101 protein-coding genes, 3 tRNA genes and 1 pseudogene (1 of these 105 running past the window's edge) are annotated in these 108,088 nt (G+C 61.5%); 54 read left to right on the top strand and 51 right to left on the bottom strand.

Translation table 11 applies throughout. From position 1 onward, the window contains the following. Window positions 1-1,148, bottom strand: the 5' portion of a protein-coding gene (gene cqsA / locus GYK42_RS19720; RefSeq protein ID WP_166448874.1) for an alpha-hydroxyketone-type quorum-sensing autoinducer synthase. It extends 97 nt beyond the left edge of the window; the window shows 1,148 of its 1,245 coding nt (coding positions 1-1,148); it begins with the start codon at window positions 1,146-1,148; its stop codon lies beyond the left edge, outside the window. 41 nt (window positions 1,149-1,189) lie between these two features. On the opposite strand from cqsA, the gene GYK42_RS19725 reads away from it, so the two are divergent. After that, complete coding sequence (locus GYK42_RS19725; RefSeq protein WP_240943673.1) at window positions 1,190-2,620, top strand: sensor histidine kinase; 1,431 nt, start codon at window positions 1,190-1,192, stop codon at window positions 2,618-2,620. A gap of 3 nt (window positions 2,621-2,623) precedes the next feature. Further along, window positions 2,624-3,631: a response regulator gene (locus GYK42_RS19730; protein WP_166448875.1), complete on the top strand. Its 1,008-nt coding sequence runs from the start codon at window positions 2,624-2,626 to the stop codon at window positions 3,629-3,631. Here GYK42_RS19730 and GYK42_RS19735 read toward each other — a convergent pair. Next, entirely contained in the window at window positions 3,628-6,159 is a 2,532-nt protein-coding gene (locus tag GYK42_RS19735) for an ABC transporter permease (protein ID WP_166448876.1), read from the bottom strand. The genes GYK42_RS19730 and GYK42_RS19735 overlap by 4 nt on opposite strands. Window positions 6,160-6,191: 32 nt before the next feature. Beyond that, window positions 6,192-7,223: an adenosine deaminase gene (locus GYK42_RS19740; protein ID WP_166448877.1), complete on the bottom strand. Its 1,032-nt coding sequence runs from the start codon at window positions 7,221-7,223 to the stop codon at window positions 6,192-6,194. A gap of 578 nt (window positions 7,224-7,801) precedes the next feature. Here GYK42_RS19740 and GYK42_RS19745 point away from each other — a divergent pair. The 14 genes from GYK42_RS19745 to GYK42_RS19810 all read left to right on the top strand — a co-directional run bounded on the left by GYK42_RS19745 (window position 7,802) and on the right by GYK42_RS19810 (window position 24,675). Continuing rightward, window positions 7,802-9,724 (top strand): PrkA family serine protein kinase, encoded by a 1,923-nt coding sequence (locus GYK42_RS19745; RefSeq protein WP_034754154.1) that lies wholly within the window; start codon window positions 7,802-7,804, stop codon window positions 9,722-9,724. 72 nt (window positions 9,725-9,796) lie between these two features. Next, window positions 9,797-11,065: a YeaH/YhbH family protein gene (locus tag GYK42_RS19750; protein ID WP_034754156.1), complete on the top strand. Its 1,269-nt coding sequence runs from the start codon at window positions 9,797-9,799 to the stop codon at window positions 11,063-11,065. Then, window positions 11,065-12,666: a SpoVR family protein gene (locus tag GYK42_RS19755; RefSeq protein ID WP_166448945.1), complete on the top strand. Its 1,602-nt coding sequence runs from the start codon at window positions 11,065-11,067 to the stop codon at window positions 12,664-12,666. The genes GYK42_RS19750 and GYK42_RS19755 overlap by 1 nt, the downstream gene beginning before the upstream one ends. A gap of 539 nt (window positions 12,667-13,205) precedes the next feature. Further along, window positions 13,206-13,862: an energy transducer TonB gene (locus tag GYK42_RS19760; RefSeq protein WP_034754161.1), complete on the top strand. Its 657-nt coding sequence runs from the start codon at window positions 13,206-13,208 to the stop codon at window positions 13,860-13,862. Window positions 13,863-13,948: 86 nt separating this feature from the next. Beyond that, the gene (locus GYK42_RS19765; RefSeq protein ID WP_166448878.1) at window positions 13,949-14,881 is read left to right on the top strand and encodes a MotA/TolQ/ExbB proton channel family protein; all 933 of its coding nucleotides are present in this window, start codon (window positions 13,949-13,951) and stop codon (window positions 14,879-14,881) included. A gap of 5 nt (window positions 14,882-14,886) precedes the next feature. Beyond that, a complete protein-coding gene (locus tag GYK42_RS19770) occupies window positions 14,887-15,315 on the top strand; it encodes an ExbD/TolR family protein (protein ID WP_034754165.1) in 429 nt (142 codons plus the stop codon). A gap of 105 nt (window positions 15,316-15,420) precedes the next feature. Beyond that, on the top strand, window positions 15,421-15,852 hold the full coding sequence (locus tag GYK42_RS19775; protein ID WP_176741207.1) for an ExbD/TolR family protein: 432 nt from the start codon (window positions 15,421-15,423) through the stop codon (window positions 15,850-15,852). A 78-nt stretch (window positions 15,853-15,930) separates the two neighbouring features. Next, window positions 15,931-17,142: a tetratricopeptide repeat protein gene (locus tag GYK42_RS19780; protein ID WP_166448879.1), complete on the top strand. Its 1,212-nt coding sequence runs from the start codon at window positions 15,931-15,933 to the stop codon at window positions 17,140-17,142. A gap of 180 nt (window positions 17,143-17,322) precedes the next feature. After that, window positions 17,323-18,294 (top strand): bifunctional riboflavin kinase/FAD synthetase, encoded by a 972-nt coding sequence (locus GYK42_RS19785; protein WP_058050551.1) that lies wholly within the window; start codon window positions 17,323-17,325, stop codon window positions 18,292-18,294. Between the two features lie 67 nt (window positions 18,295-18,361). Beyond that, window positions 18,362-21,262 carry an isoleucine--tRNA ligase gene (gene ileS / locus GYK42_RS19790; RefSeq protein WP_166448880.1) on the top strand — a complete coding sequence of 967 codons (2,901 nt, stop codon included), beginning with the start codon at window positions 18,362-18,364 and terminating at the stop codon, window positions 21,260-21,262. A gap of 83 nt (window positions 21,263-21,345) precedes the next feature. Continuing rightward, window positions 21,346-21,855 carry a signal peptidase II gene (lspA, locus tag GYK42_RS19795; RefSeq protein ID WP_070224538.1) on the top strand — a complete coding sequence of 170 codons (510 nt, stop codon included), beginning with the start codon at window positions 21,346-21,348 and terminating at the stop codon, window positions 21,853-21,855. A 16-nt stretch (window positions 21,856-21,871) separates the two neighbouring features. After that, window positions 21,872-23,092 carry a bifunctional phosphopantothenoylcysteine decarboxylase/phosphopantothenate--cysteine ligase CoaBC gene (coaBC, locus tag GYK42_RS19800; protein ID WP_166448881.1) on the top strand — a complete coding sequence of 407 codons (1,221 nt, stop codon included), beginning with the start codon at window positions 21,872-21,874 and terminating at the stop codon, window positions 23,090-23,092. A gap of 19 nt (window positions 23,093-23,111) precedes the next feature. Then, window positions 23,112-23,561: a dUTP diphosphatase gene (gene dut, locus GYK42_RS19805; protein ID WP_166448882.1), complete on the top strand. Its 450-nt coding sequence runs from the start codon at window positions 23,112-23,114 to the stop codon at window positions 23,559-23,561. A 10-nt stretch (window positions 23,562-23,571) separates the two neighbouring features. Beyond that, entirely contained in the window at window positions 23,572-24,675 is a 1,104-nt protein-coding gene (locus GYK42_RS19810) for a M48 family metallopeptidase (protein WP_166448883.1), read from the top strand. A 14-nt stretch (window positions 24,676-24,689) separates the two neighbouring features. Here the strand turns inward: GYK42_RS19810 and GYK42_RS19815 are convergent, their stop codons facing one another. Beyond that, window positions 24,690-24,830, bottom strand: a complete 141-nt coding sequence (locus GYK42_RS19815) for a hypothetical protein (protein ID WP_162995759.1) — start codon at window positions 24,828-24,830, stop codon at window positions 24,690-24,692. Between the two features lie 98 nt (window positions 24,831-24,928). Here GYK42_RS19815 and GYK42_RS19820 point away from each other — a divergent pair, with 98 nt between their 5' ends. The 5 genes from GYK42_RS19820 to GYK42_RS19840 all read left to right on the top strand — a co-directional run bounded on the left by GYK42_RS19820 (window position 24,929) and on the right by GYK42_RS19840 (window position 28,664). Beyond that, on the top strand, window positions 24,929-25,936 hold the full coding sequence (locus tag GYK42_RS19820) for an XdhC family protein (protein WP_166448884.1): 1,008 nt from the start codon (window positions 24,929-24,931) through the stop codon (window positions 25,934-25,936). Between the two features lie 68 nt (window positions 25,937-26,004). Beyond that, window positions 26,005-26,910 carry a DNA-3-methyladenine glycosylase family protein gene (locus tag GYK42_RS19825; protein ID WP_166448885.1) on the top strand — a complete coding sequence of 302 codons (906 nt, stop codon included), beginning with the start codon at window positions 26,005-26,007 and terminating at the stop codon, window positions 26,908-26,910. A 57-nt stretch (window positions 26,911-26,967) separates the two neighbouring features. Beyond that, window positions 26,968-27,339, top strand: a complete 372-nt coding sequence (locus GYK42_RS19830; protein ID WP_070289095.1) for a COG4315 family predicted lipoprotein — start codon at window positions 26,968-26,970, stop codon at window positions 27,337-27,339. A gap of 21 nt (window positions 27,340-27,360) precedes the next feature. Further along, a complete protein-coding gene (locus GYK42_RS19835; protein WP_166448886.1) occupies window positions 27,361-27,876 on the top strand; it encodes an RNA polymerase sigma factor in 516 nt (171 codons plus the stop codon). After that, a complete protein-coding gene (locus GYK42_RS19840; protein ID WP_166448887.1) occupies window positions 27,873-28,664 on the top strand; it encodes an anti-sigma factor family protein in 792 nt (263 codons plus the stop codon). The genes GYK42_RS19835 and GYK42_RS19840 overlap by 4 nt, the downstream gene beginning before the upstream one ends. On the opposite strand, the gene GYK42_RS19845 is transcribed toward GYK42_RS19840, so the two are convergent. Further along, the gene (locus GYK42_RS19845) at window positions 28,661-29,881 is read right to left on the bottom strand and encodes an MFS transporter (protein WP_166448888.1); all 1,221 of its coding nucleotides are present in this window, start codon (window positions 29,879-29,881) and stop codon (window positions 28,661-28,663) included. The genes GYK42_RS19840 and GYK42_RS19845 overlap by 4 nt on opposite strands. A gap of 137 nt (window positions 29,882-30,018) precedes the next feature. On the opposite strand from GYK42_RS19845, the gene GYK42_RS19850 reads away from it, so the two are divergent. Further along, window positions 30,019-30,981 (top strand): LysR family transcriptional regulator, encoded by a 963-nt coding sequence (locus tag GYK42_RS19850; RefSeq protein WP_166448889.1) that lies wholly within the window; start codon window positions 30,019-30,021, stop codon window positions 30,979-30,981. Here the strand turns inward: GYK42_RS19850 and mug are convergent. Next, window positions 30,914-31,435, bottom strand: a complete 522-nt coding sequence (gene mug, locus GYK42_RS19855; protein WP_166448890.1) for a G/U mismatch-specific DNA glycosylase — start codon at window positions 31,433-31,435, stop codon at window positions 30,914-30,916. The genes GYK42_RS19850 and mug overlap by 68 nt on opposite strands. 152 nt (window positions 31,436-31,587) lie before the next feature. Between mug and GYK42_RS19860 the strand changes: the two genes are divergently transcribed. Both GYK42_RS19860 and GYK42_RS19865 read left to right on the top strand, forming a co-directional pair. Beyond that, window positions 31,588-32,064, top strand: a complete 477-nt coding sequence (locus GYK42_RS19860) for a (2Fe-2S)-binding protein (protein WP_046685979.1) — start codon at window positions 31,588-31,590, stop codon at window positions 32,062-32,064. Further along, window positions 32,061-34,367 (top strand): xanthine dehydrogenase family protein molybdopterin-binding subunit, encoded by a 2,307-nt coding sequence (locus GYK42_RS19865; RefSeq protein ID WP_166448891.1) that lies wholly within the window; start codon window positions 32,061-32,063, stop codon window positions 34,365-34,367. The genes GYK42_RS19860 and GYK42_RS19865 overlap by 4 nt, the downstream gene beginning before the upstream one ends. Here the strand turns inward: GYK42_RS19865 and GYK42_RS19870 are convergent. Beyond that, a complete protein-coding gene (locus GYK42_RS19870) occupies window positions 34,364-35,560 on the bottom strand; it encodes an MFS transporter (protein ID WP_166448892.1) in 1,197 nt (398 codons plus the stop codon). The two genes, GYK42_RS19865 and GYK42_RS19870, sit on opposite strands and share 4 nt — an antisense overlap. 110 nt (window positions 35,561-35,670) lie before the next feature. Here GYK42_RS19870 and GYK42_RS19875 point away from each other — a divergent pair, with 110 nt between their 5' ends. Continuing rightward, window positions 35,671-36,459: a helix-turn-helix transcriptional regulator gene (locus GYK42_RS19875; RefSeq protein ID WP_166448893.1), complete on the top strand. Its 789-nt coding sequence runs from the start codon at window positions 35,671-35,673 to the stop codon at window positions 36,457-36,459. Between the two features lie 58 nt (window positions 36,460-36,517). Here the strand turns inward: GYK42_RS19875 and GYK42_RS19880 are convergent. Together GYK42_RS19880 and GYK42_RS19885 are read right to left on the bottom strand one after the other, a co-directional pair. Continuing rightward, window positions 36,518-36,594, bottom strand: a tRNA-Met gene (locus GYK42_RS19880). 129 nt (window positions 36,595-36,723) lie between these two features. Further along, window positions 36,724-36,800: transfer RNA gene (locus tag GYK42_RS19885), tRNA-Met, on the bottom strand. Window positions 36,801-36,986: 186 nt separating this feature from the next. On the opposite strand from GYK42_RS19885, the gene GYK42_RS19890 reads away from it, so the two are divergent. The 3 genes from GYK42_RS19890 to GYK42_RS19900 all read left to right on the top strand — a co-directional run bounded on the left by GYK42_RS19890 (window position 36,987) and on the right by GYK42_RS19900 (window position 39,084). Further along, window positions 36,987-37,565, top strand: coding sequence for an NUDIX hydrolase (locus tag GYK42_RS19890; RefSeq protein ID WP_034747557.1), 579 nt, complete (start codon window positions 36,987-36,989; stop codon window positions 37,563-37,565). Between the two features lie 13 nt (window positions 37,566-37,578). After that, the gene (aat, locus tag GYK42_RS19895) at window positions 37,579-38,295 is read left to right on the top strand and encodes a leucyl/phenylalanyl-tRNA--protein transferase (RefSeq protein ID WP_166448894.1); all 717 of its coding nucleotides are present in this window, start codon (window positions 37,579-37,581) and stop codon (window positions 38,293-38,295) included. A 66-nt stretch (window positions 38,296-38,361) separates the two neighbouring features. Beyond that, window positions 38,362-39,084, top strand: a complete 723-nt coding sequence (locus tag GYK42_RS19900) for an arginyltransferase (protein ID WP_166448895.1) — start codon at window positions 38,362-38,364, stop codon at window positions 39,082-39,084. Window positions 39,085-39,121: 37 nt separating this feature from the next. Here the strand turns inward: GYK42_RS19900 and GYK42_RS19905 are convergent, their stop codons facing one another. After that, window positions 39,122-42,415, bottom strand: coding sequence for a S41 family peptidase (locus GYK42_RS19905; RefSeq protein ID WP_240943674.1), 3,294 nt, complete (start codon window positions 42,413-42,415; stop codon window positions 39,122-39,124). Between the two features lie 221 nt (window positions 42,416-42,636). Here GYK42_RS19905 and GYK42_RS19910 point away from each other — a divergent pair, with 221 nt between their 5' ends. Together GYK42_RS19910 and GYK42_RS19915 are read left to right on the top strand one after the other, a co-directional pair. After that, window positions 42,637-43,686: a quinone-dependent dihydroorotate dehydrogenase gene (locus GYK42_RS19910; protein WP_166448897.1), complete on the top strand. Its 1,050-nt coding sequence runs from the start codon at window positions 42,637-42,639 to the stop codon at window positions 43,684-43,686. A gap of 9 nt (window positions 43,687-43,695) precedes the next feature. Beyond that, window positions 43,696-43,851 (top strand): annotated as a pseudogene (locus GYK42_RS19915) (aldo/keto reductase); the annotation flags it as partial. Between the two features lie 135 nt (window positions 43,852-43,986). Here the strand turns inward: GYK42_RS19915 and GYK42_RS19920 are convergent. Continuing rightward, window positions 43,987-44,958 (bottom strand): LysR family transcriptional regulator, encoded by a 972-nt coding sequence (locus GYK42_RS19920; protein WP_166448899.1) that lies wholly within the window; start codon window positions 44,956-44,958, stop codon window positions 43,987-43,989. Window positions 44,959-45,067: 109 nt separating this feature from the next. On the opposite strand from GYK42_RS19920, the gene GYK42_RS19925 reads away from it, so the two are divergent. From GYK42_RS19925 to GYK42_RS19940, 4 genes are all read left to right on the top strand, one after another. Continuing rightward, window positions 45,068-46,087, top strand: a complete 1,020-nt coding sequence (locus tag GYK42_RS19925) for an alpha/beta hydrolase (protein WP_166448900.1) — start codon at window positions 45,068-45,070, stop codon at window positions 46,085-46,087. A 189-nt stretch (window positions 46,088-46,276) separates the two neighbouring features. Beyond that, window positions 46,277-47,434 (top strand): NADH:flavin oxidoreductase/NADH oxidase, encoded by a 1,158-nt coding sequence (locus GYK42_RS19930; RefSeq protein ID WP_166448901.1) that lies wholly within the window; start codon window positions 46,277-46,279, stop codon window positions 47,432-47,434. A gap of 55 nt (window positions 47,435-47,489) precedes the next feature. After that, on the top strand, window positions 47,490-47,873 hold the full coding sequence (locus GYK42_RS19935; RefSeq protein WP_166448902.1) for a nuclear transport factor 2 family protein: 384 nt from the start codon (window positions 47,490-47,492) through the stop codon (window positions 47,871-47,873). 42 nt (window positions 47,874-47,915) lie between these two features. Then, window positions 47,916-48,491, top strand: coding sequence for a nuclear transport factor 2 family protein (locus tag GYK42_RS19940; RefSeq protein WP_240943675.1), 576 nt, complete (start codon window positions 47,916-47,918; stop codon window positions 48,489-48,491). Window positions 48,492-48,509: 18 nt separating this feature from the next. Here the strand turns inward: GYK42_RS19940 and GYK42_RS19945 are convergent, their stop codons facing one another. From GYK42_RS19945 to GYK42_RS19955, 3 genes are all read right to left on the bottom strand, one after another. After that, on the bottom strand, window positions 48,510-49,145 hold the full coding sequence (locus tag GYK42_RS19945) for a TetR/AcrR family transcriptional regulator (protein WP_166448903.1): 636 nt from the start codon (window positions 49,143-49,145) through the stop codon (window positions 48,510-48,512). A 137-nt stretch (window positions 49,146-49,282) separates the two neighbouring features. Continuing rightward, a complete protein-coding gene (locus GYK42_RS19950; RefSeq protein ID WP_166448904.1) occupies window positions 49,283-50,026 on the bottom strand; it encodes an SDR family oxidoreductase in 744 nt (247 codons plus the stop codon). A gap of 66 nt (window positions 50,027-50,092) precedes the next feature. Continuing rightward, window positions 50,093-51,196: an alkene reductase gene (locus GYK42_RS19955; protein WP_166448905.1), complete on the bottom strand. Its 1,104-nt coding sequence runs from the start codon at window positions 51,194-51,196 to the stop codon at window positions 50,093-50,095. A 230-nt stretch (window positions 51,197-51,426) separates the two neighbouring features. On the opposite strand from GYK42_RS19955, the gene GYK42_RS19960 reads away from it, so the two are divergent. From GYK42_RS19960 to GYK42_RS19970, 3 genes are read left to right on the top strand one after another with little or no spacing between them, the layout of a single operon-like run. After that, window positions 51,427-51,810 (top strand): nuclear transport factor 2 family protein, encoded by a 384-nt coding sequence (locus GYK42_RS19960; RefSeq protein ID WP_166448906.1) that lies wholly within the window; start codon window positions 51,427-51,429, stop codon window positions 51,808-51,810. A gap of 33 nt (window positions 51,811-51,843) precedes the next feature. Further along, window positions 51,844-52,230, top strand: coding sequence for a nuclear transport factor 2 family protein (locus tag GYK42_RS19965; protein ID WP_166448907.1), 387 nt, complete (start codon window positions 51,844-51,846; stop codon window positions 52,228-52,230). Between the two features lie 26 nt (window positions 52,231-52,256). Next, a complete protein-coding gene (locus GYK42_RS19970; protein WP_166448908.1) occupies window positions 52,257-52,706 on the top strand; it encodes an SRPBCC family protein in 450 nt (149 codons plus the stop codon). 45 nt (window positions 52,707-52,751) lie between these two features. On the opposite strand, the gene GYK42_RS19975 is transcribed toward GYK42_RS19970, so the two are convergent. Together GYK42_RS19975 and GYK42_RS19980 are read right to left on the bottom strand one after the other, a co-directional pair. Then, window positions 52,752-54,008 (bottom strand): cation:dicarboxylate symporter family transporter, encoded by a 1,257-nt coding sequence (locus tag GYK42_RS19975; RefSeq protein WP_166448909.1) that lies wholly within the window; start codon window positions 54,006-54,008, stop codon window positions 52,752-52,754. Window positions 54,009-54,068: 60 nt separating this feature from the next. Then, window positions 54,069-54,494, bottom strand: coding sequence for a VOC family protein (locus GYK42_RS19980; RefSeq protein WP_166448910.1), 426 nt, complete (start codon window positions 54,492-54,494; stop codon window positions 54,069-54,071). A gap of 144 nt (window positions 54,495-54,638) precedes the next feature. On the opposite strand from GYK42_RS19980, the gene GYK42_RS19985 reads away from it, so the two are divergent. Further along, entirely contained in the window at window positions 54,639-55,538 is a 900-nt protein-coding gene (locus tag GYK42_RS19985; protein WP_166448911.1) for a LysR family transcriptional regulator, read from the top strand. Window positions 55,539-55,988: 450 nt separating this feature from the next. Then, on the top strand, window positions 55,989-58,409 hold the full coding sequence (locus GYK42_RS19990) for a TonB-dependent receptor plug domain-containing protein (RefSeq protein ID WP_166448912.1): 2,421 nt from the start codon (window positions 55,989-55,991) through the stop codon (window positions 58,407-58,409). A gap of 82 nt (window positions 58,410-58,491) precedes the next feature. Here the strand turns inward: GYK42_RS19990 and GYK42_RS29340 are convergent, their stop codons facing one another. After that, window positions 58,492-59,049 carry an FxDxF family PEP-CTERM protein gene (locus GYK42_RS29340; RefSeq protein ID WP_082127910.1) on the bottom strand — a complete coding sequence of 186 codons (558 nt, stop codon included), beginning with the start codon at window positions 59,047-59,049 and terminating at the stop codon, window positions 58,492-58,494. A 390-nt stretch (window positions 59,050-59,439) separates the two neighbouring features. Between GYK42_RS29340 and GYK42_RS20000 the strand changes: the two genes are divergently transcribed. The 3 genes from GYK42_RS20000 (at window position 59,440) to GYK42_RS20010 (ending at window position 61,055) form a co-directional block, all read left to right on the top strand. Beyond that, window positions 59,440-60,018: a hemerythrin domain-containing protein gene (locus tag GYK42_RS20000; protein WP_166448913.1), complete on the top strand. Its 579-nt coding sequence runs from the start codon at window positions 59,440-59,442 to the stop codon at window positions 60,016-60,018. 75 nt (window positions 60,019-60,093) lie between these two features. After that, window positions 60,094-60,705, top strand: coding sequence for an immunity protein Imm33 domain-containing protein (locus GYK42_RS29345; protein WP_166448914.1), 612 nt, complete (start codon window positions 60,094-60,096; stop codon window positions 60,703-60,705). Beyond that, window positions 60,702-61,055 (top strand): MmcQ/YjbR family DNA-binding protein, encoded by a 354-nt coding sequence (locus tag GYK42_RS20010; RefSeq protein ID WP_166448915.1) that lies wholly within the window; start codon window positions 60,702-60,704, stop codon window positions 61,053-61,055. Before GYK42_RS29345 ends, GYK42_RS20010 begins: the two co-directional genes overlap by 4 nt. On the opposite strand, the gene GYK42_RS20015 is transcribed toward GYK42_RS20010, so the two are convergent. The 8 genes from GYK42_RS20015 to GYK42_RS20050 all read right to left on the bottom strand — a co-directional run bounded on the left by GYK42_RS20015 (window position 61,052) and on the right by GYK42_RS20050 (window position 67,843). Continuing rightward, the gene (locus GYK42_RS20015; RefSeq protein WP_034747522.1) at window positions 61,052-61,984 is read right to left on the bottom strand and encodes a CysB family HTH-type transcriptional regulator; all 933 of its coding nucleotides are present in this window, start codon (window positions 61,982-61,984) and stop codon (window positions 61,052-61,054) included. The genes GYK42_RS20010 and GYK42_RS20015 overlap by 4 nt on opposite strands. A 14-nt stretch (window positions 61,985-61,998) precedes the next feature. Next, complete coding sequence (locus tag GYK42_RS20020) at window positions 61,999-63,069, bottom strand: sulfate/molybdate ABC transporter ATP-binding protein (protein ID WP_034747519.1); 1,071 nt, start codon at window positions 63,067-63,069, stop codon at window positions 61,999-62,001. A gap of 1 nt (window position 63,070) precedes the next feature. Continuing rightward, complete coding sequence (gene cysW / locus GYK42_RS20025) at window positions 63,071-63,997, bottom strand: sulfate ABC transporter permease subunit CysW (protein WP_232731184.1); 927 nt, start codon at window positions 63,995-63,997, stop codon at window positions 63,071-63,073. Then, window positions 63,994-64,803, bottom strand: coding sequence for a sulfate ABC transporter permease subunit CysT (gene cysT / locus GYK42_RS20030; protein ID WP_070224513.1), 810 nt, complete (start codon window positions 64,801-64,803; stop codon window positions 63,994-63,996). Before cysT ends, cysW begins: the two co-directional genes overlap by 4 nt. A gap of 229 nt (window positions 64,804-65,032) precedes the next feature. Then, window positions 65,033-65,671, bottom strand: coding sequence for a peroxiredoxin (locus GYK42_RS20035; RefSeq protein WP_034747512.1), 639 nt, complete (start codon window positions 65,669-65,671; stop codon window positions 65,033-65,035). A gap of 42 nt (window positions 65,672-65,713) precedes the next feature. Next, entirely contained in the window at window positions 65,714-66,280 is a 567-nt protein-coding gene (locus GYK42_RS20040; protein ID WP_034747509.1) for an RBBP9/YdeN family alpha/beta hydrolase, read from the bottom strand. Window positions 66,281-66,324: 44 nt separating this feature from the next. Continuing rightward, the gene (locus GYK42_RS20045; RefSeq protein ID WP_099378008.1) at window positions 66,325-67,329 is read right to left on the bottom strand and encodes a sulfate ABC transporter substrate-binding protein; all 1,005 of its coding nucleotides are present in this window, start codon (window positions 67,327-67,329) and stop codon (window positions 66,325-66,327) included. 130 nt (window positions 67,330-67,459) lie between these two features. Then, on the bottom strand, window positions 67,460-67,843 hold the full coding sequence (locus GYK42_RS20050) for a diacylglycerol kinase (RefSeq protein ID WP_240943676.1): 384 nt from the start codon (window positions 67,841-67,843) through the stop codon (window positions 67,460-67,462). A 153-nt stretch (window positions 67,844-67,996) separates the two neighbouring features. Between GYK42_RS20050 and GYK42_RS20055 the strand changes: the two genes are divergently transcribed. Continuing rightward, window positions 67,997-68,776, top strand: a complete 780-nt coding sequence (locus GYK42_RS20055) for an IclR family transcriptional regulator (protein ID WP_034747499.1) — start codon at window positions 67,997-67,999, stop codon at window positions 68,774-68,776. 31 nt (window positions 68,777-68,807) lie between these two features. Here GYK42_RS20055 and pbpG read toward each other — a convergent pair whose 3' ends face one another. The 3 genes from pbpG to GYK42_RS20070 form a co-directional block, all read right to left on the bottom strand. Beyond that, window positions 68,808-69,881: a D-alanyl-D-alanine endopeptidase gene (gene pbpG, locus GYK42_RS20060; RefSeq protein ID WP_166448916.1), complete on the bottom strand. Its 1,074-nt coding sequence runs from the start codon at window positions 69,879-69,881 to the stop codon at window positions 68,808-68,810. A gap of 176 nt (window positions 69,882-70,057) precedes the next feature. After that, window positions 70,058-70,777, bottom strand: a complete 720-nt coding sequence (locus tag GYK42_RS20065; protein WP_166448917.1) for a nitroreductase family protein — start codon at window positions 70,775-70,777, stop codon at window positions 70,058-70,060. Window positions 70,778-70,796: 19 nt separating this feature from the next. After that, on the bottom strand, window positions 70,797-71,714 hold the full coding sequence (locus tag GYK42_RS20070; protein WP_034747493.1) for a DMT family transporter: 918 nt from the start codon (window positions 71,712-71,714) through the stop codon (window positions 70,797-70,799). A 349-nt stretch (window positions 71,715-72,063) separates the two neighbouring features. Between GYK42_RS20070 and GYK42_RS20075 the strand changes: the two genes are divergently transcribed. Beyond that, complete coding sequence (locus GYK42_RS20075) at window positions 72,064-72,630, top strand: phasin family protein (RefSeq protein WP_046685995.1); 567 nt, start codon at window positions 72,064-72,066, stop codon at window positions 72,628-72,630. Between the two features lie 139 nt (window positions 72,631-72,769). On the opposite strand, the gene GYK42_RS20080 is transcribed toward GYK42_RS20075, so the two are convergent. From GYK42_RS20080 to GYK42_RS20110, 7 genes are all read right to left on the bottom strand, one after another. Next, a complete protein-coding gene (locus tag GYK42_RS20080; RefSeq protein ID WP_166448948.1) occupies window positions 72,770-73,492 on the bottom strand; it encodes an ABC transporter ATP-binding protein in 723 nt (240 codons plus the stop codon). Between the two features lie 11 nt (window positions 73,493-73,503). After that, the gene (locus tag GYK42_RS20085) at window positions 73,504-74,277 is read right to left on the bottom strand and encodes an ABC transporter ATP-binding protein (protein ID WP_034747484.1); all 774 of its coding nucleotides are present in this window, start codon (window positions 74,275-74,277) and stop codon (window positions 73,504-73,506) included. Between the two features lie 12 nt (window positions 74,278-74,289). Then, window positions 74,290-75,507, bottom strand: a complete 1,218-nt coding sequence (locus GYK42_RS20090) for an ABC transporter permease subunit (protein ID WP_166448918.1) — start codon at window positions 75,505-75,507, stop codon at window positions 74,290-74,292. A gap of 22 nt (window positions 75,508-75,529) precedes the next feature. Further along, on the bottom strand, window positions 75,530-76,459 hold the full coding sequence (locus tag GYK42_RS20095; RefSeq protein ID WP_034747477.1) for a branched-chain amino acid ABC transporter permease: 930 nt from the start codon (window positions 76,457-76,459) through the stop codon (window positions 75,530-75,532). Between the two features lie 296 nt (window positions 76,460-76,755). Continuing rightward, window positions 76,756-77,703 (bottom strand): 4-hydroxy-3-methylbut-2-enyl diphosphate reductase, encoded by a 948-nt coding sequence (gene ispH, locus GYK42_RS20100; protein WP_034747471.1) that lies wholly within the window; start codon window positions 77,701-77,703, stop codon window positions 76,756-76,758. A 9-nt stretch (window positions 77,704-77,712) separates the two neighbouring features. Beyond that, window positions 77,713-78,168 (bottom strand): FKBP-type peptidyl-prolyl cis-trans isomerase, encoded by a 456-nt coding sequence (locus GYK42_RS20105; protein WP_166448919.1) that lies wholly within the window; start codon window positions 78,166-78,168, stop codon window positions 77,713-77,715. A gap of 118 nt (window positions 78,169-78,286) precedes the next feature. Then, a complete protein-coding gene (locus tag GYK42_RS20110; protein ID WP_166448920.1) occupies window positions 78,287-80,155 on the bottom strand; it encodes a LamG domain-containing protein in 1,869 nt (622 codons plus the stop codon). Window positions 80,156-80,400: 245 nt separating this feature from the next. Here GYK42_RS20110 and radC point away from each other — a divergent pair, with 245 nt between their 5' ends. From radC to rpmG, 3 genes are all read left to right on the top strand, one after another. Continuing rightward, the gene (radC, locus tag GYK42_RS20115) at window positions 80,401-81,075 is read left to right on the top strand and encodes a RadC family protein (protein ID WP_166448921.1); all 675 of its coding nucleotides are present in this window, start codon (window positions 80,401-80,403) and stop codon (window positions 81,073-81,075) included. A 247-nt stretch (window positions 81,076-81,322) separates the two neighbouring features. Further along, a complete protein-coding gene (gene rpmB / locus GYK42_RS20120) occupies window positions 81,323-81,559 on the top strand; it encodes a 50S ribosomal protein L28 (protein ID WP_010400928.1) in 237 nt (78 codons plus the stop codon). Window positions 81,560-81,581: 22 nt separating this feature from the next. Continuing rightward, window positions 81,582-81,749 (top strand): 50S ribosomal protein L33, encoded by a 168-nt coding sequence (rpmG, locus tag GYK42_RS20125; protein ID WP_010400929.1) that lies wholly within the window; start codon window positions 81,582-81,584, stop codon window positions 81,747-81,749. A 138-nt stretch (window positions 81,750-81,887) separates the two neighbouring features. Here the strand turns inward: rpmG and GYK42_RS20130 are convergent, their stop codons facing one another. The 5 genes from GYK42_RS20130 to GYK42_RS20150 form a co-directional block, all read right to left on the bottom strand. Continuing rightward, complete coding sequence (locus tag GYK42_RS20130; protein ID WP_166448922.1) at window positions 81,888-83,096, bottom strand: DesA family fatty acid desaturase; 1,209 nt, start codon at window positions 83,094-83,096, stop codon at window positions 81,888-81,890. A gap of 133 nt (window positions 83,097-83,229) precedes the next feature. Then, window positions 83,230-84,588 carry a mechanosensitive ion channel family protein gene (locus GYK42_RS20135; RefSeq protein ID WP_166448923.1) on the bottom strand — a complete coding sequence of 453 codons (1,359 nt, stop codon included), beginning with the start codon at window positions 84,586-84,588 and terminating at the stop codon, window positions 83,230-83,232. Between the two features lie 125 nt (window positions 84,589-84,713). Next, window positions 84,714-86,033 (bottom strand): RsmB/NOP family class I SAM-dependent RNA methyltransferase, encoded by a 1,320-nt coding sequence (locus tag GYK42_RS20140; protein WP_072455489.1) that lies wholly within the window; start codon window positions 86,031-86,033, stop codon window positions 84,714-84,716. Between the two features lie 21 nt (window positions 86,034-86,054). Next, window positions 86,055-86,663 carry a phosphoribosylglycinamide formyltransferase gene (purN, locus tag GYK42_RS20145; RefSeq protein WP_166448924.1) on the bottom strand — a complete coding sequence of 203 codons (609 nt, stop codon included), beginning with the start codon at window positions 86,661-86,663 and terminating at the stop codon, window positions 86,055-86,057. 156 nt (window positions 86,664-86,819) lie between these two features. Continuing rightward, on the bottom strand, window positions 86,820-87,218 hold the full coding sequence (locus GYK42_RS20150; protein WP_034747450.1) for a barstar family protein: 399 nt from the start codon (window positions 87,216-87,218) through the stop codon (window positions 86,820-86,822). A gap of 401 nt (window positions 87,219-87,619) precedes the next feature. Between GYK42_RS20150 and GYK42_RS20155 the strand changes: the two genes are divergently transcribed. From GYK42_RS20155 to GYK42_RS20175, 5 genes are all read left to right on the top strand, one after another. Next, window positions 87,620-88,132 carry a glycine zipper 2TM domain-containing protein gene (locus GYK42_RS20155; protein WP_034785134.1) on the top strand — a complete coding sequence of 171 codons (513 nt, stop codon included), beginning with the start codon at window positions 87,620-87,622 and terminating at the stop codon, window positions 88,130-88,132. An 88-nt stretch (window positions 88,133-88,220) separates the two neighbouring features. Next, window positions 88,221-89,009: a spermidine synthase gene (locus GYK42_RS20160; RefSeq protein ID WP_166448925.1), complete on the top strand. Its 789-nt coding sequence runs from the start codon at window positions 88,221-88,223 to the stop codon at window positions 89,007-89,009. A 47-nt stretch (window positions 89,010-89,056) separates the two neighbouring features. Continuing rightward, a complete protein-coding gene (locus GYK42_RS20165) occupies window positions 89,057-90,823 on the top strand; it encodes a GspE/PulE family protein (RefSeq protein ID WP_166448926.1) in 1,767 nt (588 codons plus the stop codon). A 68-nt stretch (window positions 90,824-90,891) separates the two neighbouring features. Beyond that, a tRNA-Lys gene (locus GYK42_RS20170) sits at window positions 90,892-90,967 on the top strand. A gap of 104 nt (window positions 90,968-91,071) precedes the next feature. Then, window positions 91,072-91,476 carry a hypothetical protein gene (locus tag GYK42_RS20175; protein WP_166448927.1) on the top strand — a complete coding sequence of 135 codons (405 nt, stop codon included), beginning with the start codon at window positions 91,072-91,074 and terminating at the stop codon, window positions 91,474-91,476. 14 nt (window positions 91,477-91,490) lie between these two features. Here the strand turns inward: GYK42_RS20175 and GYK42_RS20180 are convergent, their stop codons facing one another. Both GYK42_RS20180 and GYK42_RS20185 read right to left on the bottom strand, forming a co-directional pair. After that, on the bottom strand, window positions 91,491-91,994 hold the full coding sequence (locus tag GYK42_RS20180) for a hypothetical protein (protein ID WP_166448928.1): 504 nt from the start codon (window positions 91,992-91,994) through the stop codon (window positions 91,491-91,493). Between the two features lie 3 nt (window positions 91,995-91,997). Next, complete coding sequence (locus GYK42_RS20185) at window positions 91,998-93,044, bottom strand: lysozyme inhibitor LprI family protein (RefSeq protein WP_166448929.1); 1,047 nt, start codon at window positions 93,042-93,044, stop codon at window positions 91,998-92,000. Between the two features lie 175 nt (window positions 93,045-93,219). Here GYK42_RS20185 and GYK42_RS20190 point away from each other — a divergent pair, with 175 nt between their 5' ends. Next, a complete protein-coding gene (locus tag GYK42_RS20190) occupies window positions 93,220-95,367 on the top strand; it encodes an alpha/beta hydrolase family protein (RefSeq protein ID WP_166448930.1) in 2,148 nt (715 codons plus the stop codon). A gap of 55 nt (window positions 95,368-95,422) precedes the next feature. On the opposite strand, the gene GYK42_RS20195 is transcribed toward GYK42_RS20190, so the two are convergent. From GYK42_RS20195 to GYK42_RS20220, 6 genes are all read right to left on the bottom strand, one after another. Beyond that, complete coding sequence (locus GYK42_RS20195; RefSeq protein WP_166448931.1) at window positions 95,423-96,715, bottom strand: MFS transporter; 1,293 nt, start codon at window positions 96,713-96,715, stop codon at window positions 95,423-95,425. Window positions 96,716-96,870: 155 nt separating this feature from the next. Next, entirely contained in the window at window positions 96,871-97,602 is a 732-nt protein-coding gene (locus tag GYK42_RS20200) for a BON domain-containing protein (RefSeq protein WP_166448932.1), read from the bottom strand. 104 nt (window positions 97,603-97,706) lie between these two features. Beyond that, entirely contained in the window at window positions 97,707-98,390 is a 684-nt protein-coding gene (locus GYK42_RS20205) for a hypothetical protein (protein ID WP_166448933.1), read from the bottom strand. Window positions 98,391-98,541: 151 nt separating this feature from the next. Further along, window positions 98,542-100,272: a dipeptidyl-peptidase 3 family protein gene (locus GYK42_RS20210; protein ID WP_166448934.1), complete on the bottom strand. Its 1,731-nt coding sequence runs from the start codon at window positions 100,270-100,272 to the stop codon at window positions 98,542-98,544. Between the two features lie 48 nt (window positions 100,273-100,320). Continuing rightward, window positions 100,321-102,033 carry a methyl-accepting chemotaxis protein gene (locus GYK42_RS20215; protein WP_166448935.1) on the bottom strand — a complete coding sequence of 571 codons (1,713 nt, stop codon included), beginning with the start codon at window positions 102,031-102,033 and terminating at the stop codon, window positions 100,321-100,323. Between the two features lie 143 nt (window positions 102,034-102,176). After that, window positions 102,177-102,776 (bottom strand): short chain dehydrogenase, encoded by a 600-nt coding sequence (locus tag GYK42_RS20220; protein ID WP_166448936.1) that lies wholly within the window; start codon window positions 102,774-102,776, stop codon window positions 102,177-102,179. A gap of 112 nt (window positions 102,777-102,888) precedes the next feature. Here GYK42_RS20220 and GYK42_RS20225 point away from each other — a divergent pair, with 112 nt between their 5' ends. After that, window positions 102,889-103,806 carry a LysR family transcriptional regulator gene (locus GYK42_RS20225; protein ID WP_166448937.1) on the top strand — a complete coding sequence of 306 codons (918 nt, stop codon included), beginning with the start codon at window positions 102,889-102,891 and terminating at the stop codon, window positions 103,804-103,806. 9 nt (window positions 103,807-103,815) lie between these two features. Here the strand turns inward: GYK42_RS20225 and GYK42_RS20230 are convergent, their stop codons facing one another. The 3 genes from GYK42_RS20230 to GYK42_RS20240 all read right to left on the bottom strand — a co-directional run. Then, complete coding sequence (locus GYK42_RS20230; protein ID WP_205711472.1) at window positions 103,816-105,291, bottom strand: efflux transporter outer membrane subunit; 1,476 nt, start codon at window positions 105,289-105,291, stop codon at window positions 103,816-103,818. Window positions 105,292-105,344: 53 nt separating this feature from the next. Further along, the gene (locus GYK42_RS20235; RefSeq protein ID WP_034747410.1) at window positions 105,345-106,943 is read right to left on the bottom strand and encodes a DHA2 family efflux MFS transporter permease subunit; all 1,599 of its coding nucleotides are present in this window, start codon (window positions 106,941-106,943) and stop codon (window positions 105,345-105,347) included. Between the two features lie 6 nt (window positions 106,944-106,949). Next, a partial coding sequence (locus GYK42_RS20240; RefSeq protein WP_166448938.1) for an HlyD family secretion protein occupies window positions 106,950-108,088 on the bottom strand: 1,139 nt, incomplete at its 5' end.

The following is a 108,088-nucleotide window of genomic DNA, read 5'->3' on the forward strand; positions in this document are numbered from 1 at the left end:
CACTCGTCCTCGCGCAAGCCCGCATTCAGGGTCAGGCGCACCAACGAACGGTTTTTCGGCGTGGCCGGCGCACAGAACACGGCGCCGTAGATGCCGTGCCGTTCCAGCGCCTTGCGCAGGATCAAGGTATCGGGTTCGCTGCCAGCTTCCAGCGCGATGATCTGCTCGGTGCCGTCGCTGACGTTGTAGCCGAGCTCCATCAGCCCATGCCGCAACTGCACGCTGTGGCGCCGCAGGGCAGCGCGGCGGCTATCGGCGGCGCGGATGAAGTCGAGCGCCGCATCGAACCACGCCAGCTCGTGTTCAAGCAGGCAGGAACTGAAGATGGCGGGCCGCGAGGCGGACAGGAAATATCCCTTGAAACGGGCCGAACAGGTGATCAACCCGGCCCGGCCCGCAAACGCCTTGGCCAAGGACGCCGTGCGGAAATGCACGCGCTCGGCCAGGCCCAGCTCCACCACCAGCCCTGCGCCCTGCGGGCCGTGCGTGCCCAGCGAGTGCGACTCGTCGACGATCAGCATGCTGCCGCTGCGTTCGGCGATTTCCACCATCTCGAGCAACGGCGCCACGCTGCCATTCGTGCTGTACAGGGCATCGACGACGATGATGCCGGGGCCATGCTTGTCGAGCTGGCGCTGCAGGTGGGCGCCATCGTTGTGCAGGAAGGCGACGGGCACGGCTTGCGCCGATTGCACGCCCTCCCACAGCGAAGCGTGCGCCTGCATGTCGAGGTACACGGGGATGCCGGGTCCGGCCAGGCTTTGCAGCAAACCCACGTTGGCGGCCCAGCCCGACTGCGCCAGCACGCACGCTTCGCTGCCAAGATAGTCCGCGAATTTTTGTTCCAGCCGGTGCTGGCGGCTGCCCTCCTGCAGGAACACGGACGACATCAGCATGGCGCCGCCGCCCTGCAAGACGCGCGCCTGGGCCGCCAGCAGCGCCGCCTCGCCGGCGATATTCAGGTAATCATTACCCGCCAGCATGACCGCACTGGCCGGCATGGCTTGCCATTCATGCAAGTGCTGGCCGCCAAGCAGCTTCTCGATACGCTCGACGTAATGTTCATCCATGCGCGCACGCACGAAAGCAGGCATCAGTTGTTCGGCGCGGACGGCGCGGGACGACAGGGGGGAAATGGCGTTTAACATAGGAACTCCTGATTGGTTGCGAGGGAACTACCGCGTCCAACATGCGCGAGCCATCCGGCAAGAGTTTGATACAGCTCAACAGTTATGCCGATATCCTGCTAATACAGAGTGAACCCGCCGATCATGTTGCATTGACACGCCTCAACGAACACGCCCCCCTGACCATGATGCACGCGCAGTCCCCTTCCGGAAAACGATGGCAAGGCAAGCTGCTCCAGCCTTTCCTGCATTTCCACGACGCCATCGAACACACGCCTGTGCGGCGCGCCCAGGTGCGCACCCTCGCACTCATCGGTGCGCTGGGCATGCCCCTGTACTACGCGCTGTGGCATTATTTCTTTCCGCAAGAATACGAATCGCCGCTGCTGCGCAGCGTGGCGGCGCTGCTGTTCCTGCCCGCGCTGTGGCCCGGCCGCTTCAGCAATACCTGGTTCAGCGTCTACCTGTTCCTGGGGCTGACCTTCGAACTGCCGTTTTTCTTCACGTACATGTTCCTGATGAACCACGCCTCGACCATGTGGGCCCATTCGCTGCTGGTGGCCCTCGTCGTGCTGTTTCACTTCGATACGCGCATCGCCATGCTGGCCTACCTGAGCGGCACCCTGCTGGCCTGCCTGGCGTTTGCCGTGGCCGGCGATCCCGCCTTTCTGCTCAGCGGCGACGTCTTGCGGCAATTGCCCGTGCACTGGTTCACGATTGTCGTGCTGTCCGTGGTCAAGGTGGGGCGCAATGTGGGCGCGCAAGAGAAACTGGCAGGGCTGGCGGCCGGACTTGGCAGCGTGGCGCACGAATTGCGCACGCCCCTCGTCAGCGTCGAGGCGAACGTGCGCGGGCTGCAGCGCAACCTGCAAGGCCAGCCGCCCGACGCGGCCAGCCTGGAAGCACTGGCGCGCATCCAGTTCGAAGTGCGCCACATGCACCACATGATCGATCTGTTCCTGCTCAGCGCCAGCGCCGTCAACCGCAAGCTCGAAGCGAACGAAGCCGTGGCCATGCACGACAGCGTGGCGGCCGTGCTGCGCCGCTATCCGTTTACCAGCACGGCCCAGCGCGACATCGTCAAGGTCGACGTGCGTGCCGATTTCACGTTTCCCGGCCAGTCGGAACTGTGCGTGGTGATCCTGCTGAACCTGCTGCGCAATGCCTTGAAAAGCATCCACCGCGCGGGCAAGGGGCGAGTGCGCATCATCATCGATGGCACCCATCCCGTACCGCGCCTGCTGTTCATCGACACGGGCTGCGGGATCGCCACCAGCCGCCTGCCGCTGATCTTCGACCGTTTCTATTCGTATCCCTCGCACAATGGCAGCGGTATCGGCCTGGCCCTGTGCCGGCAAATCATGCAAGCCTGGCAAGCGCGCATCCGCTGCGTCGCGCGCGAAGGCGCCTACGCCATCTTCGTGCTGGAATTTCCCCAGCCCCTGCCCGTGTCCACGCACAACCGTTTTCCATCCATCCACCGCGCGAGGTGACGCATGCAACTGCCCGTCTACACCCATCCTACCCTGACCGTATTGATCGACGACAGCGATTCCTTCCTGAAAAGCCTGGCGTTCCAGCTCGATCCCGGCCTGGCGCGCAAGACTTTCCACGACACGAGCAGCGCACTGCAGTGGCTGCGCCAGAGCGCGCAGCCGGGCGAGACGCCGCTGCACGTCAACTTCGACACGCAGAATCTGCCGCCCGACCAGTGCAACGTGGCGCTCGACATCGAACGCATCTGGCGCATCAGCGGCCAGGCGCAGCGCTTTGCCGTGCCCTCCGTGCTGGTGGTCGATTATTCGATGCCGCAGATGAATGGCCTGGAATTTTGCCAGGCAGTGCGCGACTTGCCATGCAAGAAGATTTTATTTACGGGCGCGGCCGATGAAAAGGTGGCCGTGACGGCCTTCAACCGGGGCTTGATCGACCGCTACATCAAGAAAAGCGACGATGATGCGCTCGACATCCTGGAGCAGGAAATCGTGGCCCTGCAGCGCGAGTTCTTCCTGCAGCAATCGGACACCGTGCGCGACTTGCTGATGCTACACGACTACACTTTCCTGCAAGACGAGGCGCTGGCCGCCGTCGTGCACGAGCTGTGCCAGCGCCATGGTTTTGTTGAATACTATATTTTCCCCAATCCCAGCGGCATCCTGTTCTTCACGCGCGACGGCCACGCCAAGCTGATGATCATCGAGACGGAACGCAGCCTGCACACGCAGTACGAAATGGCTCGCGACAGCGACGCGCCGGCATCCCTGTTGCTGGCCCTGCTGGAAATGCGCGTGATTCCCTATTTTTCGGACGCCGACAGCGACGGCATGTACGCGGCGCAGATCGGCGAGAACTGGTTCCGCTACTGCGCCGCGCCCACCATCTGCCTGGGCCGCGTAACGTATTTCTGGGCCCTGTTCGACGTGCCGGCGCACCAGCTGGGGCAACCGGTCATGTCCTATGCGCAATTTTTGCGCGCGGGCGCGGGCGACAGCGTGAGTGCTTAGCCTTCGCGCAAAGTTTGCAGCGGCGGATGTTTCAAGACATTGCGCAGCCCCAGCCAGCCGCCGGCGATCGCGCACAGGGCGCCGGCCAGCAGGCCGAACGCCCACACGCCGGGCGCGAAGCTCCAGGCGAACTTGAACTGGTACGTCGCCAGGGCCCAGCCCATGGCCGCCGCGCCCGATGCGGCCAGCAAGCCGGCCAGGGCGCCGACTAGCGAGAACTCGATCAGCTGCGCCTGCGCCAGCTGGCGCCGCGTGGCGCCCAGCGCGCGCAGCAATCCCGCTTCGCGCGTGCGCTCGTCTTGCGAGCCCATCAGGGCCGCATACAGCACCAGCAAGCCCGAGGCCAAAGTAAACGCGAACAGGAATTCGACGGCCGTTACCACCTGGTCCAGCACGCCCTGGATCTGTTTCAATACGCCGCCCACGTCGACCACCGTCAGGTTCGGGTAGTCGCGCAGCAGAGCATTCCCCAGGTCCGCCTGCGCGGGTGGCAAGTGAAACGCCGTGATCCACGTCTGCGGCGTGTCCGCCATGGCGGCCGGATTGATGATGACAAAGAAATTGACACGCATCGAACCCCACTCCAGCTTGCGCAAACTCGTGATGGCCGCTTCCACGGGCTGGCCGGCGATGTCGAAGCGCAGCTTGTCGCCCAGTTTCAGCTTCAATGTCTTGGCGATTCCCTCTTCCACCGACGCCTCGGCTGGCGCGCCGGGGGCATTGGCGAACCACTTTCCGGCGACCAGCTTGTTTTCTTCCTGCATGGTGGCCATCGTCGACAGGTTGAATTCGCGGTCGGCCAGACCCTTGGCGCGGTCGTCCTCGTAGGTGCTTTCCGTGATGGCGTTGCCGTTCACGGCCACCAGGCGCCCACGTATCATCGGATACAAGGGCGCATTGGCCACGCCCGCCTGGACCAGGCGCGCGGCAATCGGCTCTTTTTGTTCGGGCAGGATATTGATCATGAAACGGTTCGGCGCATCGGGCGGCGTGGCGTTGCGCCAGGCCACCATCAAGTCGCCGCGCACCACCGTCAGCAGCAGCAAGGCCATCAGGCCCAGGGCCAGCGACACCACCTGGATGACGGTGGCGCCCGGGCGGCGCTGCAAGGACGTGACGGCAAAGCGCCAGCCCTGGTGATTGAAGGCGCCGCGCAAGGTTTTCAGCGACTTGATGCCCAGCCAGCCGGCCAGTGCGAACAGTGCGAAGCCGCCGAGGAAGCCGGCCGCCGTCAGCAGCGCCAGTTTCACGTCGCCCGCCTGCCACAAGAGCAGCACGACGAAGGCGGCGATACCGAGGCCATACGTGGCCACGGCCAGCGCCTGCGGCGGCTCCTGCTCGCGGCGGATCACGCGGTTGTGCGGGACATTGCGCAACTGCAAAATCGGCGGCAGGGCAAAGCCCAGCAAGAGCAGCATGCCGGTGGCCACGCCTTGCAAGGCGGGCAGCATGGAAACGGGCGGCAAGTCGCTCTGCACCAGCTTGCCCAACAACTCGAGCAGCACCAGGTGGCCGCCGAAACCGACAGCCACGCCGACCACGCTGCCGGCCAGGCCCACCAGTAAAAACTCGATCACGTACATGGCCGTGACCTGGTTTTGCGTCAAGCCCAGGCAGCGCAGCATGGCGCAGGCGTCCAGGTGGCGCAGCATGAAGCGGCGCGCGGCCATGGCCACGGCGACGGCCGCCAGCATGGCCGACAGCAAGCCGACGAGCGACAGGAAACGGTCGGCGCGGTCCAGGGTCGATTGCATCTGCGGGCTGCCCGATTCCAGCGATTCGATGCGCACACCTTTGATGGCCTGCGTCTTGATCTGGCTCTCCAGCCAGGCTTGATATTGCGCAAGCTCGGCCGCCTTGGCGGGCGGCGCCGACAGCAGCAGCCGGTACGATACGCGCGAGCCGTTCTGCACCAGCGCCGTGGCGGCCAGGTCTCCCAAGGGCAGCATCACGCGCGGGGCGAAGTTCAAAAAGGAGGCGCCGCGGTCCGGTTCACTGGCGATCAGTTGCGTGACGGTAAATGCCTTGTCGCCCAGGGTCAGGGTGTCGCCCAGCTTCGCGTTCAGGCTGGACAGGATCGCCGCATCGACCCACAGGGTGCCGGGCGCCGGCACCTGGTCGGTTGGCCGTCCCACGGCATCCTGCGCTTCGCTCAGTGTGGTCGTGATTTTCAGCTTGCCCCGCTGCGGGTAGCCGGGCGAGACGGCCTTGATGGACGCCAGCTGCGACAGCGATTGCTCGCCCTCGCCCGCCTGCGCCATGCTGGGAAACGTCACCGTGTCGGCCAGGATGAAGCCGCGCTTCTGCGCTTCGGCGCGCCAGACGGCATTGACGGGCTGGTCGGCGCTGATGACCAGGTCGGCCCCCAGCAGCTGGTGCGCGTCGCGGTTCAGGCCCGCGCGCAGGCGATCGACGAAGAAACCGACGGCCGACAGGGCCGCCACGGCGACGATCAGCGCGACAAGCAGGAAACGCAGTTGCCCGGCGCGCCAGTCGCGGCCGGTCATTTTCAGGGAGAGGCGGAGCATGGGCGGCGGGTCTTTATGCGAGTTGTGATGCGTTATTGCGCGATGCCGTGGGCGGCCGCGTGCTGGGCGAAATACGCGTCGACGGTGGCGAGGAAGGCGTCTTTCTGTGCCTGCGGCAGGAAGGCGGCAATAAAACCGTTGCGCGCCAGGCGTTGCGCGTGGGACAGGCCTAGCGGCAAGGCGTCGAAGATGGCGTCGAAATTGTCGTTCATGTAGCCGCCGAAGTATGCAGGGTCGTCCGAGTTCACCGTCACCAGCAGGCCGGCGTCGAGCAGCTGCACCAGGTTATGGTCATGCATCTGGTCGAATACGCGCAGCTTGGTGTTCGACAGCGGGCACACCGTCAGGGCGATCTGTTCGCGCGCCAAACGGGCCGTCAGTTCCGCGTCTTCCAGGCAGCGCACGCCATGGTCGATGCGTTCGACCTGCAAGTCGTCGAGCGCCGTGCGGATGTAGGCTGGCGGGCCTTCCTCGCCCGCGTGGGCCACCAGGTGCAAGCCCAGCTCGCGGCAACGGGCGAACACGCGCGAGAATTTCTCGGGCGGGTTGCCCACTTCCGACGAATCGAGGCCGATGCCGATGAATTTGTCGCAGTGCGGCAAGGCGTCTTCCAGGGTCTCGAACGCTTCTTCCTCGCTCAGGTGGCGCAGGAAGCACAGGATCAGGGCCGCGCTGACAGGGCTGTCCTGGCAGGCGCGGTGGATGCCGTTGATCACGTCGGCCATGGCCACGCCGCGCGCCGTGTGGGTTTGCGGGTCGAAGAAAATTTCCGTGTGCAAGACGTTATCGGCCTCGGCGCGCTGCAGGTAGGCTTGCGTCATGTCGTAGAAATCCTGCTCTTTCAAGAGCACGCTTGCGCCAGCGTAATAAATGTCGAGAAAAGATTGTAAATCCGTAAAAGCATAGGCGCTGCGCAAGTGTTCCACCGATTCATAGCCAAGCGGCACGCCATTGCGCGCCGCCAGTGCGAAAATCAATTCCGGCTCCAGCGAGCCTTCGATATGGATATGCAGTTCGGCCTTCGGCATGCCGCGGACGATCGCGCGCAATTGGGGGGTCATCATGGGTGTTCCTTATAGGGTGACGATAAAAATGCTGGCTCGCGCACGCGCACGCGCGGCGCGCAGGGCCATCAGACATGCAGGCATCTTAGCGCAAGATGGCCAGCCTCACCGGCGAGCGGCCGCCATGGCGCCGGCTGCGGCAGCGCCACGGCCGGCATCGGCACGCGCTGGCGAATTGTCGTATGATGGTTTAAAAGGTCTATAAAGGTTCATTGAAATCGAGGAAAAATTTGATGATTTATCCAATTAAATCAACAATTTACAAACAAGTATTAAGGATATGCTGACATATCTTTTGACTTCCTGATCCTTTAGAGCAATAATTAATTTCATCGGGTAATGGTAGGTGCAACAAGCGCTATCAACAGTGAAAAAAAGCCGGCTGGCCACGTCAGCACACGGCATCAAGCGCCAGTTTTTTGGTCCGGGCAATCCGGACTCGCAAAGACAGCCGGGCTTGAAACAACAATAAAAATCGGTACGGGGTACAGGAAAAAATTCAGACGGCAAGCCCAGGCGAGTGCCAGGCGGGCGGCCATGGTGACTGGCAGTTCAGGTTTACATTAAAGGACATTGACATGACCATTTTTGATAACTATGCAGCACGCTACGAGCGCACCCGCGAAGAGGAAATGTCGCTCACCGAATACTTGGCCCTGTGCAAGAAGGACAAGCTGACGTACGCCAGCGCGCCCGAACGCATGCTGGCCGCCATCGGTGAGCCGCAGCTGGTCGACACGCGCAACGACACGCGCCTGTCGCGCATCTTCGCCAACAAGGTGATCAAGATCTACCCCGCCTTCCGCGAGTTCTACGGCACCGAGGAAGTGATCGAGCAAGTCGTCTCGTATTTCCGCCACGCGGCGCAGGGCCTGGAAGAACGCAAGCAGATCCTGTACTTGCTGGGGCCTGTCGGCGGCGGCAAATCGTCCATCGCGGAAAAACTCAAGTCGCTGATGGAACACGTGCCCTTCTATTGCCTGAAAGGCTCGCCCGTCAACGAATCGCCACTGGGCCTGTTCAACGAGGAAGAGGACGGCACCATCCTGGAAGAGGATTACGGCATCCCGCGCCGCTACCTGCGCAACATCCCCAGCCCGTGGGCCGTGAAACGCCTGCATGAATACAATGGCGATATCAACCAGTTCCGCGTCGTCAAGCGCTATCCATCCGTGCTGAAACAGATCGCCATCTCGAAAACGGAGCCGGGCGACGAAAACAACCAGGATATTTCGTCCTTGGTGGGCAAGGTCGACATCCGCAAGCTGGAAGACTATGCGCAGGACGATCCGGACGCCTACAGCTATTCGGGCGGCCTGTGCCTGGCCAACCAGGGCTTGATGGAATTCGTGGAAATGTTCAAGGCGCCCATCAAGGTCTTGCACCCGCTGCTGACGGCAACGCAGGAAGGCAACTACAAGGGCACGGAAGGCTTTGGCGCCATTCCATTCGACGGCATCATCCTGGCCCACTCGAACGAGTCGGAATGGAAGACATTTAAAAACAACCGCAACAACGAGGCGTTCCTTGACCGTATCTATATAGTCAAAGTGCCGTACTGCCTGCGCGTGTCCGATGAAATCAAGATCTACGACAAGCTGGTGGCCAATTCCTCGCTCGTCAAGGCTCCATGTGCGCCCGGCACCCTGCGCATGATGGCGCAGTTCGCCATCCTGTCGCGCCTGAAAGACCCGGAAAACTCGAGCATCTTTTCGAAGATGCTCGTCTACGATGGCGAAAACCTCAAGGATACGGACCCGAAAGCCAAGTCCATGCACGAATACGTGGATTACGCGGGCGTGGACGAGGGCATGAACGGCCTGTCGACGCGCTTTGCCTTCAAGATCCTGTCGAAAGTGTTCAACTTTGACAATTCCGAAGTGGCCGCCAATCCCGTGCATCTATTATATGTACTGGAGCAGCAGGTCGAGCGCGAGCAGTTCGCGCCGGAACTCGAGCAGCGCTACTTCTCGTATATTAAGGAGCATCTGGCGCAGCGCTATGTGGAATTCATCGGCAAGGAGATCCAGACGGCGTACCTGGAAAGCTACTCGGAATACGGGCAGAATATCTTCGACCGCTACGTGACGTTCGCCGATTTCTGGATACAGGACCAGGAATACCGCGATCCGGACACGGGCGAAAGTTTTGACCGCGAATCGCTGAACAATGAACTGGAAAAGATCGAGAAACCGGCGGGCATTTCCAATCCGAAGGATTTCCGCAACGAAATCGTCAACTTCGGCTTGCGGGCGCGGGCTTCGAACGGGGGCAAGAATCCCGCCTGGACCAGTTATGAAAAGTTCCGCACGGTGATCGAGAAGAAAATGTTCTCGAATACGGAGGAATTGCTGCCCGTGATTTCCTTTAATGCCAAGGCCAGCGCCGACGATGCCAACAAGCACGCCGACTTCGTGGCCCGCATGGTGGAAAAAGGCTATACGGCCAAGCAGGTACGCCTGTTATGCGAATGGTACTTGCGCGTACGCAAGTCGTCATAGCGCGGACAGCGGAGGCGCGCTCCCGCCTGACGACCGGCGGGGCGCGCAAGACGAGAGGCAAGGAGGCACCCTTTGACATACCTTATCGACAGGCGCTTGCAAAGCAAGAATAAATCCGCCGTCAACCGCGAGCGTTTCCTGCGGCGTTACAAGGGCCAGATCAAGGATGCCGTGGGGCGCGCCATCAAGGGGCGCTCGATCACGGACGTCGAGAATGGCGAGAAGGTCAGCATCCCCGTCAAGGACGTGGGCGAACCGTCGTTTGGCCACGCGCATGGCGGCGTGTGGGAAGTGGTCAATCCCGGCAACAAGGAATACCTGAAAGGCGACCAGATCGCCCGGCCGAAAGGCGGCGCCGGCGCCGGGCGGGGCAAGGCGGGCAATAGCGACGAGACGACGGAAGACGATTTCATCTTCGAATTGTCGCGCGAAGAATTCATGAATTATTTCTTCGAGGACCTGGAATTGCCGCACATGGTGAAGACCCAGCTGACGGCCACGACGGAATTCAAGAACCAGCGCGCCGGCTACAATATGTCGGGCACGCCATCGAATATCCACGTGCTGCGCTCCCTGCGCGGCGCGCTGGGCCGGCGCATCGCCGTCGGCGGCGGCGCCCGCAAGCAGCTGGCGCAGGCCGAGGAAGACCTGGCGACCCTGCTGCACGAAGGCGCGCCCGACAGCGACCCGCTCGTCACGGAACTGCGCCGCCTGATCCACCACTTGCACACGCGCTTGCTGGCGATTCCCTTCATCGACCCGTTCGACTTACGCTACAGCAACCGCATCAAGGTGCCCAAACCCATGACGCAAGCCGTGATGTTCTGCATCATGGACGTGTCCGGCTCCATGGACGAATCGCGCAAGGACACGGCCAAGCGCTTCTTCATCCTCCTGTATCTGTTCCTCAAGCGCGTCTACGACAAGATCGAGGTGGTCTTCATCCGCCACCATACGGCGGCGGCCGAGGTGGACGAGCATGAATTCTTCAATTCGCGCGAGTCGGGCGGCACCGTCGTGTCGTCCGCGCTGCACTTGCTCAACACCATCATCGACGAACGCTATGGCGCCGGACAATGGAACAGCTACGTGGCGCAGGCGTCCGACGGCGACAACTGGGACAACGATTCCATGCTGTGCCGGCAACTGCTGATCAATACCATCATGCCCAAGGTGCAGTACTACACCTATGTCGAGATCACGGACGGCCCGCAGCAAAACCTGTGGGAGCAATATGCGGGCGTGCTCGACCATCACGCCCATTTCGCCATGCAAAAGATCGTCACGCCGGCCGATATCTACCCGGTCTTCCGCGAACTGTTCAAGAAACAGGTGAAATGATGAGTGCAGCCTTTGACCGCGCCAGCAATACTCCGGGCGAACCGTTCGTGCGCCTGCGCCACCCGAACGCCCTGCCCGAGCAGTCGGAATGGACATTCGAGCTGATCGAGCAAATCCACGAGGAAATCCGCCGCGTGGCGAAACAGTTTGGCCTCGACACCTATCCGAACCAGCTGGAAATCATCACGGCCGAGCAGATGATGGATGCCTACACGTCGGTAGGCATGCCCGTCTCGTACAACCATTGGTCGTTCGGCAAGCACTTTCTGTCTACCGAGAAAAGCTACAAGCGGGGCCAGATGGGCCTGGCCTACGAGATCGTCATCAACTCGAACCCGTGCATCGCCTATCTAATGGAGGAAAACAGCCTGACCATGCAGTCGCTGGTGATCGCGCATGCGGCCTATGGCCACAATTCCTTCTTCAAGGGCAATTACCTGTTCCGCGCCTGGACGGATGCGGACGCCATCATCGACTATATGGTGTTTGCCAAGAATTACATCGCCGAATGCGAGCAGCGCCATGGCGTCGACGCTGTGGAATTGCTGCTCGACTCGTGCCACGCCATCCAGAACTATGGCGTGGACCGCTACAAGCGCCCGGCGAAACTGTCGATGGCGAAGGAATATGCGCGCCAGAAAGAGCGCGAAGCCTATGTGCAGTCGCAGATCAACCAGCTGTGGCGCACCCTGCCCCGGCGCGATGAAGACGAGGACGAAGACGACCAGCGCAAGGCCGCCCCCCGCTTTCCGCCCGAACCCGAGGAAAACCTGCTGTACTTTATAGAGAAGTACGCGCCGCTGCTGGAACCGTGGCAGCGCGAGATGGTGCGCATCGTGCGCAAGATTTCCCAGTATTTCTATCCGCAGCGCCAAACCCAGGTCATGAACGAAGGCTGGGCCACCTTCTGGCACTACACGATATTGAACCAGCTGTACGACGAAGGCGTGGTGGGCGACGGCTTCATGATGGAATTCCTCAAAAGCCATACCAACGTCGTCTACCAGCCGCCCATCGACAGCCCGTACTACAGCGGCATCAATCCGTATGCGCTGGGTTTTGCCATGATGAGCGACATCCGCCGCATCTGCGAGCACCCGACGGACGAAGACCGCGCCTGGTTCCCCGACATGGCCGGCAGCGACTGGCGCAAGAGCCTGGACTTTGCCATGCGCAATTTCAAGGATGAAAGCTTTATCGCCCAGTACCTGTCGCCGCGGCTGATCCGCGAATTCCATTTCTTTGCTGTGCTTGACGACGACAAGAATGAAAAGCTGGCCATTTCCGCCATCCACGACGACGCCGGCTACCGCTACGTGCGCCAGCAGCTGGCCGAGCAGTACAACCTGGGCAACCGCGAGCCGAATATCCAGGTCTGGTCCGTCAATACGCGCGACGACCGGGCATTGACACTGCGCCACACGCAATTCCAGCGCCGCCCCCTGAACCAGCAGGCGGCCGAGGTGCTCAAGCACGTGGCGCGGCTGTGGGGCTTCGATGTGCACCTCGATACGGTCGACCCGCAGGGCGTCGTCCTCGGCACCTTGAATTGCCGGCGGGAAAAACGCAACCGGCGCGATGACCCGATTGTCCGGCCATGAAATGATTTGTTGATAATAATCAATGGCAAGAACATAAGCGTTTCCTATGCCTACATAGGAATTCAGTATGGCCTGGCGGCCTCAAACGGGCCGCCAGGACCGCCTTTTTTGACCTGGATAAAGTCCCTTCCGCACCCGTTTGGTGCGCGCGTGCCGCTAAGTGGTCTGGTTCGGAGGTAAAACATTTCCAAAAGGAAAGATTTTCTTCCAAATTTAGCAGTTTCCATATTGAATATCACGAAATATAATTCCGCCATATTGGCACATCGGAGAACTTAGCAGTGGTAGCCGAAAACGGCTGTAAAAAACCGATAAGACCGCCTTTTTTTCTGCCCGAAAGCGTGCAAAGATGACATAAGCAAGTACGTTTTCAGGGCGCAAAAGCGTCAAAAATTTAACCGGTTTTAGGCGTTAAAAATCTGTGTAAAATAAAGAATTCGTATGTATAATTCGGCGACGTCCCGGATACGGCTGGAGCTTTGTGTCGTCATTTTGGGGTTCAGTTGCAAGACAAGAGATGGTATTTGGAGAAAGCAGGCATGAATTTTTCGAACGAGAAAAGTCCCAAGAACTACACAGGCATCACTATCGTTGTCCTGCTGCACGTTCTCGCGGCTTACGGGATCGTGACGGGCTTGGGCAAGCGGTTGGTCACCAAAATGATGGAACCGGTTGAAACCAAGATTATCGAGGAAGTCAAACCGCCTCCACCGAAGGATCTTCCACCGCCACCACCGCCGCCAGAAATGAAAGCGCCACCGCCGCCATTCATTCCGCCAGTCGAGGTGAACGTGCAGCAGCCGCCACCACAGCAAAACGTGATTGCAAATACGACTGCTGTGAAGCCAGCCACGAATGTATTGGCACCGCCAGCACCGCCTGCACAGCCTGCGCCAACTCCTGGACCAGCCAAATCGGTGCGTACGCCGGCCGTGGTTGACTTCAGTGTCTGCGAAAAGCCGGCTTATCCAAAGTCGTCGCAGCGCAATGAGGAAACCGGTGTGGTGACACTGTCGTTCCTGATCGGTGTAGACGGCAAGGTCGCTGATTCGAAGATCGTGAAGTCCAGCGGCTTCAGAGACCTGGACAAAGCCGCGGTGCAAGGTATCAGCCGCTGTACATTTAAGCCGGCAACAGTAGACGGCAAGCCGGAACAAGGCTGGCAGCAAATGCAATACGTTTGGTCGCTGGATTAAAACCCGAGGCAGTTATCCCCTGTCTCACACTATGATTTCGTTGTCATTACGTTCAGCGATCTGTTATTTTTAATTTTGGAGGAAGCATGTTTAAGAATACCCGTTTGTCCGCATTTTTTGCCGCGGTTCTGTTGTCCGTTACCGCTACTACCGCTCTGGTAGCAGCTCCGGCATTCGCTGACGCGCCAGCATCGGCTGCCGCTTCGGCTCCAGCGGCAGACGCTGCAGCAGCACCAGCACCAGCCGCTGATGCAGCAGCTCCAGCAGCAGACGCAGCAGCTCCAGCCGCTGATGCAGCAGCTCCAGCCAAAACTGAAGAAGTCCACAACCCGTTCGGCCTGCAAGCAGTATGGGACGGCGGCTTCGTGCCACGCGCCACCCTGATCATCCTGGCCATCATGTCGATCGGCAGCTGGTACATCATCATCACCAAGCTGATGGATCAAATGAAGATCTTCAAGCAAGCTAAAGAAACCGCTGCCAAATTCTGGAAAGCACCTTCGATCGCTGCTGGCTCGGCAACCCTGACCGAAGGCTCGCCATTCCGCTTCATCGCTGAATCGGGCACCAAGGCAACGGCTCACCATGACGGCGCCCTGCTGGAACAAATCGATCTGTCGACCTGGGTGACGATGTCGATCCAGCGCGCTTCGGACAAAGTCCAATCGCGTCTGCAAGATGGCCTGTCGTTCCTGGCAACCGTTGGTTCGACCGCACCGTTTATCGGTCTGTTCGGTACCGTTTGGGGTATTTATGGCGCGCTGACCAACATCGGCATGACCGGTAACGCTTCGATCGATAAAGTTGCAGGTCCAGTTGGTGAAGCACTGATCATGACCGCTTTCGGTCTGCTGGTCGCCGTTCCTGCCGTTCTGGGTTACAACTGGCTGGTGCGTCGTAACAAAACCGCAATGGAAGACGTACGCTCGTTCAGCGCCGACGTTCACTCGGTACTGATCTCCGGCGCAATGTCGACCAGCGAAGCTGGCCGTGCTGCCGGCGCTAAAAAGATCGGATAAGAATCATGTCGATGTCCGTCGGCTCCGACAGCGGAGATGAAGATCAAGTAATGTCAGAAATCAACACGACGCCGCTCGTCGACATCATGTTGGTTTTGCTGATCATTTTCTTGATCACCAGTCCGGTTGTCCTCAAATTGCAGAAAATCGATCTGCCGATCGAGGCCAACCAAGCCCTTCAAAGCAAGCCAGAAAACGTCAACATCGTTGTCAACAAGGATGGCGAGATTTATCTGGGCCAGAAGAAACTGAAAGATACGAGCGAACTGTTCGATTATCTGAAAGTTGAAGCAGTGAAAGTACCGCAGCCGGAAGTACACGTTCGTGGCGACCAAGAAACACGCTACGAATCGATCGGCCGGGTTATTTACACGACCCAACGTGCCGGGATCCAGAAGGTCGGCTTCATCACCGAACCACCTGACAAGGGCTGATAGCGACTGGCAGCGGCGCCCCGGCAACAAGGGCGCGCCACTGCCGGAAGCTGACCGGGCGGCAGTTTCGCCCGGTGCTTCGTTGGACTTCTTAAAGGAAACACTATGAGTATGAATGTCGGTTCGGGAAGCGCTCCAGGCGCGGATCCGGAACCAATGATGGAACTGAACATGACGCCCCTCATCGACGTGATGCTGGTGCTGATTATCATGTTGATCATCACGATTCCTAAGCAAAACCACTCGGTGAACTTGAACATGCCGGTCGGCACACCGCCGCCACCGACAACCGAACCAGTGGTCGTCACGATCGATGTCGATTTTGACGGTACGATCTTGTGGGACAATCAGGTCGTTCCTGACCGCGCTTCGCTGGAAGCCAAGCTGAGCAACGTTGCTGCGCAAGCAGACCAGCCGGAAGTGCATCTGCGTCCGAACAAGCTGGTGGAATACAAAGTCGTCGCCGGTGTGATGGCGTCGGCGCAGCGTCTGGGCGTGACCAAAATCGGTCTGGTCGGCAACGAGCAATTCCAGTAAGCTGCAGCAATCAGGTTCTCTTTACATCCGAATAGGCAGGACTTCCTGCCTATTCGCTTTTTACTGAAAGACTTTCTTATGTCCAAGTTTCGTCTCGCTCATCTCGGCCTCGTCATGGCCGCTATCGGTTTTACCGCAGCAACTCCCGTAATCGGCCTGGGCTCGCTGGCATACGCCGCGGACACCGTGCGTGCCGAAGTGGGCAAGCCACTGCAAGAAGCGCAAAAACTCGCTAGCAGCGGCAAAAACAAGGAAGCGCTGGCCAAGCTGCGCGAAGCTGACAGCGTCGGCGGCAAGACCGCCTTTGAAAGCTACCAGATCGAGCGCGTGCGCGCCTCGGCCGCTGCTGCCGCCGGCGACAACGGCACCGCCATCAAGGCGTTTGAAGCCGTCATCAATTCCGGCCGCCTGAGCGCCGCCGAAGCCCCCAAATTCACGCAAGCGCTGGCAGGCATGTACTACCGCGCCAAGGATTGGCCGAACACCATCACCTGGATCAAACGCTCGCTGAAAGACCGCGAAGATCCACAGATGCGCGAACTGCTGATCCAGACCTACTACGTCAGCGGCAACTACGCCGAAGCGGCGAAAGAACTGCAATCGCGCGGCGGCAACTCGGAAGCGAGCCTGCAAATGCTGGCCAACATCCAGTTGAAGCAGAACGACAAGGCTGGCTATGTATCCACCCTGGAAAAACTGGCATCGAGCTATCCGAAAACCAGCTACTGGGCCGACCTGCTGAACCGCGTTTCCGGCAAACCTGGCTTCTCGCAGCGCCTGGGCCTGGACGTCCAGCGCCTGCGCCTTGCCAACGGCCTGTTCACCAAGCCGTCCGAATACATGGAAATCAGCCAACTGGCCTTGCAAGCAGGCAATCCTGGCGAAGCGCTGAGCATCATCGAGCAAGGCTACAAAAAAGGCGTGCTGGGCACCGGTACCGATGCCGCCCGTCACCAGCGCCTGAAAGACCTGGCCCTGAAAACCCAGGCTGACCTGAAGGCCAACGCCGCCAAGTCGGAAGCGGAATACGTCAAGAACAAGGACGCCGACAGCTTGAGCAAGCTGGGCTTCGCCTTGGTCTACGATGGCCAAGCCGACAAAGGCTTGGGCCTGATGAATGACGCCGTGAAAATGGGCAACGCCAAGTATGCGGAAGAAGCCAAGCTGCACCTGGGCATCGCCTACATCCACGCCGGCAAGAAAGCCAACGCATCGACCGCGTTGAAAGCCGTCAAGGGCACGGATGGTGCTGCAGACCTGGCCCGTTACTGGGCTCTCATGAACAAATAAGTTCACGTTGAGATTGCGCTGAATATTTAGTGCGTCCCGAAAAGCGTTGCCAGCACACCCGCCGGCAACGCTTTTTATCATTTCAGCAGGGAAATTGCCCCTGCGCCCGCCCTGCCGGGTGTGCATCCCTGAAACAGTCCGTATAATCCCCCTTTTGGCACAGTTTTTCATCAGATTCCTATGAAGGTATTCCGCGGACTTCCCAATGCCCAGGCACGAGCGCCTTGCGCTCTGACCATCGGCAATTTTGACGGTGTCCACATCGGCCATCAGGCCTTGCTGGCGCGCGTGCGTGAAGCTGCCACCGAACTCGGCATCGAAGCGGCCGTGATGACGTTCGAGCCGCACCCGCGCGAGTTCTTTGCGCAGCGCGCGGGCGACCTGTCGAAGGCGCCGCAGCGCATCGCCAATCTGCGCGACAAGTTGCAATCGCTGGAAGACGCCGGCATCGACCGGGTCGTCGTCGAGCACTTCAGCGCCCAGTTCGCCGCCTTGACGCCGCAGGAATTCACGGAAAAAGTCCTCGTCGACGGCTTGCACGTGAAATGGCTGATGGTCGGCGACGACTTCTGCTATGGCGCCCGGCGCGCCGGCGACGTGGCCATGCTGCAGGAAGCGGGCCGCCAGTATGGTTTCCACGTAGAAACTCTGCCGACGGTGATGAATGGCAGCACGCGCATCTCCTCGTCGGCCGTGCGCCTGGCGCTGGCCGCCGGCGATTTCCCGCTGGCCACGCAATTGCTCGGTCATCCGTACGCCATTTCCGGCCATGTCATCCACGGCCAGAAGCTGGGCCGCACCCTCGGTTTCCCCACCCTGAACCTGCGCGTGGCGCACCGCCCCGCCCTGTCCGGCATCTTCATCGTGCAGGTACACGGCCTGGGGCCGGCACCGCTGCCCGCCGTGGCCAGCCTCGGCGTGCGTCCCACCGTTGACGACAGCGGCCGCGTCTTGCTGGAAGTGCACCTGTTCGATTTCGCCCAGTCCTGCTACGGCAAGCTGGTACGCGTGGAATTTCTGGAAAAGCTGCGCGACGAAGAAAAGTACGACGACTTGCCCACCCTGACGGCCGCCATCGAGCGCGACTCGAACCAGGCGCGCGCCTACTTCGAGCAGCGCAGCGGCGCCATTACCGCCACCGACCGAATTTGACGCCGGCCAACTCCGCCGACTGGCGGCACCTGCCGCCGCAAACCATTCAATATCATTAAAGAAGATTATGTCCGATCAAAACAAGCCAGCCACGCCCAAGCAGAACAAGAAGCCTGAAAGCAAATACCCGGTCAACATGACGGAAACCCCGTTCCCGATGCGCGGCGACATGGCCAAGCGCGAGCCGCAATGGGTGCAGCAATGGCAAGACAAGAAAATCTACGAACGCGTGCGCAAGGCTGCCGCCGGCCGTCCGAAATTCATCCTGCACGACGGCCCGCCGTACGCGAATGGCGACATCCACCTGGGCCACGCCGTCAACAAGATCCTCAAGGACATGGTCGTCAAGTCGCGCTCGCTGGCCGGCTTCGACGCGCCATACGTACCTGGCTGGGATTGCCACGGCATGCCGATCGAGATCCAGATCGAAAAACTGCACGGCAAGAACCTGCCGACGGCTGAAGTGCTGGAAAAGGCGCGCGCCTACGCCAACGTGCAGGTCGAGCGCCAGAAGAAGGACTTTATCCGCCTGGGCGTGCTGGGCGAGTGGGACAACCCGTATTTGACCATGGCGCACGGCAATGAAGCGGACGAATTGCGCGCGCTGGGCAAGCTGCTGGAAAAAGGCTATGTCTACCGCGGCCTGAAGCCCGTCAACTGGTGCTTCGACTGCCAGTCGGCGCTGGCCGAGGCGGAAGTGGAATACGCGGAAAAACGCGATCCCGCCATCGATGTCGGCTTCAAGTTCGCCGAGCCGGCCAAACTGGCGGCCGCCTTCGGCCTGCCATCGCTGCCGACCGATAACGGTTTCATCGTCATCTGGACCACGACGCCGTGGACCATCCCGTCGAACCAGGCGCTGAACGTGCACCCGGAAGTCAAATACGCGCTGGTGAAGACCGAGCGCGATGGCCAGCCGCTGCTGCTGATCCTGGCGCAAGACCTGGTCGTGGCCAGCCTGGCGCGCTTCAAGCTCGAGGGCACGACGATCGCCACTTGCGACGGCGCGGCCCTGGCCGGCATCAGCTTCCGCCACCCGCTGCATGCGAGCGACGCTTTCTATGACCGTCTGTCACCTTTGTACCTGGCCGAATACGTAACCACGGAAAGCGGCACGGGCGTGGTGCACTCGGCGCCAGCTTACGGCCTGGACGACTTCATCTCGTGCAAGGCGCACGGCATGAAGGACGACGACATCATCAAGCCCGTCATGGGCGACGGCAAGTTCGCCTCGACCCTGCCCCTGTTCGGCGGCATGAGCATCTGGGAAGCGTCGAAGCCGATCTGCAACGCCTTGCGCGAAGCGGGCGCGCTGTTCGAAGTCAAGATGTTCGACCACAGCTACATGCATTGCTGGCGCCATAAGACGCCGATCATCTACCGCGCCACCTCGCAGTGGTTCGCCGGCATGGACGTGACGCCGAAAGACGGCGGCGCGACCCTGCGCGAGACGGCCTTGAAAGGCATCGCCGACACCGAGTTCTTCCCGGACTGGGGCCAGGCGCGCCTGCACGGCATGATCGCCAACCGTCCCGACTGGACCCTGTCGCGCCAGCGCCAGTGGGGCGTGCCGATGGCCTTCATCGTGCACAAGGAAACGGGCGACCTGCATCCGCGCACGCCGGAACTGCTGGAGCAAGTGGCCAAGCTGATCGAAAAGGACGGCATCGAGGCATGGCAGGCGCTGGATCTGAAAGACCTAATCGGTGACGAAGCAGCCATCTACGCCAAGAACAAGGACACGCTGGACGTGTGGTTCGATTCCGGCGCCACGCACCAGACGGTGCTGGGCGGCCCGCAAGGCCACGGTTCGCACTCGACGCAGCTGCAATTCCCGGCCGACCTGTATCTGGAAGGCTCGGACCAGCATCGCGGCTGGTTCCACTCGTCCTTGCTCGTGTCGTCGATGCTGAATGGCCGTCCGCCGTATAAAGCCCTGCTGACGCACGGCTTCACGGTCGATGGCGAAGGCAAGAAGATGTCCAAGTCGCTGGGCAACACGCTGGCGCCGCAAAAGATCTCGGACACCCTGGGCGCGGATATCCTGCGCCTGTGGATCGCCTCGACCGACTACACGGGCGAGCTGTCGATCTCCGACGAAATCCTGAAACGCGTGACGGAATCGTACCGCCGCATCCGCAACACCCTGCGCTTCCTGCTGGCCAATACGTCGGACTTCAATCCGGCCACGGACGCCGTGCCGGTGGCGGAGATGTTCGAGATCGACCGCTATGCGCTGGCCAACATGGCGTCGCTGCAAACGCAGATCGAGAACAACTACGCGCGCTACGAGTTCCACCCGGTCGTGTCGAAGCTGCAGACGTACTGCTCGGAAGACCTGGGAGGCTTCTACCTGGACATCCTGAAGGACAGGTTGTACACCTCGGGCCTGACGTCGCACGCGCGCCGTTCCGCGCAAACGGCCCTGTGGCACATCACGCAAAGCCTGCTGCGCCTGATGGCCCCGGCCCTGTCGTTCACGGCCGAAGAAGCGTGGGCCGTCTTCGCAGGAAGCGAAGCCTATGCCGCCAGCGATGAAACCATCTTCACGCAAACCTGGTGGCAGTTGCCGGAAGTGTCGGACGCCGCCGCCCTGCTGGAGAAATACACGGCACTGCGCGCCGTGCGCACGGACGTGACGAAACAGCTGGAAGACTTGCGCACCTCGGGCGCCATCGGCTCGTCGCTGCAGGCGGAACTGACGATCAAGGCCGCGCCGATGAAGTACAAGCTGTTGACGACCCTGGGCGACGACTTGAAGTTCGTCTTCATCACCTCACAGGCAACCGTGGCTGAAGTGAGCGACGAAGCGGCCGAGGAAGTGGTCGTGGCCGCGTCGACGGCGCCGAAATGCGAGCGCTGCTGGCACTACCGTGCGGACGTGGGCACGGACGCCGCGCATGCTACCCTGTGCGGCCGCTGCGTCAGCAATCTGTTTGGCGCGGGCGAGAAACGCCGCTTCGCATAAAACAGCGCGGGACACGTTCCTGCGCCGCTTCCCACCGCCGCTGCCCGCAAGGGTAGCGGCGGCTTTATCTTCCCTGGAAAAATATGGCCACTAAAAACCGTTTTTCATCGAAATCGTCATCTTCGGCGTCGCTCGTGCCCTGGCTGGGCATTGCCGCCATCGTCATCCTGTTCGACCAGATCACCAAGATCACGATCCTGAAGACCTTCCGCTATGCGCAAGAGATGGTCATCACCTCGTATTTCAACCTGGTGCTCGCGTATAACAAGGGCGCCGCGTTCAGCTTCCTGTCCGACCAGGGCGGCTGGCAGCGCTATTTCTTCACCGGCATCGCCCTGGCGGCCGCCATCTACATCATCTATCTGCTGAAAAAGCACGCCGGTCAGCGCATGTTCTGCTGGGCTCTGGCGCTGATTCTCGGCGGCGCGCTGGGCAACGCCATCGACCGCCTGGTGTACGGCCACGTGGTTGATTTCCTCGACTTCCACTGGAAAAGCTGGGGCCATTTCCCCGCTTTCAATATTGCCGACAGCGCCATCTGCATCGGCGCGGCCCTGTTCATCATCGATGAACTGCGCCGGGTAAACAAATAACACGCGGGAGAACGGCATGGAATTGTCCGGCAAAAAAATCGTCCTGGGACTGTCAGGCGGCGTCGCCTGCTACAAGGCGGCGGAACTGTGCCGCGCGCTGACCAAGGCCGGCGCCTCGGTGCAAGTGGTGATGACGGATGCGGCCAGCCACTTCATCACGGCCGTCACGATGCAGGCCCTGTCCGGCCACCCCGTGCACACGAGCCAGTGGGATGCGCGCATAGCCAACAACATGGCGCATATCGATTTGACGCGCCATGCGGACGCCATCCTGATCGCGCCATGTTCGGCCGACTTCATGCGCAAGCTGGCGCATGGCGTGTGCGACGACCTGCTGTCGACCCTGTGCCTGGCCCGCCCATCCCACCTGCCCCTGCTGGTGGCGCCGGCGATGAACGTGGAAATGTGGCAGAACCCCGCCACGCAACGCAATGTGCAGCAGCTGCGCGACGACGGCATCAAGCTGTTCGGCCCGGCCGCCGGCGAACAGGCGTGCGGCGAAGTGGGCCTGGGGCGCATGCTGGAACCGGAGCAATTGCTGACGGAGCTGATCGCCGCCTTCCAGCCGAAAGTCCTGGCGGGCAAGCGCGTGCTGGTCACGGCCGGCCCCACGTTCGAAGCCATCGACCCCGTGCGCGGCATCACCAATCTGTCCTCGGGCAAGATGGGCTATGCGGTGGCGCGCGCGGCGCGCGAAGCGGGCGCCGAGGTGCTGCTCATTTCCGGCCCGACGGCCCTGGACGCGCCATTCGGCGTGCGCCGCATCGACGTGCAAAGCGCGCAGCAGATGCATGACGCCGTGCTGGCCCACGTCGACGGCCAGCACGTCTTCGTCGCCGTGGCCGCCGTCGCCGACTGGCGCGTGGCCAACGCCAGCGACCAGAAGATGAAAAAACAGGCCGACGGCTCCGTGCCCGAACTGCAGTTCGCGCAAAACCCCGACATCCTGGCCACCGTGGCGGCACGCACCAACCTGGCCGGCTATCCGTATTGCGTGGGCTTTGCCGCCGAATCGGAAAACCTCGTGGAATTCGGCTCGACCAAGCGTGAAAAGAAGGGCATTCCCCTCCTGGTCGGCAATATCGGCCAGAACACCTTTGGCCAGGACGACAACACCATCATCTTGTTCGACGAAGAAGGCCATACCGTGCTGCCGCGCGCCTCGAAACTGAACCTGGCGCGCCAGCTGATTTCGGAAATCTCGAAGCGGCTGGCAAAAAACTCGCTCCTCAAGTAACCCCTTACGTTCTAAATTAATGAAAAATATCGACATCAAGATCCTCGACGCCCGCATGAAAGAACTGCTGCCGGCCTACGCCACGCCAGGCAGCGCTGGCCTGGACCTGCGCGCCTGCATCGACGAATCCATCACCATCGAAGCCGGCCAGACCGTGCTCATTCCCACCGGCCTGGCCATCCACATCGGCGACCCGTCGTATGCGGCCATGATTTTGCCGCGCAGCGGCATGGGCCACAAAAACGGCATCGTATTGGGGAATCTGGTAGGCTTGATCGACTCCGATTACCAGGGCCAGCTGATGGTATCGACCTGGAACCGGGGCCAGAGCGCTTTCACGCTCAACCCCATGGAACGCCTGGCGCAACTGATTATCGTGCCGGTGCTGCAAGTGGGCTTTAACGTCGTCGAGGAATTCGGCGACAGCGAACGCGGTGTTGGCGGTTTCGGCAGCACCGGCAAACATTAAGGAATAGTTTATGCCAGGTTTCCGCCATCTGATCCCAGCCCCAACATCGCTGCGCCGATTGGCCACTCCTTTATTGCTGGCCAGTGCGGCCATCCTCGCCGGCTGCACCACGCCGGCGACGAATGTCAGCGGTCCGTTCAACATCGTGCCGGCGCCCGATGCGCCCGCGCCGACGGCGCAGCAAAAGGCGGCGCAGGAAGAACTGGTGAAGATGGTGGCGCTGCAGGACCGCCTGTCGAAAGTCTCGGCGCCCCTGCTGATCAACAATGCGGACCTGTGCAAGACGTATGCGCGCAACCTGCTGGGCTTCACGGCGCAGAACAAGTATTCCTACCCTGGCATCTATGCCGACGCGGCGCAGGCGGCCCTCGGCTACGGCGAACAGATGCAGGTGTCGGGCGTCTTGCCGGGCAGCGGCGCCGCGCGCGCCGGCTTGCGCAAGGGCGACGGCTTGCTGGCCGCCGAAGGCAAGCCGCTGCCGGCCGGCCCGAAAGCGGAAGGTCCGTTCGGCGCCATCGTCGGCCCGCTGGCCTCGAAAAGCGCGAGCCTGAACATGACCATCGCCCGCGACGGCCAGCAGCAGGACCTGAAAATTCCCGTCACGCGCGCCTGCGCCTTCCGCGTCGCCCTGGGCAACGCGGACAATATCAACGCGTATTCGGATGGTTCGCGCATCATGCTCACGCGCGGCATGGTCAATGCGGTGCAAAACGACGAAGGCATCGCCTTCGTCATCGCCCGCGAAATGGCGCACAACATCCTCGACCACGCGCGCAGCCAGCGCACGGCAGGCACGGCCGGCAGCATCATCGACAGCCTGGGCGCCGTGCAACCCGACGTGTCGATGCTGACGGGCGCCGCCGGCATGAAGGCCATGCCGCAGGAACTCGACGTACAGGCCGACACCCTGGCCATCTACCTGCTGGCGCGCGCCGGCTACAACGTCGACAACGCCGCCCGCTTCTGGCAGCGCCTGGCCACGCAAGTGCCGGCCACGGTCGCCAACGGCTACACGGCCCTGCACCCGGGCACCAACTCGCGCATGGCGGCCATCAACCGCGCCGTCATCGACGTGCGCGCCAAGCAGGCGGCGAAGAAGCCGCTGAAGCCTTAGCGCAGCAGCTTAGTTCAGGCGCCGGGGAAATTAGGGAAATAGGTGCCCATGACCCAGGTCAGGGCGCCGCAAAACACCACCGCCAGGAACAGGGCGATGAGCAGTTTGCCAAACTTGGGGATGCCGTCATCTTGCGTTTTTTGGTCGTTCGACATGAAAACTCTCCGCAGGCTGTTGGAGAGCGTAGTATAGCCACAATATTGAAAAATATTCCATACTTTGCCGCATAGCTGCGGCTTTCCTTCCGCGCCCCATGGACAGCATCGACCTTGAAGTTCTGAAAACCAGCGCCGCCTGGCTCGCCGCCGGCCACCGCTGCGAACTCGTCACCGTCATCAAGACGTGGGGCTCCAGCCCCCGCCCCGTCGGCGCCACCCTGGCCATCTGCGACGATGGCACGGTGGTCGGTTCCGTCTCCGGCGGCTGCATCGAAGATGACTTGATCGACACCGTGCGCGTGCACGGCATCGTGCGTACGCTGCCGGAAATCGTCAGCTACGGCATCAGCGCCGACGAAGCGCACCGCTTCGGCCTGCCCTGCGGCGGCACCATCGAACTGGCCATCGAACCGCTGCATGCGGACAGCAAGATGGCCGAACTGCTGGCGCGCCTGGAAGCGCATGAACTGGTCGAACGCCGGCTCGACCTGCGCAGCGGCACCGTCACCCTGCGGCGCGCCACGCCGGGCGCCGTGCTGGCCCTGGAAGATGGGGTGCTCACCACGCAGCACGGCCCGCGCTGGCGCCTGCTGATCATCGGCGCCAGCCAGCTGTCGCGCTTCGTGGCGCAGATCGCCACGGCCATGGATTACCACGTCATCGTCTGCGACCCGCGCGAAGAATACCGGGGCGGCTGGAACGTGCCCGGCGTGCCCCTGCTGCACGCCATGCCGGACGACCTCGTGCTGGAACTCAAGCTCGACAGCCGCAGCGCCGTCGTCGCCCTCACGCACGATCCCAAGCTCGACGACCTGGCCCTGATGGAAGCGCTGAAATCGCCTGCGTTTTACGTGGGCGCCATCGGCTCGCGCGCCAACAATGCCAAGCGCCGCGAGCGGCTGCTGCAGTTCGACGTCAGCGCCGAACAGCTGGCGCGCCTGCACGGTCCCATCGGCCTGTACATCGGCAGCAAGACGCCGGCCGAAATCGCCATTTCCATCCTGGCCGAACTGACGGCCGTGAAAAATGGCGTGCCCGACGCCCTGCAGATCCAGCACGCGGCGGCCCTGAGCCCGCCCACCACCGACATCTGCGCCCGCTAAAGGCACAAAGCAAGAAACGCGGTGCGCCCGCATCGCCTCCCTGATACCGTCCCTGACTTTGGCCCACCATGACCCTGCTGCACTGGACCCTCCCCCTGCCCGCCGGCTACCGCCGCGACGATGTCATCGCCTTCCACAGCCGCGACGGAGAAGCCGTGGCCGAACAAGTCACGCCGATGGGCCTGCGCAAGGGCATCCTGATGCAAGGCGTGCCAGTCGTGCTGGATGTCGCCTTCACGGACGATGCCGCTATCTGCCAGGCAGACATCGATGGCGATGCCGACCTTCAAACGCCGCTGCACGGCGCCCTGCTGAACATCCTCGGCCTGCGCATCGACCCGCAGCCGTTCGCGCAACTGGCGGCCGGCGACCCGCTGCTGGCGCCTCTGGTCCGCGCCAACCCGGGCTTGCGCATCGTGCAGTCGGCCAGCCCCTTCGAGGCGCTGACCTGGGCCATCATCGGCCAGCAGATCAACCTGCCGTTCGCCATTTCCCTGCGCCGCACCTTCATCTTGCAGGCGGGACGCCGGCACGGCAGCGGCTTGTGGTGCTATCCCGAAGCGCGCGACGTGGCCCGGCTGTCGGTGGAAGAGCTGACCAGCCGCAAATTCTCGCGCGCCAAGGCGGAAACCGTGCTGCGCCTGGCGGGCCTCATCGATGAGAGAGAATTGTCGCTGGAGCTGCCGCCCTCCGGCGACGTGGCGGCCATGTCGCAGGCGCTGCTGGCCGTGAAGGGCATCGGACCGTGGACCGTCAACTATGCGCTGCTGCGCGGCTACGGCTATGCCGACTGCTCGCTGCACGGCGACGTGGCCATCCGCGCCGCCCTGCAAAAGCTGCTCGGCGAAGAAACGAAACCTGACATGGCGCGCACGGAACAGTGGCTGCGCCAATACGCGCCGCACCGCACCATGGCGGCCGCCCACCTGTGGGCCAGCCTGCATCCCAAAAATAATCCGCCAGCGGCGGAATAAACGGCGGGTGGCATGCGTCTATCCCTTGCAAGCCCTCAAAACCTCAAGGAGACCATCATGCGCTTTACCACTTTTGCCGCCACCGCCCTGTTCACCGCCTTGTCCGCCCCGTTGGCCTTCGCCGCCGACGTCATGCCCGCCAACGGCATGCTGGTCAATGCCAGCGGCATGACCGTGTACGTGTTCGACAAGGACGTCGCCGACAGCGGCAAGAGCGCCTGCAGCGGCGGCTGCCTGGTGGCCTGGCCCGCCGTCATCGCCACCGACGCGGCGCCCGCAGCCCCGTACGGCAGCATCAAGCGCGAAGACAACGGCGCCATGCAGCTGACCTACAAGGGCAAGCCACTGTACCTGTACAAGGAAGACAAGAAACCGGGCGACGTGGCCGGCGACAATTTCAAGAACGTGTGGCACGTCGTCAAGCCGTAAGCAGCCCTCCCCGCCGCCACGATGACCACGCAAGAGGACAGCCGCCAGCTGCAAGCGTGCCTGCCCGGCCTGCGCCGCTATGCGCGCGCGCTGGCGGGCGCCCTGCACGCGGACGATCTGGTGCAGGACACCGTGGAGCGGGCATGGCGCAAGCTCGACCAGCGCAGCGGCGAGATGCGGCCCTGGCTGTTTTCCATCATGCACAACCTGCACGTGGACCAGTTGCGCCGCCCCGGCCTGGCGCTGCAGGAACTCGACGATGACGCCCTGCTGCCCGCGCCCGAGCGCGCGCCGGGGCAATCCATCGCCATCGGCGAAATGGATGCGGCGCTGGCCCGCTTGCCGCTGGGGCAACGCGAAGTGATCCTGCTCGTCGCGCTGGAACAGATGCCCTACGAACAGGTGGCTGCCACCCTGGCCATCCCCGTCGGCACCGTCATGTCGCGCTTGTCGCGCGGGCGCGACAGGCTGCGCGAATTGCTCGACGGCCGCCCCGCCGGCAGCCATGGCGCCCCCACCCTGAAAGTCGTGAAATGACAACGCAAGCCATCAGCGAAGCGCAATTGCACGCCCTGGCCGACGGCGTCCTGCCCGAGGAACAGCGCGCGGCCATCGACGCCCACCTGCGCGCGCATCCCGACGATGCCGCCCGGGTCGACGCCTGGCGTGAACAGAACCGGCAATTGCGCACCCTGTTCGATCCCGTGCTGGACGAAGCCGTGCCGCCGGCCCTGCTGCAATCGGCATCGCCACCGGCGGCGAACGGCGCCTGGCGGCGCCACGCCATGCAGGCGGCAGCGGCCGTCGTGCTGGTGATCGCCGGCGGCGCGGGCGGCTGGCTGCTGCGCGGCGATGGCGGCGACATGCGGACCGCCAGCGCCAGCCCGCTCTCCCTGGCGCGCAGCGCCGCCATCGCCCACGCCGTCTACACGCCCGAAGTGCGCCACCCCGTCGAGGTGGGAGTGGAACAGGAGGCGCACCTGGTGCAATGGCTGTCGAAACGCCTGGGCACGAAATTGCAGCCGCCCGCGCTGTCGCCGCTCGGTTATCACCTGATCGGCGGACGCCTGCTGCCCGGCGATGGCGACGGCCCCGTGGCGCAATTCATGTATGAAGATGGCGGTGGCAAGCGCCTGACCCTGTACGTGGCCAAGGAGCGGGCCGGCAGGCAGGAAACGGCGTTCCGCTACACGCAAGAAAAGGAATTGAGCGTGTTTTACTGGATCGACGGCCAGCTCGGTTATGCCCTCTCGGCGAGCCTGCCCAAGCAGGAGCTGGGCAACATCGCCGACGCCGTGTACGCGCAGCTGGAGCAGCCACGCTAAGTGGCGCTTGTTGCCCGCTGCCGTGCGCGTGATCCGGCCACGTGGATTACGCCAGCCAGCATGCCCAGTCCGACGCCAAACACCGCCACGCCCGTCCAGCCGAAACGCTGCATCAGCCAGCCGCTCACCGCCACGCCGGCGGCGCCGCCGATGAAGGTGGCCGTCATGTACAGGCTGTTGATGCGGCCCTGGGCGGCCGGATCGACGGCAAAGGCGCGTGTCTGGTTGGCTACCAGGGCGGCCTGCACGCCGATATCGAGCACGATGACGCCGATCACCAGCAAGAGCAGCGACGAGGCGGCGCCCGCCAGCAGCAGGTAGGCCAGCGTCACGATGGCGATGCTCAGGCCAATGACCGTGCGCGAACCGAGTCTGTCGGTGGCCCTGCCGCCCACGGTGGCGGCCAGTGCGCCGGCCGCGCCGATGATGCCGAAGGCGCCGGCCCAGGCGCTGCCCAGGTGCCACGGGCCGTTGGCCAGCAGCGACGCCAGGTTGACCCAGAACGCATTGAAGCACGCCCACAACAGCGCCTGGATCAGCATCGATTCGCGCAGGGGACGATGGTCGCGCGCCAATGGCCACAACGACGCCAGCAAGCCAAGGTAGGAAAGCTGGCTACCCGGTTTCCCGCATGGCAGCAAGGCAGCCGCCGCGATCCACACGGGCACCATGAAGGCCGCTTCCATCGCGTACACGGCGCGCCAGCCCCAGGCCTCGCCCACCACGCCGGCCACCGTACGCCCCAGCAGGATGCCCACCATGATGCCGCTGACCACCGTCCCGACGGAGCGGCCGCGCTCAGCGGGCGGCGACATGCTCGCGGCGAGCGGCACCAGTTGCTGCGGCACGCAGCTGACGATGCCCAGGCCAAACGATGCCCCGATCAGCGGCCAGATGCCAGGCGCCAGCGCCGCCGCCAAGGCGCAAACGAAGGCCAGCACGATCTGCCCCAGCACCAGGGTGCGCCGGTCGACGCGGTCGCCCAGCGGCAGCAGCAGCGCCAGCCCCGTGGCAAAGCCCAGCAGGGCCGCGCCGGCGACCAGGTTGACGGACGCCAGGTCGACACCGAGGCCGGACTGGATCAGGGGCAGGATAGGCTGCGTGCAATAGATGTTGGTGATGACCGCGCCGGCGATCACCGCCATCATGAGGATCTTGCCGCGCGGCGCGGACGCCACGGTGTGTGCATCGGGCGGGGGAATGGGCGTGGGGCGCATGGCGCTCTCCTTTTAAATTACCGCAGCGACGTGCCGCAGCGAAGGAGACCAGCTTACGTACTTGCACCAGCAAAGAGAATCCCATAAAATTGAGAATCATCCTTCCAAAATTCGATAGGCTCACATGAGAACACGCCATGGATAGGCTGGAATCCATGACCATCTTGCTGGCCGTGGTGGACGCGGGCAGCCTGTCTGCCGCCGCGCGCCATCTCGGCATGCCGCTGGCCACCGTCAGCCGCAAGGTGGCGGCGCTGGAAGCGCACCTCAACACGCGCCTGCTGCACCGCACGACGCGCCAGCTGTCGCTGACGGAGGCCGGCCACTCCTACGTGGCCGCGTGCCGCCGCATCCTCGAAGAGATCGGCGAAGCGGAGCGTATGGCGACGGGAGAATATGCGGCGCCGAAAGGCGAACTGACGATCACGGCGCCCGTCATGTTCGGACGCCTGCACATCGTGCCCGTGGTGGCGGCGTTCCTTGCCCGCTATCCGGACATCGAGATCAAGCTGGTACTGACGGACCGCGTGCTGCACCTGATGGACGAGCAGGTTGACGTGGCCGTGCGCATCGGCGACCTGCCCGACAGCAGCTTCGTGGCGACGCGGGTCGGCACGGTGCGCCGGGTCGTCTGCGCCAGCCCCGGCTACCTGGCCGCGCATGGCACGCCAACTGCGCCGGGCGACCTGGCCGCGCATGCCTGCATCAGTTTCGAAGTGCTGGAATCGCGGCGCGCCTGGGTTTTCGGCACGGGCAAGGCTGCGCAGTCCGTGCCCGTGCACTCGCGCCTGGCCGTCAATACGGTGGACGCGGCAATCGCCGCCGCCACCCTGGACGCGGGCGTGATCCGCGTGCTGTCGTACCAGGTCATGGACGCGCTGCGCGGCGACAGGCTGCGCATCGTGCTCGCACCGTTCGAAGCGGCGCCCTTGCCCGTCAGCCTGCTGCACAAGGGACAAGCGCCGCTGCCCTTGAAATTGCGCGCCTTCCTCGATTTCGTCACGCCGCTGTTGCGCGCGGTGGCACTGGACGTCAGCCCAGCGCGCGTTGGAGTTCCGCATACGCGTCGACCAGCCGCTCCTTCGAATAGCCGCGATTGAGGCCACTCGGATTGGGCAAGATCCACACACGCGCGCCGCCGAAGCACTCTGACTGTTCGCCCCACTCCAGCTGGCGATTACCCGTCATCGCCGCGTAGGCGGCCTTGCCCAGGAAGGCGATCCACTGCGGCCGCATCGATGCCAGTTTATGTTGCAGGCCCGCCGCCGCCTGCGCGAATTCGTCCGCCCCCACCTGGTCCGCGCGGCTGGTCGGGCGCCCGACGGCCGCCGTCAGCCCCAGTCCGAAATCGAGCACGCTGGCATCGTCTTGCGGCGCCACCAGATGCGGCGTGAAGCCGGCCAGGTGCAGCACGGGCCAGAAGCGGTTGCCGCGGCCGAGAAAATGGTGGCCGGCCTCTGCCGCGTCCACGCCGGGATTGAGGCCGCAAAAAACCACCCGCAAGCCTGGAGCGAGGATGTCCGGCAAGCCTTGCGCCGGTGTGAGGTGTGCCATAGAAAACTCCCATATCAGAAGCCGCAGTATGCCACCAGGCCCCACGCCCTGCAGCGCATGGCGGCTGGTGCTACCATCCCATGCTGATGAGCTAATCCGTTTGGCGGATGGCCGTCGCGCGTCCCCGCACTATCCCCCACAGAGGAATACACATGACGACCCTGACCATTAATGGCAAACAGCACGACCTTGCCCTGCCTGAAGACACGCCCCTGCTGTGGGCCTTGCGCGACGAACTGGGCATGACCGGCACCAAATTCGGCTGCGGCATGGCCTTGTGCGGCGCCTGCACCGTGCACCTCGACGGCGAAGCCATCCGCTCCTGCGTGACGCCGATGTCGGCCGCCGCGGGCAAGAAGATCACCACCATCGAAGCCGTGGGCGAAGACAAGGTCGGCCTGGCGCTGCAGCAGGCGTGGCAGGAGCACGGCGTGCCCCAATGCGGCTACTGTCAGGCCGGGCAGATCATGTCGGCCACGGCCCTGCTGCACAAGACACCCAAACCGAACGACCAGCAAATCCGCGAGGCGATGAGCGGCAATATCTGCCGCTGCGGCACCTATACGCGCATCCACGCGGCCATCAAGCAGGCCGCCACCAGCATCAACGCAAAAGGAGCGGCCAAATGAGCATCCATGACACTCCGACTTTACATTCATCCGCGCGGCGCAACTGGCTCAAGGCGGCCGGCGCGCTGGCCGGTTTGACTTTGGTGGCCGGTCCTTCCGGCCTCGTGATGGCGGCTGAAGCCGTCAAGTACGGCGGCGACAAGATGGCTGGCGGCGTGGTCGACGACACGCTGGTGTTCCTGTCGGTGGCCGCCGACGGCATCGTCACCATCGTGGTGCACCGCTCCGAAATGGGCCAGGGCATCCGCACCAGCCTGCCCATGGTGGCGGCCGACGAACTGGGCGCCGACTGGGCGCAGGTGCGCGTGCAGCAGGCGCCCGCCGACGAGGCGCGCTACGGCAGCCAGGACACGGACGGTTCGCGCAGCATGCGCCACTCGTTCCGCGCCATGCGCCACGTGGGCGCCACGGCGCGTCTGATGCTGGAAACGGCGGCCGCCGTGCGCTGGGACGTGCCCGTCACGGAAGTCAAAGCCGTCAACCATGCGGTCGTGCATGCGGCCAGCGGACGCTCGCTGTCGTTCGGCGCGCTGGCCGGGGAAGCGGCCAAATTGCCGGTGCCGCCACGCGCGCGCATCAGCCTGAAAACGGCGGACGAGCTGCGCTACATCGGCCAGACCAGCACGCGCGGCATCGACTTGCACGACATCGTCACGGGCAATACCCACTTCGGCATCGACACGCGCCTCGACGGCATGGCATATGCCGTCATCGCCCGCCCGCCCGTCTTCGGCGGCAAGCTGAAAAGCGTGGACAAGACGGCGGCACTGAAAGTGCCGGGCGTGCTGCGCATCGTCGAACTGGCGGGCAGCCCGCCGCCGGCCATGTTCAATCCGCTGGGCGGCGTGGCCGTCATCGCGAAGAACACCTGGGCCGCCATCAAGGGCCGCGAAGCGCTGGTGCTGGAATGGGAAGATGGCCCGAACGGCAGCTACGATTCGAAGGCCTTCCGCAAGACCCTGGAAGCGGCCGCGCGCCAGCCGGCCAGCCCGGCGCGCGACCAGGGCAAGACGGTGGCCACCCTGGCGGCCGCTCCCGTTGCGCGCAAGCTCAGCGCCGAATACTATCTGCCCCACCTGGCCCACGCCACCATGGAGCCGCCCGCTGCCACCGTGCGCATCGCCAACGGCAAGGCCGAGGTGTGGGCCTGCGTGCAGGCGCCGCAAGCGACGCGCAGCAACGTGGCCACGGCCCTGGGGTTGTCGTACGACGACGTCACCGTGCACGTGACCCTGCTGGGCGGCGGCTTCGGGCGCAAATCGAAGCCCGATTTCGCCGTCGAGGCGGCGCTGCTGTCGAAAGCCATGGATGGCGCGCCCGTCAAGCTGACGTGGACGCGCGACGACGACCTGCAGCACGACTACCTGCATACGGTCTCCGTCGAACGGCTGGAAGCGTCGCTGGACGCTAAAGGCATGCCGACGGCCTGGCTGCACCGCACGGCCGCGCCCACCATCACCTCGACCTTTGCCGCCGGAGCGAACAAGCAGGCGCCGTTCGAGCTGGGCATGTCGGCCATCAACGTGCCGTTTGCTATTCCGAACATCCGCGTCGAAGTGCCTGAAGTGCCGGCGCATACGCGCATCGGCTGGTTCCGTTCCGTATCGAACATCCCGCACGCGTTTGCCATCCAGTCGTTCACGGCCGAACTGGCCCACGCGGCCAAGAAGGACCACCGCGACTACCTGCTGGCGCTCTTGGGCCCCGCGCGCAAGATCAACCCGGCCGACCTGTCCGACGGCTGGAACTATGGCGAAGACCCGGCGAAGTATCCGGTCGATATCGGCCGCATGCGCCACGTGATCGAGCTGGCGACGGCCAAGGCGGGCTGGGGCCGCAAGCTACCCAAGGGACGGGGGCTGGGCCTGGCCGTGTCCTATAGTTTCGTCACCTATGTGGCGGCCGTGATCGAAGTGGAGATCAACGCGGCCGGCGAAGTCATCGTGCCGAGGGTCGACATCGCCATGGATTGCGGCCCGCAGATCAACCCGGACCGCGTGCGCTCGCAGGTCGAGGGCGCCTGCATCATGGGCCTGTCGCTGGCCATGAGCGGCGAGATCAGTTTCAAGAATGGCCGGGTCGAGCAAAGCAATTTCCACGACTATAGCGTGCTGCGCGCCGCCGACGCGCCGCGCGTGATCCACACGCACTTGGTACCGGGCAACCTGGACATGGAGCTGGGCGGCGTGGGCGAACCGGCCACGCCGCCGATCGCCCCGGCCCTGTGCAACGCCATCTTCGCCGCCACGGGCAAGCGCATCCGCGCCCTGCCCGTGGGCATGCAGCTGGCGAAAAAGGCTTAAGTCCGCCACGCGGCGGGCCACTGCAGCAGCAACGCTGCGGTGGCGACCAAGGCGGCGCCGGCCGCCAGCAGCCACATCGGCCAGTGGAGCAGGAGCAGACAGCCGCCCATGGCGGCGCCAATGGCGCTGCCCAGGTAGAGCGCCGATTCGTTGAGGGCGATGGCCAGGTTGCCGTCGCCCTGCCGCGCACGCACGGCCAGCAACTGCTGGTTTTGCGGCACTTGCAGGGCCCAGCCAGCCGCGCCCCACAGCGCGATCGGCGCCAGCATCAGCCAGGCCGACCAGGTGGCCGCCAGCGGCAGCGCGCACAAGGCCAGCGCCAGCAGCAGCAAGATGACGCAACTCAGCTTCGGCGCCGCCACCTTGTCCGCCCATGGCCCGACCAGCACGCTGCCAACGATCCCCCCAACGCCCCAGACCCACAGGAAGGGCGTGGCGGACATCGCTGCGCCCTGCGCGGACCAGGCCAGCAGCGGCGCGATAAACGTGTACATGCCCAGGCTGGCGACGGCCGCCAGCAAGGACACGAGCAGGATGGACAGCACCTGCCCATCGGCCAGTAGGGCCAGCTTGCGGCGCAGAGAAATCGCTGGCGCTACCGGCAGCGCGGGCAGCTTCCACAGCAAGCCCGCCAGCGCCAGCCCGCCCAGAAGAGTCACCAGCCACAGGGCCGCCGTCCAGCCCAGCTGCTGCGCCAGCAGCAAGCTCAATGGCACGCCCAGCACCGTGCCGCCCGCCATGCCGCCCATGATCACGCCGATGGCCTTGCCTCGCTGCTGTGGCGCCGACACGCCCGCCGCCGCCGCGATACCGAGCGCCAGGTAGACGCCCGCACCGATGCCGGCAATGGCCCGCCATGTCAGCAGGCTGCCGAAACCGGACGCCAGCGCGCTGGCCCCATTCGCCAGCACGAACACGCCCAAGGCGATCAAAAGGCCGGAGCGTTGCGCGCGCGCCGGCAGCAAGGCCACGGCCAAGGGTGAGCCGAGGCCATAGGCCAGGGTAAACGCCGTCACCAGTTGCGCCGCCATCGCCAGCGAGATGGAAAACGCGCCGGCGATCATCGGCATCAAGCCCGCCGTCACGTACGACGCCATGCCCAGCGCGAACGCACCAATGGCGATCAGGTAGACGGTGGCGGGAAGAACCGTCGCGGAGGCAGCAGGTGCGCCGCAGGGAGAAGAATCGTGCATGGACCAGCCCTCAGGAAGAAAGCAGGCATTCTGGAATACAATATAAACAATTACAATTTAACTGTTTATGCTATTACTGATAGCAACAGCCTCACGGGAAGGACCGCACCATGCGCACCTTGCAACGCACCCGCCACGAACTGGCAGCCTACCTGCAGGCGCGGCGCGCGCGGCTGTCGCCGGAAGACGTGGGTTTACCCGGTGGAGGACGGCGGCGAACGCCCGGCTTGCGCCGCGAAGAAGTGGCGGCGCTGGCTGGCGTGGGGCTGACCTGGTACACGTGGCTGGAGCAGGGGCGCGACATCGGCGTCTCGAGCGTCTTTCTCGACAAGCTGGCCGAAGTGCTGAAACTGGACGCGGCAGAACGCCGCCACCTGTTCCTGCTCGCGCATGCGCGTCCGCCGGTCGAAGAAGGCAAGACGTTTTGCGTGGTGCCGCCGCCGGTGCGCCGATTGATGCACGAGCTGGCGCATCCGGCCTATGTGCTCAACCTGCGCTGGGACGTACTGGCGTTCAATGCGGGCGCCGACACCCTGTTTGGCTTCGGCGCGCATGCCGCCTCTCGCCGCAATCTGCTGTGGCTGTTGTTTACCGACCCGCTGCTGCGCGCACGCTTCACGGCCTGGGAAGAGCAGGCGCCGCTGATGCTGTCGAGCTTTCGCCGCGACTACGCGCGCGCCACGCAGGAAGCGGACATCCACGCGCTGGTGGAGGAACTGGAAAAAGTCTCGCCCGAATTCAAGCGATGGTGGCGCCGCCACGACGTGCATGCGCCATGTGCAGGCGTGCGCCGCCTGGACGTCGATGGCGAACAGGTCGCCTATGAACACACCACACTGACCATCGATGCGGACCGCCATCTGCGGCTGGTCGTGTATGCGCGCCAGGCGCCGGAGTAAACGGGGCGCACAACGAAAAAACCGCTGGCCCTCTTGCGAGGAACCAGCGGCTTAGAATTGGTTGCGGGGACAGGATTTGAACCTGTGACCTTCGGGTTATGAGCCCGACGAGCTGCCAGACTGCTCCACCCCGCAGGCGAATTATATACCAGTTTGCTGCACTGCGGGGAGCTAATCGCGGCAGGCGGCTGGAAGAGCTGTATGCGCGGCTTGAGAATGGAAAAAGCCGCTGATCTTTTGCAAGTATCAGCGGCTTTCCGGTATTGGTTGCGGGGACAGGATTTGAACCTGTGACCTTCGGGTTATGAGCCCGACGAGCTGCCAGACTGCTCCACCCCGCACAAGAATTATAAGGGCAAACGGGTGGCTTAGGCAATAGCTATCTCAAATTCAACCGTAATAGACCAATCTAATGAATGCACGGACAATATGATCGCCAGCCAATCGCGCCTGCGCAGCTCGCCACGCGGCACGCAATCGGTGTACAGTAAGCGTTACACGAGACATCTCTTATCCTAAGCCTGCCCATGAAATTCTGCTCCGAATGCGCCCATCCTGTCAGCCTCTCCATTCCGGAAGGCGACAACCGTCCCCGCTATGTCTGCGCCAACTGCGACGCCATCCATTACCAGAACCCGAAAATGGTGGTCGGCTCGATCCCCGTGTGGGAAGAAGATGGCCAGCTGCAGGTCTTGCTGTGCAAGCGGGCCATCGAGCCGCGCCTCGGCTACTGGACCTTGCCGGCCGGCTTCATGGAAAACGATGAAACGACGTCCGACGCGGCCGAGCGCGAAACGGTGGAGGAAGCGGGCGCGAATATCGAACTGGGGCCCCTGTTTTCGCTGCTGAACGTGCAGCGCGTGCACCAGGTGCACCTGTTCTACCTGGCGCGTTTGCGCGACCTCGATTTCGCGCCGGGCATCGAAAGCCTCGACGTGCAGCTGTTTACGGAAGCGCAGATCCCCTGGGATGACCTGGCCTTCCCCACCATCCGCGCGACCCTGGAACTGTTTTTTGCGGACCGCGTGAAAATCCGCGAAGGCGGCAGCTACGGCGTCCATACGGGCGACATCACGCGCCCGATGGCGCGCGCGGACGCAGAGTAAGCCACCACGCCGCATGATTCCCTGGCTCGACATCCACACCCCGTTCCCCGACGTCTCGCGCGCCCTGACCGACGAGGCGCCCGGCCTGCTGGCGGCCGGCGCCGACCTGTCGCCCGCGCGCCTGCTCGACGCTTACCGGCGCGGCATCTTTCCCTGGTTTTCCGAAGGCCAGCCCATCCTGTGGTGGAGCACCGATCCGCGCATGGTGCTGATGACGGAAGACTTCAAGGTGTCCGACAGCCTGGCCAAGGCGATCCGCAAGGTCGAACGCAGCGCCGCCACGGATGGCCGCTGGCAGCTGCGCTTCGACGGCGATTTCGAGGCCGTCATGCGCGCCTGCGCAGCGCCGCGCAAGGATGGCCCTGGCACCTGGATTTCGGACGAGATCATCGCCGGCTACACGGGCTTGCACAAGCTGGGCTACGCGCATTCGTCGGAACTGTGGCTTGACGGTGAACTGGTGGGCGGCGCGTATGGCGTGTCGATCGGGCGCATGTTCTATGGCGAATCAATGTTCGCCCGCGTCTCGGATGGCTCGAAGATTGCGCTGGCGCAGCTGGTGCGCTTCTTGAAGGCGCGCGGCGTGGCCATGATTGACTGTCAGCAAGAAACGAAACACCTGGCCTCGCTGGGCGCGGCGCCCATTTCGCGCGCGCGCTTCCTGGCCCATGTACGGATCGCCATTGAAGCAGCGCAAATCACCGATTGGCATGCTGCGCCACCGGCGTAAAAAAGCTATGATAGCTCAAGGCACACCGCCAGGCACACCGCCGCGGACAGACCAGACAGGATCAGCATGACGCACCTGAACGAACTACCGTTTGCCACCCTGCAGTTCTACACGACGGCGCCCTATCCGTGCAGCTACCTGGACGACCGCCAGGCCCGCTCGCAGGTGGCCACGCCTTCGCACCTGATCAACAGCGACGTGTACTCGGAACTGGTGCGCAACGGCTTTCGCCGCAGCGGCATTTTCACCTACCGCCCGTATTGCGACGGCTGCCAGGCCTGCATTCCCGTGCGCGTGGTGGCCGGCGAATTCACGCCGAACCGCAACCAGCGCCGCGCCTGGAACCGGCACGCCGGCCTGCAGGCGGGCGTGGCCACCCTCTCCTTCCTCGACGAGCACTACGAACTGTACCTGCGCTACCAGAGCACGCGCCACGCGGGCGGCGGCATGGACCAGGACAGCCGCGACCAGTACGCGCAGTTTTTGCTGCAAAGCCGGGTCAACACGCGCCTGGTGGAGTTCCGTGACCCCGACGGCATCCTGCGCATGGTCAGCATCATCGACGTGCTGGCCGATGGCCTGTCGTCCGTCTACACTTTTTTCGACCCGGACGTGCCCGGCGCCTCGTACGGCACCTACAACGTGCTGTGGCAAATCGCCCAGGCGCACGAGCTGGGGCTGCCCTACATCTACCTGGGCTACTGGATCGAACAGAGTCCGAAGATGGCCTATAAAATCAACTTCAAGCCGCTGGAAGCACGGATCAAGGGGCAGTGGGTGGTCCTGTAAAAAAGGGGCTTTCGCCCCTTTTTCTTCTTGATCCCCTTTATTTACTCTTGTCCGGAAACGCCGGACGCTTGGGCAGCACGGGCGGGTTCTTCGCCAGCTCGGCCTGTATCACCTCGATCGCTTTTTCCAGCTGCGGATCGCGACCGGCGATGACGTCGGCCGGCGTTTGCTCGACTTCGATATCGGGCGGCACGCCTTCGTTTTCCACGCCCCAGCCGTTTTCGCGCGTCCAGAACGCCAGATTCGGCGCCGTGATGTTGCCGCCATCCATCAGCACGGGGAAGCCGAGGATGCCCACCAGGCCGCCCCACGTGGCCTTGCCGATCAGCGGACCCATGTTATTTTTGCGGAACATCCACGGCAGCAGGTCGCCGCCCGAGCCGGCCGTCTCGTCGATCAGCATGGCGCGCGGGCCCTGGATCGAAGCGGACGGCGTCTTCATGTCGGCGCCGTAGCGCATGGTCCACCAGGCGATTTCCTTCTTCTGCAGGATCTCGATGTAGTAATCGGCCACGCTGCCACCGCCATTGAAACGCTCGTCGACGATGATGGCCTGCTTGTCCGCCTGCGGGAAGAAATAGCGTTTGAAGTAGGTGTGGCCCAGGCCCGCCGTATTCGGCACGTACACGTAGGCCACCTTGCCGCCGGTCGCGGCATTAACCTTGCGCATATTGCCTTCGATCCAGTCGCGGTTGCGCAAGGCATCCTCGGTCGGCACAGGCACCACGGTGATCGTGCGCGCGCCCTTGCCGTCAGCCGAGGGTCCCACGGTCAGGTCGATGGCCTTGCCGGCCGTGTTCTCGAAGGCGCTGTACAAGTTGGTGGGTGGCGTCAGCGGGCGACTGTCGACGGCCAGCAGGTATTCGCCCGCCTTGACGTTCAAGCCCGGCTCCGTCAGCGGCGCGCGCAGGGCGGGATTCCAGTTCAAGCCGCCATACACTTTCTTGAAGCGGTAATGGCCATCGCTCACTTCATAGTCGGCGCCCAGGAGTCCCCCCGGAACCTTCTTCGCCTCGATAAAATCGTCGCCGCCACCGCCGCGGTGGTGGCCCACGGCCAGTTCGCTGCACATCCATTGAATCAGGCGGTTCAGGTCCGCGCGGCTGGACAGCTCGGGCAGGAAGACCGCGTACTTGTCGCGCATGGCCTTCCAGTCCACGCCATGCATGCCCGGGTCATAAAAGTAATCGCGGTTGATGCGCCACACTTCATTGAAAATCTGCGTCCACTCGGCGCGCGGATCGGCTTTTACTTCGATGGCGTCGACCTTGATCTTGCCTTCGCCCGGCATTAGCAGCTTGCCCGTGGCGGAGCCCATGGCCCAGTTATCCTTCTGGCGATACAACAGCTTCTTGCCGTCGGCGGACACTTCGAAATCGTCGGCTTCGGCCACCACGGTTTCCGCCTTGCGCTCCTTCAGGTCGAAGCGCTGCACGGCCTTCTTGCCATCGCTTTCGCGCAGCAAAAAGATCTGTCCCGCAGCGCCGGCGGCCAGGCTGGAAAACTGCGCGGCCGGCAGCGGCAAGTCGACGATGCGCGTGGCGATGCCGTCGAAATCGATGCTGATCGGCGCCACCGGCGCCACGGCCACTTTCGGGTCGTCGCGGCCCGTCTTCGGATCGATCTTTGCTTCGTTCTTCGGCTCCGCTTCCGCCTTGGCCGTTTCTTTTTTCGCGTCCGTGCTGACGGCCTTTTCCTCGTCGCTCTCCTTGATCAGGGGCGACGGCAAATCGCGCCGCAGCACGGCCATCCACACGGTGCGCGTCACCAGGTTGTCTTCGTTCTGCTGCGAGAACCAGTTGTTGCTGGGGCCTGCATTCGTCGACGCGAAGAAGTACAGGTATTTGCCGCTCTTGTCGAATACAGGTTCGGCCACGTCGGACAAGCCATCAGTCACGGGCATCGACTTGTTCTGCTCGACGGAATAGATGTAGGCGCTGCGCGTGTAGGTGGGCGAATTGAGCGTGTAGGCCAGCCAGCGCGAATCGGGTGCCCACGAGGCGCGCATGCTCTTGTCGACGCCATACATCGGCTCCGTGGCGATTTTTTGCACCTTGCCCGTGCCAACGTCGATCACGTACATGCTCCAGCCATTGTCGGCAAACGCGATCTTTCTGCTGTCGGGCGACCAGACCGCATTGTCATAGAAGCCGCTGCCATTGAGCTTGAACTTGCGCACCGCGCCCTTGCCATCCTGGGCCCGCACATGCAATTCGTATTCGCCCGACTCGTCCGAAAAATACGCGACCGAACGGCCATCGGGCGACCAGATCGGCGTGCGCTCGTGGGCGCCAGGCGTCTGCGTCAGGTTGCGCACGTCGCCCTTGTCGGCGGGGATGGTAACGATCTCGCCCCGGTACTCGAAGGCCACGCGGGCGCCCGATGGCGAAATCGACGCGTCGCGGATGTATTTCGCATTCTTGACCCAGCGCGGGCGCGCCTGCCCCAGGTCGCTGGCCACGCCTATGGTCAGCTTGCGCGCCTGGCCGCTGGCGATGTCGAACGCATGCAGATAGCCGGCCTGCTCGTAGACGATGGTGCCGTTCGCCGCCGATGCATTCAGCACGGGGAAATCCGCATGCCGCGTCAGCTGGCGCACGGCCTTGGTTTTCACGTCATACGCAAACAGGTTGAATTCGCCGTTGCGGTCCGAGCGAAAGTACACGGTGTCGCCTATCCACATCGGGTCGACGTCGTTCGAGCGCGTCGTCGGCTGGGGAATCTTCTCGATGGATTTGTCGGCCGACGAGAATAGCCACAGCCAGGAATTGGTGCCGCCCCGGTAGCGTTTCCACTGCTTGAAGGCGGGCGCCAGGGGGTTGTAGGCGATGCGCTTGCCATCGGGCGAATAGGTGGCGCGCGAGGCGTTGGGAATTTCCAGCTGCGTTTCCACGCCGCCCGCCACCGGCACCGTAAACAGCTTCTGGAAGCGGTTGTTGAAGGCGGCGCGGGGCGATGTGAACATGATGGACTGGCCATCGGGCGTGAACGCCTGCGCCAGATCGACGCCCGGGTGGAACGTCAGGCGGCGTGGCACGCCGCCGGCGGCCGCGATCACATACACGTCAACATTGCCGTCGATATTCGCGCTATACGCGATCAGGCTGCCGTCAGGCGAAAACACGGGATTGGACTTGTCGCCCAGGTCGGACGTCAATCGCCGCGCGCCGCCGCCATCGAGGTTCGACAGCCACAGGTCACCCGCATAGATGAAGGCGATATGGCGGCTGGAGACGGCCGGTTCGCTCAGCATGCGGGTGTCTTGCGTATTGGGCAGGGCCAGGGCCGGGTGGCTCAGCAGCAGTGCGCTGGCGGCCGCGATGGCTGTCAAGATGCGTGTCTTTTTCAATCGATGTCTCGCTTATGAAGTCAACAGAACAGAGAAAAAACAGGAAGGTCCGCGGCCGAATGCGAATTATTAATGAATTAATGTTGCATTTGACCAAAGAGAACTATACACCCGGCAGCCGCGCGGAACACGGTAAAATACGGCACTTATTTCGCGCGCCGCCAGCCCTTCCCGGCAGCCCGCACACCTACTCAAAGCGCCCCATGTCTGAAAAATTCCTGTACTCCCTCGCCCGCCCGCTGCTGTTCTCGATGGATGCCGAAGCGGCCCACCATCTCACCCTGCCCGCCCTGAAACGCGCCAGCGCGCTGGGCCTGACGAAGCTGGCCGGCAAACCGGCGGCGGACCCGCGCACGGTGATGGGCATCACCTTCCCGAACCCAGTCGGCCTGGCCGCTGGCCTGGACAAGGATGGCGCCTACATCGACGCGCTGGCCGACCTGGGTTTCGGCTCGATCGAAGTAGGTACCGTCACGCCGCGCGCGCAGGCGGGCAATCCGAAACCGCGCATGTTCCGCCTGCCGCAGGCGCAGGGCATCATCAACCGCATGGGTTTCAATAATGGCGGCGTCGACGCCTTTGTGGCCAACGTGCAGGCGTCGAAGTTCTACCAGGACCGCGCCGGCGTGCTGGGCCTGAACATCGGCAAGAATGCCGATACGCCCATCGAGCGGGCGGCCGACGATTACCTGCTGTGCCTGGAAAAAGTCTATCCGTATGCCAGCTATGTGACGGTGAACATCTCGTCGCCGAACACGAAGAATTTGCGCCAGTTGCAGGGCGCGTCCGAACTCGACGCCCTGCTGTCGCAACTCAAGGAAGCGCAGGCACGCCTGGCGGACAAGCACAAGCGCTACGTGCCGCTGGCCCTGAAAATCGCGCCGGACATGGATGGCGAGCAGGTGAAAAGCATCGCCGACTCGCTCACGCGCCACCAGATCGATGGCGTCATCGCCACCAACACGACCCTCTCGCGCAGCGCCGTCGAAGGCATGCCGCACGGCGCCGAAGCGGGCGGCCTGTCGGGCGCGCCTGTGTTCGAACTGTCAAACAATGTCATCCGCTTGCTGAAAGCGGAACTGGGCGACGCGCTGCCCATCATCGGCGTGGGCGGCATCATGCAAGGCAGCGATGCCGTGGCCAAGTTCGAAGCGGGCGCGCAGTTGGTGCAGCTGTACAGCGGCCTGATTTACGCGGGCCCCGCCCTCATCAAGGATTGCGCGCGCGCGCTGCGCGGCAAGCAGGCCCGCTAAGGAAACGGCATGGAAAAGGCCAAGCCGGTTCGCAGCAGTTTGGAAGTGAGCCGGATTTGCCTGGGCACGATGACCTCCGGCGAGCAAAATAGCGAAGCCGAAGCGCACAGCCAGCTCGATGACACGTTCGGGCGGGGCATCAACTTCGTCGATACGGCGGAGATGGAATGGCAGTATTATCGTCAAAACGTCACATAATTCTGCTGGACCCGCCTTCATAAGGCAGATCAACGGACAAGAAGTTCACCTGGTATTTTTTAAAGTATGGTGACAAGTCACACGACAATAGAATCCATACAATCAAGACATTTTCGTTTGATTGGCAGCGCGCATGAAATCAACGAACGCACGCAGCTTGCCCGGCATGTGCTGGCGATGTGGATAGTAGAGATGAAAAGCGTCATCCAAGGCCCAGTGCTGCTTCAGGATCTGTCGTAGCATGCCGCCCACTAGTTCTTTCTTCGCAAACTCTTCCAAGATGAATGCGATTCCCTGGCCGTGTATCGCGGCATCCAGCACGGAGCGCATTTCGTCAAAAATATAGCGCCCTTGTACTTCGATTTGTACCATCTGACCGCGATCTTCGAACTTCCATTCGTACAGCCTCCCACCAACGCAATAACGCTGACGCAGGCAGTTGTGCTTGAGCAGGTCAGCCAATGTATGCGGTTCACTGCGCTCCCGGAAATAATCTGGTGCCGCCACCACGATTCTTTTTTGTAACCCGCCCAGCTGGACGGAAATCATATCGTTCTGCAATTTTCTCCCCATGCGTATGCCGATATCAAAGCCGGCGCTGACGATATCGGTCAGTTGATTATCGAGCGAGATCTCGACATTGATGAGCGGGAATTGATCCAGAAACGATGCCATGTGCGGCTCGATCAAGATATGGTAGGCGACGTAGGATGAACTGACGCGCAACATGCCTGACGGTTGATCAGTTGCAAGCAAAGCTTGTGACAGTGAGTTTCTGATCACGGCAAGTGCAGGCGCCAATGTCGCGTTCAATGACGCACCAGCCTCTGTCAGACTGACACTGCGTGTGGTGCGATTAAACAGCCTCACATTCAACTGCGCTTCCAGGTTTTTGATCGTGCGTGATACCGCAGTCGGCGTGACGCCTATTTCTGCGGCAGTGCGCGCGAAATTCAAATGCCTGGCGGCGGCCTCAAAGGTCAGCAAGCCCGGAAGATACAGCGGCGACACAGGAATGATGTCTTCAATGCCTTCAACATTCTGTGAAGGCTCAATTATGAATTTTCTGTTCATACATTATCTCAATTTATGATTATTTACTTCATTATCGCTGATCCGCATACTGATCGTATCAAACACATCAATTCGGCCAGCCGGCCATCTTTCAAGAAAAGGCATCATCATGAAAACCCTCCGCTCCGCTCTCGCCTTTTCCATCGTGGCCTTGTCTCAAGGCGATGTTTTTGCAGCCAGCCTGCCCGGCGTCGAACAGAACACGGCAAAATTCTTGCAAGCCCTTGAAGGCAGCACACCGCTAGAGACCATGGCGCCTGTCGATGCCCGCGCCGCGCTGGCGAGCGCGCAAGCTGGCGCCAATGTCGAGTTGCCGGCGGCTGATGTCAGCGAGAAAACAATCCATGTCAATGGCAGCGACCTGAAGCTGACCATCGTGCGCCCGGCAGGCAGCAAACAAAAGATCCTGCCCGCGTTCATGTACTTCCATGGCGGCGGCTGGGTGCTTGGCGATTTCCCGAGCCACGAGCGGCTGGTGCGTGACCTTGTGATCGGCTCGGGCGCGGTGGCGATTTTCGTTAACTACAGCCTGTCGCCGGAGGCGAAATACGGCGTCGCCATCGAGCAAGCTTATGACGCGACCAAATGGGTGGCCGAACATGGCAAACAGATCAACGTCGACGGCAAGCGTCTCGCCGTCGCAGGCAATAGCGCGGGTGGCAACATTGCCGCCGTGGTTGCCTTGATGGCCAATGAAAAGGGGACACCTGCACTGCGTTCGCAAGTTTTGCTGTGTCCTGTGACGGATGCGAACTTCGACACGCCGTCGTATAAACAGTTTGCCAACGGCTACTTCCTGACAAAAGACCTGATGGCATGGTTCTGGGACAATTACACGACGGATGCCAAGGCACGCAAGCAGATCTACGCTTCGCCGCTGCAGGCGACGACTGCACAACTCAAGGGGTTGCCGCCGACGCTGATCCAGACCGCCGAATTCGATGTCTTGCGCGATGAAGCAGAAGCTTATGGCCGCAAGCTCGACGCTGCGGGTGTGAAGGTAAAGTCGGTGCGCTACAACGGCCTGATTCACGATTTCGGTCTATTGAATGTGAATAGTCATGTTCCGGTGATCCGCAGCGCAATAGCTCAGGCATCGCAAGAGCTCAAGACCAACCTGGATAATTAACCTCAAGGTAGAACTGGACGTCTAGGCCGCGACTTTTATCGCGCGCCTTGCGCACGAGAAGACTCAATTATGACTTTTCTGTTCATACCATATCTCATTCTGCGACTATTTACGTCACTATCGTCGGTCTGCATACTGATCATATAAACAAATCAGTCTGCTTGCGGCAGACATTCTCAAGAAAAATCCATGAGCAAAAGCTTCGAACCCCTGACATTGCGTGGCGTCACCCTGCGCAACCGCTATGCCCTGAGCCCGATGTGCCAGTACACGGCAAAAAACGGCTACACAAGCGACTACCACGCTGTCCACTACGGCCGTTTCGCCTTGGGCGGCTTCGGCCTGATGATGGTCGAAGCGACCGCCATCTCGCCCGAAGGACGCATCACACATGGCGACCTGGGCCTGTGGGATGACGCACACATTCCCGGCTTGGCGCGCATCGCTGCCTTTGCAAAGGCCTACGGCGCCACGCCTGGCATCCAGATCGGCCATGCGGGACCAAAAGCGAGCATCCAGCGCGCCTTTGAAGGCAACGGCCCTTTGAACGACATGGACGCTGCACGCGGTGAGACACCTTGGGAAGTGGTGTCGCCCAGCGCGCGTCCGGTGGCCGATGGCTGGCTGCTGCCCACAGCCCTCGATGCTGGTGGCATCGCCAAGGTCCGCACCGACTTTGCTGCTGCGGCCCGCCGCGCGCTGGAGGCGGGCTTTGAAGTACTTGAGCTGCACTATGCGCATGGCTTCCTGCTCAACGCTTTCCTGTCGCCGCTGACCAATGACCGCACGGATGAATATGGCGGCAGCTTCGAGAACCGCATCCGCCTGGCGATGGAAATCGCCCGCGAAGTGCGCGCCATCTGGCCGCAGGACAAGCCGCTGTTCGTGCGCCTGTCGGCGGTCGACGGCAGTAGCACTGGCTGGACTATCGATGACAGCGTCGCCCTGGCCGAAGCCCTGAAGACGGTCGGTGTCGACATCATCGACTGCTCGTCCGGTGGTTTCGGCGTCTACGAATATCCGAACGGTTATGGCTTCCAGGTGCCGTTCGCCGCGCAAATCCGCCGCGAAGCCAATATTGGCACCATGGCCGTCGGCATCATAGTCGATCCGGTGCAGGCAGAAAGCATCATCGCCTCCGGCCAGGCCGACCTGGTCGCGCTGGGCCATGCGGCGCTGCGCGATCCACACTTTCCCCTGCATGCACAGCAGGCAGGGGCCAGCCAGGACGCAGCCTATGCAGACTGGAATGTCCAGGCCGGCTGGTGGCTCGATCACCGCGCCAGCAAATTGGACCAACTGGGTCCATGGACCCCGGCGACGGCTGCGGCTGCCCATCAGGATTAAACCCCTGCCGGCCAGGACGGCCGGCTTTTCAGCGTGACCAACCAGGAGCAACAACATGAGCAAACCGACCTATGTGCAAGACTACCAAGCCATCGTCGACGTACTGAACAAGTACAACGAAGGCTGCAAGCAAGCCGATAGCAGCATCATGAAACCGGCATTCAACGCGCAGGCAACCATGTTCAGCAGTGACGCTGAAGGCAAGCTCGCTGGCGGTGGTATTCAAACGCTGTTCGACGGCATCGATACCGTTTTCCAGCCATCGCCTGAGGCGCAAGGGGCAATCGTCAGCGTCGATATCGTCGGCACCGCCGCCAGTGCGCGCATCGACACGAACGATGTATCGGGCTTCTGCTTCACCGACTTCTTCCACTTGCTGAAAGTCGAAGGCAAGTGGACGATCGTGAGCAAAATCTTCCACACGCACGTCGCACCTTAGCACCTTCAACTGCGGGGATACGTTATCTGTTCCGCGATAAGCATGCATGGCAGTTCCGGCCTGTCGCCAGAGCTGCTGCCTTCATCAGTACTTGCAATTATTATCATGAGTGACTCAATGAAAAAAAACCTCTCCAAGACTTTGCTGTTCGCCGCAATCATTTCTGGCTTTGGCGCCACTGCTCAAGCAGCAGACCTGCCCGGCGGCCAGCAAATTGCCAGTAGCAAGGCCATCAACACACCTACCTATGTGCAAGACTACCAAGCCATCGTCGAGGTACTGAACAAATACATAGACGGCTGCAAACAGGCTAGCAGCACGGTCATGAAACCAGCGTTCAGCGAAAAAGCCACCATCTTCAGCGTCGATGCCAAGGGCAAGCTGACTGGCGGCTCGATCCAGGAACTGTTTAATGCTATCGACAACCCGCCATTTCGCCCATCACCTGAAGCTCAAAGCGTGATCGTCAAAGTCGATATCGTCGGCACCGCTGCCAGTGCGCGCGTCGACTCCAACGATGTGTCGGGCTTCTCGTTCAGCGACTTCTTCCACCTGCTCAAGGTCGAAGGCAAGTGGATAATCGTCAGCAAGATATTCCATACCCACGTCGCGCCCTGAGCGCTGGCTGCGTAGCGCTCAGGCAAGCGCGTTTATTGGAAGAAGCCTGACCGCGTACGCAGCAAGCTTGCTCATTTCGCCTGGCGTCACACCATCGCGTACGTGAATCGACATGCCTTCCAATAAAGTATTGAGCACGGCCGCCAGCGATTTGACCTCTGTTTTGGCAGGCAGCTGGCCGTCCTTGATACCTTTTTTCAGCCGCTTGCTGAAGTGCGTGATGCCCTCTTGCCGCAAGGCCTTGACGGTATCGAACACCTCGACCGACTCCTCCGACACATTGATGGCAGCCAGCACCACCAGGCAGCCACAGGGCACTTGCGGCGAAAGCAAGATTTCGCCAGACTCCTTGAAGAAACGGTCGATCGCGCGATGGACGTCCGGCTCGTCGGCCATGCGCGCCCAAGGTGCATCCCAGTAGGTACGCTCATAGAAATCGACGGCTTCGAGAAACAGCTTGGCCTTGTTGCCGAAGGCGGCATACAAACTGGGCGGGTTGATGCCCATGGCCGAGCACAACTCGGCCAGCGAGGCAGGTTCGTATCCACGACGCCAAAATACATCAAGCGCGCGCACCAAAGCCTCGGTACGGTCGAAGCCACGCGGCCGGCCCTTGATTCGGCTAGTCGATGGAAGATTTTCGGTGCTGGTCATCGGGATTACCACCTGTCTTCAAATTTATTACTTAAAACACTGCTCGTTGCCGAGTATACCGGCCATCACAGGGCAACCGCAATGCAAACAGGCCGCCAGAACAGTTGTCCGGGCAGCCTGGAGTGCAGTACGGCAGCTTACCAGTCCTGGCGGGTCGGCGAGATGATCAGGTCGTTGACGGTCACATTGGCCGGCTGGTCCAGCGCGTAGACGACCGCGCGGCCAATATCTTCAGGCGCAATCGCAATCTTGTTGAGTTCTTGCGCCGCCTTGCGGCCCGCCGGGTCGGTAACCTTGTCGGCCCACCCCGTGTTGATCACGCCCGGGCTGACTGTGTTGACGCGAATACCGTGCTGGACACCAAGCTCCTTGCGCATCGATTCCGTCATCGCCTGGACAAAAAATTTCGTTGCACTGTAGACGCCCGCCGCCGGCCCCACCTGATGGCCGGCAACCGAGTCCATGTTCAGTATCTGGCCGGACTTTTGCGCCAGCATGAATGGCAACACGGCGGCAATCGCGTTCAGATAACCTTTGATGTTAACGTTGATCATCTTTTCCCAGTCGTCGACCGCCAGGTCGGTCCAGTTGGAAAAGAGCATCAGGCCGGCGTTATTGACGAGAATGTCGACCGCGCCGAAATGTTCGTGCGCCGCTTGCGCCAGGGACTTCATCTCGGCTGGGCTGGTGACATCGCACACGATGCCGAGGGCTTGTCCACCTGCCGCGCTCAATTCAGCGACGATGGCGTCCAGGCCTTCCTGGTCGCGCGCCGCCAGGACGACTTTCGCGCCTTTCTCCACCAGCGCGCGCGCCGATGCGGCGCCGATGCCCGACGATGCCCCGGTAATGATGACGATCTTGTTGTGCAGATGACTCATGATGTTTCCTTTTCGGTTGACTGCCCGGCACCGCCGGGCGATAAGTGACTATGAATCGCCGGCGAATCAGCCGGCGGCCGTTGGCCAGTCGGTGTAACCCTTGGCGCCGCCGCCGTAGTAGGACTCGTGCGGCGCGATCGCCAGTTCAATGCCGGACTGCAGCCGGCGCACCAGGTCCGGATTCGAAATGAACAGGCGGCCGAAGGCAACGGCGTCGATCTTGCCTGCCGCGCGGCGCTGTACCGCCATCTCCAGGTCGTAGTTGTTGTTACCGATAAACTGGCCATTGAATTGCGCGCTCAAGGCGTCGAGGTCGATACCCTCCGGCACCTCGCGCGAGGTGGCGGTCGCTCCTTCGACGAAATGCAGATACGCCAGGTTGAAACGGTTCAGCTCGCCGATCAAATGGCCATACGTGGCCATGACGTTGCTGTCCGGCGGCGTGTTGCCCGCGTCCGGCGTGACCGGCGACAGGCGGATGCCGACGCGATCATTACCCCATATCTCGACGATTGCGGCCGTCACTTCGAGCGTCAGGCGGGCACGGTTTTCAATCGAGCCGCCGTAGGCGTCAGTGCGGTGGTTGGTGGAATCGCGCAGGAACTGGTCGAGCAGATAGCTGTTTGCCGAATGCACTTCCACGCCATCGAAACCGGCACGTTTCGCGTTGCGCGCGGCAATCCTGTACTGCTCGATAATGCCGGGAATTTCATCAGTTTCCAGCGCGCGCGGCATCGATACCGGCACGAAACCCTCGGTGGTGTAGGTGTTGCCTTCGGCCTGGATGGCGGAAGGCGCCACGGGAGAGGCGCCTTCAGGTTGCAGGGCAACGTTTGAAAAACGGCCCACATGCCACAACTGGCTGACGATCTTGCCGCCGGCCGCATGCACGGCATCGGTGACCTTTTTCCAGCCTGCGACCTGGGCCTCGCTCCAGATGCCGGGCGTGGCGGCATAGCCGCGTCCCTGCGGCGAGATATTGGTCGCTTCAGCCACGATCAGGCCGGCGCTGGCGCGCTGGGCATAGTACAGCGCATGCATTTCTTCGGGGATGCCCTCCTCGCTATAACGGCTGCGCGTGACTGGCGCCATCACGATACGGTTGGCAAGTTCGATGGCGCCCATGTTGACGGGCGAAAACAAATCGGTACGGCTGGCGTGATCTTTCATGTTTTCCTTGTCTCGACCAGTTCAGGTCGCTAATAGCAATGGCCCGCTCGTGCTGGCCTTCGGTGATATGGGGTGTCTGGCAATCTTGCAGGCACGGCTGAATCGAATCGATTGACACAATCTGTAGCAATCACTATATAATACACGCATTCCGTAGCGATTGCTACAGATCAAACCCGGCAGCTGCCATGGCAGGTGCCGGCCATTCATTTATCGCCAAGGAGCAATCCATGTCCCAACCAAGTTATGTGCAGGAATACAGCGCCATCGTCGACGTGCTCAATCAGTACAACGAAGGTGGCAAACAGGCCAACAGCAGCATCATGAAGCCCGCTTTCAGCGAGCAGGCCACTATCTTTGGCGTCACCGAGGACGGTACGCTGACAGGCGGCGCCATTGCCGGCCTGTTCGAGACCATCGACACGGCATTTCGTCCGTCGCCGGAGGCGCGGGCAGTGATTGCCCGCGTCGACATCGTCGGCTCGGCTGCCAGCGCCCGCATCGATACCAATGATATTTCCGGCTTCTGCTTTACCGACTTCTTCAACCTGCTGAAAGTAGCCGGCAAGTGGACCGTGGTAAGCAAGATCTATCACACCCACGTTGCCCCCTGAAATCGTTTTTCCATAGCCCGACAAGGAACCATCATGAACACCAATATCAAGGCAGTACCGACCAGCCAATACGATGCCGTCATCGCCGTGGCACAACGCTATGTCGATGGCTTGCGCGCTGGCAGTAGCGAAGGCGTCGCACAGGCTTTCCACCAGGATGCCGTGATGTACGGCTTTACCAATGGCGAACTGCTGGGCGGCCCGATCAGCAATCTGTTCGATTTCGTCAAGACCAATGGCAAGGCGCCAGACATCACCACACGCCTCGACGTGCTGGCCATCACGCCAACCACCGCCGTGGTGCGCGTGGATATGGAGAAAGACGCGATTGGCGCCGATTACAACGATTACCTGACCCTGATCAAGTTGCCTGAAGGATGGAAAGTCATCGCCAAGGTCTATCACCAGTTCGCAGCCTGAACATTCACCCGGGACAGGAGTCAATCATGGCAACAGTTGAATATTGCGCCCTGGTCGGGCATGGGGCGGACGCTGTCTGGAGCGTGCTGAAGCAATTTGGCCAGATCAGCACCTGGCATCCGGCCATCACCCACAGCCGTATCGAAGGCGAGTTGCCGGACGGCATGGTGGGCTGCGTGCGCCACCTGACGCTGGAGAACGGCGCCATCCTGCGTGAAAAACTGCTGTCGGTCGATGACAGCGAGCGCGCTCTGTCGTACCGCTTCGAAGAATCGCCACTGCCGGTGGACAATTATGTAGCGACCATCCGCCTGACGCCACTGAGCGGCCAGGCGACGACGCTGATCGCCTGGAAGGCCACCTTCGACCTGCGCAAGCCTGATCCGCAGCAGCAGCAAACGGCGGCGATACACGCGTTGATCGTTGGCGGGCATCAGAGCTTGCAGTCGTATCTGGCAGGGTTGGAGCATAGCTGAGGCAGTACGGCTTGCAGCGCTCAAGCGACCGCAAGCCTTTCCGCCTCAAGGGCGGGCCATTCCCGCCAAGGCCTGTTGCGGTAGCAACGCCTCTTTTTCCCAGCGCGCGATAATCAGCGGCGCAACAGCATTGCCGAGCACGTTGAGGGTTGTCGTGCCGCTATCGATAATCCTGAAAATCCCGGCGATCAGGGCTACGCCTTCCAGCGGCAGTCCGGCCGATGCCAGCGTGGCGGACAAAATGATGATGGCAAAGCCCGGCACCCCAGCTGCCCCTTTCGACGTCAGCACCATTGTGATCACCAGCATGGCTTGCTGTGTCACCGACAGGTCGATGCCATATAGTTGCGCGATAAAGATGGTCGCCACGCCAAGGAAGATGGCCGCGCCGTCCAGGTTGAAGGCGTAGCCGACCGGCACCACGAAGCTGACGATGCGCCGTGGCACGCCATAGGCTTCCAGTTTTTCCATCAGTTGCGGCATCACGGCAGCAGAGGCGGCGCTGGAAAAGGCCAACAGCAATTCATCCCGGAAATAGCGTATCAACTTGAAGATGTTTTCTCCGATCAGGTAGCAAATGCCGCCGAGCACCACCAGCGCGAACAGCAGCAACGCCAGGTACACCACGCCGATCAGTTTCAACAGCGGCAACAGCGAGGCGAAGCCGAAGCTGCAGACGGTGGCGCCTATCATGCCGAACACACCGATCGGCGCATACGCCATCACGATGCGCACCACCTTGAACATGGTGTCGAGTATGCCTTGCAGCACTGCCACCACCGGTGCGCTGCGGGCTTGCGGCAGCGAATTGAGGGACAGGCCGAACAGCACGGCAAAGAACAGGATGGACAGCAATTTTCCTTCCGCCAGGGCCACGAAAATATTGTCCGGGACGATATTTTGCAGGATTACCAGCGCGCCTTTGGGCGGCTCCATCTTCATGGCCGTGCTGCCATGGACCATGGAGGAGATATCGGTACCCGTGCCAGGCTGGAACAGATTGGCCAGCAGCAGGCCTACGACGATGGCAAGGCTGGTGATGCCGAAAAAATAGCCGAGCGACTTCATGCCCATACGGCCGAACGACTTGTTGTCGCCGCCTGCTATGCCCAGCACCATGCAGCAAAACACCAGCGGCACCACCACCATCTTCATCATCTTGATAAAGATATCGCCCAAGGGCTTGAGCACTTGCGAGCCGACCCAGTCCTGGTGCAAGGGATGCGTGTTGAAATACCAGCCGACCAGTATGCCCAGCGCCAGTCCGATGGCGATTTGTACAACCAAAGAAATCCGTTTCATGCCTGTCCCCGTTTTATTGTATGGCACTGGACACGGGTCAGCCCCGTGCCCGCTCCGGTATTACTTGGCGAACAGCTGGTCGATGTTCTGGAAGGCCTTGAACTCAAGGGCGTTACCGCATGGGTCAAACAGGAACATGGTGGCCTGCTCGCCGACCTGGCCCTTGAAACGGATGTACGGTTCGATGACGAACCTGGTGCCGAAAGTTTTCAGACGCTCGGCCAGCGCTTCCCATTCGCTCCAAGCGAGCACGACGCCGAAGTGCGGCACCGGTACGTCATGTCCATCGACCGGGTTGGAATGCACATGTTCCTGGGAGGCAGTCTTCGGATGTTCATGGATCACCAGTTGATGTCCAAAAAAATTGTAGTCGACCCATTGCGTGCTGGATCGCCCCTCTTCCAGGCCAAACACATCGCTGTAGAAGCGGCGCGCCGCCGGCAAGTCATAGACGGGAATGGCAAGGTGGAAAGGTGAAAGGCTCATCGTAAAATCTCCTGTTGGTGTGTGGTCGGCGTCGTGATCCAGCGCGGTGCGGGGAAGTCAATGACGTTGCTCAAGTATTGTAGAATCTTGAAATGAAAAAAATAATCAATATATTTTTTCCATAAACACAAACAGGATTGATGAATGATACGAGAACTCAAGACCTTGGTCTCGGTCGCGCGCGAAGGCACGTTTGCGGCCGCCGGCGACAAGATCGGACTCACGCAAGCGGCGGTCAGTGCGCAGATGCAGCGCCTGCAGGCAGAACTGGGCTTGTCGCTGTTTGACCGCGCGGGGCGTTCCTCTCGTCTGAACAAGATGGGACATCAGATACTGGAGCAGACCCAAGAGTTACTGCGTCTGTACGACAACCTGGGATCTGCCAGCGCCGGGGCACCAGCAGCCAAAGTCACCATCGGCGCGATTGCCTCGGTCCAGCGCTCCTTCTTACCGGATACACTGGCGACGCTGCACCGGCAACTGCCCGATTGCCGCACGCGCGTATTGCCAGGCTTGTCGATGGAATTGCTGAACATGGTCGACGCTGGCGAGATCGACATGGCCGTCATCATTCGTCCACCGTTCGCCCTGCAGAGCGACTTGCGCTGGACCACACTGGCACGCGAACCGTTCCGTCTGATCGTGCCACGCGATGTGCCTGGTGATGACTGGGTGGAGTTGTTGTCGCAGCAACCGTTCGTGCGCTATGACCGCGCCTCGTTCGGCGGACGCCAGGTCGACCGTTTTTTGCGAAAAATGCAGGTGTCCGTGCATGAAGTGTGTGAAGTCGACGAACTCGACGCAATCGTCAAGCTGGTGGGCAACCGCGTGGGCGTGGCCTTGTTGCCACAAACAGCAGCCCATCGGCACTGGCCGGCGGCCATGCGTGTCGTCGACCTGGGGGCACACACTTTTCATCGGGATATCGGACTGGTATACCGCTATCAAGCGAGCCTGAGCGCGCCTGCACGCATGCTGGTCGATTTGATAGAGGAACATGCCCAAGCAATCAGCCTCGACTCAACTTGGAATGATTCAGAATAGTTTCTTGCACCTGCTTCTTGTGACGGCTTGCCGGATTACTGAAGTTGGCCATGATCCGCAGAAAAAAACCAAAGATGCGAATGGTTTGGAGGCTGACGAAATATCAGAAAATGGCGTTTTTTTGCCAAGATATTAAAATACATTTTCATCACCGTGTATTTGAACGGATGGCGGTGCATGCGCCACCAGGCGCTCTCTCTCATCGCAGATAGTCGTATTTATACAACAGCTGGCAATTTACTGCTGTGCAGCATTGCAGCCTTGCCATGCCCGGTCGTATGCTGGAAACGAGGCTATATGCGCTACTCGCGCCATGTTGACGTCTTTCAGATATTTATTGCATATCGATAGACAGAACGATTCGTAAGCACGCCGCGTGCCCACTGTTAATCTGATTGCATCATCGGACCGCCATGGTCCGCGCAACCACCAACCGAAGAGATATCGTCGATGAGTTCAAGCACCGCCCGCTCCCAGCTTCCCGCCCTCCCCGTCAAAACCGTTATCGCCGCCAGCCTGCTCGCCTGCTTCAGCCTGCCGATGCTGGCGCAAGCGCAGCAAGAACTGCCGGCCGAAGGCGAATTGCAGTCGGTCGTGGTCACCGGCACCTTCGCCAAGAACCGCCGCACCATCGATTCCGAATCGCCGATCGACATCCTTACGTCGCGCGACTTGCAAAGCACAGGTTCAGGCGAACTGGCCACCGTGCTGGCGCGCCTGCTGCCATCGCTGAACTTTGCCCGCGCCACGGGCGCCGACGCCAGCGACGCCGTGCGTCCGGCGCAATTACGCGGCCTGTCGCCCGACCAGACCCTGGTACTGGTGAACGGCAAGCGCCGCTACACGTCGGCCGTCGTCAACGTCAACGGTTCGCTGGGCCGCGGCTCGGCGCCCGTCGATCTGAACGCCATCCCGCTGGCCGCCATCGACCACGTGGAAGTGTTGCGCGATGGCGCGGCGGCCCAGTACGGTTCCGATGCGATCGCCGGCGTGATCAACATCATCCTGAAAAAAGGCGCGGCCGGCGGCGACGTCGAAGTCGGTTACGGCCAGACGCAGGAACGCGACGGCAAGCAAAAATCGATCAAGGGTTCGGCCGGCTTCGCCCTGGGCGACGACGGCTGGGTACGCATTTCGGCGGAAGTGGCCGAACGCGACCCGACCAACCGCGCAGGCGCCGATTTCCGCAATCCGCTGGAACCGCGCTATGGCAAGGTCAACCAGCGCTATGGCGACCCGGAAAGCAAGCCGGCAACGATTTTCCTCAACAGCGAATACCGCATCAACGACAATATCGACTGGTATGCCTTCGGCAACTACGGCAAGCGCGACACGTCGGCCGCTGCCACCTGGCGCACGGCCCTGATCCAGGATTCCGTCACCAAGGCGTACTCGCAGCGCACGCCGATCTTCCCGGAAGGCTTCTTGCCGCTGCAAAACAGCACCCTGACAGACCAGTCCATCGTCACGGGCTTGCGCGGCGAAGCGGCCGGCTGGCGCTGGGATGCCAGCCTGAACTACGGCAGCAACAAGTTCGAACTGGACCTGGACAACACGGTCAACCAGTCGCTGGGCGCAAACAGCCCCACGCATTTCTATGCAGGCTCGCTGAAAAACGAACAGACGGTATTCAACCTCGATGCGGCGCGCGAGTTTCCCGTGTCTTACTTTACGGGTCCGCTGACGGTCGCCGTCGGCGCCGAAGCGCGCCATGAAAAGTACAGCATTGGCGCCGGCGACGCAGCGTCGTACACGGGTGGCGGCTCGCAAGGCTTTGCCGGCTTCCGCCCTGTCAACGCGGGCAGCCATTCGCGCCACAACGAATCGATCTATGTCAACCTGGAAGCGGAAGCGACGAAGAAACTGTCGGGCGGCGTGGCCCTGCGCCATGAACGCTACAGCGATTTCGGCAGCACCACCTCGGCCAAGGGCTCGGCCCGCTATGCGTTCACGGACGCGCTGTCCCTGCGCGGCACCGTGTCGAGCGGCTTCCGCGCGCCATCGCTGGCACAGCAGTACTACACCATCACCACGACCAACTTCCAGGTCATCAACGGCAACAATACGGCCATCGAGACGGGCACCTTCGCCGTGAATACGCCGCAGGCCCGCGCCCTCGGCGCACAGGATCTGAAGCCGGAAAAAGCCCGCAACTACAGCCTGGGCCTGCAGTTCCAGCCTAGCCGCAACTTCACGACGACGGTGGACGCCTACCGCATCGACATCGACAACCGCATCCTGTTCTCGGCCAACCTGGCGCTGAACGACAAGCTCAAGGCCCAGCTGGCAACGCAAGGCTCGACCGTGGGTGCGGCGCGCTACTTCACCAATGCCGTCGACACGCGCACGGAAGGCGTGGACATCGTCAGCACCTACCGCATCGATCTGCAGGACAAGGACCGCCTCGACCTCACCGTGGCGTACAACCACAACAAGAGCACGGTACAGAAAATCGCCGACAATCCGGCCATCCTGACGGCCAACAACCTGAAACTGATCGACCGCCAAAGCATCGACCGCATCACGGTGGCGTCGCCGAAGGACAAGTTCAGCCTGGCCGCCGACTACGGCTTCGGCATCTGGAATGCGCACGGCGTCGTGACGCGCTACGGCAGCTTCACCGTGCCGCAAAACGACGTCAAGCTGGACCAGACGTATGACCCGCAATGGGTGCTGGACGTGTCCGGCTCCGTGAAACTGGGCAAGAACTGGCGCCTGGTGGCCGGCATCGACAACGTCACGAACCGCTACCCGGCGCAAGTGACGAGCGCGGGCAACCTGAACGTCAACGGCACCCAGCCCTACAGCATCTTCGCGCCGAACGGCTTCAACGGCCGCTACTACTACGCCAAGGCTGGCTATAGCTGGTAAATAACGCTCTGCCATGCAAAAAGCCCGGAACGCATCGCGTTTCCGGGCTTTTTCACGTCTTGCGCCCGCAGGCGCATCAGGCTCAGGCGCGGCGACGGCGCGCGGCAAAACCGACCAGGCCCAAGCCCAGCAGCATCATGCCGTAGGTCGCTGGCTCAGGCACGGCCGAGACCGAATTGAACGCGCGGAAATTGCTCAGGCCACGCGGCAGGTTGCCCAGGCTGAAAACCGTATTGGCGGCCAGCGGCGTGTCCCAGTGGAACAACAGTTCGCCACGGCCATAATGCACGGCCAGGTAGTCAAAGCTGGAGTTGACGGTGAACGAACCGGACTTGTTGCTGGCCAGGTCGCCCTGGGCGGCAAAGACCAACGAGCCGGTGCCGCTCGATGGCAGGCCGAACTTGCTGCTGACCAAGCTCTTGATGGCGGCCGCACTTTGCGCGCCGGACGGGTTGGCGCCGTCATAGACCCAGACCGAGTCCGCTGCCACGCTGCCGTAAGTGACGGTCTTGCCGCCCACCAGGAAGCCGCTCATGGCAGGATCGGTGACTTCCACCCAGCTTGCAGCCTGGGCCAATGGCGCCAGGCAAGCCGAGACAGCAAGGCAGAGACCCAGCACAGCACGTTTAGTCATATTCATGATTTCCCCTATTGATCAATTTCAAAAATTACAATTTCAGTTATATTTTTGTTATATTTCTTTGCGATTGGGCAAAAGATATCATTCAAGAAATCAAAATGCAATAAAAGAAACATCTTCAGTCATTGAAAATTTCAATCGCTCTCATGCATTGATTGCATCAGCCCGCTTTGCGCGGCGTCATGCTTCGTGGATCTGTTCCGGGAGATTGGCGGGCTGGACTGAAGTGTTGTTAATTCACACCAGCGCAAACGTCGTTCTGGCAAGCCCGGCCGGCGTTATCGCACGACGTCTTGCGCCAGCGCAGACAAACGCCATCCTTCGTGCCGGACGGCCCGACACCACGCTCTATCATGCTTGCTCCTGCCGACATCCATCACGGAGCACGCCATGCCGACTTTAAGCAAATTGAGTCCCTCCATCACCGACATGATCCGTTTCGACCATAGCCACGTGCTGCTGGCCTTCCATCAGTACACCACCAGCAAGAAACCTGCCGTCAAAAAAGCGCTGGCCGAAACCATCTGCAGCGCGCTGGAAATCCATGCGAACCTGGAAGAGGAAATTTTTTATCCGCAGATGCACCTGCTCGATGGCGACGCGGCGGTACGCCAAAAAAGCGTGCCCGAGCATCAGGAAATGCGCCGCCTGATCGCCGAATTGCGCGCGACGGATGCCGCCGCCACGCGCCATGACACCTTGCTGCTGGAACTGATGCGCGACGTGCTGCACCATGTGGCCGATGAGGAAACCGTGCTCCTGCCGGAAGCGGAAGCGCAGCTGACAGCAAGGCGCTTGAGCGAGCTGGGCGCGCAGATGACACAGCGCCGCATGGCCCTGGTCAAGCCGCAAGCGGGCAAGATCGCTGCCAATACGCTGATCGGTTTTTCCGGCAGTACCGCTGCGTGGATCATGGGGGCGGCCGGCGTGCTGGTGGCGGCCAGGCTGTTTGCCCGCAAGGCGGCCTGAACTGGCATGGAGAGTAGCCAGGCCGGCGGGCAATCAGCTACCATGGGAGCCCTTCGACTCCCATGACGGACCACCATGCCCAGCTGGCACCTGGCCGACGCCGCCGAACTGGCGGCGCGCCACCCCTACACCTTCTACAAATCGCCGCCCGAGGCCATTGCCCAGGTGCGACCGGGCGAGTTGGTCAAGCTGATCTTCGCCTTCCACAGCGACGACCCGCAAGCGCCGGGCGCCGAGCGCATGTGGGTGCTGGTCGATACGGTCGAACCGCATGGGCACTTCACCGGCAAGCTCGACAACATGCCCGGCTACATTGCCGATTTGCATGCCAAAGACCCCATCGCCTTCGATGCGCGCCACATCATCAATACGCAGCACGACGATGACGACAACCTCGTCAACCGCTACGCGGGCCTGTGCTTCGTGACGAAAAAAGTGCTGGAAGACGGCGCGCCCGTCGGCTATCTGTACCGCGAGGAGCCGGACAACGAAAGCGACAGCGGCTGGCGCTTCACAGCCAACGACGAGAGTGACGCCTACATGAACGACAGCGCCAACGTGGCCCTCGTGTCGCTGGGCGCCGTGCTCAGCGTGGACGACCGTTTTATTGCGCTACTGGATGCGCCTGCCGGCGCGTCCTATGCCTTCGACCACAACACGCAACAATTCGTGGCGGTGGACGAATGACAACTGATGAATTGAAGGATTTTTGCGCGGCCCTGCCCGGCGCGCAAGCCGTGCTGTACGGCCCGCCGTCGAATATCCTCGTGGTTGAGGTGAGCGGCAAGAAATTTGCCTATTTCAAGACCAGCGCGCCCGAGCAGTGGCGCTTCAGCCTGCGGGTCAGCGCCGAGCGTTTTATCGAGCTGACGGACATGCCCGGCGTGAAACCAGCCCGCTACATGGGCCGCTTTCACTGGGTGACCATCGTCGACGTGGCGCGCTTCCCCGCAGATTACCTGGCAGAACTGGTGCGCGATAGCTACGCGCGCGCCGTGGCCAGCCTGACGCGCGCGCAGCGGGCGGCCATCGCCTAGAGCGCTTCCTCGCCCGCCATGGCGCGGTCGATGTCTTCACGCGTCAGGTCCGGCGCCAGTTGCAGGATGAACTCGTAGGCGTAGGCGCGCAGGTAGGCGCCGCGGCGCACGGCCAGGCGCGTCGTGTTGGTGGCGAACAGATGCGACGCTTCCACGGCCCTTAAACCCTTGTCGCGGCCATGATCGAAGGCCATCGAGGCCACGATGCCCACGCCCAGGCCCAGCGCCACGTACTGCTTGATGACGTCCGAATCCATGGCGGTGAGGATGATATCGGTCGTCACGCCCGCCTTGGCGAACGCGTCGTCGATATGGCCGCGGCCCGTGAAACCCTTGTCGTAGGTAATCAACGGATATTTCGCCAGGTCTTCCAGGCGGATCGGCGAGTGATCGAGCAGTGGGTGGCCGTCCGGCACGACGATCAGATGGCTCCAGCGGTAGCACGGGAACGACACGAGGTCGGGGAACTGGCTCAAGCCTTCCGTGGCGATGCCGATATCGGTCTTGCCCGACAGCACCCATTCCGCGATGTGTTCGGGTGCGCTTTGCTGCAGCGCGATGCGCACGTCGGGAAAGGCGGCGCGGAAGCCCTGCACCACTTTCGGCAGCGCATAGCGCGCCTGCGTGTGCGTGGCCGCCACGGATAGCGTCCCGCTGGTCTGGCCGCTGTACTCGAGGCTGGCCTGCTGCAGGTTTTCCGCCTCGATCAAGAGACGGTCGACGATCTTCAGGATGCCCTTGCCCGGCTCCGTCAAGCCCGTCAAGCGCTTGCCGTTGCGCTCGAAAATCACCACGCCCAGCTCATCTTCCAGTTCGCGGATTTGCCGGCTCACGCCCGGCTGCGACGTGAACAGGGCGTTGGCCACTTCCGTCAGGTTATAGCCGCGGCGGGCCGCTTCGCGGATCGAGCGCAATTGTTGAAAATTCATAGTGTTCCAGCCTCTCAGGTTCTTGTCGGTTCAACGAACACGTGCAAGCGTTTCGGGCGCACGACCAGGGTCTCGCCCTCTTTCAGCTGCAGATGCGTAAAACGCTCGTTCGACATCACCGCTTCGATCAGTTCGCTGTTATCGACGCGCTGCAAGTCCAGCTGGGCCAGCGGGCCGATCGCATGCGCGCGGCTCAGCTTGACGACGATCCCTTCCGCGCCCTGCGTGTAGCGGTCGATTTCCAGATCGTGCGGACGCACATAGGCCGTGCCCTTGCTATCGCTCACGCCCGCGTAATCGGGTACTTCGAAGCTGGCGTCGCCGGTGGCCATCACGCCGTCATGCACGCGGCCGTGGAACAGATTGACGTTGCCGAGGAATCCATACACGAAGGGCGAAGCCGGGTGGTTGTAGACTTGTTCAGGGGAACCGAGTTGCTCGACCGTGCCCTTGTTCATCAGCACGACCTGGTCCGCCACTTCCAGCGCTTCTTCCTGGTCATGCGTGACGAAAATACTGGTCACGTGCAAGTCGTCATGCAGGCGGCGCAGCCAGCGGCGCAATTCCTTGCGCACCTTGGCATCCAGAGCGCCGAACGGCTCGTCGAGCAGCAGCACGCGCGGCTCGACGGCCAACGCGCGCGCCAGGGCGATGCGCTGGCGTTGCCCGCCCGACAGTTGCGGCGGATAGCGGTCGGCCAGCCAGTCGAGCTGCACCAGCTCCAGCAAATCTTTCACTTTACGGCGGATCTGGTCTTCCGACGGGCGCTCGCTGCGCGACTTCACGCGTAAACCAAAGGCCACGTTTTCAAACACGGTCATGTGCTTGAACAGTGCATAGTGCTGGAACACGAAACCCACTTGCCGCTCGCGCACGTGGCGGTTCGACGCGTCTTCCGCGTCCAGCAGCACTTGCCCGCTGTCCGGATGTTCGAGGCCGGCGATGATGCGCAGCAAGGTGGTCTTGCCGCAGCCGGACGGGCCCAGCAGGGCCGTCAGTTCGCCGGCGGGAAAGTCCAGCGAGATATTGTCGAGGGCGACGAAATCGCCGAAGCGCTTGTGGATGTTTTTAACTGCGATGGTCATATCAGTGCTCCGTAGAACGTAAGGCGGAATCGTCGGCGTCGCTCTCGTTCAAACGCCACTCAATAAAAGCTTTCAAGGCCAGGGTCACCAGCGCCAGCAGGGCCAGCAGGGAGGCGACGGCAAATGCGGCGGCAAAGTTGTATTCGTTGTACAAAATTTCGACTTGCAGCGGCATGGTGTTGGTTTCGCCGCGGATATGGCCGGAGACCACGGACACGGCGCCGAACTCGCCCATGGCGCGCGCATTACACAGGATCACGCCATACAGCAGACCCCACTTAATGTTCGGCAAGGTGACCCGGCGGAAAGTGTTCCAGCCCGACGCGCCCAGCACGATGGCGGCCTCTTCCTCTTCACTGCCCTGCGACTGCATCAGCGGGATCAGTTCCCGCGCCACGAACGGGAAGGTGATGAAGATGGTGGCCAGCACGATGCCGGGCACGGCAAACAGAATCTTGATGTCGTGCGCCTGCAGCCACGGGCCGAACCAGCCTTGGGCGCCAAACATCAGCACGTAGATCAGGCCGGAAATCACGGGCGAGACGGAAAACGGCAAGTCGATCAGGGTCAGCAGGATGCTCTTGCCACGGAACTCGAACTTGGCGATGCACCAGGACGCGGCCACGCCGAATACCAGGTTCAGCGGCACGGCGATGGCGGCCGTGATCAAGGTCAATTTAATCGCAGAAATCGCGTCCGGGTCGATAATGGCGGCGATGTATGCTTCCCAGCCCTTCTTGAACGCTTCCGCAAACACGGCCACCAGGGGCACGATGAGGAAAGCCGTCAGGAACAGCAGGGCGACGGCGATCAGGACCGTGCGCACCCACAATGGCTCCAGCACGACGGGGCCGACATTCGGTTCGAAGCGGCGCGCCGTCGGCAGCGCCTTGTCCACGCCAGCGGCGGCAGTCGTATTCGTACTCATGATTTCTTCGCCTTTCCGCGCGTCCATGCTTGCAGCAGGTTAATCGTCAACAACAGCAAAAAGGAGACCACCAGCATCACCACGGCGATGGCCGTGGCGCCTGCGTAATCGTATTGCTCCAGCTTGGTAATAATGAACAGCGGCGTGATTTCCGACACCATCGGCATATTGCCGGCGATAAAGATCACGGAACCGTACTCGCCCGTGGCGCGGGCGAAGGCCAGCGCAAAGCCCGTCAGCAAGGACGGCAAAATCGTGGGGAAGATGACGCGGATAAACGTTTGCAATGAATTGGCGCCCAGGCTGGCGGCCGCTTCTTCCAGTTCCTTTTCCGCATCTTCCAGCACCGGTTGCACGGTACGCACGACGAAAGGCAAGCCGATGAAGGTCAGCGCCACCACCACGCCCAGCGGCGTGAACGCCACCTTGATGCCCAGCACGCCTTCGATGAACTGGCCGAACCAGCCGTTCGACGAATACAAGGCCGTCAGGGTGATGCCGGCCACGGCCGTCGGCAAGGCGAACGGCAAGTCGACGAGCGCATCGATGATGCGCTTGCCGGGAAATTTATAGCGCACCAGCACCCAGGCCAGGATGCCGCCAAACACCACGTTCAACAGGGCGGCGATCAGCGAGGCGCCAAACGTCAAACGGTACGACGCCATCACGCGCTCGGACGTGACGGCGCTGAAGAAGGCGTCCCACGTCATGGTGAAGGTCTTCAGGAACACCGACGACAGCGGGATGAGAACGATCAGGGCCAGGTAAAAGAGCGTGAAGCCCAAAGACAGCTTAAACCCCGGCATGACCCGAAACGGCGCTCCTCGCGCCTTGAGCGGTGCTGCTGATGCTGCAGACATAGAAACCCCTTCTTATTACATTTTTGAGTTATAGGGCGCAATAATCACATGCAATCGTTATAAAAAGAACTAACCATTTCTCATTTGCTTAGATGGATTTTGCATACTTGCTGGCGGAATCTGCGGGCAAAAAAAAACGCACCGGACAGGTGCGTTTTTATGAAAGCTGAAACGTTTATTTATTTGGCTGCGGCGTCAGACGAAGATAAGGTTTCGCTGCCGTAAAGCCCTTCGGATACTTCTGCTTGATCACGTCCGGGTCTTGCACGGTCAATGGAATGATGACGTCGTCGCCGTCTTTCCAGTTGCCTGGGGTGGCCACGGTGTAGCCGTCCGTCAGTTGCAGGGCGTCGATGACGCGCAGGATTTCATTGAAGTTGCGGCCCGTGCTCAGCGGATACGTGAGGATCAGCCGTACTTTCTTGTTCGGGTCGATGATGAAGACGGAGCGCACGGTGGCCGTGACGGATTGCTCCGGGTGGATCATGTCGTACAGCACCGACACTTTCTTGTCGACGTCGGCGATGATGGGGAAGCCCACGACCGTGTTTTGCGTCTCTTCGATATCCTTGATCCAGCTCTTGTGCGACTCGGCCGCGTCCACGGACAGGGCGATGGCCTTCACGTTGCGCTTGTCGAATTCGGGCTTGAGCTTGGCCGTCAGGCCCAGTTCCGTCGTGCACACGGGGGTAAAGTCGGCCGGGTGGGAGAACAGCACCACCCAGGAATTGCCAGCCCACTCATGGAACTTGAGCGGACCGATCGAGCTGTCTTGTTCAAAATCAGGGGCGACATCGCCCAGGCGTAAAGTCATCGTGATCTCCTGTGAGGTTATGTGGCAATCGAATTCGTCGAATCAGGCTGCCTGACGGTGGCGCTTGTCGCTTTGCGCCAGATCAAACAGCGTTTGCAATTGCGCCTGGCCGTAGACCCAGTCGCCCAGGCGCGACTCGGCGTTGATATGGCCCAGCGCACCGCCATCAATATACTTGCAATTCCAGCGCCGTGCCCACTGCGCCGCGTGTTCGGCCGTCATCCACGGATCGGTCTGGCTGGCGATCAATATGCCGGGGCAAGGCAGCCGCTTTTGCGGCAATGCCTTCGCCACGCCAAACTTGTCCGGATCGGCCGGCCCCACCAGCAGCACGCCGGCCACGCCTTGCGGGTCGCGGGCCAGGCTGTGCGCCGTCGTCAGGCAGCCGAAGCTGTGGGCGACGATCAGGGTCGGGCGCGCATCTTGCCGGCGCACCTGGTCCAGGCGCGCCGACCAGGTGGCCAGATCGGGCGCGTTCCAGTCGTCCTGCTCGACCCGCTCGAATTGCGGATAAAGGCGCTGCCAGCGGCTCTGCCAGTGCTCGGGACCGCTGTTATGCAAGCCCGGCACGATCAGTACCCGGTAATCGGAAAAGCTGCGCAGCGCCATGATGTGTCCTTTTAGTAACGGTCTGGCAATCGTGCCATCCGGTATTACTTGGGCTGGTAGATCTGGTCGAAGATGCCGCCGTCGGCAAAGTGCGCCTTCTGTGCGGCCGTCCAGCCGCCGGCCACTTGCTCGATGGTGAACAGGTTGACCTTGGCGAATTGCGAGGCGTATTTCTTCGCCGCCTTGTCCGTTGCCGGACGGTAGTAATTCTTGGCGATGATGTCTTGCGCTTCGTCCGTGTACAGATAGTTCAGGTAAGCCTCGGCCACCTTGCGCGTGCCGTGCTTGTCGGCAAACTTGTCGACGACGGCGACTGGCGGCTCGGCCAGGATGCTGACGGACGGCGTGATGATGTCGAACTTGGTCGGGCCCAATTCCTTGACGGCCAGATAAGCCTCGTTTTCCCAGGCGATCAGCACGTCGCCGATGCCGCGCTCAACGAACGTGGTGGTGGCGCCGCGCGCGCCGGAATCGAGCACGGGCACGTTCTTGTACAGTTTGCCGAGGAAATCCTTGGCTTTCGCTTCGTTGCCGCCCGGCTGGCGCAACGCATAGCCCCAGGCTGCCAGATGGTTCCAGCGGGCGCCGCCCGAAGTTTTCGGATTCGGCGTGATGACGGAGACGCCCGGCTTGATCAGGTCATTCCAATCCTTGATGCCTTTCGGGTTGCCCTTGCGCACCAGGAACACGATGGTCGAGGTATAGGGCGAGCTGTTGTGCGTCAGCCGCTTTTGCCAGTCGGCGGCCAGCAGCTTGTGCTCGGCCAGCGCGTCGATGTCGTAGGCCAGGGCCAAGGTGACCACGTCCGCTTCCAGACCGTCGATGACGGCGCGCGCCTGCTTGCCGGAACCGCCGTGCGATTGCTTGATCTTGACGTTGTCGCCCGTCTTGCCTTTCCACTCCTTGGCAAATGCCGTATTCACATCCTGGTACAGCTCGCGCGTCGGGTCGTACGACACGTTGAGCAGGGTGATATCGGCAGCCTGCGCCGTTTGCAGAAGGGCAAACGCGCTGATGGCGGCGGCAATGATGATTTTTTTCGACAGCATCTAAGATCCCCGTGTGGTTGAACTTTCAGAGCCACCAGATTACGGCGCCATGGCCGTAAAGAGAACGAAGCGTTTCGCCGTTTGATATGCGATTTTCGCATAAGGCGAGCACTGAACGGGGGTTTAGTGCTTAATAAAAGCGGTTGAACAGGACGACAGCCCAGGTGGCGAAAGCCAGTATGCACGTCAGCAGTACGGCGGCGCTGCCGAAATCCTTGGCGTTTTTCGACAGCGGATGGCGTTCGAGCGAAATGCGGTCGACCACGGCTTCCAGGGCAGAATTGATGAGTTCGACGATCAATATGAGCAGCAGCACGCCGATCAGCACCAGTTTTTCAAAGGCGGAGATACGCAGCAGCAAGGCAATCACCGTGCCGACGACGAACAGGCCCAGTTCCTGGCGGAACGCGTGTTCTTGGCGCCAGGCCGCCGTCAAGCCGTCGAGCGAGTAGAAAAAGGCGGAAAAAATCCGTTTCAAGCCGCTTTTGCTCTTGAATTCATTCACAGGTTGCATAGTTTTCCAAGGTTCAAAGGATGTCCAGCCGCCAATTATGAGGGCCAATATGAGAATTGTGACAATTTATTCGCTGAATATCTCGGAACATTTCACTATTTTTTCACATCATGGTATAAAGAAGCATGAATACTGCATTGCACCAAATCCATCATGAAAATTGAACCGGTCGCTGCCCCGAAGACGACGATCCAGGTGATCGAACGCATGGTCGCCCTGCTCGATGCCCTGGCCAAATATTCCGACCCGGTCAGCCTGAAGGAATTGTCCAAAGTATCGGGCCTGCACCCCTCGACGGCGCACCGCATCCTCAACGACATGGTGCTGACGCGCTTTGTTGACCGCATCGAACCGGGTACCTACCGGCTGGGCATGCGCCTGCTGGAACTGGGCAATGTGGTGAAAAGCCGCCTCAGCGTGCGCGAAGCGGCGCTGGACTTCATGCGCCAGCTGCACAAGAAAACCCAGCAAACGATCAACCTGTCCGTGCGTCAGGGCGACGAGATCGTCTACATCGACCGCGCATTTTCCGAACGCTCGGGCATGCAGGTGGTACGCGCCATCGGCGGCCGCGGCCCGCTGCACCTGACCTCGACCGGCAAGCTGTTCCTCTCCGTCGATGAGCCGAAAGCCATCCGCGCGTATGCCACGCGCACGGGCTTGGCCGGGCACAACAAGAATTCCATCACGGATTTGCAAAAGCTCGAGCGCGAACTGAGCCTGGTGCGCGAACGCGGCTATGCGCGCGACAATGAAGAGCTGGAATTGGGCGTGCGCTGCATGGCCGCCGGCATCCGCGACGATACAGGCAAGCTGATCGCCGGCCTGTCGATCTCGGCGCCAGCCGACCGCCTGCAGGATGAGTGGCTGGTGGACCTCGTGGAAACGGCCAACCAGATTTCCGTCACCCTGGGTTTTATCCCGCAAGACTAAGAAACAGGGCAGCAACGCTGCCCTGTTTCTTTTAGCCGCCGGGCAAACTCATGTTGGCAGGTTTCAATGCTTCCAGCCACTTGCGCATGCGTCCCGCATCGGCCGTGCGCGACTGTTTTCCCTTGGAATCGAGGAAGACCATGATCACGGCCCGTCCTTCGATGACGGCCTGCATCATCAAACAACGTCCCGCCTCGTTGATGAAGCCCGTCTTTTGCAAGCCGATTTCCCAGCCCGGGTTGGCCACCAGATGATTCGTATTGCCGAACTGCATGGGCTGGCCGCTGGCTTCGACGATGGCTTTAGGGTCCGTCGAGTACTCGCGCAGCAGCGGATGGCGGAAAGCGGCCATGGCCAGCTTGCCCAGGTCGCGCGCGCTGGCCACGTTCATTTTCGACAGGCCGCTGGAATCGACGTAATGCGTATCCATCATGCCCAGCTGGCGCGCCTTGCTGTTCATGGCGTCGACAAACGCCGGCAAGCCGCCCGGATAATTGCGGCCCAGCGCCGAGGCGGCGCGGTTTTCCGAGCTCATCAGGGCGATGTGCAGCATATTCGCGCGCGTCAATTGCGAACCCACTTTCAGGCGCGAGCTGCTGAACTTGGCGCGGTCGACGTCCTCGTCCGTAATCGTCAGCAATTCATCCATGTCCTGGTGCGCTTCGACCACCACCAGGCCCGTCATCATCTTGGTGATGGAGGCGATGGGCAAGGCAACATTCGAATTCTTTTCAAACAGCACTTCCGAATTGGCCTGGTCCAGCACCAGCGCCACGCTCGACTTGAGGTCGAGCGGATCGCGCGTGAGGTTCAGGCCGGCCAGGTCGCCCATGGTGGGCATCGGTGCGGCCATGGGCACGGCCACGCTGCTGATTTTTTGATAGATGACCTTGCGTTTGCCGCGCACCATGACGACCCGGCGCACGCTCTTTTCGCGCGGCGCGGCCGTCGCGCCCTTGCGCAGCACGACTTTGACTTTCTTGGTGTTGTGTTTCTTGGAGGCTGAGGATTTGCCGTTCGCTTCCTTGGCGTGCACGGCCGCAGCCGGCGCCAGTGCAAACAGCAGGGAAGCCAGGACACCCAGCGCAAGTTTAAACTTAGCCATTCGATAATTCCCCGTGAAGCTGTTGCCTTATTGCAGTGTAGCGAAATGCAGAGTAATCGCAAGCCTATTTAACAGTTAGGACAGTATTTATTGCAGCACTGAAATACAAATCGTTGGCGATCAGCAAACAAGCTCATCCTTAATCGGCTGTTTGCCTGCTCTGTTCGTTGGCATGTCTATTTGTCCGCGAATTTAACAAAGCCGGCCAGCGGTTCGCGTTGCGTGCTCAGGCGGTTCTCGATCTTGTCCGGATCGGCATAGCCAAGGGCCATGCCGCACACCACCATTTCGCTGGCCGGCACGCCCAGTTCGTCGCGAATAATGTCATGGTAATGGATGAAGGCCGCCTGCGGGCACGTGTCGAGCCCGCGCGCGCGCGCCGCCAGCATGATATTTTGCAAAAACATGCCGTAGTCGAGCCAGGAACCCTGTTCCAGCACCCGTTCGATGGTAAAGATCAGGCCGACGGGCGCATCGAAAAACTGGAAATTGCGTCCATGCTGGGCAGCCATGCCGACCGTATCGCCCCGCTCCAGGCCCAGCAGCTGATACAGGTCCAGGCCGATCTTGCGGCGGCGTTCGATGAACGGCGCCGTCCACTGGCGCGGGTAATAGATATATGACGCCGTGCGCGCGGGCGCATCGGGCGCGTTCGGCGCGGCATAGGCGGCCAGGATGCGGCGCGACAGGCGCGCGCGCGCCTCGCCCGACAGCACATACACTTTCCACGGCTGCATGTTGGCGCCCGAGGGCGCGCGCGCCGCCACTTCCAGGATGCGCGCGATATCGTCCTGCGCCACCGGCGTGGGCAAAAAGGCGCGAATCGAACGACGCGATAGAATGACGGCGTCGACGGCTTGCTGCGCCGCCTGTGTTTCAGATGCTTGCTTGTTCACTGCCCTGCTCTCCTGCTCTCTACTTCTTGACGACAAACACGACGCCAACCACGGCCACCAGCATGCCGGCGATGCCCAGCATATTGAATGCTTCGCCAAACATCAGCCAGGCCATCACGGCCGTCGTGGGCGGCGTCAGGTACAGCAAGCCCGTCACTTTCGTGGCGTCGCTGCGGCGGATCAGGGCGAACAGCAGGAAGATGGCGCCGATGGATAGCACGAGTACCGACCACAGCAAGGCGCCGATGAAATTCGCCGTCCATTGCACATTGCTGAAATGCAGGTCCAGCCCTTCGTAATATAGGGCGAATGGCAAGACCACGACGATGGAGGCGGCAAACTGCACCACCGTGCCGGTGCGCAAGTCGAATTGCGGACAGTGGCGTTTTTGGTACATGGTGCCGGCCGTCATCGACAGCAGCGCGAACACGCACAACAGCACGCTTTCCACGGTCAGGCCAACGAGGTTGATCTTCGCATACACAACGAGGGCCACGCCCAGCAAGCCGAAGAACAGGCCCAGCCACTGGCGCGGGCGCACGGATTCACCGATCAGCGGTGCGGCGCAGGCCGTCAACACGGGCTGCATGCCCACGATCAGGGCGGACAGGCCGGCCGGCATGCCCAGCTTGATGGCGCACCAGACGCCGGCCAGATAGCCCGCTTGCATCAAGATGCCGGCCACGGCGATCTGGCGGAACTGTCCCACGGGCCACGGCGCGCGCAACAGCAGCACCAGCGGCAGCAGGATCACCAGCACGCCCAGGAAGCGCAGCAGCAAAAAGGTCAGCGGGGGCGCGTACGGCAAGCCGAACTTGGCGACGATAAAACCTGTGCTCCATAACAACACAAAGAAGCCAGGCAAGGCCATCGGCGTCAGAGTGGTCAGAAGAGAGGCTTTGCCGCTGGCGCCAGCCGCGGCGGGAAGATTGGACATGGTATCAACTCGGGAAACAGGATCGGCACCGGGTGCTGCGCCAGTGCGGGAGGCAAAGTCTAGCATGCTGCGCCGCAATCGTCCCTGTAGCGCTGGAAATGATAGTTTAGGCATAAACCATTGACACCTAGAAATCAAATATTTCTCTTTAGAAACAATGACTTTTGATGCAAATCTATTCAATTGTTGCATCGCACAAGAAACGCTTGACTTCGTTTTTTTTAACCGTAGAATAGGGTTTGTTGCGTTGCACAATTCTTGTTCAGCTTGAAAAATTTAGATTCACCTGCTTTCCCAAACGGTACACGCAGCATCAAATTAACCAGATTTCGATTTTTTGGAGATTTATATGTTTTCAATTCCTGAGCAATTTTCGTCCGCTACCAAAGCCAACCTGGAAGCCCAATTCGCCCTGTTCTCGTCGCTGACGGGCAAAGCCTTCGAAGGCATCGAAAAGATCGTCGAACTGAACCTGACCGCCGCCAAAGCGACCCTGGAAGAATCGACCGCCGCCGCCAAGCAATTGCTGTCGGCAAAAGATCCACAAGAATTCTTCTCGCTGAGCGCTGCTCAAGCCCAGCCTAGCGCCGAAAAAGCCATCGCTTACGGCCGTCACCTGGCTGCCATCACGTCCGGCACCCAAGCAGAGTTCAGCAAAGCAGCTGAATCGCAAATCGCTGAAACCAACCGCAAGGTAATTTCGCTGGTGGAAGAAGTCACCAAGAACGCGCCAGCCGGTTCGGAAAACGCCGTCGCCATCCTGAAAAGCGCCATCGGCAACGCCAATGCAGGCTACGAGCAATTCTCGAAAACCAGCAAGCAAGCCGTCGAAGCCATCGAAGCGAACCTGGCATCGGCCGTGAACCAGTTCACGCAAGCGGCTGAAAAAGTCGTTCCGCGCGCTGCCGCCAAGTAATTCCTGCGCGACCGCTACGGCGGTCCGCTAAGTAATCCTCGGGGGTTACTTTAATACCAGCTCCTCCAGGCATCCATCCCGTACTTCCCCGACGGATGCCATTATGCCCCAGCCCAGCTGGGGCATTTTTTATGCGCGCTTACTCGCCCAGATACGCCGCCTTCACGCGCGGATCGTCGAGCATGGCGGCCGCGTTGCCACCCATGGTGACCAGGCCTGAATCCATCACATAGCCGCGGTGCGCCGCTTGCAGGGCCAAACGGGCATTCTGTTCGACCAGCAAGATCGTGATGCCTTCGGACGACACCTTGCGGATTACCTCGAAGATTTTCTCGACCATGATGGGCGACAGGCCCATCGACGGCTCGTCGAGCAACAGCAATTTCGGATGACTCATCAGTGCGCGCGCCATGGCCAGCATCTGCTGCTCGCCGCCCGACAGGGTGCCGGCCATCTGCGCCGCCCGTTCCTTCAGGCGCGGGAACACGTCGAACCACTTGGCAATATCGTCCTCGATACCGGCCTTGTCCGTGCGCGTGTAAGCGCCCATCATGAGGTTTTCGCGGATCGACATGCGGGTAAACACGCCCCGCCCTTCCGGCACCATGGCCAGTTTTCTTTCCACCAAATGAAACGATTTCGTCCCCTTGAGGGACTCACCTAGGTAGCTGATCGTACCTACGATCTTGCAGGCCGGCAACGTGCCCGTGATGGCTTTCAAGGTCGTCGTCTTGCCGGCGCCGTTCGCGCCGATCAAGGCGATCAGCTCGCCCTCGTTCACTTCCAGGTCAATGCCTTTCACGGCCTTGATGCCGCCGTAGGCCACGTGCAAGCCCGATACCTTCAATACATTCTTGTTCAAGCCATCGTTACTCATGCGTGCGATCCTCCCAGATAAGCCTCGATGACGGCCGGGTTCTGTTGTATTTCGGCCGGCAAGCCTTCCGCGATGCGCTTGCCATACTCGAGCACCGTGATGCGGTCGCACAGTCCCATCATCAGTTTCACGTCGTGCTCGATCAACAGCACGGTCTTGCCTTCAGCCTTGATTTTCACCAACAGCTCGCGCAGGGCCAGCTTTTCCGTCGCGTTCATGCCGGCCGCCGGCTCGTCGAGCGCCAGCAGTTGCGGGTCGGTGGCCAGCGCGCGGGCGATTTCCAGGCGCCGCTGGTCGCCGTACGACAGGAAGCGCGCCGTGCGGCTGGCGAACTGGGCAATGCCAACGAAGTCGAGCAGCTCCATGGCCCGCTTGCGGATCGACGCCTCTTCCTCGCGCGCCGCCTTGTGGCGGAAGATGGCGCCAAACACGCCTTGGTGCGAGCGCACATGACGTCCCACCATGACGTTTTCCAGCGCCGTCATGTCGCCAAACAAACGGATGTTCTGGAAGGTGCGCGCAATGCCCGCCTTGGCCACCTTGTGCGGCGCGGATGGTGAATACGGCTTGCCGGCCAGCTCGAAAGTGCCCGTGTCGGGCTGGTACAGGCCCGTGATCACGTTGAAAAACGTCGTCTTGCCGGCCCCGTTCGGGCCGATCAAGCCATAGATCTGGCCTTGCCGGATGGTAATGCCCACGTCGGTGAGCGCCTGCAAGCCGCCAAAACGTTTATTCACGCCGGCAATATTGAGAATGATCTGTTCGCTCATGCTATCCCTCCCTTAAGCGGACACGACGCCGGTGGATTTGTTGGGCTGGTCGACATCGTGGTCGGGCCGGTCTTCGTGCTTAGGCGATGGCCACAGGCCCGCAGGACGGTTCAGCATGATCAAGACCATGGCCAGGCCGTACAGCAACTGGCGCAATACTTCGGCCTCGATCACTACATGGCCGAACAGCGCCTGCTGGGCCGGTTCCACCACGTGGCGCAACACTTCCGGTATCGAAGCGAGGATCACGCCGCCGAGGATCACGCCGGGGATGTGGCCGATGCCGCCCAGCACCACCATGGCCAGCACGGCGATCGATTCCGTCAAGGAAAACGATTCCGGCGAGACAAAGCCCTGGAACGAGGCAAACATGGCGCCGGCCACGCCGCCAAACGAGGCGCCCATGGAAAAGGCCAGCAATTTGACGTTGCGCGTGTTGATGCCCATGGCCTTGGCCGCGATCTCGTCTTCGCGAATGGCCACCCAGGCGCGGCCCAGGCGCGAATGCTGCAGGCGCTTGGTGACGAACACAACGGCAATGCACAGGAACAGGAACAAAAAGTAATAGGCGTTCACGGACGGCATGGAAAATCCGGCCACCGTGACAGTGCTGTTGGTGCCCGCCTCGCCCGCCAGGTTGACGCCGAAGATGCGGATGGGGTCGATCAAATTGATGCCTTGCGGCCCATTCGTGAAATTGATCGGGTCATTCAAATTGTTCATGAAGATGCGGATGATCTCGCCAAAGCCCAGGGTCACGATGGCCAGATAGTCGCCGCGCAGCTTCAAGGTGGGCGCGCCCAGCAAGGCACCGAACAGGCCGGCAACAAAAGCGGCCAGCGGCACGATAATCCAGATCGACAAATGGATGCCGTTTTCGCGGATTTCCGGCCCCATCAGTTGCACCAGGGTCTCGCCCAGCACCGGATATTGATTTACCACCGATTCAAGCAGGATGGCGAACTGGGGCGACGCCAGCAAGGCCGTCAGGTAGGCGCCCACGGCGTAGAAGGCGATGTAACCGAGGTCGAGCAGGCCGGCAAAGCCGACGACGATGTTCAAGCCCAGGGCCAGCATGATGTACAGCAAGGCCATGTCGATGATGCGTACCCACGAGTTGCCGAACTGGGCGGCAAAGAACGGGAACACCACCAGCAGCGCGGCCAGGCCCAGCATGCCGGCGTAGGCTTTAGTCGGATTTTTCTTAGCGTCAAAATCGAGTAGTGCCATGATTTAATCTCCCAGTTTTACATCAGGCACGGTCGGCCACGCGTTCGCCCATGATGCCGGACGGGCGCAGGGTCAGCACGATGATCAGCACGACAAAGGCAAAGATATCTTGGTAATGGCTGCCCAGGAAGCCGCCCGTGATGTCGCCGATATAGCCAGCACCCAGGCTTTCGATAATGCCCAGCAAGATACCGCCCAGCATGGCGCCGTAGATATTACCGATACCGCCCAGCACGGCCGCGCAGAAAGCCTTCAAGCCGGGAATGGCGCCCATGGAAAATTGGATGGAGGCATAGTTGGCGCCCCACATCACGCCCGCCACGGCCGCCAGCGCGGCGCCGATGGCAAAAGTGGCCACGATGACCTTGTCGGAATCGACGCCCATGAGTCCCGCCACCCGGGGGTTTTCCGCCGTGGCGCGCATGGCGCGTCCCATGCGGGTTTTTTCCACCAGCAACACCAATCCGCCCATCGACAGCGCGGCCAGGGCCAGCAGCAGCACTTGCGTTTGCGAAATTACGGCGCCGCCTATGTTGATGGGGTCGGTCGACAGTAATTGCGGGAAGGGCAAGGGATTGCGCGTCCAGATCATCATGGCGAAGGTTTGCAGCAGGATGGAGACGCCGATGGCGGTAATGAGGGGGGCGAGGCGGGGGGCGTTGCGCAGGCGGCGGTAGGCGACCCGCTCGATGATGATGTTGACCAGAATACAGATGGGGATGGCGCCGAGGATGGCCGTGGCCAGTTTCAGATAGCCGGGCCAGTCCGGCACATAAATGCCCAGCAGCTTGAGGATGGTCAAGCCCACCATGGCGCCGATCATGAGCACGTCGCCGTGGGCGAAATTGATCAGGTTCAGCACGCCGTACACCATGGTGTAACCGAGGGCGACTAAGGCATACATGCTGCCCAACACCAAGCCGTTAATGATCTGCTGGATGAATGTATCCATGATTGCCCTATCAAATATGCATTTTTCGGGAACAACTTCCGCCAGAACATGGGCCGCTGATACAAAAACGGCACCGGAGGAAGAATTCCTGCAGTGCCATCCCTGGACCGTTCTCACCAGCATGGTGCACGCACTCAAAACGGGCGTGACCTTGCTTAGTCATAACGACAACATATTCAAGCTTGAGGCAATCATAACGATCTTTTGCAAAAACTAAGCTTGGAATAAATCGATCATTCCCGAATTAAATTCGGTTTTGAGGTAATTCCTCATCAATACTCAACAGCCATACAGACTCAGGCGACGTCGCGCTTGATGCCATCGAGGCCTTTCGGCATCGGGAACGTGACGGCTTCTTGCACGCCGTCAAGCGGGCGCACGCTCTTCACGCCGCACTCTTTCAGGCGGTCGATAACGGCCTGCACGAGCACCTCGGGCGCCGAGGCGCCAGCCGTCACACCCACGCGCAGCTTGCCTTCCAGCCAGGCCGGGTCGATCTGCGAAGCATTGTCGACCATGTAGGCAGGCGTGCCCATCTTGTCTGCCACTTCGCGCAGGCGGTTCGAATTCGAGCTGTTCGGGCTGCCCACGACGATCACCACTTCCACCAGCGGCGCCATGAATTTGACGGCTTCCTGGCGGTTCGTGGTGGCGTAGCAAATGTCGCCTTTTTTCGGCTCGGCGATATTCGGATATTTCGCTTTCAAGGCCGCAATAATGTCGCTAGTGTCGTCAACTGACAACGTTGTTTGCGAAACATAGGCCAGGCTCTCCGGATTGGCGACCTGCAATTTCGCCACATCGTCGAGCGTTTCCACCAGATGCATGCCCATATCGGCCTGGCCCATCGTGCCTTCCACCTCGGGATGGCCATCGTGGCCGATCATGATGATCTCGCGGCCTTCGCGGCGCATCTTGCCCACTTCCATGTGCACCTTGGTGACCAGCGGGCACGTCGCGTCAAAAATGCTCAGGCCGCGCGACTCCGCCTCGGCCCGCACGGCTTTCGATACGCCATGGGCGGAAAACACGAGCGTATTGCCAGCAGGCACGTCATCGAGGTCGTCGATGAAGATGGCGCCCTTGTTGCGCAAGTCGGCCACCACATAGGCGTTGTGGACGATTTCATGGCGCACATAGATCGGTGCGCCAAATTGCTGCAAGGCGCGTTCGACGATTTCAATCGCCCGGTCGACGCCAGCACAGAAACCGCGGGGCTGGGCCAGTAACAGTTCTTTATCCATCGCTACTCCTTACAGGACCGAAATGAGCTTGACTTCAAAACGCAGCGGCTGGCCAGCCAGCGGATGATTGAAGTCGAACAGGGCCGAGTCGTCGCGCAGTTCGCGCAGCACACCGGCAAAGCGGCCGCCGCCCGGCGCGGCGAAGTCGACCAGGTCGCCGATCTTGTAGTCGGCGCCCGGCACCGAGTTTTCGTCCAGCGTCGCGCGCGAGACGGACTGCACCAGCTCGGGATTGCGCTCGCCAAAGCCTTCGCCGGCCGCCAGCTCGAACGTCCGGTGCGTGCCTTCAGGCAAGCCCAGCAAACGCTGCTCAAGGAATGGCGCCAGTTGACCCTGTCCCAGCATCAAGGTAGCAGGATTTCCGCTGAAGGTCGTGACAATGTCAGTACCGTCAACAGTAGCAAGACGATAATGCAGGGTGAGGTAAGCCGCTTCGGTGACGACTGCTGGTTGCTCGTTGGACATAGTAGTTTTCAAGTAACTGGTGCAAAACGATATTGTAAGCCACCCTGAGCCAGCGCGCCCCATGCCATCTCGGCGCGGCCATGCTTTTGTCAAAAAACATGGCCGCGCGCCCTTTCACTTATCCGACGTTGACGTACACCAACTGGCCAGGCGAGGTGGCGTGATTGCCGAAGCCGGAACTGTCTTCCAGGTTACCGTCGAGCTTCCAGCGCCCCACGGGCCGCGTCACGATACCGTACTGGCCATAGTCATACACTTCCTTGGGCGTCAGCACGCGGTCGTACAGGATAACGTCCGACAACTGCCAGGCGGGCGTGCCCTGCTCCAGCGTATGCACGGGGCGGCCGATCAGCAGGGGGGTGCCGGTGGCGTTCACGAATGGCTGCGGCATTTTGTTCCCTTGGTACATCAGGAAATCATCGACGTACAGGCTGATGGAACCATCATGCTTGACGGTATAAGTGCAGCGCAGCCAGCGGTTAGTGATATCCACCTTCGCACCGTGGCCATTGTTGTTGGTGCCCACGCCATTTCCACTCCATGACTGGAGGTAGGTGCTTAGAGAGTTCTGCGTAGTAATAAACTTTTGCAGCAGCGCCCAGCCTTTGCTATTCGATTGGCGCTTGATGAACGCTTGATCAACGTCCTTGGTCGAGGTTACAGCCTGCTGCCGGATGCAATACGACAGCGAGAAATCCGCACTCTCGTAGCGCACGGACGACGGTACGGTCAGCATCAGGCCAGGCTGGAACTGCAATGTCTTCGTCACGCCGAAGCAAGGCGTGGGCGGTGCAGGGCAGATGGCGTCGTCACCGCGCAAGGCGTTCCAGACAGGCTCTCGTTCGCTCTTGGCCTCCGGCGTATGCAACAGGTTCCAACCCTTCACTTCCATATCCCCAGCCGTATTCCAGCACCAGAAACTGGCCAGCTGCACGCCTGTGCGTCGAATGGCATTCAGCATGGCATGCAGGTTATCCTGGCGCACAGCATCCTGCAAAATCACTTCCTCGCCTCTGGCCACGCCGAAGCTGCCGATGTAATACGGTTTTCCCAGAGCATCGGCAGCGCGCTGCATCACCTGCAGATAGGCAAGCGAGGACGAAACGAAGTCCGCTGGCAGATCGACGCTGGCGCTCAGGGCACTGCTGACATATTCATTACCCAAGAACAGATTTTCACAAATACAGTCGACCGGGTCCGGATTCATCAATGGCAAGGTTTCCGCAATATATTGCTGCAAGGAACCTTGACGAGGCGAAGTATGGGCAATGCCGGCATTACCGGAAGAAATCATGCGCGCCAGACCATCGTTGGTGCGCAGCAATTGCGCCGTCTCCTGGATGATTTCCCGGGTAGCGGTCAAGCTGATCCCGGTCACGCCCATCAGTTCCTGTGCGGCCATCCAGGCGGCGATGCCGGCGTGGTTGCTGTAGTGCTGCGCAAAAGCCTGCGCAAAGGCACGCATGTAGCGGCGTGTTTTCGACTGTGGATTGGACAGTGCGACCCGCGCGGCTGCGGCCTGCTCGTCTTTTGTAGCGCCCGCAGCGCCCGCCTCCCCCACCAATTGCGGCACGGCGTAGGGATTCCAGAATGGGCAGGCGATGATGCCGATGCCATTGGCCAGCGCGCAGTCGAGCAGCGCAGTTATGGCAAGCCAGTACGATTCCTGGATATTCACATCGGTTAGCGTGTTGTCGGGTGCGAACTTTGGCTGGCCAACGATGGCGCCCCAATTTAAATAACCAAGTTTTCCGCTAAAGGGCGCCACCATCACCTGAATGTACTTGAAGCCGTTCGCCGCAAGATACGGCAAATCGGTGGTGTAATCAGGATTTTCATCACTGGGCGAGAACTGCGGAGCGGAACTCCAGTTACGGCGCTCCAAGTACGCGTGCGAATTAAGGCCAATACCGCTGACCTTGCCCGTGTTGACGCCGGCGGCGTTGAACTCTTGCATGACTCCATTGATAACTTTGATGTACGGCATGACTGCTCCTGTAAAACAAGTGGAAGACATTGAGTTCAGGGCCCTGACTCCCCGCCGCTGCAACTTATATGGAATGCAACGACAGGCAAATGATAGCGCTTGAAAATGCCCTGGGCAGGCATCTTGGCTTTTGTTTTTTTACCATGATTCGACATAAAGACGAGCTAGCGCAGCATGGTCGCCCGGAGAAGGCGCGACAATTGTCGGCAGGCGCCACGACCAGCTGGGCGCGATGGGGAGGCAGCATGGGCATCAAGGATTGGCCGGCCGGCGAACGGCCGCGCGAACGCCTGATCGAGGATGGAGCGCAATCGCTGTCGGATGCGGAATTGCTGGCCGTCTTCCTGCGCACGGGCGTGCGCGGCAAGAGCGCCGTGGAGCTGGCGCGCGATACGGTCGAGCACTTCGGCTCCTTGCGGGGCCTGTTTGGCGCCAGCCTCGTGAGTTTTTCCGCCGTGCATGGCATGGGCAGCGCCAAGTTCGCCCAGCTGCAAGCCGTGCTGGAACTGGCGCGGCGCGCCATCATCGAGGACTTGCAGGCGGGCCAGGCCCTCAATTCTCCGCACGCGGTGAAAGATTACTTGCGCCTGACCCTGGGCCACCTGGCGCATGAAGCGTTTCACGTGTTGTTTTTGGACGTCAAGAACCGCCTGATCGCGACCCAGGAAATGTTTCGCGGCACCCTCACCCACACCAGCGTGTATCCGCGAGAAGTGGTCAAGCAGGCGCTGCTGCACAACGCGGCCAGCGTCATGCTGGCCCACAACCACCCGTCCGGCACGCCCGAGCCCAGCGAATCGGATTTATTACTGACGCGCGCGCTGGTGCAAGCGTTGTCCTTGGTGGACGTGCGCATCCTCGACCATTTCGTCGTGGCAGGGCGGCAAGTGCATTCGTTCGCGGAACATGGGCAAATCTAGGCCAGAGCCCGCTCCACCGCAGTTAACCATGTGTAAACAAGGACATACGTGACAACGGCAGCAGGCTTGTCTAGCAGTAAACAGCGCTGTTTACCAGTGCTTTCACCTATGAGGGAAGGTAAAAGTTAAATTGTTAAATTTCTTTAACACAACAAGACACAATTGTTTTTCGCAAGTCATTGATAAATCTGCTTATTTTGGATATACTCTCGTTTTTCCAATTTGGAATATCTTTAAGGAGTGCGCCATGGCACGTGTTTGCCAAGTCACTGGGAAGAAGCCGATGGTCGGCAACAATGTTTCCCATGCAAACAACAAAACCAAACGTCGTTTTTTGCCTAACTTGCAGAATCGTCGTATTTTTGTTGAATCTGAAAACCGCTGGGTCTCCCTGCGTTTGTCCAACGCCGGTCTGCGCGTCATCGATAAAGTCGGCATCGACGCCGTATTGGTCGATATGCGCGCTCGTGGCGAAAAAGTCTAATTAGCAGAATAAGGGAGCTATCATGGCAAAATCAGGCCGCGACAAAATCAAGTTAGAATCGACCGCCGGTACGGGTCACTTCTACACGACCACCAAAAACAAGCGTACGACGCCTGCGAAAATGGAGATCATGAAATTCGATCCTAAAGCACGCAAGCACGTAACGTACAAAGAAACCAAAATCAAGTAATTGATATTGTGTTCTGTAAAAGAGCCGCTCCGATGAGCGGTTTTTTTTCGCCCTGATTTTTACGCCCTTCCCTGTCCCTTTTGTCAGAACGAAAAAAAGCCCTGGAAACCAGGGCTTTGATATGTTGCGGCAGCTTACTCAGGCATAGCTGCGCAGGCGCAAGGAAAAGTCTTGCAGCGACTTGATGCCCGATGCTTCGGCACGCGTGCACCAGTCTTGCAGCTTCTGCAGCAACTGCTCGCGCGTAAAGTGCGAACGCTCCCAGATGGCGCCCAGTTCCACGCGCATGTGGTGCATGGTTTCCAGCGCCTTGCTGTGCTGGAACAGTTCCGACAACTGTTCGTGGTGCGCATCGGCCAGCTTGCCCGGTTCACGCTGCATCAACTTGCGCGACGACTTCAGGAAGCGCTTTTCCAGTTCCGCCTTGTGCTTCAAGTGTTCCAGCTCTTCCTTCCAGGCATGCTTGATCGATTTCGCATACTTGGCCATCACGTCATAGCGGTTGGCGATGACGGACTGCAAGGTCTCGAAGTCCGCTTCCAGCTTGCCGTGCGAGAACTTCGGTTCTGGCGCCAGCTTTTTCACCTTGGCCAGGCCCAGCATTTCCAGCGCGCGGATATATGCCCAGCCGATATCGATTTCATACCATTTCGACGACAGCTTGGCCGACGTCGCATACGTATGGTGATTGTTGTGCAATTCTTCGCCGCCAATCAAAATGCCGAAGGGAATGATGTTGGTGGCCGCGTCGGCGCAATCGTAGTTGCGGTAGCCCCAGTAGTGGCCGATGCCGTTGATAATGCCGGCCGCCGTGATCGGGATCCACATCATTTGCACGGCCCACACGGAAATGCCGATCACGCCGAACAGGGCGAAGTTCACGAAGAACAAGATCACCACGCCCAGCCAGCTGTATTTGGTGTACAGATTGCGCTCGATCCAGTCCGTCGGCGTGCCGTGGCCGTACTTGGCCATGGTTTCCATATTCTTCGATTCAGCGCGGTACAGCTCGGCGCCTTCCCAGAACACTTTCTTGATGCCGCGCGTCACGGGGCTGTGCGGATCTTCTTCCGTATCGCACTTGGCATGGTGCTTGCGGTGAATGGCCGCCCACTCCTTGGTGACCTGGCCCGTCGTCAGCCACAGCCAGAAACGGAAGAAATGGCTGGGCAGCGCATGCAATTCCAGCGCGCGGTGGGCCTGGTGGCGGTGCAGGTAAATCGTGACGCTGGCGATCGTGATATGGGTAACCACCATGGTGTACAGGAAAACTTGCCATGCGGACAGATCGGTAATGCCAGTTGCCATGAACTGCAAAATGTCGTGTAAAACGGAACTCAATGTCATTACTACTACTCCAAGTGGACAGGGCGTGCGCACGGTCGCTCCAGTGACTCTGGAGGTCCGGCAGAGTTAATTTTAGGCGTGATTGTACGCCCTAATGGGTGCTATCAGGCAAAATCGGAGGCAGGCAGCGAGGTTAAGGCTGGGTGCCGGATGGCGCGGACTCACCGTCTGCCGCGCTGGAGAGCGGGGCAGGAGGCGTACCAACAATACGCAATTCGCGTTGCGGAAACGGTACAGTGACCTTATGTTCCTGCAAGGTGCGCCAGATGGCGCGGTTCACATTCGACTTTACGCCGCCCGTGCCGTTTTCCGGATCCGCGATCCAGAAGCCGATCTGTACATCAAGGCCGTCGGCGCCGAAACGCACGAGAGTGGCCGATGGCGGATTGCTTTGCGACACACGCGGCACCTTGGCGGTCGCCGCTTCCAGCAAGGGGAAGATGACGTCCAGGTCCGTTTCGTAACCCACCGACACGGCCGTCGACAGCCAGACCATGCGGTTGCTCAGCGACATGTTCTGCACGCCGCCGGAAATCAGCATTTCATTGGGCACGATGGATTCAACCCCATCGCCACCCAATAACACAGTATAGCGCGTATTGATCTGCGTGACCTTGCCTGTAAATTGACCTACCGTGATCATGTCGCCGATGGTGAGGCTGCGGTCGAGCAGGATAATGAAACCTGAAACAAAGTTGGCGGCGATCTTTTGCAAGCCGAAACCCAGCGCCACGCCGAAAGCGCCGCCAAACACGGACAGCACCGTCAGGTCGATACCCACCAGCGACAGGCTGACCAGCACGGAAACGAGGATCAGCACGGCGCGTCCCATGCGCGACAGCACCACGCGCAAGGAAGTGTGCAGGCCCTGCATTTTCATCAGGCGCTCGTCGAGCGACGTGCCGGCCCACATGGCCAGCACCAGCAACACGGCTACCGAAATAGCGGCTTGCAAGATAGCAGCCACGGATACCTTGTTGCGCCCCAGCGGCACGACGATGCTTTCCAGGAAGGCATGCAGTTCCGGCCACAGGCCCGTGATGTACAGGGCCATGCCGGCCCACACCACGACCGTGAAGATTTTCTCCAACAGCAACATGGTGGGGCTGATGTCGCCATGGCGGGCAAAAATGCGGCGCAGCACATAAAAACCGAAGCGCACCAGCGCCATCGACGTGCACAGGGGGATAGCGATGCTGAGCAGATTCACCGACTGAAACTTGGCCAGGAAATGCTGCGCAATGCCCAGCAGCATGGCCGCCAGCACAGGCGTCAGGATACGGATAAAACTATCGGTGCGCTGCAAGGTTTCCGGCGTGGCCGGCGTCGCGGCCGCTTCCGCCCGCCGGTGCAGGAACACGCGCAACTGCCGCACCAGCAGCCAGCTCAGGGCCAGGCAGCCGACGATGACCAGCGCCTGCCACAAAATGGCCGGCTGACGGAAATCGTCGACAAAATCAGTGATCAGGTTGAGCAGCGGGGTTTCATTCATGGCGGATGGAATCTGGAAGGTGGTGCGGGAAAATAACCGGGCGGGGTGCCCACAGCATGCGCCAGACTGGCTGGCACAAGTGCATGGCCACCGCTGCGATGCTGCAGCGATGGCCCGTGACAAACTTATTCGGCTGGTTCAGCGTCAACGTCGTCGGCCGGTTTTTCATCGGCGTAGACTTTTTTCGGCATGACCTTGCGCTCGAACACGGCGGCGAAGAAGCCGTCGGTCTGGTGCAGATGCGGCAACAATTTCAGGTAGTCGCCCATTTCCAGCTCGATCTTCTGCTCGGCCAGCACCTTGTTCATCGGCACCAGGGTGAAGTCCGGATGGGCCGCCAGGAATTGCTCGGCGATAAAATCGTTTTCTTCGTTCAGGAAGCTGCAGGTGGCGTACACCAGGCGGCCGCCGCCCTTGACCAGGCGCGCCGCGCCAGCCAGGATGGCTGCCTGCTTGGCTTGCAGCTCGACGATGGAGTTCGGCTGCTGGCGCCATTTCACGTCCGGATTACGGCGCAGGGTGCCCAGGCCGCTACATGGGGCATCGACCAGCACGCGGTCGATCTTGCCGGCCAGGCGCTTGATCTTGGCATCGCGCTCATGCGCGATCTGTACCGGATGCACGTTCGACAGGCCGCTGCGGGCCATGCGTGGCTTCAGCTTGGCCAGACGCTTTTCCGACACGTCGAACGCGTACAAACGGCCCGTGTTGCGCATCAATGCGCCCAATGCGAGCGTCTTGCCGCCCGCGCCGGCACAGAAATCAACGACCATCTCGCCGCGCTTTGCGCCGACGATCTGCGACAGGATCTGGCTGCCTTCATCTTGCACTTCGATGGCGCCGCTCTGGAACAATGGCAGGTTTTGCAGCGATGGCTTCTTGATCACGCGCAAACCCAGCGGCGCGAACGGCGTCGGCGTGCTGAGGATCGGCGCTTCGGCCAGGGCCAGCATCACGTCGTCACGCGTCGCCTTGAGCGAGTTCACGCGCAAGTCCAGCGGCGCCGGCGCGTTCAGCGCATCGGCCAGCTTCATGGTTTCCGCTTCGCCAAACTGGGCGATCAGCTTGTCGAACAGCCAGGTCGGCATGTTGGCACGCATGTTCGACGGCATCAGGCTGCGGTCGATCTGCGTGATGCGTTCCAGCCATTCCACTTCTTCTTCCGTCAGGCCGCCCAGGGAGTCCGCACCGACGGCTTCGGCCAGGCCAAGGATGGTCAAACGGCGCATGGTCGGGCCACTGCCCGCTTCGGCGAAATCCGTGAAGAACGATTTGTTGCGCAGCACGGCATAAATGCCTTCGGCGATGGCGCCGCGTTCGCGCGAACCGAGGCGCGGATGGTCGCGGAAATAGCGCGACAGGGTGGTGTCGGCCGGAGCCGTGAAACGTAAAATTTCGCGCAATACTTCTTCAGCATTGGCAAGTATCGCTGGTGGCAATCTCATTGTTATTCTTTCTGTAATATTTTATTGAGGGTCCACGCGGACCTGGCCATGCTCGACTGACAGTTTATCGTCAATGAACAGGCGGATGGCGCGCGGGTAAAGCAGATGTTCCTGTACCAGCACACGCGCCGATAAGCTCTCTTCTGTGTCGCCTGGCAAGACGGGGACTTTCGCACTCGCCACGGCGGGGCCATGATCGAGCTCGGCAGTCACGAAATGCACGGTCGCGCCGTGTTCCGTTACGCCCGCCTCGAGCGCCTGGCGGTGCGTCGCCATGCCCGGGAACAGCGGAAGCAGCGACGGGTGGATATTGAGCATGCGCCCCGCGTAATGCTCGACGAAGGGCGGCGTCAGGATGCGCATGAAACCGGCCAGTACGACCAGGTCGGGGGCAAAACCGTCGATCACGGCTTGCAGCGCCGCATCGAACTGTTCGCGGCTGGCATAATCCTTGTTGGCAACGACTGCGGTCGCTATCCCATGTTCTGCGGCAAAAACCAATCCCTGGGCATCGGCCCGGTTACTGATGACGGCGGCAATACGGGCTGGCCATTGCTCGGCTTGCGCCGCGCGCACGACCGCTTCCATGTTGCTGCCGCGTCCGGAAATGAGGATAACGATATTTTTCATAGCGCGCATTGTACCCGCTATGGCGATGCGAACCAAGAAAGGCCGGCGATATTGTTGCGCCGCAACATGATCGCGCAAGCACCGCTTTCGCCGGACAATGCTGCCTGCCAAGCCGGAAAAAGGCTGATTTTACGCTACTGCAACGAGAGTAAGTGTTTACTCGAACGAATAGAAGACGCGGAACGGGACTTTCTTCTCGGCCCAGTAGTCGGCCGCGTCGCGGAACACGTCGAGCAGGATCTCGCGCGCTTCCTTGTCGAATTTTTGCGTATTTGGCAATTGCTCGAGCACCACCAGGAAGCCCGTCTGCGTACCGGCCTTGAACATGGTGTCCGTCAGGCACAGGCGTAGCGCATCGAAATTCTTCGCCAGGTTTTTCGGAAACAGGAATGCTTCTGCAATAATGCCGATGACTTGTTGTTTGGTCTGTCCAGCGTTGCAATGCGCATATAAAAAGTGCTGCCCGAGACGGATCGCCTCGTCTTGTAATTCGGTCACGCGAAAGGCACGGATGGACTGGACAAGGTTGGGCGGCACGGTTAGTAACAAACTCATTTTTCCCTCAAATCGACCTGTTATGTATGGATTTGTTCTAGCTGCTCTTCTTATTGCATCCCCGCACGCGGGTCAATGCGCACGCGGTGATTCGATCTGTATCAACTTTTATGCGATTCAGTGCGATTTTATATAAGCCATACGCGTATTAGGGTAACGTGTTGTCCTGCATGAATCAACCCGAATATGATGTCAAACGCAAGATTTGTTACAAACCGCTGGTTTCAAGTCATTTCAACATCTTGTATCGATTGAAAGTGCATGTTACAGACTGTGGGGCAAGGGGCTTGGGCTGTTACATTTTGTTGCCATGCGAAACACTTGCCCCGGCCTGGCGGGATTACTATAGTCCCAAGTTGCAAAAAATACCCTGAAAGATTCTCTACATAACGAGGTTACAAATGAACTTGCAAGCCAAATTGATGATGTCAGCCCTTTGTATCGGTGCATTGCCACTCGCCCAGGCCGCCGACTTTGAAGATTTCGGCAAGGTCGTGCGCGTCGTGCCGCAAGTGGAACAGATCAATCGTCCACGCCAGGAATGCCGCACGGAATACGTGCAAGTCCAGGCGCCGCCGCAACAGCGCAGCGCTGGCGGCTCCATCGTCGGCGGTATCGCCGGCGCCCTGCTCGGCAGCCAGGTTGGCGGAGGCAATGGCCGCACGGCCGCGGCAGCCGCTGGCGCGATTGCCGGCGCCGTCGTCGGCGACCGTGTTGACAACCAGAACAATTACCAGGGCGGCATGCAGGAACAAGCCGTCAAGCAATGCCGCCAGGTCGACCACTGGGAATCGCGCAACAATGGCTACCAAGTCACCTACGACTACCGCGGCCGCAACTACACGAGCATCATGTCCTACGATCCGGGCGAGCGCATCCGCTTGCGCGTTTCGATCGAGCCAGCTCAGCAATAACTCAGTATTGGGCGTATTAAAATGCCGGTCCCTCAGGGTCGGCATTTTTTATGGCACGCTATAATGCGGCACACTTTCAGGCCGCCTTATGCTTATCAAACGAAAATCCATCGAACAAGTCGAATCCTCGCGCCCGGCGCGCAAGCCCCGCTACGCCCCTGTCACCCTGTCGGAAATGGATGGCGTGCGCTATCTGCATTTCGGCACGGAATGGGTGCAGGGCGCCATGCGCATCCGCAAGCCGGACTGGCCGGAGCTCGAATACGCGCAGCAGATGATGGCGTGGATGCTGTGGATCGAGCAACCGCAGCGTCTCGCCCAGCTGGGCCTGGGCACGGCCGCGCTGACCAAGTTCTGCTACCGCCAGTTCCCGCAGACGCAAGTCGAGGCCATCGAACTGAATCCTTCCGTCATCACCATCTGCGAATCGATGTTCAAGCTGCCGCCCAACGACGAGCGCCTGCACGTGCGCGAGATGGATGCGCTCGACTATGTCAACGACGACGCCAATCACGGCACCCTGGACGCCCTGCAGGTGGACCTGTATGACGCCACGGCGCGCGGTCCCGTGCTCGACAGCGCCGATTTCTATGCCGCCTGCTGCGCCTGCCTGGCGCCGCACGGCATCATGACGGTCAACCTGTTCGGCGACCATCCCAGCTACGCGAAAAACATCAAGGCGATGAAGTTTGCGTTTGAACAGGTGATCTGCCTGCCGGAAGTCCATGATGGGAACGTGGTGGCGATCGCCTTCAAGACCAAAGTACCGCTCGATACCGAGGCGCAAGCCGCCCTGCTCGAGCGCGCCAAGCAGATCGTCGCCGAGACCAAGCTGCCCGCCAAATCCTGGGTCAAGGGCATCGTCAGCACCCTGTAGGCGCCGGCATTCCCAGGCTAGGCCGGCAGTCCTGAAAGACGCCGGCCATGCCCGCTTCCCCTCCGCCCTCTCCCATCTCGCCCGACACGCCGCTGGAACTGCCACAACTGCTGGCCTGGCTGCAGGAAGACGGCTTGCTCGATGCGGCGCAAGCGGCGGCCATCGGCACCCAGGCCGCCCTGCTGCCGGCACCGGCCTTGCATCCGCTGTGCAGCATCGTCCACGGCGCACTGACGCTCGACACCCTGTGCGCGTGGCTGGCGCAACGCTCCAGCTTGCCGTATGTGCGCATCGATCCCCTGCACATCGATTTCAGCCAGGTGGCCGACGTCATGACGGCCGGCTATGCGGCCCGTTTCAACATCCTGCCCGTGGAAAGCACGCCGGAACGCATCGTCATCGCTACGGCCCAGCCGTATGCGCTCGCCTGGCAGGCGCAGCTTGGGAATCTTGCGCCGCGCAAGCTGAGCCTGGTCATCGCCAACCCGCTGCACATCGCCGACGCCATCGCGCAATTTTTCAGCCTGGCCAGCTCCGTCAAGGTGGCCCGCCAAGCGTCCACGCAAGACCTGGCGCTGCGCCACAATTTCGAGCAGCTGGTGGAACTGGGGCGCAACAAGACCAGCCTGGACGCCAACGACCAGCACGTGGTGCGCATCGTCGACTGGCTGTGGCAATACGCGTTTGCCCAGCGCGCTTCCGACATCCACCTGGAGCCGAAGCGCGACGCGGGCCTCGTGCGCCTGCGCATCGACGGCCGCCTGCACCAAGCCTACCAGCTGCCGCCCGTGGTACTGCTGGCCATGACGGCGCGCATCAAGTTGCTCGGGCGCATGGACGTGGTGGAAAAGCGCCGCCCGCAAGATGGCCGCATCAAGACGCGCAATGCGCAGGGCCAGGAAGTCGAACTGAGGCTGTCGACCTTGCCCACGGCCTTCGGCGAAAAACTCGTCATGCGCATCTTCGACCCGGAAGTGGCCGTCAAGAGCCTGGCAGAACTGGGCTTTCCGCTCGCGGACGCCGAACGCTGGCGCCAACTGACAGCGCGCACGCACGGCATCGTGCTGGTGACGGGACCCACCGGCTCGGGCAAGACCAGCACCCTGTACAGCACCTTGAAGGCGCTGGCCGGCAGCGAAGTCAATGTGTGCACGGTGGAAGACCCCATCGAAATGGTCGAGCCGGCCTTCAACCAGATGCAGGTGCAAAGCCAGGCCGGGATCGAACTGTCGTTTGCCGATGGCGTGCGGGCGCTGATGCGGCAAGACCCGGACATCATCATGGTGGGAGAAATCCGCGACCTGGCCACGGCCGAGATGGCCATCCAGGCGGCGCTGACGGGCCACCTGGTGCTGTCGACCCTGCACACCAACGACGCGCCTTCTGCCGTCATGCGCCTGCTGGAACTGGGCGTGCCCGCCTATCTGCTGGAAGCGTGCCTGATCGGCGTGCTGGCGCAGCGATTGCTGCGCTGCCTGTGTCCGGGCTGCAAACAGCTGGATGCCGCCCCCGGCGCCGCTGCCTGGCAGCGCCTGACGGGCGGCCAACTGGAACGGCCAGCCGCAGCCTACCGCCCCGTCGGCTGCGCCCTGTGCCGGCACAGCGGCTACCTGGGGCGCGCCGGCATCTACGAACTGCTGAGCGTGACGGAAACGTTCGGCCAGCTGGTCAAGGCCGGCGCCGACCTGCACGCGCTACGCCGCCAGAGCCTGCTCGACGGCATGACGCCGCTGCGCATCGCCGGCGCACGCAAGATCATCGATGGCACGACCAGCATCGACGAAGTGCTGAAGCTCACGGCAGCCCTGCATTAGCAAGCCAGCACTTTCTAGCAGGAATGCTTTGCATTCTTTTTCAACTGATATATAATGCGGCCTCTTTCGGGTCGTTAGCTCAGCTGGTAGAGCAGCGGACTTTTAATCCGTTGGTCGCAGGTTCGAATCCCGCACGGCCTACCACGAATGCGCAGTACTAAAAAGCCCATCCTCAAGGATGGGCTTTTTTCGTTTCCGGCCCTCGCGGTTATACTGGCTCATCGTCTTGCCAGCCCTGAAAGAAACGCATGAAACTTGCCGCCTCCCTCCTCCTGGCCACCGCCTGCCTGTCCACCCAGGCCCGGGCACAGCCGCCCATCGTGCTCGACGGCCAGTACAGCGCGCACACGGACGAGATGAGCCTGCAAATCATCGGCGACCGCGTCTGCTTCGCGCCCGACAAGGCACAGTGGGGCCGTTTGCCCCGCCCTGCCGCCACGCACGATGCGTGGTTCTGTTTTTCCAACGATGGAGAGGCGCGCCGGCTGCTGCGCGTGCCCGCGCGCCAGGCCGACAATTGCGGCTGGCAGGCGCGTGCCCGCATCGTCATCGACACCTATCAACCGTATGTGGAGCAAGGCGAGGGCAACGACATGGCGCGCCTGGCCTCGGTGGTCAAGGTGGCGCAGCCGAACGCCATCGCCTGCGAGTAGTAAGTTTACCTACGCTAATCGAGTTCGTATTCCTGCAGATAGCGGGCAAACAGTTCCCCATCGGCCAAGGGACAAGCAAACCCCGCGCCCCAGTCGGCCAGCAGCAAACGCTCTTTCAAGGGCAGCAGCAACAGCTCGGGCATGGCGTCGCTGCACCACAGGTCGCACACGATACCCTTGTCGTCCAGGCCAGCAAACAAGGTCTCCGTGTTCTCGCCGCCAAAGGCCAGCACGTTCTTGCATTCCACGCGGTAACTGCTGTAACCCGTGTAGACGGCGTCATACGGCGGCAAGGCGTCCGCCAGCGCCAGCCGCAGCTGATCCGCCGAGAGGCCCAGCGTGCCCATCTGCGACGGCGGCGCCTCGGGCACGTACATCTGCGTCCAGCCGGCACCGCTGCGGTGCGCATCGGCAAACGCCTCTTGCTCGCCCATCTGCGTCAAACAGTGTTGCAAGTTATCCAGCGGCAGCAGCTCGATCATGCAAAAATCGTCTTCGTGGTAGTACGCTTGCCGCATGTTTCAATTCTCCAGCAAGTCCTGCAATTGCACATTGCGCCGCGACGTCAGCATGGCCGTCCAGGTTTCGCTCGTCACGGATGGGTAGCGCACGGCGCCAAAGTTCATCCAGGCATCGCGGTAGGCCAGCCACAGGCGCTGGGTGGCGCGGATGCCATCGTTGCTTACGGCGCCCGCATGGGTTTGCGCCGGCTTTTTCATGAGCTTGCCGTAGATGGCGTTGAGCTCCTTGTCCAGCGCCGCCGCCTGCTCTTTGGACACGGCGGCTGGCAGCTTGCCCGCTTCGTATTCGCGCAAATCGTGCGCCAACGTATCGAGCTCCGCCGTGCGGGCGGCGATGCTCAGGGCGGCGCGCGCCGTGCCGCTCAAGTCCGTTTCATTGGCCGCGCGGGCATCGGCAAATTTGCTTGCCGCCGCCTGCAGTTTTTGCAGCGACGCTTGCGCTGCGGCCGGCATGCTCTCGCTGACTTTGGCTGTCGCCTGCCCGCGCACTCTTTGCTTCTGGCGGGCATCGATGGCGCTGCACACGCCCATCATGTAGCCGCTCGTGATGTCGTCGCACAAATCGATCATGCCACGACCGCTGGCATTGATCTGCTGCAAGTGTTCGATGCGGCCGCGCATTTCGGCCGGCGCCGCATCGATGCTGCACGCATACTTGAGCGCCAGCAATGGATCTTTTTGCACGCCCTGTCCATTCTGATACAGCATCATCAGGACGGCGCTGTTTTGCGTGGCCATGGCGCAATGGCGCGCGGGACGCCAGTCGGCCGGCTTGGGCGAGGACATACTCTTGGTATCGTAATACAGGTCCGTTGCCTGGCATTGCTGCAGGGACGCCACGGCGGAGGGCGCCGGCAGGTCGGCCGGCGGCGGCGCCGCATCCTTGACCTTCAGGCAGCCCGCATACCAGGCCGTGCTTTCCGCGTGCCCCACTCCCATGGCGCTCGTGTTCGGGTAGGGAGCGGGCGCGGCGGCAAAACCCGGGGCGGCCAGCAGGCAGCTTGCGCCCAGCAATATCGTTTTCAATAAGGGTAGACTAATTTTCATGGCCGGCCAAAGGTAGCGTCAGTAAAAGAACAAGTTTAACTGATCAGCCATGACGCGCCCGCCCGATACGTGACCGTCCCGCCTGGTAAGTAACGGTACCCAGCCTTGGCAGTGCAGGAAATCATGAGCAATAATGTTGCCCGCTGTACTTTTTTCACTACTCCGGACCACGCCCATGACCTCACCCCGTCTTCGCCGTTCCCTCGGCTCCCTGCTGATCGCAGCGGCCTGCGCCTCGCTTGCCCATGCCGCCGATACCAAGGCCACCACCGCAGTTGTCGCCACGCAAACGCAAGCCAAACACGCCATCACGCATGAAGACGTGTGGCTGATGAAACGGGTGGGCGCGCCCGTCGCCAGCCCCGATGGAAAGTGGGCCGTGTTTTCCGTGGTCGACAGCGCCTACGATAGCAAGGAGCAATGGTCGGACCTGTGGATCAAGTCCCTTGGCGACGACAGCCCCGCGCGGCGCCTGACGTATTCCAAAAGCAGCGAAAGCGCCGTGGCCTGGTCGCCGGACAGCCGCCAGGTGGTTTTCGTTGCCAAGCGCGACGGCGATGAAGCGGGCCAGATTTACCGCCTCGACGTGGCCAACGGTGGCGAAGCGCAACGGCTGACCACGCTCACCATGGGCACGCGCATGCCGAAATGGAGCCCGGACGGCAAGCAGTTGCTGTTCATCAGCGATATCTATCCGGGCAACAAGACGGAAGCCGACGTCAAGCAAAGCGCGAAAGAACGCAAGGAGCGCAAAGTCAGCGCCCGCTCCTATGAATCGACGGCGCCCCGCTATTTCGACAAGTGGCTGACCGACAAGCAGGTGCGCCTGTTCGTCGTTGATGCGCAAGCGGACGCCAAGCCGCGTGACATCCTGTCGGGCACGCAACTGGCCGCCTTGCCGGGCTTTGGCGGCGGCCAGGGCGACGAGGGACAATCCTTGGACGCCGTCTGGACGCCGGACGGCAAGGCCGTCGTCTTCAACGCGGCCACCAACCACGATGCGGCCCAGCGCGAAGCCGTCGTTTCGCAACTGTATTTGCTGCCTGTGGCGGGCGGCGAAGCACAGCGTTTGACGCAAGACAAGCACAGCTATGGCAGCCTGAAATTCGCGGCCGACGGCAAGACCCTGTTCGCCCTGAGCGACGCGGAAACGCCAGGCAAGGTGTATGACGTGAAGCGCCTGGCCAGTTTCGCCTGGCCGATGAGCAATCCGGCACCGACGATATTGACGGCCAAGCTGGACCGCTCGATTTCCCGCTTCGTGCTGCCCGAAGGCGGCAAGCGCGTTATCTTCAGCTATGAACATGCGGGACTGGAAAAACTGTACTCGATCGACGCCAAAGGCGGCGACGTGCGCGAAGAGCCATCCTTGCCAACGGGCACCATCAATTCGCTGAGCAGCGGCGGCAAGGCCCTGGTCGGCGTGTGGGAGTCGTCCATCAACCCGCCGGAAATCTACGCGTTCAACGGCAAGCAGCCGAAGCGCCTGACGGCCTTCAACACGGACAAGGCCGATAAAATCGACTGGCAGGCGCCCGAGCATTTCTGGTTCACGACGGCCGACGGCCGCCAGATCCACAACATGCTCGTCAAGCCGGCCAACTTCGATCCGAACAAGAAATACCCGCTGTTTACCGTCATCCATGGCGGCGCGGCCAGCATGTGGCGCGACCAGTTCGTGCTGCGCTGGAACTATCATTTGCTGGCCAAGCCAGGCTATGTCGTGCTGCTGACCGACTACAAGGGTTCCACCGGCTATGGCGAGGAATTCTCGCGCTCGATCCAGTTCGACCCCTTGAAGGGTCCGGGCGATGAAGTCAACCAGGGCGTTGATGAAGCCATCAAGAAATACCCATTTATCGACGGCACGAAACTGGCCGCCGGCGGCGCCAGCTATGGCGGCCACCTGGCCAACTGGCTGCAAGCGACGACCACGCGCTACAAGGCCATCGTCTCGCACGCGGGTGAAATGGACTTGATCATGCAATGGGGCACCAGCGATGGCGGCTTCGGCCGGGAAACGAATGCAGGCGGCCCCGTCTGGTCGAACTTGCCCGTGTGGCGCGACCAAAGCCCCATCATGCAAGCGGGCAACCACGAAAAAGGCACGGGCTTCACGACACCGATCCTGATCACCGTGGGCGAGCTCGACTACCGCGTGCCGGCCAACAATGCGCTGATGAACTTTGCCGTGCAACAACGCCTGAACGTGCCGGCGAAACTGCTCGTGTTCCCGGACGAAAACCACTGGATTTTGAAGGGCGAGAACAGCCGCTTCTTCTATAGCGAAGTAGAGGGCTGGCTGACCAAGTACTTGAAATAATCGCGCTGTAAGCTTCTTGAAAAGCCAGGCTCCGCGCATGCGGGCCTGGCTTTTTTCATGCCGCTTGCGAGACGCTCACGGCCGCCTTCTGGCGCTGGATCGCCAGCACCAGCAGTGCGGCAACGAGGCAGGCGGCGCCGGCCGCGAACAGGGCCGGGTTGTAGGTCAGCATCAGGGTGCGGATGCGGCCCGCGCCATAGGCCGCCACGGCGGCGCCCAGCTGGTGGCCGGCAAATATCCAGCCGAACACCATGCCCGCCCGCTCCCGGCCGAACGTGGCTCCCACCAGTTTCACGGTCGGCGGCACGGTGGCGATCCAGTCGAGGCCGTAGAACATGGCGAACAATGACAGGCCGTACAAGGTGAATTCCGAATACGGCAGCCAGAACAGCGACAAGCCACGCAAGCCGTAATACCAGAACAACAATTTGCGGTTGTCATAGCGGTCCGACAGCCAGCCGGACAAGATCGTGCCGAACAGATCGAACGCTCCCATCATGGCCAGCACGGACGCGGCCGGCACGGCGGACAAGCCCGAGTCGCCGCACAGGGAAATGAAATGCGTCTGTATCAAGCCATTGGTGCTGAGACCGCAGATGAAAAAGGTGCCGAAGAGTATCCAGAAGGTGCGATTGGAAGCCACGCTGCGCAGGATCACGAACGGCGTGGCAAACGTCATTTTTGCGGCCACTGGCGCCCCCAAAGGCGTGGCCGGATCGGCGCCGTAGGGACGCAAGGCGATATCCTGCGGGCGGTTGCGCATGCACAGGAAGGCCAGCACGGCGACGATGGCGCAGGCGGCGAACACGGGCATGACGGCCGTACGCCAGCCGTAGTGCTCGATCAGCCAGGCACCCACGGGCAGGAACAGCAGCTGGCCCGTGGCCGAGCTGGCCGTCAGCACGCCCACCACCAGGCCCCGGTGCGTCTCGAACCAGCGGTTCGCCACCACGGCGCTCAAGACCAGCGCCGTCATGCCCGAGCCGAGACCCAGCAGAATGCCCCACAAGGCCACCAGGTGCCAGAACTGCGTCATGCGCGTGGCCAGCAGCATGCCGGCAGCGATCAGGCCCAGGGCCACGCAGATGACATTGCGCAAGCCGAAGCGCTCCATCAGGATGGCGGCAAACGGCCCCATCAGGCCAAACAGCACGAAGCGCACGGCCAGGGCCGAAGAAATCTGCTCGGCATCCCAGCCGAACTCGCGGCTCAAGGGCTGCATCAGCGCACCCGGCAAGCCCAGCGCGGCGGACGAGGTCAAGGCCGTGAGGAAAGTGATGGCGACGATGACCCAGGCAAAGTGCACGCCGCGCCGCTCCAGCCATTGCGAAAAGGGATAGGAAAGCATGCAGTCCTCATGAGAAAAGTGAATGCCGATCGGCAGCAGCCGACGGGATTTTTCTCATGTTATATTATGATCGTAATTTATACAATCAAAAAGAAACTGGAACCACACTGCCGCGTGCAGCTCCAGTCCTGGCTTTAATGCATTACAGAGTGCGCTTATTTCACCTTCAAGCCATTCTTCACATCCGTCACGCCTTCCACGCCACGGGCCAGGTCGGCGGCTTTCTGCACTTGCGCCTGGGATGGCACGAAGCCGCTGAGCATGACGACGCCGTTCACCGTTTCCACATGCACGTCGAGCGCTTTCAAGTCGTTGTCCTTGACGAGGTCAGCCTTGATTTTCGTCGTGATGACGGAGTCCGCCACGGCCGTCTTGGTGCTGCCGGCCGCGTTGCGCGTCACGCAGGCGGCCTTGGCCGTCGCATCCATGGCGTCGCAGTTTTCCTTCGTCGTGGCGGGTGGGTTTTGCGCCACGTTGGTGCCATCCCTGGCGCCCGTGTTGGCGTCGGCCAGCGCCGCAGTTTTCGCCCCCTTGGCATCGTTCATGCACGTGGTTTTCTCGGCGCCCGTGCGGTCGCCGCACTTGGCCTTGGCCAGGTCATACTCGGCGTTGGCGACGTCCTTGCGGGCCTTGCCCAGTTCGCGCGGCGTGTTGCGGTATTGCGCCACGGCATCCGAGTCTGCCTTGGCGCGCGCCACCTTGGCTTCTTCCACGCAGACTTTTTTCGCGTTGCCGCTCTGGGCGTCACAGGCGGCCTTGGCCTGCTTGTAGTCGGCCGTTGCCTTGTCCGTCAAACTCTTGTACGAGGCATCCTGCGCATACGCTGGCGTGGCGGCAAGCAGGGCGCTGGCACTGGCGGCCAGCATGAGTGCGATCATTTTGTTCATGATGGTTCCTCTCTGGTTAGTTGATGCCCAGATTAGACCCCTGCCGGAAGCAAAGCTCCGTGCGACAGCACACGCTGACACTCCATTCACATAAAAATCAGCGTTTATTTGTCGCCGCTCAAGCCCTTTCGCCACAATACTTGCGCCTGTTCAAATATTGAAGCGGACCCATCAAATACACCCGCGCCATCGGCCAGCACCAGCCAGCCTTGCGTGGCGTGCGAACCGCCCGCAACCTCGCCACCGGCGCGCACGCCGCGCATCCAGGCCAGCACATCCTGGTACTGCCCCGGGTGGCGGCCATGCATCCAGGCCAGGGCCACCAAGTCCGCATAGCCCTCTTCGCGGCGCGTCTCGCGCAACTCCTGCGCCAGCGGTGTCAACTTGCCCATCTGCATGCTGCGCGGCTCGACAAAGCCGCGTGGCAAGGCATGCCAGTCGCCCTGCGCATAGCGCTGGCAGTGGCCGATCTCATGCGCCGTCATTGCTTCCATCATCAGGCCGTGGCGCGTGGCTGGCACGCCCTGCAAGACACTGTCCGCCTGCACGTTGCCGCGCAAGGACAGCACCAGCTTGCAACGCCCTGCTTCGTAGCCCAGCGCCAGCGGCACGGCGCCGGGCGCATCCTGCGGCTGCACGATGATATCGATGGGCAAGCCTTGCACACGCGCAAACGCGATGACGGGTTGGCCCGCCTGCAGCCAGCGGGTTTCCAGATCGGTGAGCTGGGCGGCAGCCACGGCAGGCAAGGCAAGGGACACGCACAACAGCGAGAATAGTTTCAACATGGGATCAACAGGAAAAATGGGGATTTACCACTGCAGAGTAAGCGGTGAAAATATTTCCACAAGGAAAAACTGGCAACTATTCATAAATAAAGACGAAAAAAAACCGGCGCAGTGCGCCGGCTTTCCAGGCTGACAATAGTCAAACTCAGGCTTATTTCTTCGCCGCCTTGTCCAGCGCACGCGCCGTGACGAATTCCGGACGGATATCGTTGGGCACGGCCTTCATCTTGTCGAGCGCCACTTGCACTTCGGGGCGGATCACCACGTACTTGCTCATCAGGTCTTTCGCGCGCGCATAGTCGCCCGTCGCCTCGATGGTCAAGAACTCACGGTCCAGGTCGATCACGGCCTGCTTGATCTTGCCGAAGTCGACGCCGAACTTACCGTCGCCCAGCGACACAAAACCGCCCTTGTCGAGGATGTAATTCATCTGGATGGCCATGCCGCGCGCGTGCGAATCCGTCAAACCGAAATGCAGGGTGCGAAAGCCCGAGGCAAGGAAAGTGTTGTACAGCTTGCGCTCGGCCGCCTCGCCCTGGCCCAGGGTGTCGTTCAGTTGCCCCTTGTCCATCATGTAGCGCAGCGCAAACAGGCCCGTGATATCGGCCTTGGCTTCCTCGATGGTCGAATAGGCTTCCTTCAAGTCCTGGCGCGGCGTTGATGGCTTGCCGTCGACGGTGGTGGCGTGCGGACCCAGGCCATGCATGATTTCATGCGCGAGGATGTGCGTGAAGAAGGAATTGAAATCGACGTCCTGCTGCGCTTCGGGCGTGAGCACCAGTTTCGAGATCGGCGTCAGGGTGGCCTTGAACTTGGCTTCCTGCACGTTTTTCAGCATGACGCGCTTGGAGCCGCGCGCGCTGATGATGCGCTCGTCGTTCGGCAAATTGTAGGCGGCCGTCTGCACGGCCATGTTGCCATCGCCCGCGCCATACACCTGGTTGACCACCACCATCGGCGCCAGCGCGCCCACTTTCGGGTTGCGGTACTGGGCGTCGAGCGGCAGGTTGTCTTCCAGCTCCTGCATGTGCTTGGCGAAGAAGTTCAGCTTCTGCGTTTCCGCCTGGTCGCGGATGTTCACGTAGGCTTCGAACGCGGCCTTGTAGCCGAACAACTCATCGTTATACGTTTCGTACGGGCCGATGGTGATGTCGACGGGCGAATCGAGGTCCATCCAGGCGAAGTCGGACGGCAGGTAATCGTTGTCGAGGAAAGCCTTGGCGCGCAGGGTGAGGAATTTCTTCAGGGATGCATTGTCCGTGGCGGCGGCCGCCTCGTCGAGCAACCTGGCCAGCTGCTTCAGTTCCACCTTGTATTCGTCCGAATACTTGACGGTCTGGTACTTGCCATCCTTGCCATCCTTGCCAGCGCGAATCGTCGTGAAGAACCATTGCGCCTGCTGCTTGTCCTCTGGCGACAAACCATTCATCCACGTTTCCAGGCTGGCCTTGGTGGCGCCCTGCGGATAGAAATTGCCCGCTTCCGGCTTGTGCGCGGGAATGGCGATGCCGGCATAGCTGGCCGGCATGAACGAGGCATGCGCGTCGAGCACCGACCATGGTCCCTTGTTGATCCAGAAATAGTTCAGGCGGGCCTGGCCCAGCTTTGATGTGTCCTTCTTCAATGCCGCCCACAACGCTTCATTGCCAGACCAGCGCTGGCGCAACTGCAGCACGTCGACCAGCTTGGCCGCCTCCACCAGCTTGGCGATGGCCTGGCGGTCGCCCGCGGACAGGTGCGTGACGTCGGCAGTCAGCGCGACGGGTGCATAGCGGGCGCTCATGGCCGCCAGTTGTTGCGCGGTGGCCGGGGCTGCCGGCGTTGCGGCGCAGGCGCTGCCGACGGCGGTCGCCATCAGCAGGGGGAACAGGATACGTTTCATGGGGACCTCAGCAAACAATGTAAGGTCCCGATTGTAAACGAGCGCCGCTTAAAACTCTTCCCATGCGTCATCGGCGGGCACCTTGGTGGCCAGCTTTTTCGGTGCCGGCTTCGCTGCTGCCTTGACGACCGGCCGGGCAGCAGTCACGGCGGCAGGACGCGCACGCGCCGGCTGCGGCGCCTGCAGCTGTACTTGCGAGTTGTCGAGCTTGAAGATGCTGACCACCTGCGACAGGCTGCCGGCCTGCGCTTCCAGCGACGCGGCCGCCGAGGCCGACTGTTCCACCAGCGCCGCATTCTGCTGCACCACCTGATCCATCAGGCCGACGGCCTGGTTGACCTGTTCGATGCCGGACGACTGCTCGCGCGTGGCCACGCTGATTTCGCCCATGATGTCGGTCACGCGCTTGACGCTGTCGACAATGTCTTGCATGGTCGTGCCCGCTTCATCGACCAGGCGCGCGCCCGTGTCGACGCGCTCGACCGAGTCGTCGATCAGCGACTTGATTTCCTTGGCGGCCTGGCTGGAACGCTGGGCCAGGCTGCGCACTTCGGTGGCGACGACGGCAAAGCCGCGGCCCTGCTCGCCGGCACGGGCCGCTTCCACAGCGGCATTGAGCGCCAGAATATTCGTCTGAAAAGCGATGCCGTCAATCACGCCGATAATGTCGACTATCTTTTTCGAGGACTCGTTGATGGCGGCCATGGTCTGCACCACCTGTGCCACGACGGCGCCGCCCTTGACGGCCACACCCGAGGCCGATACGGCCAGCTGATTCGCTTCGATCGCGTGCTCGGCGTTCTGCTTGACGGTGCCCGTCAATTGCTCCATCGACGTGGCGGTTTCCTCGATCGAGCCGGCCTGCTGTTCCGTGCGGTTCGACAGGTCCAGGTTGCCGGCCGCGATTTCGCGCGAGTTCGTGGCGATGGTCTGCGTGCCGGCGCGCACCTGGCTGACGATGGCCACCAGGCTGTCGCGCATGCCGCGCATGGCGTACAGCAAGCTGTTGCGGTCGTTCGGCTCGGTAGTGATGGTCACTGCCAGGTTACCAGCGGCAATTTCGCCGGCGATGGCGGCCGCGTAGTCGGGCTCGCCGCCGAGCTGGCGCAGCAAGCCGTGGCTGATGCGCCAGGCCGCGATGGTGCCGATCGCGATCGCGCCCAGGCACAGCAACACCATGAAGAAGAAAAAGCTGCGCGCCACCGTGCTTGCGCTGTCTGCCTGTTCGCGGCTCATCTTTTCTTCGAGGTCGATCAGCTGGTTGACGGACGCAAGCCAGCCCGTGAAGGCGGCGGCGCCCTGTTGCTGCAGCAAGGCGGTGGCGCCGGCCACATCGTCGGCCAGGCGCAATTGAATCACCTTGGCGATGATCGGCTGGGCCTTGGCTTCACTGGCCTTGATGGCAGCGAGGGCCGTGCGTTCCGCTTCGGTCACGCCCTTGCCGCTGCCGATGATCTGGTCGAGCGGCGCGGCGGCCTGCGCGTAATTGGCGGCCAGCGTTTCGATGCGCGCGATTTCCGGCTTGGCCGACGCCGCGTCGGCCGCCAGCACCACGTCGCGCAGGGCGATCGCGCGGTCATGCACGCTGCCACGGAAATTGATTGCATGGCGCTGCTTGACGTTGTTGACGTCGCTGATACTGGTAAGGATGGCATCGATCTTTTGCACGCGGTTGATGCCGAGTGCGGTAACGATGATCAGCAGCAACAGGACCAGGCCAAATCCCGTATAAAGTCGTGTGCTGATTTTGGTGCTTTGCATATCCGTCTCATCCATTCATTCATGAAAATATCCAAATTCCTCATCACCATGATGTTGACATTTGGAAATAAAAGTTAATTTATCATGAATGGAAGCAGCCTGCCTGAGGCCGGTCAAAGGCAGACTTTTTTAAGGCATGAAACCTACCACACGCGGTACACCTGCCCCGTCTGCGCCCCTTCCACGCTGCGGCTGTAGGCCAGCGCCACACGGCTGGCGGCGGCCGGCTCGAAGCCGTAGAAGAAGGGGCCATACGCTTCCAGCGATTCTTCCAGCACCGTGGGGCTGACGGCATTGATGCGCACGCCGCGCGCCAGTTCGATGGCGGCGCCCCGCACGAAACCTTCCACGGCCGCATTCGTCATGCTGGCGGCCGCACCGAAACGGATAGGCTGCTCGGACACGATGCCGCTGGTCAGCGTAATCGAACCGCCGTCGTTCAGGTATTCCTGCGCTACCAGCGCCACGTTGACCTGGCCCATCAGCTTGCTGTCCAGGCCCAGCTGGAATTGCTCTGGGGTGAATTCGGCCAGGGGGCCGAAATGCAGCTTGCCGGCCGTGACGACGACGGCGTCGACCTTGCCGATGCGCTGGAACAGGGCGCGTACTTGTTCAATGTCGCCCATGTCGGCCTGGTGCGCGCCCGTGCGGCTGCCCACTTCGATGATTTCATGGCGCTGCGCCAGTTGCGCGGTGACGGCCTTGCCGATGGTGCCGCTGGCGCCGATGATGACGATTTTCATGCTGTTTCCTTGTGTGGGTTGAACGATGGAGCCAGTATGCGCCGCTTCCCAAAAGGAATAAATGCGCTAGAATTAACAAGATTACCAACCCACAGTTTGGAATCAGGGTCGCATGGATAAATTGCGTAGCATGGAAATCTTTGTGTCCGTCGTCGACCAGGGCAGTTTCACGGCGGCAGCCGACACCTTCCGCATCTCGCCCGTGATGGTGGGCAAGCACATCAAGCAACTGGAAGAGCGGCTGGGCGCGCGCCTGCTGGCGCGCACGACGCGCCGGCAAAGCCTGACGGAAATCGGCCGGCAATACGTGGACCAGTGCCGGCAGATCCTGGCGCAGATCGCGGCGGCCGAAACGGGCGCGGAAGCGATGCGCGCCACGCCGCGCGGCAAGCTGAAAATCACGGCGCCCGTGTCCTTCGGCAGCGAATGCATCGCGCCGCTGATGGCCGACTATCTGACGGCGTATCCGGACGTGAGCCTGGAACTCAATTTGAATGACAGGATGGTGGACTTGGTGGAGGAAGGATTCGATGCGGCCATCCGCATCGGCAAGCTGGAAGATTCCGGCATGGTGGCACGGCCCTTGCGTCCTTATGCGATGGTCATCTGCGCCTCGCCCGCCTACCTGGCAAAGCACGGCACGCCGCGCACGCCGGACGACCTGGCGCGGCACGAATGCGTGGATTTCATGCAGTGGTCGCGCCACATGCGCTGGCGTCTGAGCGGCAAGGAAGCCCGCCACGATGGCGCTGCGGCCGAAAGCCGCTTCCGCTCGAACAATGGCCAGGCGCTGCGCATGGCGGCCCTGCACGGCTTCGGCATCGTCATGCAGGCGGAGATTTTGCTGGCCGACGATATCGCGGCGGGGAGGCTGGTGCCGCTGCTGGCCGACTACGTGCCGGCGCCGCGCCTGATGCATGCGCTGTATCCGCGCGACCGCCAGCCCACGCCGAAGCTGACGACCTTCATCGATTTTCTGCTGGAACGCTACGGGCCGGCGGCGACACCGCCACCGGCCACGCTCACGTAATCGTCGTACCTAGTTCGACTTGACGGCCGATGGCGCAGAAGCCAGCTTGGCCAGCTCGCCGTCCGGCTGCCAGCCGGCACCCAAGGAGCGGGCCACGGCCACGGTCGCCAGCAGACGCTGGGTCTTGATCTGCGCGGCGGCGCGGTCCGCTGCCAGCGAACTGCGCTGCGCATCGGTGACGTCCAGGTAGGTCGAGATGCCGCGCTCGTAGCGCGTGCGCGCCACCAGGTAGGCGCGCGCCGCCGCTTCCTGCGACAGCGCCTGCGCGTCGCCCTGCAACTGGCGCTGCTCCACGTCAGACAGCGCATCTTCCACTTCGCGCAAGGCCGTCAAGAGCTTCGTTTCATGGTTCGCCACGGCTTCCGCATAGCGCGCTTTGGACAGGTCAAGATTGGCCTGGTTGCGACCACCGTCGAAGATCGGCAGAGACAGGGCCAGCGGACCAAAGCTGAACTGGCGCGAACCGCCCTGCGCCAGGTCGCGCAGCTTTTCCGACGCGTAGCCGAAATTGCCCGTCAATTGCAGCGACGGATAAAACGCGCCTTCGGCCACGCCCACTTGCGCGTTGGCCGCGCGCAGGCCCGCCACGCTGGAAACGAGGTCCGGACGGTGCGCCAGCAGGCTGGCGGGCAAGCCGACGGGAATGGCAGGCGGCAGCGGCAAGACGGACGGATCGGCCGCCACCGGCAATTGCAGCGCCGACGGCGGCTTGCCCATCAGGGTGGCCAGGCTGTTTTCCAGCTGGTTGCGCTGGCGCTTGACTTCGTGCAGGTCGGCCTGCGCGTTCGACAGTTCCACTTTCGCGCGCGCCAGGTCCAGCTCATTCGTCAAGCCCGCATTGAAGCGCGCTTCGACCAGCTGCGCCGACTCGCGGCGCGTGTCCAGCGCGCCATTCAGGATGGCCATTTCCGCGTCCAGGCCGCGCAGCTGCCAGTAATTGCTGGCCACTTGCGACGACAGCATCAGCAGCACGCCGTCGCGGTCGGCCTGCGCCGCCAAGGCTTGCGAATCGGCCGCTTCGACCATGCGTTTTACACGGCCCAGCAAGTCGACTTCATACGACAGCGAGCCGCCGATCGAAAAATTATTGCCACTGATGGAGCGGTTGCCCAGGGCCAGGCCCTGCGACGTGTTGGCCGAGGTGCGCGAGTTCGAGACGCCCGTGCTGACGTTCACGCTCGGGCCCTGGTTGGCGCGCGCCGTGCCGCTTTGCGCCAGCGCCTGCAGCAAGCGTTCTCCCGCCGCCTTGACGCTCGGGTTGTCCTGCAGCGCGCTTTGCTCGAGGCGGTTCAGGGTGGCGTCGCCGTAGATGCTCCACCACTCTTTGGGCAGCTGTGCGGCATCCGCAGCGGTTGCGCCGTGGCGGAAGGTGTCGGCGCCGGCGACATTGCCCGGAGCGGTGAAATCCTGGCCCACGGTGCCGCAGGCGGACAGCGCCACGGCAAGGGAAGCGGCCAGCGCGATTTTCGTCAATACTGTTTGCATGATGTGTACCTTCTTGTTCTTGAGGTGCTGCTGCACGTGCGGGCTGTGCGCGGTCAATGACCGCCGCCACCGCCACCGGGAGCTTTGAGTTTGTCGGCCAGCCACAGGGGCACGATGCAGGCCAGCAGGATGGCGCCGATCAGGAAAAAGCCATCGTTGTAAGCCATCACATACGCTTCGCGGCGCACGATGCCGTCGATCGCCTGCAAGGCCTGGTTGCCTGCCGTGACGGCGTCATAGCCCTTGGCCATGAACGAGGACGTCAGCTGGTCGATGCGCAGCTGCGTGGCGCTGGAATACGCATTGATCGCTTCACCCAGGCGCTGCGAGTGGAAGTGCTCGCGGGTGCTCAGGGCCGTGGCCAGCAGGGCGATGCCGATCGAGCCGCCCAGGTTGCGCGTCATGTTGAACAGGCTCGATGCGGACGGCATGTCCTTCGGCGCAATGCCCTTCATGGCGAAGTTCGACAGGGTCAGCATGACAAAGGGCTGGCCCAGCGCGCGCACCACCTGCGACCACAGCAGCTGGTCGTAGCCGGTGGACGCGTCCATGTATGCATTCATCATGCACGAACCGCCAAACAGCAAGAGGCCGAACGAGCACAGGATGCGGTTGTCCACCACCGACGACAGCTTGGCGACAAACGGCATGATGAACAGCTGCGGCAAGCCTACCCACATGATGACTTCACCGATCTGCATCGGCGAGTAGCCGGCGATCTGGCCCAGGAACAGGGGCAGCAAAAAGGCCGAACCATACAGGCCCATGCCCGTCACCGCAGACAGCACGGTGGCGACGAGGAAATTGCGCTGGCCGTACAGCGCCAGGTTGACGAACGGTTCGGCGCGCGTGGCGCTGGTGACGACCCAGCCCAGGATACCCACCAGGGCCAGCGAGGCGAAGGCGATGATGAAACCGGAGTCGAACCAGTCCTTCGAGTTGCCCTCTTCCAGGAAGATGGTCAGGCAGCCGAGGCCCAGGGCCATGAAGAAGATGCCCAGCCAGTCGGCTTTCCAGAACATCTCGAGCTTCATCGGCTCCTTGTCCAGGCCATAGATCATGCCGGCGATCAGCAGTACGCCCGGCACCCAGTTGATGTAGAAAATCGAGGGCCAGCCATACAGCTCGCTCAGATACCCGCCCAGGGTCGGCCCCATGGCTGGCGCCAGGGTGGCCGTCAGGCCGAAAATCGCCATGCCGACGGCGCGCTTCGACGGCGGCAGCTTGAGCATCACCAGGGTGAACGCCATCGGGATCAGGGCGCCGCCAGTGAAACCCTGCAGCATGCGGAAGACGATCATGCTTTCCAGGTTCCAGGCCGTGCCGCACAGGGTGGAGAACAGCAGGAAGAAAGCGGTGGTGCCGATCATGTAGGTGCGCAGACCGAACACGCGCGCCAGCAGTGCGGTGAGGGGAATGACGATAATTTCCGCCACCAGGTAGGCCGTGGAAATCCACGAGCCCTCTTCCTGGGTGGCCGACAGCGAGCCAAGGATATCCTTGAGCGAGGAGTTGGTGATCTGGATGTCGAGCACCGCCATGAAGGCGCCCAGCATGCCGGCGGCGACCGCCAGCCAGGTGCGCCCGGAGACTTTTTCGTCGATCACGGGAAACGCTGGCGGCTTCGCCAGCGTGGTGGAGGGGCTGCTCATGGAAGCTTAGCGCGTGGTGGACTGGGCGGCGGGAGCGGCGGCGTGGCGCGGTGCCTCGGCCTTGTCCTGGGCCGCATTGGGCTGATTCACTTCCACTTCGGCGATCACCGACATGCCCGGCACCAGGCGGCCATTCATGGCCTTGATGTCTTCCGGCTGGAAGACGATTTTCACCGGCACGCGCTGGACGATCTTGGTGAAGTTGCCGGTGGCGTTATCGGCTGGCAGCAGCGCGAATTGCGCGCCCGAAGCCGGCGCGAAGCTGTCCACGGCACCCACCAGTTTCTTGCCCGGCATGGCGTCGATGGTCACGTGCACGCTCTGGCCGCGGTGCAGGTCGGCCAATTGGGTTTCCTTGAAGTTGGCGGTGACCCAGACGTTGTCTTGCACGATGGCCGTCAATTGCTGCCCAGGCTGCACGCGCATGCCCGTTTCCACGTTGCGCTTGCCGATGCGACCGGCGACCGGGGCCAGGATGCGGTTGTATTGCAGCTGCTGTTCCGCGTCCTTCAATTGCACGCGCAACACGGCCACTTGCGCCTTGGCGACGTCGCGCGCAGCTTGCGCCGCGCCGATCTGCGCCTTGGCGGCCGAAGCGCTGTCGCGGCGGGCAGCCAGGTCGGCCACGGCGCTCGAGCGGGCCGCATTGGCCGCGTCGAGTTCCGCTTTCGACACGGCTTTCATCTGGCTCGTGTACAGCTGGCCATAACGGTCCGCATCCTGTTTTGCACGCAGCAGCTGCGCGTCGGCTTGCGCCACTTGCGCCTGGGCGCCACTGGCTTGCGCCTGCACTTGCGCGATCTGCGCGTCCGCTTGCAGCACTTGCTGCTCGGCGCTGGCGATCTGCGCGGCGATCTGCTCGGTTTTCACGCGCTGGTCGAACGGGTCGAGTTCGGCGATCACGTCGCCCTCTTTCACCATTTGATTGTCGTCGATGAAGACCTTGGTGACGACACCGGAAATGCGTGCCGAAACGGGATGCACGTGGCCAGCCACATAGGCATTTTCCGTTTCCACGAAATAGTGGCTGCGGTACCACATGCGCGCGCCGGCGCCCAGGGCCACGAGGACGATCAGGCCGGCGATGATTTTCACACGGTTGTTAGGGGGGGCGGAGCTGGCGGAAGCGGCGGGCGCGGAAGGGG

Source organism: Janthinobacterium lividum, from assembly GCF_011601275.1.
In the GTDB taxonomy this organism is placed as follows: domain Bacteria; phylum Pseudomonadota; class Gammaproteobacteria; order Burkholderiales; family Burkholderiaceae_D; genus Janthinobacterium; species Janthinobacterium lividum_E.

Excerpts from the sequence above, each read along its gene's own strand:
- GYK42_RS20130 (WP_166448922.1), bottom strand. The coding sequence starts at position 83,096 with ATGACATTGAGTTCCGTTTTACACGACATTTTGCAGTTCATGGCAACT.
- GYK42_RS20155 (WP_034785134.1), top strand. The coding sequence starts at position 87,620 with ATGAACTTGCAAGCCAAATTGATGATGTCAGCCCTTTGTATCGGTGCA.
- GYK42_RS19765 (WP_166448878.1), top strand. The coding sequence starts at position 13,949 with ATGTTTAAGAATACCCGTTTGTCCGCATTTTTTGCCGCGGTTCTGTTG.
- GYK42_RS19730 (WP_166448875.1), top strand. The coding sequence starts at position 2,624 with ATGCAACTGCCCGTCTACACCCATCCTACCCTGACCGTATTGATCGAC.
- aat (WP_166448894.1), top strand. The coding sequence starts at position 37,579 with ATGATTCCCTGGCTCGACATCCACACCCCGTTCCCCGACGTCTCGCGC.
- GYK42_RS20090 (WP_166448918.1), bottom strand. The coding sequence starts at position 75,507 with ATGGCACTACTCGATTTTGACGCTAAGAAAAATCCGACTAAAGCCTAC.
- GYK42_RS19755 (WP_166448945.1), top strand. The coding sequence starts at position 11,065 with ATGAGTGCAGCCTTTGACCGCGCCAGCAATACTCCGGGCGAACCGTTC.
- GYK42_RS20225 (WP_166448937.1), top strand. The coding sequence starts at position 102,889 with ATGGATAAATTGCGTAGCATGGAAATCTTTGTGTCCGTCGTCGACCAG.
- GYK42_RS19845 (WP_166448888.1), bottom strand. The coding sequence starts at position 29,881 with ATGCGCCCCACGCCCATTCCCCCGCCCGATGCACACACCGTGGCGTCC.
- GYK42_RS19810 (WP_166448883.1), top strand. The coding sequence starts at position 23,572 with ATGCCAGGTTTCCGCCATCTGATCCCAGCCCCAACATCGCTGCGCCGA.
- GYK42_RS20055 (WP_034747499.1), top strand. The coding sequence starts at position 67,997 with ATGAAAATTGAACCGGTCGCTGCCCCGAAGACGACGATCCAGGTGATC.
- GYK42_RS20165 (WP_166448926.1), top strand. The coding sequence starts at position 89,057 with ATGCCCGCTTCCCCTCCGCCCTCTCCCATCTCGCCCGACACGCCGCTG.
- dut (WP_166448882.1), top strand. The coding sequence starts at position 23,112 with ATGAAAAATATCGACATCAAGATCCTCGACGCCCGCATGAAAGAACTG.
- lspA (WP_070224538.1), top strand. The coding sequence starts at position 21,346 with ATGGCCACTAAAAACCGTTTTTCATCGAAATCGTCATCTTCGGCGTCG.
- GYK42_RS20085 (WP_034747484.1), bottom strand. The coding sequence starts at position 74,277 with ATGAGCGAACAGATCATTCTCAATATTGCCGGCGTGAATAAACGTTTT.
- GYK42_RS20050 (WP_240943676.1), bottom strand. The coding sequence starts at position 67,843 with ATGCAACCTGTGAATGAATTCAAGAGCAAAAGCGGCTTGAAACGGATT.
- GYK42_RS19780 (WP_166448879.1), top strand. The coding sequence starts at position 15,931 with ATGTCCAAGTTTCGTCTCGCTCATCTCGGCCTCGTCATGGCCGCTATC.
- rpmB (WP_010400928.1), top strand. The coding sequence starts at position 81,323 with ATGGCACGTGTTTGCCAAGTCACTGGGAAGAAGCCGATGGTCGGCAAC.
- GYK42_RS19815 (WP_162995759.1), bottom strand. The coding sequence starts at position 24,830 with ATGTCGAACGACCAAAAAACGCAAGATGACGGCATCCCCAAGTTTGGC.
- GYK42_RS19945 (WP_166448903.1), bottom strand. The coding sequence starts at position 49,145 with ATGACCAGCACCGAAAATCTTCCATCGACTAGCCGAATCAAGGGCCGG.
- GYK42_RS20140 (WP_072455489.1), bottom strand. The coding sequence starts at position 86,033 with ATGAGATTGCCACCAGCGATACTTGCCAATGCTGAAGAAGTATTGCGC.
- GYK42_RS19870 (WP_166448892.1), bottom strand. The coding sequence starts at position 35,560 with ATGCACGATTCTTCTCCCTGCGGCGCACCTGCTGCCTCCGCGACGGTT.
- GYK42_RS20010 (WP_166448915.1), top strand. The coding sequence starts at position 60,702 with ATGACAACTGATGAATTGAAGGATTTTTGCGCGGCCCTGCCCGGCGCG.
- pbpG (WP_166448916.1), bottom strand. The coding sequence starts at position 69,881 with ATGGCTAAGTTTAAACTTGCGCTGGGTGTCCTGGCTTCCCTGCTGTTT.
- GYK42_RS19740 (WP_166448877.1), bottom strand. The coding sequence starts at position 7,223 with ATGATGACCCCCCAATTGCGCGCGATCGTCCGCGGCATGCCGAAGGCC.
- ileS (WP_166448880.1), top strand. The coding sequence starts at position 18,362 with ATGTCCGATCAAAACAAGCCAGCCACGCCCAAGCAGAACAAGAAGCCT.
- GYK42_RS19760 (WP_034754161.1), top strand. The coding sequence starts at position 13,206 with ATGAATTTTTCGAACGAGAAAAGTCCCAAGAACTACACAGGCATCACT.
- mug (WP_166448890.1), bottom strand. The coding sequence starts at position 31,435 with ATGGCACACCTCACACCGGCGCAAGGCTTGCCGGACATCCTCGCTCCA.
- GYK42_RS20070 (WP_034747493.1), bottom strand. The coding sequence starts at position 71,714 with ATGTCCAATCTTCCCGCCGCGGCTGGCGCCAGCGGCAAAGCCTCTCTT.
- GYK42_RS19770 (WP_034754165.1), top strand. The coding sequence starts at position 14,887 with ATGTCGATGTCCGTCGGCTCCGACAGCGGAGATGAAGATCAAGTAATG.
- GYK42_RS19960 (WP_166448906.1), top strand. The coding sequence starts at position 51,427 with ATGTCCCAACCAAGTTATGTGCAGGAATACAGCGCCATCGTCGACGTG.
- GYK42_RS19920 (WP_166448899.1), bottom strand. The coding sequence starts at position 44,958 with ATGAACAGAAAATTCATAATTGAGCCTTCACAGAATGTTGAAGGCATT.
- GYK42_RS20180 (WP_166448928.1), bottom strand. The coding sequence starts at position 91,994 with ATGCGGCAAGCGTACTACCACGAAGACGATTTTTGCATGATCGAGCTG.
- GYK42_RS20095 (WP_034747477.1), bottom strand. The coding sequence starts at position 76,459 with ATGGATACATTCATCCAGCAGATCATTAACGGCTTGGTGTTGGGCAGC.
- GYK42_RS19900 (WP_166448895.1), top strand. The coding sequence starts at position 38,362 with ATGACGCACCTGAACGAACTACCGTTTGCCACCCTGCAGTTCTACACG.
- GYK42_RS19745 (WP_034754154.1), top strand. The coding sequence starts at position 7,802 with ATGACCATTTTTGATAACTATGCAGCACGCTACGAGCGCACCCGCGAA.
- GYK42_RS19840 (WP_166448887.1), top strand. The coding sequence starts at position 27,873 with ATGACAACGCAAGCCATCAGCGAAGCGCAATTGCACGCCCTGGCCGAC.
- GYK42_RS19725 (WP_240943673.1), top strand. The coding sequence starts at position 1,190 with ATGCGCGAGCCATCCGGCAAGAGTTTGATACAGCTCAACAGTTATGCC.
- GYK42_RS20075 (WP_046685995.1), top strand. The coding sequence starts at position 72,064 with ATGTTTTCAATTCCTGAGCAATTTTCGTCCGCTACCAAAGCCAACCTG.
- GYK42_RS20200 (WP_166448932.1), bottom strand. The coding sequence starts at position 97,602 with ATGAACAAAATGATCGCACTCATGCTGGCCGCCAGTGCCAGCGCCCTG.
- GYK42_RS20175 (WP_166448927.1), top strand. The coding sequence starts at position 91,072 with ATGAAACTTGCCGCCTCCCTCCTCCTGGCCACCGCCTGCCTGTCCACC.
- GYK42_RS20150 (WP_034747450.1), bottom strand. The coding sequence starts at position 87,218 with ATGAGTTTGTTACTAACCGTGCCGCCCAACCTTGTCCAGTCCATCCGT.
- GYK42_RS19925 (WP_166448900.1), top strand. The coding sequence starts at position 45,068 with ATGAAAACCCTCCGCTCCGCTCTCGCCTTTTCCATCGTGGCCTTGTCT.
- GYK42_RS19850 (WP_166448889.1), top strand. The coding sequence starts at position 30,019 with ATGGATAGGCTGGAATCCATGACCATCTTGCTGGCCGTGGTGGACGCG.
- GYK42_RS20160 (WP_166448925.1), top strand. The coding sequence starts at position 88,221 with ATGCTTATCAAACGAAAATCCATCGAACAAGTCGAATCCTCGCGCCCG.
- GYK42_RS20215 (WP_166448935.1), bottom strand. The coding sequence starts at position 102,033 with ATGCAAAGCACCAAAATCAGCACACGACTTTATACGGGATTTGGCCTG.
- GYK42_RS29345 (WP_166448914.1), top strand. The coding sequence starts at position 60,094 with ATGCCCAGCTGGCACCTGGCCGACGCCGCCGAACTGGCGGCGCGCCAC.
- GYK42_RS19965 (WP_166448907.1), top strand. The coding sequence starts at position 51,844 with ATGAACACCAATATCAAGGCAGTACCGACCAGCCAATACGATGCCGTC.
- GYK42_RS19950 (WP_166448904.1), bottom strand. The coding sequence starts at position 50,026 with ATGAGTCATCTGCACAACAAGATCGTCATCATTACCGGGGCATCGTCG.
- GYK42_RS19785 (WP_058050551.1), top strand. The coding sequence starts at position 17,323 with ATGAAGGTATTCCGCGGACTTCCCAATGCCCAGGCACGAGCGCCTTGC.
- GYK42_RS19970 (WP_166448908.1), top strand. The coding sequence starts at position 52,257 with ATGGCAACAGTTGAATATTGCGCCCTGGTCGGGCATGGGGCGGACGCT.
- GYK42_RS20135 (WP_166448923.1), bottom strand. The coding sequence starts at position 84,588 with ATGAATGAAACCCCGCTGCTCAACCTGATCACTGATTTTGTCGACGAT.
- GYK42_RS20220 (WP_166448936.1), bottom strand. The coding sequence starts at position 102,776 with ATGAAAATCGTCATCATCGGCGCCAGCGGCACCATCGGCAAGGCCGTC.
- GYK42_RS19955 (WP_166448905.1), bottom strand. The coding sequence starts at position 51,196 with ATGAAAGATCACGCCAGCCGTACCGATTTGTTTTCGCCCGTCAACATG.
- GYK42_RS19935 (WP_166448902.1), top strand. The coding sequence starts at position 47,490 with ATGAGCAAACCGACCTATGTGCAAGACTACCAAGCCATCGTCGACGTA.
- GYK42_RS20040 (WP_034747509.1), bottom strand. The coding sequence starts at position 66,280 with ATGGCGCTGCGCAGCTTTTCCGATTACCGGGTACTGATCGTGCCGGGC.
- GYK42_RS20205 (WP_166448933.1), bottom strand. The coding sequence starts at position 98,390 with ATGTTGAAACTATTCTCGCTGTTGTGCGTGTCCCTTGCCTTGCCTGCC.
- ispH (WP_034747471.1), bottom strand. The coding sequence starts at position 77,703 with ATGGATAAAGAACTGTTACTGGCCCAGCCCCGCGGTTTCTGTGCTGGC.
- GYK42_RS20015 (WP_034747522.1), bottom strand. The coding sequence starts at position 61,984 with ATGAATTTTCAACAATTGCGCTCGATCCGCGAAGCGGCCCGCCGCGGC.
- GYK42_RS20235 (WP_034747410.1), bottom strand. The coding sequence starts at position 106,943 with ATGAGCAGCCCCTCCACCACGCTGGCGAAGCCGCCAGCGTTTCCCGTG.
- GYK42_RS19835 (WP_166448886.1), top strand. The coding sequence starts at position 27,361 with ATGACCACGCAAGAGGACAGCCGCCAGCTGCAAGCGTGCCTGCCCGGC.
- GYK42_RS20190 (WP_166448930.1), top strand. The coding sequence starts at position 93,220 with ATGACCTCACCCCGTCTTCGCCGTTCCCTCGGCTCCCTGCTGATCGCA.
- cysT (WP_070224513.1), bottom strand. The coding sequence starts at position 64,803 with ATGCCGGGGTTTAAGCTGTCTTTGGGCTTCACGCTCTTTTACCTGGCC.
- GYK42_RS20230 (WP_205711472.1), bottom strand. The coding sequence starts at position 105,291 with ATGCAAACAGTATTGACGAAAATCGCGCTGGCCGCTTCCCTTGCCGTG.
- GYK42_RS20105 (WP_166448919.1), bottom strand. The coding sequence starts at position 78,168 with ATGTCCAACGAGCAACCAGCAGTCGTCACCGAAGCGGCTTACCTCACC.
- cysW (WP_232731184.1), bottom strand. The coding sequence starts at position 63,997 with ATGAGTACGAATACGACTGCCGCCGCTGGCGTGGACAAGGCGCTGCCG.
- GYK42_RS19980 (WP_166448910.1), bottom strand. The coding sequence starts at position 54,494 with ATGAGCCTTTCACCTTTCCACCTTGCCATTCCCGTCTATGACTTGCCG.
- radC (WP_166448921.1), top strand. The coding sequence starts at position 80,401 with ATGGGCATCAAGGATTGGCCGGCCGGCGAACGGCCGCGCGAACGCCTG.
- GYK42_RS19985 (WP_166448911.1), top strand. The coding sequence starts at position 54,639 with ATGATACGAGAACTCAAGACCTTGGTCTCGGTCGCGCGCGAAGGCACG.
- GYK42_RS20210 (WP_166448934.1), bottom strand. The coding sequence starts at position 100,272 with ATGAAACGTATCCTGTTCCCCCTGCTGATGGCGACCGCCGTCGGCAGC.
- GYK42_RS20185 (WP_166448929.1), bottom strand. The coding sequence starts at position 93,044 with ATGAAAATTAGTCTACCCTTATTGAAAACGATATTGCTGGGCGCAAGC.
- GYK42_RS19940 (WP_240943675.1), top strand. The coding sequence starts at position 47,916 with ATGCATGGCAGTTCCGGCCTGTCGCCAGAGCTGCTGCCTTCATCAGTA.
- GYK42_RS20045 (WP_099378008.1), bottom strand. The coding sequence starts at position 67,329 with ATGCTGTCGAAAAAAATCATCATTGCCGCCGCCATCAGCGCGTTTGCC.
- GYK42_RS19775 (WP_176741207.1), top strand. The coding sequence starts at position 15,421 with ATGAGTATGAATGTCGGTTCGGGAAGCGCTCCAGGCGCGGATCCGGAA.
- GYK42_RS19820 (WP_166448884.1), top strand. The coding sequence starts at position 24,929 with ATGGACAGCATCGACCTTGAAGTTCTGAAAACCAGCGCCGCCTGGCTC.
- purN (WP_166448924.1), bottom strand. The coding sequence starts at position 86,663 with ATGAAAAATATCGTTATCCTCATTTCCGGACGCGGCAGCAACATGGAA.
- GYK42_RS19825 (WP_166448885.1), top strand. The coding sequence starts at position 26,005 with ATGACCCTGCTGCACTGGACCCTCCCCCTGCCCGCCGGCTACCGCCGC.
- GYK42_RS29340 (WP_082127910.1), bottom strand. The coding sequence starts at position 59,049 with ATGAATATGACTAAACGTGCTGTGCTGGGTCTCTGCCTTGCTGTCTCG.
- GYK42_RS19930 (WP_166448901.1), top strand. The coding sequence starts at position 46,277 with ATGAGCAAAAGCTTCGAACCCCTGACATTGCGTGGCGTCACCCTGCGC.
- GYK42_RS20000 (WP_166448913.1), top strand. The coding sequence starts at position 59,440 with ATGCCGACTTTAAGCAAATTGAGTCCCTCCATCACCGACATGATCCGT.
- GYK42_RS19865 (WP_166448891.1), top strand. The coding sequence starts at position 32,061 with ATGAGCATCCATGACACTCCGACTTTACATTCATCCGCGCGGCGCAAC.
- GYK42_RS20195 (WP_166448931.1), bottom strand. The coding sequence starts at position 96,715 with ATGCTTTCCTATCCCTTTTCGCAATGGCTGGAGCGGCGCGGCGTGCAC.
- GYK42_RS19860 (WP_046685979.1), top strand. The coding sequence starts at position 31,588 with ATGACGACCCTGACCATTAATGGCAAACAGCACGACCTTGCCCTGCCT.
- GYK42_RS20020 (WP_034747519.1), bottom strand. The coding sequence starts at position 63,069 with ATGACCATCGCAGTTAAAAACATCCACAAGCGCTTCGGCGATTTCGTC.
- GYK42_RS19975 (WP_166448909.1), bottom strand. The coding sequence starts at position 54,008 with ATGAAACGGATTTCTTTGGTTGTACAAATCGCCATCGGACTGGCGCTG.
- GYK42_RS19990 (WP_166448912.1), top strand. The coding sequence starts at position 55,989 with ATGAGTTCAAGCACCGCCCGCTCCCAGCTTCCCGCCCTCCCCGTCAAA.
- GYK42_RS19875 (WP_166448893.1), top strand. The coding sequence starts at position 35,671 with ATGCGCACCTTGCAACGCACCCGCCACGAACTGGCAGCCTACCTGCAG.
- GYK42_RS19830 (WP_070289095.1), top strand. The coding sequence starts at position 26,968 with ATGCGCTTTACCACTTTTGCCGCCACCGCCCTGTTCACCGCCTTGTCC.
- coaBC (WP_166448881.1), top strand. The coding sequence starts at position 21,872 with ATGGAATTGTCCGGCAAAAAAATCGTCCTGGGACTGTCAGGCGGCGTC.
- rpmG (WP_010400929.1), top strand. The coding sequence starts at position 81,582 with ATGGCAAAATCAGGCCGCGACAAAATCAAGTTAGAATCGACCGCCGGT.
- GYK42_RS19890 (WP_034747557.1), top strand. The coding sequence starts at position 36,987 with ATGAAATTCTGCTCCGAATGCGCCCATCCTGTCAGCCTCTCCATTCCG.
- GYK42_RS20035 (WP_034747512.1), bottom strand. The coding sequence starts at position 65,671 with ATGACTTTACGCCTGGGCGATGTCGCCCCTGATTTTGAACAAGACAGC.
- GYK42_RS19910 (WP_166448897.1), top strand. The coding sequence starts at position 42,637 with ATGTCTGAAAAATTCCTGTACTCCCTCGCCCGCCCGCTGCTGTTCTCG.
- GYK42_RS20110 (WP_166448920.1), bottom strand. The coding sequence starts at position 80,155 with ATGCCGTACATCAAAGTTATCAATGGAGTCATGCAAGAGTTCAACGCC.
- GYK42_RS19735 (WP_166448876.1), bottom strand. The coding sequence starts at position 6,159 with ATGCTCCGCCTCTCCCTGAAAATGACCGGCCGCGACTGGCGCGCCGGG.